The sequence below is a fragment of the Streptomyces sp. NPDC053427 genome (assembly GCF_044544985.1).
Taxonomy (GTDB): Bacteria; Actinomycetota; Actinomycetes; order Streptomycetales; family Streptomycetaceae; genus Streptomyces.
In genome coordinates this window covers 57672-173014 of record NZ_JBITYA010000005.1, presented here as the reverse complement: position 1 = coordinate 173014, position 115343 = coordinate 57672, and the positions used below count along the sequence as shown (strand labels likewise).

General features: G+C 70.7%; 76 protein-coding genes and 2 pseudogenes (2 of these 78 cut by a window edge). 42 read left to right on the top strand and 36 right to left on the bottom strand.

What is annotated here, in order from left to right; genetic code table 11:
* A protein-coding gene (locus ACIGWZ_RS15555) for a beta strand repeat-containing protein (protein WP_400064700.1) crosses the window boundary here: on the bottom strand, positions 1-2886 show its 5' portion. 2634 nt of this gene lie to the left of the window's left edge; only the first 2886 of its 5520 coding nucleotides appear in the window; it begins with the start codon at positions 2884-2886; the stop codon falls past the left edge of the window.
* A gap of 169 nt (positions 2887-3055) precedes the next feature.
* On the opposite strand from ACIGWZ_RS15555, the gene ACIGWZ_RS15550 reads away from it, so the two are divergent.
* Positions 3056-4636, top strand: a complete 1581-nt coding sequence (locus ACIGWZ_RS15550) for a hypothetical protein (RefSeq protein WP_400064698.1) — start codon at positions 3056-3058, stop codon at positions 4634-4636.
* A gap of 528 nt (positions 4637-5164) precedes the next feature.
* On the opposite strand, the gene ACIGWZ_RS15545 is transcribed toward ACIGWZ_RS15550, so the two are convergent.
* The gene (locus ACIGWZ_RS15545; RefSeq protein ID WP_400064696.1) at positions 5165-6064 is read right to left on the bottom strand and encodes an SCO0930 family lipoprotein; all 900 of its coding nucleotides are present in this window, start codon (positions 6062-6064) and stop codon (positions 5165-5167) included.
* 305 nt (positions 6065-6369) lie between these two features.
* Between ACIGWZ_RS15545 and ACIGWZ_RS15540 the strand changes: the two genes are divergently transcribed.
* Positions 6370-7128: a hypothetical protein gene (locus ACIGWZ_RS15540; protein WP_400064694.1), complete on the top strand. Its 759-nt coding sequence runs from the start codon at positions 6370-6372 to the stop codon at positions 7126-7128.
* A 274-nt stretch (positions 7129-7402) separates the two neighbouring features.
* Here the strand turns inward: ACIGWZ_RS15540 and ACIGWZ_RS15535 are convergent, their stop codons facing one another.
* Positions 7403-8227 carry an SDR family NAD(P)-dependent oxidoreductase gene (locus ACIGWZ_RS15535; RefSeq protein ID WP_400064692.1) on the bottom strand — a complete coding sequence of 275 codons (825 nt, stop codon included), beginning with the start codon at positions 8225-8227 and terminating at the stop codon, positions 7403-7405.
* A gap of 114 nt (positions 8228-8341) precedes the next feature.
* Here ACIGWZ_RS15535 and ACIGWZ_RS15530 point away from each other — a divergent pair, with 114 nt between their 5' ends.
* On the top strand, positions 8342-8938 hold the full coding sequence (locus ACIGWZ_RS15530) for a TetR/AcrR family transcriptional regulator (RefSeq protein WP_400064690.1): 597 nt from the start codon (positions 8342-8344) through the stop codon (positions 8936-8938).
* 253 nt (positions 8939-9191) lie between these two features.
* Positions 9192-9938 carry a hypothetical protein gene (locus tag ACIGWZ_RS15525; protein ID WP_400064688.1) on the top strand — a complete coding sequence of 249 codons (747 nt, stop codon included), beginning with the start codon at positions 9192-9194 and terminating at the stop codon, positions 9936-9938.
* Positions 9939-10066: 128 nt separating this feature from the next.
* Here the strand turns inward: ACIGWZ_RS15525 and ACIGWZ_RS15520 are convergent, their stop codons facing one another.
* Complete coding sequence (locus tag ACIGWZ_RS15520; RefSeq protein ID WP_400064686.1) at positions 10067-10654, bottom strand: SMI1/KNR4 family protein; 588 nt, start codon at positions 10652-10654, stop codon at positions 10067-10069.
* Positions 10655-10854: 200 nt separating this feature from the next.
* On the opposite strand from ACIGWZ_RS15520, the gene ACIGWZ_RS15515 reads away from it, so the two are divergent.
* On the top strand, positions 10855-11847 hold the full coding sequence (locus tag ACIGWZ_RS15515) for an LLM class flavin-dependent oxidoreductase (RefSeq protein ID WP_400064684.1): 993 nt from the start codon (positions 10855-10857) through the stop codon (positions 11845-11847).
* A gap of 116 nt (positions 11848-11963) precedes the next feature.
* Here ACIGWZ_RS15515 and ACIGWZ_RS15510 read toward each other — a convergent pair whose 3' ends face one another.
* Genes ACIGWZ_RS15510 through ACIGWZ_RS15495 form a run of 4 tightly spaced genes read right to left on the bottom strand, consistent with a single transcriptional unit; the run spans position 11964 to position 15929 of the window.
* Entirely contained in the window at positions 11964-12578 is a 615-nt protein-coding gene (locus ACIGWZ_RS15510; RefSeq protein WP_400064682.1) for a GTP-binding protein, read from the bottom strand.
* On the bottom strand, positions 12526-13029 hold the full coding sequence (locus ACIGWZ_RS15505; protein WP_400064680.1) for a DUF742 domain-containing protein: 504 nt from the start codon (positions 13027-13029) through the stop codon (positions 12526-12528). Before ACIGWZ_RS15505 ends, ACIGWZ_RS15510 begins: the two co-directional genes overlap by 53 nt.
* A gap of 46 nt (positions 13030-13075) precedes the next feature.
* Entirely contained in the window at positions 13076-13552 is a 477-nt protein-coding gene (locus ACIGWZ_RS15500; RefSeq protein WP_400064678.1) for a roadblock/LC7 domain-containing protein, read from the bottom strand.
* Positions 13533-15929, bottom strand: a complete 2397-nt coding sequence (locus ACIGWZ_RS15495) for an ATP-binding protein (RefSeq protein WP_400065394.1) — start codon at positions 15927-15929, stop codon at positions 13533-13535. Before ACIGWZ_RS15495 ends, ACIGWZ_RS15500 begins: the two co-directional genes overlap by 20 nt.
* Before the next feature lie 503 nt (positions 15930-16432).
* Between ACIGWZ_RS15495 and ACIGWZ_RS15490 the strand changes: the two genes are divergently transcribed.
* Both ACIGWZ_RS15490 and ACIGWZ_RS15485 read left to right on the top strand, forming a co-directional pair.
* On the top strand, positions 16433-17569 hold the full coding sequence (locus ACIGWZ_RS15490) for a substrate-binding domain-containing protein (protein ID WP_400064676.1): 1137 nt from the start codon (positions 16433-16435) through the stop codon (positions 17567-17569).
* 379 nt (positions 17570-17948) lie between these two features.
* Positions 17949-19013, top strand: a complete 1065-nt coding sequence (locus ACIGWZ_RS15485) for a D-alanine--D-alanine ligase (protein WP_400064674.1) — start codon at positions 17949-17951, stop codon at positions 19011-19013.
* 133 nt (positions 19014-19146) lie between these two features.
* Here the strand turns inward: ACIGWZ_RS15485 and ACIGWZ_RS15480 are convergent, their stop codons facing one another.
* Positions 19147-19590 (bottom strand): MarR family winged helix-turn-helix transcriptional regulator, encoded by a 444-nt coding sequence (locus ACIGWZ_RS15480; RefSeq protein ID WP_400065392.1) that lies wholly within the window; start codon positions 19588-19590, stop codon positions 19147-19149.
* Between the two features lie 327 nt (positions 19591-19917).
* Between ACIGWZ_RS15480 and ACIGWZ_RS15475 the strand changes: the two genes are divergently transcribed.
* The 3 genes from ACIGWZ_RS15475 (at position 19918) to ACIGWZ_RS15465 (ending at position 24873) form a co-directional block, all read left to right on the top strand.
* Positions 19918-21915 (top strand): MFS transporter, encoded by a 1998-nt coding sequence (locus tag ACIGWZ_RS15475; protein WP_400064672.1) that lies wholly within the window; start codon positions 19918-19920, stop codon positions 21913-21915.
* 137 nt (positions 21916-22052) lie between these two features.
* A complete protein-coding gene (locus ACIGWZ_RS15470; RefSeq protein WP_400064670.1) occupies positions 22053-23180 on the top strand; it encodes an NADH:flavin oxidoreductase in 1128 nt (375 codons plus the stop codon).
* A gap of 379 nt (positions 23181-23559) precedes the next feature.
* A complete protein-coding gene (locus tag ACIGWZ_RS15465; protein WP_400064668.1) occupies positions 23560-24873 on the top strand; it encodes a M64 family metallopeptidase in 1314 nt (437 codons plus the stop codon).
* A 169-nt stretch (positions 24874-25042) separates the two neighbouring features.
* Here the strand turns inward: ACIGWZ_RS15465 and ACIGWZ_RS15460 are convergent, their stop codons facing one another.
* Complete coding sequence (locus tag ACIGWZ_RS15460; RefSeq protein WP_400064666.1) at positions 25043-26203, bottom strand: UDP-N-acetylmuramate dehydrogenase; 1161 nt, start codon at positions 26201-26203, stop codon at positions 25043-25045.
* Between the two features lie 163 nt (positions 26204-26366).
* Entirely contained in the window at positions 26367-29123 is a 2757-nt protein-coding gene (locus tag ACIGWZ_RS15455) for a SpoIIE family protein phosphatase (protein ID WP_400064664.1), read from the bottom strand.
* Positions 29124-29402: 279 nt separating this feature from the next.
* Between ACIGWZ_RS15455 and ACIGWZ_RS15450 the strand changes: the two genes are divergently transcribed.
* The 7 genes from ACIGWZ_RS15450 (at position 29403) to ACIGWZ_RS15420 (ending at position 36704) form a co-directional block, all read left to right on the top strand.
* On the top strand, positions 29403-30866 hold the full coding sequence (locus ACIGWZ_RS15450) for an MFS transporter (protein ID WP_400064662.1): 1464 nt from the start codon (positions 29403-29405) through the stop codon (positions 30864-30866).
* Between the two features lie 28 nt (positions 30867-30894).
* Positions 30895-31068 carry a putative leader peptide gene (locus ACIGWZ_RS15445; protein WP_400064660.1) on the top strand — a complete coding sequence of 58 codons (174 nt, stop codon included), beginning with the start codon at positions 30895-30897 and terminating at the stop codon, positions 31066-31068.
* Positions 31069-31463: 395 nt separating this feature from the next.
* Positions 31464-32537, top strand: a complete 1074-nt coding sequence (locus tag ACIGWZ_RS15440) for an ABC transporter substrate-binding protein (RefSeq protein WP_400064658.1) — start codon at positions 31464-31466, stop codon at positions 32535-32537.
* A gap of 3 nt (positions 32538-32540) precedes the next feature.
* Positions 32541-33392 (top strand): ABC transporter ATP-binding protein, encoded by an 852-nt coding sequence (locus tag ACIGWZ_RS15435; protein ID WP_400064656.1) that lies wholly within the window; start codon positions 32541-32543, stop codon positions 33390-33392.
* Positions 33389-34333, top strand: coding sequence for an ABC transporter permease (locus ACIGWZ_RS15430; RefSeq protein ID WP_400064654.1), 945 nt, complete (start codon positions 33389-33391; stop codon positions 34331-34333). Before ACIGWZ_RS15435 ends, ACIGWZ_RS15430 begins: the two co-directional genes overlap by 4 nt.
* Positions 34334-34385: 52 nt before the next feature.
* The gene (locus tag ACIGWZ_RS15425; protein ID WP_400064652.1) at positions 34386-35741 is read left to right on the top strand and encodes an LLM class flavin-dependent oxidoreductase; all 1356 of its coding nucleotides are present in this window, start codon (positions 34386-34388) and stop codon (positions 35739-35741) included.
* Between the two features lie 63 nt (positions 35742-35804).
* Entirely contained in the window at positions 35805-36704 is a 900-nt protein-coding gene (locus ACIGWZ_RS15420) for a TauD/TfdA dioxygenase family protein (RefSeq protein WP_400064651.1), read from the top strand.
* A gap of 98 nt (positions 36705-36802) precedes the next feature.
* On the opposite strand, the gene ACIGWZ_RS15415 is transcribed toward ACIGWZ_RS15420, so the two are convergent.
* Together ACIGWZ_RS15415 and ACIGWZ_RS15410 are read right to left on the bottom strand one after the other, a co-directional pair.
* Complete coding sequence (locus ACIGWZ_RS15415; RefSeq protein WP_400064650.1) at positions 36803-37675, bottom strand: alpha/beta hydrolase; 873 nt, start codon at positions 37673-37675, stop codon at positions 36803-36805.
* A 139-nt stretch (positions 37676-37814) separates the two neighbouring features.
* The gene (locus ACIGWZ_RS15410; protein ID WP_400064648.1) at positions 37815-38072 is read right to left on the bottom strand and encodes a hypothetical protein; all 258 of its coding nucleotides are present in this window, start codon (positions 38070-38072) and stop codon (positions 37815-37817) included.
* A gap of 78 nt (positions 38073-38150) precedes the next feature.
* Between ACIGWZ_RS15410 and ACIGWZ_RS15405 the strand changes: the two genes are divergently transcribed.
* A complete protein-coding gene (locus tag ACIGWZ_RS15405) occupies positions 38151-38753 on the top strand; it encodes a TetR/AcrR family transcriptional regulator (protein ID WP_400064646.1) in 603 nt (200 codons plus the stop codon).
* A 65-nt stretch (positions 38754-38818) separates the two neighbouring features.
* Here the strand turns inward: ACIGWZ_RS15405 and ACIGWZ_RS15400 are convergent, their stop codons facing one another.
* Complete coding sequence (locus ACIGWZ_RS15400; RefSeq protein WP_400064644.1) at positions 38819-39685, bottom strand: helix-turn-helix transcriptional regulator; 867 nt, start codon at positions 39683-39685, stop codon at positions 38819-38821.
* A gap of 140 nt (positions 39686-39825) precedes the next feature.
* Between ACIGWZ_RS15400 and ACIGWZ_RS15395 the strand changes: the two genes are divergently transcribed.
* The 5 genes from ACIGWZ_RS15395 to ACIGWZ_RS15375 all read left to right on the top strand — a co-directional run bounded on the left by ACIGWZ_RS15395 (position 39826) and on the right by ACIGWZ_RS15375 (position 43897).
* Positions 39826-40092: an Atu4866 domain-containing protein gene (locus ACIGWZ_RS15395; protein WP_400064643.1), complete on the top strand. Its 267-nt coding sequence runs from the start codon at positions 39826-39828 to the stop codon at positions 40090-40092.
* Positions 40089-40823: an SDR family oxidoreductase gene (locus ACIGWZ_RS15390; RefSeq protein WP_400064641.1), complete on the top strand. Its 735-nt coding sequence runs from the start codon at positions 40089-40091 to the stop codon at positions 40821-40823. Before ACIGWZ_RS15395 ends, ACIGWZ_RS15390 begins: the two co-directional genes overlap by 4 nt.
* A gap of 170 nt (positions 40824-40993) precedes the next feature.
* On the top strand, positions 40994-41374 hold the full coding sequence (locus ACIGWZ_RS15385; RefSeq protein ID WP_400064639.1) for an acyl-CoA thioesterase: 381 nt from the start codon (positions 40994-40996) through the stop codon (positions 41372-41374).
* Between the two features lie 67 nt (positions 41375-41441).
* A complete protein-coding gene (locus ACIGWZ_RS15380; protein WP_400064637.1) occupies positions 41442-42953 on the top strand; it encodes an acyl-CoA dehydrogenase family protein in 1512 nt (503 codons plus the stop codon).
* Positions 42953-43897: a DMT family transporter gene (locus ACIGWZ_RS15375; protein WP_400064635.1), complete on the top strand. Its 945-nt coding sequence runs from the start codon at positions 42953-42955 to the stop codon at positions 43895-43897. The genes ACIGWZ_RS15380 and ACIGWZ_RS15375 overlap by 1 nt, the downstream gene beginning before the upstream one ends.
* 112 nt (positions 43898-44009) lie before the next feature.
* On the opposite strand, the gene ACIGWZ_RS15370 is transcribed toward ACIGWZ_RS15375, so the two are convergent.
* From ACIGWZ_RS15370 to ACIGWZ_RS15350, 5 genes are all read right to left on the bottom strand, one after another.
* The gene (locus ACIGWZ_RS15370; protein WP_400064633.1) at positions 44010-45341 is read right to left on the bottom strand and encodes an NAD(P)/FAD-dependent oxidoreductase; all 1332 of its coding nucleotides are present in this window, start codon (positions 45339-45341) and stop codon (positions 44010-44012) included.
* An 8-nt stretch (positions 45342-45349) separates the two neighbouring features.
* The gene (locus ACIGWZ_RS15365) at positions 45350-46357 is read right to left on the bottom strand and encodes an oligopeptide/dipeptide ABC transporter ATP-binding protein (RefSeq protein ID WP_400064631.1); all 1008 of its coding nucleotides are present in this window, start codon (positions 46355-46357) and stop codon (positions 45350-45352) included.
* A complete protein-coding gene (locus tag ACIGWZ_RS15360) occupies positions 46354-48207 on the bottom strand; it encodes a dipeptide/oligopeptide/nickel ABC transporter permease/ATP-binding protein (protein WP_400064629.1) in 1854 nt (617 codons plus the stop codon). Before ACIGWZ_RS15360 ends, ACIGWZ_RS15365 begins: the two co-directional genes overlap by 4 nt.
* Before the next feature lie 88 nt (positions 48208-48295).
* Positions 48296-49282: an ABC transporter permease gene (locus ACIGWZ_RS15355; protein WP_400064627.1), complete on the bottom strand. Its 987-nt coding sequence runs from the start codon at positions 49280-49282 to the stop codon at positions 48296-48298.
* A 68-nt stretch (positions 49283-49350) separates the two neighbouring features.
* The gene (locus ACIGWZ_RS15350; RefSeq protein WP_400064625.1) at positions 49351-50952 is read right to left on the bottom strand and encodes an ABC transporter substrate-binding protein; all 1602 of its coding nucleotides are present in this window, start codon (positions 50950-50952) and stop codon (positions 49351-49353) included.
* A gap of 160 nt (positions 50953-51112) precedes the next feature.
* Between ACIGWZ_RS15350 and ACIGWZ_RS15345 the strand changes: the two genes are divergently transcribed.
* The 9 genes from ACIGWZ_RS15345 to ACIGWZ_RS15305 all read left to right on the top strand — a co-directional run bounded on the left by ACIGWZ_RS15345 (position 51113) and on the right by ACIGWZ_RS15305 (position 83664).
* Complete coding sequence (locus tag ACIGWZ_RS15345; protein WP_400064623.1) at positions 51113-52858, top strand: DUF885 domain-containing protein; 1746 nt, start codon at positions 51113-51115, stop codon at positions 52856-52858.
* Between the two features lie 70 nt (positions 52859-52928).
* On the top strand, positions 52929-54035 hold the full coding sequence (locus ACIGWZ_RS15340) for an alpha/beta fold hydrolase (RefSeq protein WP_400064621.1): 1107 nt from the start codon (positions 52929-52931) through the stop codon (positions 54033-54035).
* A 365-nt stretch (positions 54036-54400) separates the two neighbouring features.
* Entirely contained in the window at positions 54401-54694 is a 294-nt protein-coding gene (locus tag ACIGWZ_RS15335; RefSeq protein ID WP_400064619.1) for a DUF5132 domain-containing protein, read from the top strand.
* Positions 54695-55023: 329 nt separating this feature from the next.
* On the top strand, positions 55024-57222 hold the full coding sequence (locus tag ACIGWZ_RS15330; protein ID WP_400064617.1) for an ATP-binding cassette domain-containing protein: 2199 nt from the start codon (positions 55024-55026) through the stop codon (positions 57220-57222).
* Between the two features lie 84 nt (positions 57223-57306).
* Complete coding sequence (locus ACIGWZ_RS15325; RefSeq protein ID WP_400064615.1) at positions 57307-81342, top strand: non-ribosomal peptide synthase/polyketide synthase; 24036 nt, start codon at positions 57307-57309, stop codon at positions 81340-81342.
* Position 81343: 1 nt separating this feature from the next.
* Positions 81344-81559 carry an MbtH family protein gene (locus tag ACIGWZ_RS15320; protein ID WP_400064613.1) on the top strand — a complete coding sequence of 72 codons (216 nt, stop codon included), beginning with the start codon at positions 81344-81346 and terminating at the stop codon, positions 81557-81559.
* Positions 81560-81570: 11 nt separating this feature from the next.
* Complete coding sequence (locus ACIGWZ_RS15315; protein WP_400064611.1) at positions 81571-82386, top strand: cytochrome P450; 816 nt, start codon at positions 81571-81573, stop codon at positions 82384-82386.
* 224 nt (positions 82387-82610) lie between these two features.
* Positions 82611-82787, top strand: coding sequence for a hypothetical protein (locus ACIGWZ_RS15310; RefSeq protein ID WP_400064609.1), 177 nt, complete (start codon positions 82611-82613; stop codon positions 82785-82787).
* Positions 82788-82887: 100 nt separating this feature from the next.
* Positions 82888-83664 (top strand): thioesterase II family protein, encoded by a 777-nt coding sequence (locus ACIGWZ_RS15305; protein ID WP_400064608.1) that lies wholly within the window; start codon positions 82888-82890, stop codon positions 83662-83664.
* Here ACIGWZ_RS15305 and ACIGWZ_RS15300 read toward each other — a convergent pair.
* Both ACIGWZ_RS15300 and ACIGWZ_RS15295 read right to left on the bottom strand, forming a co-directional pair.
* Positions 83645-84616: a carbohydrate kinase gene (locus ACIGWZ_RS15300; protein WP_400064606.1), complete on the bottom strand. Its 972-nt coding sequence runs from the start codon at positions 84614-84616 to the stop codon at positions 83645-83647. The two genes, ACIGWZ_RS15305 and ACIGWZ_RS15300, sit on opposite strands and share 20 nt — an antisense overlap.
* 67 nt (positions 84617-84683) lie before the next feature.
* On the bottom strand, positions 84684-85694 hold the full coding sequence (locus tag ACIGWZ_RS15295; protein WP_400064604.1) for a LacI family DNA-binding transcriptional regulator: 1011 nt from the start codon (positions 85692-85694) through the stop codon (positions 84684-84686).
* Positions 85695-85850: 156 nt separating this feature from the next.
* Here ACIGWZ_RS15295 and ACIGWZ_RS15290 point away from each other — a divergent pair, with 156 nt between their 5' ends.
* From ACIGWZ_RS15290 to ACIGWZ_RS15280, 3 genes are read left to right on the top strand one after another with little or no spacing between them, the layout of a single operon-like run.
* Positions 85851-86858, top strand: a complete 1008-nt coding sequence (locus tag ACIGWZ_RS15290) for a zinc-dependent alcohol dehydrogenase family protein (RefSeq protein WP_400064603.1) — start codon at positions 85851-85853, stop codon at positions 86856-86858.
* Positions 86855-88255 carry an MFS transporter gene (locus ACIGWZ_RS15285; RefSeq protein WP_400064601.1) on the top strand — a complete coding sequence of 467 codons (1401 nt, stop codon included), beginning with the start codon at positions 86855-86857 and terminating at the stop codon, positions 88253-88255. Before ACIGWZ_RS15290 ends, ACIGWZ_RS15285 begins: the two co-directional genes overlap by 4 nt.
* Positions 88256-88294: 39 nt before the next feature.
* Positions 88295-89326: an NAD(P)-dependent alcohol dehydrogenase gene (locus ACIGWZ_RS15280; protein WP_400064599.1), complete on the top strand. Its 1032-nt coding sequence runs from the start codon at positions 88295-88297 to the stop codon at positions 89324-89326.
* Positions 89327-89417: 91 nt separating this feature from the next.
* Here the strand turns inward: ACIGWZ_RS15280 and ACIGWZ_RS15275 are convergent, their stop codons facing one another.
* From ACIGWZ_RS15275 to ACIGWZ_RS15265, 3 genes are all read right to left on the bottom strand, one after another.
* Entirely contained in the window at positions 89418-90473 is a 1056-nt protein-coding gene (locus ACIGWZ_RS15275) for a cytochrome d ubiquinol oxidase subunit II (protein WP_400064597.1), read from the bottom strand.
* Positions 90470-91945: a cytochrome ubiquinol oxidase subunit I gene (locus tag ACIGWZ_RS15270; RefSeq protein ID WP_400064595.1), complete on the bottom strand. Its 1476-nt coding sequence runs from the start codon at positions 91943-91945 to the stop codon at positions 90470-90472. The genes ACIGWZ_RS15275 and ACIGWZ_RS15270 overlap by 4 nt, the downstream gene beginning before the upstream one ends.
* Positions 91946-92260: 315 nt before the next feature.
* On the bottom strand, positions 92261-93301 hold the full coding sequence (locus ACIGWZ_RS15265; protein ID WP_400064593.1) for an aldo/keto reductase: 1041 nt from the start codon (positions 93299-93301) through the stop codon (positions 92261-92263).
* A gap of 131 nt (positions 93302-93432) precedes the next feature.
* Between ACIGWZ_RS15265 and ACIGWZ_RS15260 the strand changes: the two genes are divergently transcribed.
* The gene (locus ACIGWZ_RS15260) at positions 93433-94308 is read left to right on the top strand and encodes a LysR family transcriptional regulator (protein ID WP_400064591.1); all 876 of its coding nucleotides are present in this window, start codon (positions 93433-93435) and stop codon (positions 94306-94308) included.
* Positions 94309-94353: 45 nt separating this feature from the next.
* Here the strand turns inward: ACIGWZ_RS15260 and ACIGWZ_RS15255 are convergent, their stop codons facing one another.
* The 5 genes from ACIGWZ_RS15255 to ACIGWZ_RS15235 all read right to left on the bottom strand — a co-directional run bounded on the left by ACIGWZ_RS15255 (position 94354) and on the right by ACIGWZ_RS15235 (position 100448).
* Entirely contained in the window at positions 94354-95994 is a 1641-nt protein-coding gene (locus ACIGWZ_RS15255) for an alpha-amylase family glycosyl hydrolase (RefSeq protein ID WP_400064589.1), read from the bottom strand.
* 73 nt (positions 95995-96067) lie between these two features.
* On the bottom strand, positions 96068-96901 hold the full coding sequence (locus tag ACIGWZ_RS15250; RefSeq protein ID WP_400064587.1) for a carbohydrate ABC transporter permease: 834 nt from the start codon (positions 96899-96901) through the stop codon (positions 96068-96070).
* Positions 96898-97983 carry a carbohydrate ABC transporter permease gene (locus tag ACIGWZ_RS15245; RefSeq protein WP_400064585.1) on the bottom strand — a complete coding sequence of 362 codons (1086 nt, stop codon included), beginning with the start codon at positions 97981-97983 and terminating at the stop codon, positions 96898-96900. The genes ACIGWZ_RS15250 and ACIGWZ_RS15245 overlap by 4 nt, the downstream gene beginning before the upstream one ends.
* Positions 97984-97993: 10 nt before the next feature.
* On the bottom strand, positions 97994-99307 hold the full coding sequence (locus ACIGWZ_RS15240; RefSeq protein WP_400064583.1) for an ABC transporter substrate-binding protein: 1314 nt from the start codon (positions 99305-99307) through the stop codon (positions 97994-97996).
* 40 nt (positions 99308-99347) lie between these two features.
* Positions 99348-100448 carry an ABC transporter ATP-binding protein gene (locus ACIGWZ_RS15235; protein ID WP_400064581.1) on the bottom strand — a complete coding sequence of 367 codons (1101 nt, stop codon included), beginning with the start codon at positions 100446-100448 and terminating at the stop codon, positions 99348-99350.
* Between the two features lie 463 nt (positions 100449-100911).
* On the opposite strand from ACIGWZ_RS15235, the gene ACIGWZ_RS15230 reads away from it, so the two are divergent.
* From ACIGWZ_RS15230 to ACIGWZ_RS15220, 3 genes and pseudogenes are all read left to right on the top strand, one after another.
* Entirely contained in the window at positions 100912-102075 is a 1164-nt protein-coding gene (locus ACIGWZ_RS15230) for a LacI family DNA-binding transcriptional regulator (RefSeq protein ID WP_400064579.1), read from the top strand.
* Between the two features lie 126 nt (positions 102076-102201).
* Positions 102202-102306, top strand: a pseudogene (locus ACIGWZ_RS15225) (LysR family transcriptional regulator); the annotation flags it as partial.
* Between the two features lie 20 nt (positions 102307-102326).
* Positions 102327-102449, top strand: coding sequence for a hypothetical protein (locus tag ACIGWZ_RS15220; protein ID WP_400064577.1), 123 nt, complete (start codon positions 102327-102329; stop codon positions 102447-102449).
* 404 nt (positions 102450-102853) lie between these two features.
* On the opposite strand, the gene ACIGWZ_RS15215 is transcribed toward ACIGWZ_RS15220, so the two are convergent.
* Positions 102854-103603 (bottom strand): dienelactone hydrolase family protein, encoded by a 750-nt coding sequence (locus ACIGWZ_RS15215; protein ID WP_400064575.1) that lies wholly within the window; start codon positions 103601-103603, stop codon positions 102854-102856.
* 399 nt (positions 103604-104002) lie between these two features.
* Between ACIGWZ_RS15215 and ACIGWZ_RS15210 the strand changes: the two genes are divergently transcribed.
* Positions 104003-104632: a TetR/AcrR family transcriptional regulator gene (locus ACIGWZ_RS15210; RefSeq protein WP_400064573.1), complete on the top strand. Its 630-nt coding sequence runs from the start codon at positions 104003-104005 to the stop codon at positions 104630-104632.
* A 174-nt stretch (positions 104633-104806) separates the two neighbouring features.
* Here the strand turns inward: ACIGWZ_RS15210 and ACIGWZ_RS15205 are convergent, their stop codons facing one another.
* From ACIGWZ_RS15205 to ACIGWZ_RS15195, 3 genes are all read right to left on the bottom strand, one after another.
* Positions 104807-105658 (bottom strand): LLM class flavin-dependent oxidoreductase, encoded by an 852-nt coding sequence (locus tag ACIGWZ_RS15205; RefSeq protein WP_400064571.1) that lies wholly within the window; start codon positions 105656-105658, stop codon positions 104807-104809.
* Between the two features lie 515 nt (positions 105659-106173).
* The gene (locus ACIGWZ_RS15200; RefSeq protein ID WP_400064569.1) at positions 106174-107241 is read right to left on the bottom strand and encodes a bifunctional class I SAM-dependent methyltransferase/NUDIX hydrolase; all 1068 of its coding nucleotides are present in this window, start codon (positions 107239-107241) and stop codon (positions 106174-106176) included.
* Positions 107242-107530: 289 nt separating this feature from the next.
* Positions 107531-109558: an ATP-binding cassette domain-containing protein gene (locus ACIGWZ_RS15195; RefSeq protein WP_400064567.1), complete on the bottom strand. Its 2028-nt coding sequence runs from the start codon at positions 109556-109558 to the stop codon at positions 107531-107533.
* Between the two features lie 409 nt (positions 109559-109967).
* Between ACIGWZ_RS15195 and ACIGWZ_RS15190 the strand changes: the two are divergent.
* Positions 109968-110180 (top strand): annotated as a pseudogene (locus ACIGWZ_RS15190) (aspartate 1-decarboxylase); the annotation flags it as partial.
* Positions 110181-110315: 135 nt separating this feature from the next.
* Here ACIGWZ_RS15190 and ACIGWZ_RS15185 read toward each other — a convergent pair.
* Positions 110316-110729 carry a hypothetical protein gene (locus ACIGWZ_RS15185; RefSeq protein ID WP_400064565.1) on the bottom strand — a complete coding sequence of 138 codons (414 nt, stop codon included), beginning with the start codon at positions 110727-110729 and terminating at the stop codon, positions 110316-110318.
* Between the two features lie 543 nt (positions 110730-111272).
* Between ACIGWZ_RS15185 and ACIGWZ_RS15180 the strand changes: the two genes are divergently transcribed.
* The gene (locus ACIGWZ_RS15180) at positions 111273-111848 is read left to right on the top strand and encodes a TIGR03086 family metal-binding protein (protein ID WP_400064563.1); all 576 of its coding nucleotides are present in this window, start codon (positions 111273-111275) and stop codon (positions 111846-111848) included.
* 277 nt (positions 111849-112125) lie between these two features.
* Here ACIGWZ_RS15180 and ACIGWZ_RS15175 read toward each other — a convergent pair whose 3' ends face one another.
* Both ACIGWZ_RS15175 and ACIGWZ_RS15170 read right to left on the bottom strand, forming a co-directional pair.
* The gene (locus ACIGWZ_RS15175) at positions 112126-113211 is read right to left on the bottom strand and encodes an ABC transporter substrate-binding protein (RefSeq protein WP_400065390.1); all 1086 of its coding nucleotides are present in this window, start codon (positions 113209-113211) and stop codon (positions 112126-112128) included.
* A gap of 542 nt (positions 113212-113753) precedes the next feature.
* A protein-coding gene (locus ACIGWZ_RS15170; RefSeq protein WP_400064562.1) for a SpoIIE family protein phosphatase crosses the window boundary here: on the bottom strand, positions 113754-115343 show its 3' portion. The gene runs 1083 nt beyond the window's last position; 1590 of the gene's 2673 nt are visible here — the last part of the coding sequence; its start codon lies off the right edge, out of view — the gene reads right to left on this strand; its stop codon occupies positions 113754-113756.

Genomic DNA, 115343 nt, shown 5'->3' with positions numbered 1-115343 from the left:
CTTGATGACGGTGGTGTCGCCATGGGTGACCGGCGCGCCCACGGCCGGCTGCTGGATGGGTGTGTCGATGGTCAGCGGACCGGTCTGGCCCTGCGGTTGCGGGCCCTGGACGGGCGTCTGCGGGATGTCGGTGCCCGGCGCGTAGTTGAGCGTGCCGTCGGGGTCGATGGTGTAGTCGGAGCCTCCGCCGCGGATCGTCCCCGAACCGTCCGGGTTGATCGTGTTGCTCTGGAAGGTGGGGTTGCCGCCCGGGTCGAAGTGCGTGGTGGTGAGCGTGCCGTCGGGCGCCTTGTTGATGCCGTTGACGTCGAACGAGCCGTCGTGGCCGACGTTGACCGTGCCGTTCGGTCCGTTGAACGTGGTGCCGTTGTTGTTGAACGTCACAGTGCCGGCACCGCCGGGGACGACGGTGCCGCCGCCCTGGCCGTCGGTGGTGACCGGTCCCGAGGTCACGCCGCCGTTCGGCCCCACGCTGACCGGGTTCGCACCGTCCGGGTTGACCGTGACGGCATTGTTGCCGCCGTTGTTGAAGGTCGTCTTCGTGCCGGTGCCGTCGGTGACGCTGAAGCCGTCGCCGTTCTGCGGGATGGTGACCTTCGTCCCGTCCCCGTGGGTGATGGCCGCGCCGCCGTTGTTGTTCAGGGTGGTGTTGGTGCCGTCCTGGCTCTGGAACGTCGTCGTGTTGCCGCCGTCGAGGGTGGTCGTGTGACTGCCACCGCCGTTCGCCGGGACGTCCACCTGGACATGGCCGGCGTTGTCCACCTTCACATGGCCGCCTCCGGGGAGGTCCGCGCCCGCCCCCGGGTTCGTCGGGTTGAAGTCGATGGACTGGTTGTTCCCGATGTCGTGGCTGACCGAGGGGTTCCCGGGGGTGAAGTCGTGTGCGATCACCGGGTTCCCGCCGGAGTTGACGGTGTTGACGTTGTTGTTCTGGCTGACGTTGATCCCGTCGCCGCCCACCGCGATGCCGTTGGTCCCCTGGTCGGTCACCGTGATGTTGCCGGTGGACACGTCGTGGGCGGAGACCGTGACCGGGTTGGCCGGGGTGGTCCCGTCCGCCTGGGTGGCGCCGGCCGGGGGGTTGATGTCGACGGTGGCGGGGTTGCCGTCCGGCAGGTTGTGCGTGAGCGAACCGCCGTCGTTCGGCAGGTTCGTGGTCGTGGCGTCCGGTCCCGCGGTCGACGTCAGCGGGCTCGGGGACGGCGACATCACCTTGTCGGAGACGGAGCTCGGCAGCACCGTGTCGCCCACGGCCTTGGCCGTGTCCTTGACGGCGCCCTCGGACACCGGTGTGGACACCTCGGTGCTCTGCCCGGTGGGGGTGTTGGTGTTCACGATCGTGTCGCCCTGGGGGCTCTCGATCGTGGTCGTGGTGGTCTGGTTGTTCGGTGTGCTCTTGGTCGACGCCGTGAAGCCGTCCGGCGTCGTCGTCTCCGACGTCGTCGAACTCAGCCCCGGCGCAAGGTCCAGATCGGGGCCGAGCCCGGTGTTCGTCGAGACCCCGTCCGGCGTCTCGATCGTCGTCGACGGCTTGCCCTCGGTGCTCGGGCTCTGCGTCGTCTTGATGCCGTGGGTGTCGACCTTCATCCCGCCGCCCTTGTTGGCGACGAACGCGCTGGAGAAGCTGTACTTGCCGTTCGTGATGCCCAGCGCTTCCTTGGAGAACGCCTTCTTGAAGCCCTCGTTGGCCTTGGCGCTGTTGCTGCCGAGGTTGGTGATGCCGGTCTTGAGGTTGGCGCCGAACTTCGACGCCCCGAACGCGGCCAGCGGCAGGGTGAGCGCCGCGGAGATGGCCGTGCCGATCAGCACGTCCTTCCAGTTGACCTCGGTCCCGTTGATGGCGTTGGTGACGACCGCACCGAGGGCACCGAGCCCGAAGTTGAGCGCGACGTCCTTGAGGACCGCGCCGCCCAGCGACAGCAGCACATGGGTGCTGGTGCCGATGATCCCCTTGCCGACGGTGTTCAGGAAGGCGCGGATGGCCGTGCTCATCGCCGCGATACCGGCCTTGATCGGGCCGGTCAGCTTCCCGACGGCACCCGCCACCTTGGCCACGATGGCGATCTTCCCCACCGTCGCGGCCAGTTTGCCCAGCAGGCCCAGCGCGGCCGCGCCCGGGATGATCGACAACACGCCGACGAGGATGTCGCCGACGTTGAACTTGCCGTTCATCCCCATCTTGAACAGCTGGACGCCGAGCAGCAGCAGCCCGGCGATCAGCCCGAAGATGGGGAAGAACACCGCGACGATCGCGACCAGCACACCCAGCACGATCTCGAACACCGGGTTGTCGGTCAGCCAGTCCGAGGCCACCTCGAAGACATTGCGGGCCGGAATGGCCTGCGAGGCGGCCTCCCGCAGCATCCGGCCGGCCTCGTTCGACCCGTCCTCGCGCAGCTGCCGGGCGGATTCGGCCAGCGACTTCGCCGCGCTCAACTTCTCGTTCGCGGCATCGATGGCGTTGTTCGCCGCCTGGTCCGTCGCCGCCTGATCGGGCGTGGCACCGGCCGGCGTGTCCGCCTTGTCCTTGCCCGCGCCCTCCGCCTGCGCCTCCAGACCCTGGTCGATCGCCTGGTCCAGCCTGCTCTGCGCATCGGTGAGCAGATCGGCGTAACGGGTGTACGCCTTGGCCGCGTTGCTGAACGACACCGCCGTCTTGTCCAGCATCTGCGGAACTTCCTGGATCCGCGCCTGCAACCCCTTCATGGCGTCGCCCTTGCCCGCCTTGATCTTCGACCCGTCGCCGAACAGCTGCAGCGCCTCGTTGGCCTGCGCGCTCAGCTCGTTGTAGTTCGCCGACAGATTCCTGATGCCCTCGGGCTCCCCGGGTGTCGGATCCTCGGCAAACCCGAGGATCTCCCACCCCGTGGGGTGTCGTCGTGCCATTGCGTCCTCCCCGCCTCTCCGGCTCGGGAGCAGGCACGGCCCGCACCGCCGGACGGTTCACCGCGACTTTTCCCGGCCGTCCGGTGAACCCCCGCCGCCCGCCGCCCGTGCGGCCTGGCAGCGAGCGCCGGTCCGGCAACGGCCGGCGAGACGGAGGAGGACCCCAACCGTGAGCACTGCACGCACCGCATCCCTGGCAAGAGAAACCACCCCGCGCCGCCGCGCCCGACGGCCGGCCGCACGGGCCCTCGCGCTCACCGCCGCGGCCGGACTGACCCTGATCGCCGGGGCCGTCGCCGCCCCGTCGGCGTCCGCGGCCGACAACGTCAAGTACTACGTCGTACGCAGCGCGGAGCAGAACGGCGGCCACAAGGAGACGCTGTGCCTGATCGCCCAGCGCGTCCTGCACGACTGCAACCGCTTCCAGGAGATCTTCAACCTGAACAAGGGCCGGGTCCAGCCCGGCGGCGCCACCTTCAACGACCCCAACACGGTCGAGGCCGGCTACGTCCTGCAGCTCCCCGCCGACGCTGCCGGTACCGGCGTCCAGGTCGGCCCGCTCCCGGCGGCGGGGCAGGGCCCGTCCGTGGCGCCCCGCTCCGGCCAGGGGACGACGCCGGACGCGGGCCGCGCCCCGGTCACCCAGCAGTCGTCGGGCAACCCCTTCACCGGCATCGGCGACCGGGTCTCCCTGCCGCTGGTCGGGCTCGGCGCCGGCGGCGTCGCCCTGCTCACCCTGCTGGTGGTCTTCCGCAAGGCCTTCGGCCGGGGCCTGCGCAGGTCGGGCAGGGGCATGGGGGCGGCCGCGTACGCGCTCCGCCCCCGGCTGCCGCAGTTCGCCGAACTGGCCCTGCGCCGACGCCGACGCGAAAGCCTGGGCAAGCGCCTCGCGGCCGACACCCGCACCCCGCTGGTCGTCCGGCACGCGGTGCACGAACTCGTCAAGAACCCCGACGAGTCCGGCCCGGTCCGCGTCTACAGCGCGCTCGCCACCGCCTCCCGGATCTCCGTGGCGGTCTCCGGGGGCGCCACCCCGCCTCCGCAGTGGACGGCCGTCACCCCCAACCGCTGGGAGCGGACGGGGCACCCGGCGGTCGGCGACCTGGACACCGCGTGGGAGGTCTCCTGCCCGCATCTGGTCCGCGTCGGCTGGGACGGTGACACCGCCGCCCAGGTCCTGGTGGACCTCGCGGGGATCAACGGCGCACTGAGCCTGACCGGCGACCTCGCCGTCGCCCAGGACACCATCGCCGCCCTGGTCCGGGGCCTGCTCGACGCGCCCCGGCAGCGCACCGTGGTGCTGCTGGTCGACCCCACCGCCACCGCCATGCCCGGATTCCAGGGCGTGCTGCGCCTCCCCACCGCACACGAACTGGTCGGCAAGGCGCCGGCCGAAGTGCTCGAGGGCGCCGAGGGCCTCGGTCTCGGCCTGGTGAAGGGCGGCGCCCGCAGCGGCCCGGTGAACGGCTTCGTCGTCGTCCCCAACCCCGCCTCCGCCACGGACGCCCAGGTGCTGGCCGAACTGAGCTCGCCGGAGGGCGGCTCCTGGATCGTGCTGGCCGTCGGCGATGTGCACGGGGCGCACTGGCGCTGGCACGCGCACCCGGACGGACTGGTGGACACCGGCGTCCTCGGGCTGCGGGTCGTGGTGCCCGGCCAGACCCGGATCGTCTCCGGGGCCGGCGCCACCACCGCGGCACCGGCCCGGCAGACCGGAGTCGTCCCCGAAGGACGCCTCCTGGCGCGGTAGCCGCGCCCCCCCTGCGGCAGCGTGGACCACGGAAACACCCCTGAACGTCGGGCGGTCCACCGACTCGCGCTGCTCTCCCCGCTGGTGGACCGCCCGACCGCACAACCCGTCAGGTGGTGGGAGTCCCCCGACTCCCACCACCTGACGGCTCTTCGTTGTCCGGCCCGGCCGGCACCTCCACGAGGGGGGTGCCGGCCGGTCGTGCGACGGTCGCGCCTCGGCCGTGTGCCGGACGGCGGCGAGCGCCCGGCCCACCCGGCGTGCGGGGTAACGGTGCCGGGTGGGCGACGCCCCGTTCACCGTGGCGCGCCGCGGCGAGTGAGGGCCGCACCGGCACCCCGGCCCGCCTGCCGCAGCGCACCCTGCGGCGCCCCGCGCACCCGCCGGTGCCCCGCGCACCCCGCGGACTCCGGCCACCGCAACGAGGGCCGGACACACCACACACCCCCGTGAACGCAGCAAGGGAAGACGCCCCGGAGAGAACCTCCGGGGCGTCTTCCCCGTCCCGTACCGCGCGGTGCCGCGGAACTACGTCACCTTGACGAGCTTCCCCTCGGGCGAGACGGCGTACCACGTGCCGCCGACCCCCTGCCCGTTCGTGTCACCCGGCTGCTTGTCACCCTTGAACGTGTAGACCGGCCAGCAGTTGACCGTCTGCTGCTTGATCCCGTCGGGCCGCTTCATCACCAGGAAGTTCTTCTTGATGACGCCCGGCGCGTCGTTCTTGTCCACCGGCTGGACCACGGGCCACTTGTCCAGGCAGGCGCCGGTGCACGCCGACTTCATCGGCCACGCCGAGTCCTTCGTGAAGCGGTAGACCGTGAAGCCCCGCTTGTCGACCAGGATCTTCCCGAGCGCGGGGTCCTTGCGCACCGACAGCCCCGGCAGCTTCTTCCCGGCCTCCGCACCGGCCTTCTTGCCCTTGGCCGCCTTGCTGCCGTCCGCCGCCGCGGCGAACCACACCCCGCCCGACCCCTGCCCGTTGGCCTGCTTGGGCTTGGTGTCGCCCACGTAGCGGTACACCGGCCAGCCACCCACCGTGAGTTGCTTGGTCCCGTCGGCGCGGGTGACCGAGCCCAGTGCCGACTTGCCGACCTTCGCCGAGGCCGATGCACCGGCGGCCGGGACGACCGGCCAGGTCTTCGCGCAGTCGCCCGCGCAGCGCGACGTCGGCGGCTTCGCGGTGTCCTTGTCGAACCGATAGAGCGTGAAGCCGGCGCTGTCGGTGAGCACATCGCCCAGCTCGTTGCTCTCCCACACGCTCAGCTCCCCGGCGGGCCCGGTGGGCACGCTGGCCACCTGCTTCCCGTTGGCGCCCGCCGGCGCCACCTTGTCCTGGGCCGGCGCTTCCTTCCCGCCACACGCCGCTGTCGCAAAAGCCAACGCCGCCGCCGTCACCGCGATCGAGGCGCTCCGCCACTTCACCATGTCCACTCCCGTACGTCCTCTTCACCGGCGCGGATCAGCGCCCTGGTCGACAGAAGGCACGGACGGCGGGGCGGATGCGTTCACCAGCCCCGGCTCCGGTCCGCGACCCGGCCGAGGCCATCGCCCTGTACCTCGCCTGCCTGACGGACCTGGTAGCCGACGCCCCCGCGAAACCGCCCGCCCCCAGGGCCGACGCCGACGCCGACGGCGCGTCCGGGTCGCCGACCGGACCCGGCCCGTACGCCGCCCGCCAATTCGGAAGCGAAGCCGCCAGGCACGGCCTTGCGGTCGGTTACTGTGCGCGAATGTCAAACGCGCTTGAGCACGGCGGCTACCGGACGGGCGGCCTATGGATCGCGGCAGGAATCTCGTTGGGCGCCGTGGTGGTCGGCTCAGGGCTCGCCCTGTTCGGCATGCTCGAATTCGACGAGCGATGCATGCAGGGGGTCACGCAGGGGCCGGGCCGGCTCCTGCGGGTGCGGCAGCAGGCGTTTCCACCGGCCACCTTCTGCGAGTTCCAGCACGGAGAAGTCTCCTCGATCGGTGGCCGGGGAGTGCTCGGTGTGCTGCTCTGGGGCAGCCTGCTGGCCCTGGTCACCTGCCTGTTCGTGGCCCTGATCGCGGAGTGTTTCGATCCGCGGGTCGGCAGCGATCTGGTGAAGCCGATGTCCAGGGCCGAGAAGCTCCGACGCACGTGGACGGCGCTTTTCGTGACCGGCTCCGTGTTCCTCATGTTCTACGCACTGGCTGGATGGCGGCTGTTCGCGGGGCCGTCGTCCGCCTGCTCGGCAGGAGCCGACTGGGGAACCCAAGCACCGAAGACGCTGGAATACAGCTTCTTCCCACCTCAGGCGACCTGCCGGTACACCAGCGGCCTGACGCGGCAGATGAACCCCGACTGGGTGGCTTCACTGGCAATGGAGTTGGCCGTTCCCACGCTGATAGCCGGAGTCGGCTTCGTCCTTGCCTGGAGGCGCCGGGGCGCGGAACGACGGGCGACGCAGCAAGAGCAGGACGCCGTCCCGGCGGACTCCGGCGCCGCTGATCGAGGAGACCGGCCCTGAAGGGTCTTGCAGAAGCCCGCGAGGCGGGCATGTTCCTCGTACGAGTGGGGTGTTGAACGCTGAGGCACGCCTTCGCCCGGATGAAGAGGGACCGGTACCGGCCTCGATCGCCGCGATGCCGGACGAGCGGTGGAACGAGCCGTTCGTGCGCAAAGGCACCTTGGCCGAGCCGCAGCGGCTGCCGGCCGGCCCGGAGGCGTTCGCCCGGACCCGCCTCCACCCCACCGAGGGTCCGGCTTACCGGCCCATGAACCGAACGCCGGTACGTCTGTCCTCAAGCAGAGGTCCGGGGCGCCGAGCGGTCCCGGGGCGCGGACATCCGGTCCACCATCCGTACGACCATGCGGCGGCTCGCGAGCCGTCCGCCGAGGGCCATGATCCGGTTCATGCCTCCGGAGATCACGCTCGGCGGCGGGTTCTTCCGGTCCAGCGCCTTCAGCGCGGTGCGTACGACCTCCTCGGAGGTCTGCATCTTGGTGCCGCCGGCGGCGTCCTCCGAGCCGGCCACGTCGAAGAATTCCGTCTTCGTCGCGCCGGGCGACAGCGCCAGGACGCGAAGCCCGGTGCCCTGGGACTCCTGCCAGAGGGCCTCGGTGAAGCTGAGTACGAAGGCTTTGGTGGCGCCGTACACGGCCATGTTCGGGACGGGCTGGTAGGCGGCCATGCTGGCGACGTTCACCAGCACGCCCTCGCCGCGGGCGCGCAGCGGGCCGATGAAGGCGCGGCTGATGTCGACGACGGCCATCACGTCCAGGCCCACCTCCTGGCGGAGCCGCTGCGGGTCCTCCTCGTGGAAGCGGCCGTAGGTGCCGAAGCCGGCGTTGTTGATGACACTGGAGACCGTGATGCCGCGCCGGTCGACCTCGGCGGCCAGCAGCTCGCCGCACCCGTCGACGGCCAGGTCCATGGTGATCGTCTCCACCGCGACGCCGTGGGCCGCGGACAGCTGCTCGGCGAGCGCCTTCAGGCGGTCCTCGCGGCGGGCGACGAGCACCAGGTCGGAACCTCGCGCGGCGAGCCGGCGGGCGAATTCGGCGCCCAGGCCCGAGCTGGCGCCGGTGATCAGGGTGGTCCTGCCTCGGTAGTCGACCGCGTTCACAGTGGCTCCTCGCTCATCGGATGACATCGTCGAGAATCACTGTATGCCCGGTTGGCAGTCGCTGCCAATCGGGCAGCAGGGGTCAGACTGGCGGTCTGCCTATATGCTGGCCCGATGGGGACCACCGCAACGCAGCCGAGCCTGTGGGACCGCTCCCGGCAGGCCGTGGTCGCGAGCATCTTCGACACGGCCATGCGGCTCTTCGCCGAGCAGGGCTACGAGGCCACGACGATCGCGCAGATCGCAAAGGAGGCGGGCATCTCCCAGCGGTCGCTGTTCCGGTACTTCGGTACCAAGGAGGACATCGTCTGCGGCGAGCAGGAGGAACTCGGGGAGCTGCTGCGCGCGACGGTGGAGGCCCAGCCCGCCGCCGCCACCGCGTGGGAGGCCCTGCGCGCCGGCTTCGAAGTGCTCATGAATGCGCACGGCGACGCCGAGCGGCTGAGGGAGATCACGGCACTGATCTTCGACACCCCGTCGCTGCGCGCCCGCTACACGCAGAAGCGGCTGCGCTGGCAGGAGCTGGTCCTGCCCGCCGTCAGGGCCCGCATGCCCGCGGGGGAGGGCCCGGTCTCCGAGGTCCGCGCCGCAGCGGTCGTCGCGACCGTCTTCGCCTGCGTGGACGCCGCCACCGAAGCCTGGGTCCGCGACGGCGGCCGCGTCGACCTGGCGGCCCTCTACGACGAGGCACTGGCCGCCGTACGGGGCTGATCGAACGCGACGGGCGCCCGCGGAGGTCGCCGCAGACGCCCTCGACCCGGACGCTCACCGGTGGACCGATGCCCGCACAGCGGCGCCACCCGCCGCATCGCCAGAGGGCGCGCCAGGATGCCGCGACCCTCAACACCCGGTTAGTCAAAGGCAGTTGGCGACGTGCCTAGCGGCAGTTGTCCGTTGACGAGGCGGACTTCGGGAACCGCCGCCATGCTCCGTCCGTCTGGGAGTGAGACGAAGGGGGCGGGGCGTGATCGCGTGGCTGGGCCTGTGGCTGGCGTTGTGCATCTGGCTGACGGCCGGTGCGTTCGCCTATGTGGCATGGAAGCGCCGGCGCCGTCCGCCACGGCACCTGCGATGGGCTGTGCTGGGGGCGGTTACAGGTGCTGTGGGGTACGCGCACACGCTGGCGTACGGATTCGCGCTGACCCGGCCGGCAACGGTGTGCGGTCAGCGCACCCTCGACGACGACTTCCCGCTGACCCACGTCCGCGTCGACGTTTTCCCGCCGCGCCTCGCGTGCTACTGGACGGACTCGTCGACGTACGGCGCCGGCCACCCCACCTCCGCGGGCGGATGGCTGATGTGGTGCGGCGTGGCGTTGCTGGTGGCGGGCACGGTCGCCTGGGCGACGGACCGCCCCTCGCGGACGGCGCGCTGGGCCAGAGCGGGCGTGATCCTGGCGCCCGCTGTTGCCGCCACGATCTGGGTCACCAGGGTGGACCGATTCATGGGCCTGTCGACCGTCGATCTCCACAACGAGTGCTTCACCTGGCAGGTGGGTCATCTGCAGTCCGCACCTACCGGAGACATCCTGAGAACCGACCGCAGCCTTCTGCCGCCGGCCGTCGACTGCGTCTTCACCGACGGCGTCGTAAGCCTCATCCGCATGGAAGCACTCGGTCTGTGGTGCTGCCTGGTCGCGCTCGTCATCTGCTGCGCGGCGCTTCTCCAGCGGGTGCCCCTGCCGGTCACGCGCGGTCGCGGACCTCGGTGAGCAGGCTGCCGGCGCGTCGCAGGCGGCCGGGGGAGTCGCCCCGGACCGCAGCCGACCGCGGCGCTCCGGAAGCATTCCGAAGCATTCCTCGAACTGCGGCTGCGGCTGCGGTCAGGCTCCGGCGTCGCTCATGACCCGCTCTCGCTCCCCTGCCGGCGGAGGCTGTGGAACGAGTCGTACTGGTCCTTCATCAGGTCGTGGAAGGAGTCGAAGCGCTCCGGCCCCATACCTGACCACGAGGCGAGCCAGTATCCGGCCCATTCGCCGCGCTCGTCGACGTCCTTGGGGTCGAGGAGCATGATGGCGGCGTCGCCGTCGAGAGACAGACGCAGGGAACGGGCGAGGATCTCGCCCTCGGGCTCTTCGTCCTCGTCCTCGTCGGCGAACTCGGTGTCGCGGTACGCGTCGATCCAGCCGGAGTCCTCGTCGGTATCGGCCAGCCAGGCGAGCTCGGAGGTGCCCGCGAGCCGGTAGATGAAGTTGCCCGCGTCCCGCCACCCGTTGGTGGTCAGCAGGAACTCACGGAGCGAGGGCGGCAACGTCCGGCCCAGTCGGGCCTCGGCCGCCGCGACCTCCTCCGCACTCGCCGGGGCGAACCCGAGCCAGCCGTTCCGTATGACCTCGTCGTCCAAAGGCGCGTCCTGCTCCGGGTCGTGCCCGACGATCCACTCCTCGCTCCACTGTTTCAGGAACGGCCGCCACTGCTCGCGGTTCATGCGTTTCCCTTCCGCGTCGGAAATTGCCGAACTTCACTACGTCAACAACAGCACATGGGTCTGACATTCACCGCGTCCGGCCGGTCGCACCACCGCACCCCAACTCGCCGCACCAGCCCGGCCCGAGCTCTGTCACGGTCACGGCGAACGGGAAGAGATCACCGCATCTTCCTCGAACGCGCGGTCTCTATGCTGACAACATGATCGATGTACCCCTTTCGGCGCTGGAAGTCGCGATGGTCCAAACGGGCACCCGAGCCGTGGAGACCCTGCGCGAGACCACCGCCTTCGCGCAGGCAATGGAACGGCTGGGCTACCACAGGATCTGGTACGCCGAGCACCACCACTCGCCCGCCATCGGCGCCTTCCCGCCGGTCGTGTTGACCGCGCACTCCGCCGCCTCGACCTCGGCCATCCGTCTCGGCTCGGGCGGAGTGCTGGCACCCAACCACGCACCCCTCACGCTGGCGGAGCAGTTCGGCACGCTGGCCGCCTTGCACCAGGGCCGCATCGACCTGGGTATCGGGCGTGGCCCCGGCACCTTCGACGAGGCCACCGCACGGGCACTGCGCCGCGGAGCCGGACCGACGACGGACGCGGAGTACCACGGCGACGTGGCCGCGATCCTGTCCTTTCTGGTCGACGAAGTCGCACTCGACCCGCTGCCGGAACCCTGGCTGCTGGTCTCCAGCACCGCAGGTGCCGCTCTCGCCGCAGGACTCGGCCTGCCGATCGCCGTCGCCCACCACATCCGGCCGGACAACACCACCGCGGCGCTGGAACGTTACCGGGCGGAGTTCACCCCGTCCCGTTGGTGCGAGCAACCCCGCGTGCTGGTGTGCGTGGAGACGGTGTGTGCCGAGACGGAAGAGCAGGCCGCGTGGCGAGTCGGACCGATGGACGTCGTCAAAGCCGGCCTCCTCAAAGGCCTGAGCGACATCCCCTTCCCCACACCCGCGGATGCGGCCGCCCACCCGTTCACGGCAGAGGAGCGAGGGGCGCTGGCCGGCTTCCGTGCCCAGCAAGCCGTCGGTACGCCCGAGACCGTCGTACACCGGCTTGCCCAACTGGCCGGTGACACCGGCGCGGACGAACTGATGCTGACCACACCCGTCTACGACCTCCGCGACCGCATCCGCTCCTACGAACTCATCCAGCAGTACTCCGAGGCCACGACAACGGCAGCGCCGTAGGGACCCTGCCGGGAGGGGGCAGCGGCTCGGTGGATGAACGGGTGTGTGGTGGAGCGGGCGGGTCGTCTCGTCGAGCGGTGGTGGACCAGCGGGACCGCCCCGCAGACGGCCGGGAGTCAGTCCGCTGTGGTGTTCTCCGCGCGGGACAGGGCGACTTCGAGTACGACCAGCAGCGCATCCCGGACCGAGCCCGTGTTGCGCGCGTCGAAGACGACCAGCGGTACATGGTCGGAGATGTCCAGCGCCCACCGCACCTCGTCGAGGCTGTGGTGGAGTTCGCCGTCGAATGCGTTGACCGCGACGGCGAACGGGATGCCCTTGTGCTCGAAGTAGTCGACCGCGGCGTAACAGTCGTCCAGGCGGCGGGTGTCCACGATCACCAGGCTGCCGAGCGCGCCCTCGACCACGTCGTCCCACATGAACCCGAACCGGTCCTGGCCCGGCGTGCCGAACAGGTAGAGCTTCAGCGTCGGGTCGATGGTGAGGCAACCGAAGTCCATGGCGACCGTGGTGGTGGTCTTGCCGGGGGTGTGGGAAAGATCGTCCACGCCCGCCGCGACCTCGGTGATGGCGGCTTCCGTGGTCAGCGGCCGGATCTCGGAGATCGAGCCCACGGCCGTGGTCTTGCCGACGCCGAAGCCGCCGGCGATGACCAACTTGACCGGCAGCGGCGGCTGTTCAACCGCTGTCACGGAGTGTGCCCCGTGAGTCGGGGACGGCACGGAGACCATCGATAACCCTTCGCAGTACGGAGATGTCCTGGGTTGTCCTGGCGTTCGGGACGTGCACCGCCAGATGTCCGGCGGTGCACAGGTCCTCCGCCAGCACCCGGACCACGTTGAGGTGGAGGCCCAGCCGCGCGGCCAGTTCCGCCACCGACTGGGGCCGTCGGCAGGCGGCGACGAGGTCGTGTCGTTCGAAGGCGAGCGAGCCCAGGGCGGAGAGCCCGGACGAGGTCGCCACGACCTGGGTCTCGACGGGGAGCGGTGGGCCGGCGCCGCCTCCCGCCACCCGGCCGGCGGTCAGCAGGAAAGGCCGGATCGCGGGAGCGCGGCCGGTCGGCTCCGACGGGCCCCGGACTCTGCCCTCCCCCACGCTCTGGGCTTCGCTCGAGCCGGGGGACCCCCATGAGCAGGGGGGACCCGCACCCTCGTCCGGTTCTGGTTCACCGGCGGCCATCATGATCCTCTTCTCGGCGCCTGCACCCTGCCTCCACGGTGTGGGACGGTCAGCGGGCCGGTGCCGCGCCGGCGTTGTTCTTGAGCTCCAGCACCAGCTGGGGGGTGAGCGCGCTGCCGGCCCGGTTGGCGAAGAGGGTCATCTCGTAGGCGATGTTGCCGAGCTTCGCCTCCTTCGAGGTCACCACGCCCAGGACGGCACCGCAGCCGATGGCCGACACCAGTACATGGCCGCCCTCCAAGTCGATGATGACCTTGTTGAGGCCGCCGAGGCCGTAGTTGCCGGAGGCGCCGGCGGCCAGACTCGTGACGCCCGACACGATCGCTGCGAGTCGCTCGGAGTCGGCCTGCTCGCGCAGTCGGGAAGCGGCGATCAGCAGGCCGTCGGAGGACACCGCGATGGCGTCGACGACACCGGCGGTCTGGGTGGCGAAGCGGTCGAGCAGCCAGGTGAAGTCGGCAGCGGCGGCCGTCAGATCAGTGGCTTCCGCCCGCTCGGAACTGCTCTTACCTGTCGGCGTGGTCACTGCCCGACTCCTTCCGGGGTTGTGGGTGAGGCGATGGCTCTGGATCGGTCGGGGCGGCAGCGGTCTCTTGCTCCGCCCTGCGTACGGCGGCCTCGAATGCGTCGAGTTCCGAACGGACCGCGTCGGCGTCGACGGGTCGGCGCACGGCTTGGGTCTCCCGGTCGGCCATGGGGGTGGTCATCTCAAGCGTCGCACCCCGCACCCGCCGCCGTAGCGGCCGGGCGGACTGTGCCGACGGCGGCTCGACCGCGGGGGCGGTCCGCTGCGCGTCCGTGCGGTGCGGGAGGCGCCGGGGGAGTTCGCCTTGCGGCGTGGGGGTGGCGGGCCGCCGTTCGGGCGTGGCGGTGGGGGTCCGCACCGGCAGGGGAGTGGCGGCGGCCGGTGTGGGCGCGGGCGCGGTGGGCTCCGGCCTGGGCGTCGCCGGGCGCCGGGACGCGTCGACGGCGTCGGCCTCGGCGTCGGACTCGGTCCCCGCGGCGGCCTCGGCCACGTCCACTGCCGGGGACGGCGTGGCGGCGGGGCTCACGGCCAGCAGCAGGGCGGAGGGGAGCCAGACGCTGCCGGTGACCCCGCCGCCCGGTGTGCGGCTGAGGGTGACCCGTATGCCCGAGCGCCGGGCGAGGTTTCCGACCACGAACAGGCCGAGGACCTTGGTCGGTACGAGGTCGAGCCGTTCCCGGCGGATCAGCCGGGAGTTCTCCTCGGCGAGGCGTTCGGCGCTCAGGCCCAGGCCGTGGTCGATGACCTCGATCAGGGCACCACCGTCCGAGGTGACGTCGGTGCCGGGCCGGACGACCACCTCGACGGGGGTGTCGGACGGGGAGAACGAGACCGCGTTCTCCAGCAGTTCGGCGAGCATCAGCGTCAGATCGTCGACGATGTCCGGCCCGACGGTGACCTCGGTCTCGGACCGCAGGGACACCCGCTGGTATCCCTCGATCTGACCGAGCCCGGCCCGTATGACATTGACCAGGGAGGTCGGGTGGGCCTCCAGCTCCGGGTCACGGATGCCGGCGAGCAGCATCAGACTGTCGGCGTTGCGCTGGAGGCGTACGGCGATGTGGTCGATGCGGTACATCCGCTCCAGGACGTCCGGGTCGGTCTCCTCGCGTTCCACGGCGTCGATCAGCAGGAGCTGGCGTGAGGTGAGGTTGCTGACCCGGCGTCCGACGTTGCCGAACATCTCGGCGACGTTGCGGCGGCTGAGCACCTGCCGTTCCAGCAGCGCCGCGGCGGTGACCTGCACCTGGTTGAACGCCTCGGCCAGGTGGCCGATCTCGTCGCGGACCGGAACGGGGATCGGCCGCGGCCGCAGCGGGGTGCCGTCCGCCGACTCGTCGTCCTCGACCTTGGCCAGTTCCTCGCCGGCCACGTCGACCACCTGCTGGGCGGCGCCGGTCAGGGCCGCCAGGGGACGTACGACCGAGCGCCGGACCAGGACGGAGAAGGTCAGCCAGGAGGCGAAACCGAGCAGGGCGAAACCGAGCATCGTCAGCGCGTTGTCCAGGGAGTCCCGCGAGAGACCGTCGGCCTGCGCGGCGATCTGCCGGATCAGCGACCGGGTGATGGCGAGCCGGGCCTCGGCCTGCCGGCTTCCGGCGGCCATCGCCTTGCGCAGCTGCTGCGGGGTCTGGCCCTGCAGGGATCCGGGATCGATCTGGAGCTCCGCGAACTGGGCCTCGATGCCGTTCTCCTCGGCATCCCGATCGATCCCGCCCAGGCGCAGGACCTGGTCCGGGTCGGCGATCCTGGCGAATCGTTCCGTCTGCTCCTCGTAGAGCTTGTGGGCACCGACCGCACGCGTGTACTCGGTGAGCGCGTTGGCATCCCGGGTCTGGGCGGAGAACACCCCGCTCTCGAAGGCGGCGTGGGCGGCGTCGGCGCGCAGTACCGTGTCGAGAAGGTTGACGACCGAGGACGACGACGTGCCGACGAAGCGGTCGAGGCCGATGCCGTCGATCAGGTAGCCGACCGCGGCGGCGTACGCGGGGTCGATGCCGGCGGCCGGAACCGATCCCCGTTCGACCTTGTCGCGCAGCACGGCAAGGCCCCGGATGTACGCGAGGGCCCGCGTTTCCTTCTTCGGCAGGCCCGCTCCGAATGCGGACTGCACGGCGGCGACCTGCTCGTCGGTGTCCCGCTGCGTGCGACGGTAGGCGGCGGTGGAGGGCAGGGCGACGCCGGGCCGGGCCGACTCCTGCTCCACGGACAGCAGCAGCGCCTGCCGGTGTTCGGCCTGGACGTCGTTGATCAGCCTCGTGACCTGCTCGCTGTCGCGCACCAGCTCCGCGGTCCGGTCGGCGTCCAGGGCCTTGTCCATCTGCGTGTTGACGCCGACGCCCAGAAGCACGCCGACGACCGCGACGGGCGCGATCACCAGAACGTTGAGCTTCCGCCGGAACGGCCATCGGTCCAGGAGGGCGCCCGCCTGGAGACGGAACCGCGGCCTCGACGGTGACCGCCGGGACGGGTCCGGTTCATGCGGCGGGTCCACTGCGTCCACAGACACCCAGGCCTCCTTACGACGTGCTCCTGAGCGGTGACCTAGGTGTTGTTGTTGCCGACCGCCGACGGCGGGGGAGCGTGACGCATACGAAGTCTGCTCCCACATGAGAGCGAATAGATTGCGCCACATGCCCAACCGGCCGCGAACATTACCGCTTGTGAACGCGCATGCACCACACACCTATCAAGGGTCAAGCGGTATTCAACTCTTTGTCGGGTTTGGTTCGTTATCTCGCTGCGGTGCGCCCTACCGGCCGATGGGGCGACGGCGTACGACGTGCCTTCCGAAGGCGGATGCACCTCGGAACATCGCCACCCGTAACCTGTCTCCCCCCACCTCAACCCGAATCCTCATCTCGCCCTGCGAGGAGACCCGTGCACCCCACCCGCAAGGCGGTCGTGACAGCCGCCGCACTCCTGGTCATGGCCACCGCCGGCTGCGACTCCGGCGCCGGCGCCACCGCATCCCACAAGAGTTCCGCCAAGCCGGGATGCCCCATGGCCCTCTCCAGGGCCAAGCAAGCCGTCAAGAAGGCCCAGGAGGTCAACGCCCCCTGGCGGGGCCCCACCACCGGACCCAAGGCCGCCCACGGCAAGACCGTCGTCTACGTCGCCCAGACCCTCACCAACCCCGGAGTCGCCGGAGTCGCCCAAGGGGTCCAGGAAGCCGCCAAGATCGCCGGATGGCACGCCCGGACCCTCAACGGTCAGGGGACGCCCGAGGGCATCCGGGCCGCCTTCAAGCAGGCCGTCAGGCTCAAGCCGGACGGCATCGTCCTCAGCGGTTTCGATCCCGCAATCGCCGCGGCGGACGTCAAGAAGGCCGAACGGGCGGGAATCGCGCTGATCGGCTGGCACGCCACCGCGGCGCCCGGCCCCAGTGAAGATCCGCACCTCTTCAGCAACATCACCTCCCGGGTCGAGGACGTCGCGAAGATCAGCGCCGACTGGATCATCGCCCGGTCCAACGGCCGCGCGGGCGTCGTCCTGTTCACCGATGCCTCGATACCTTTCGCGAAGCACAAGTCCGACCTGATCAAGAAGGAACTCGCCACCTGCTCGGGCACCAAGCTGCTGAGCTACACCGACATCCCGATCCCCCGAGCCAACAGCCGCTCCATCGGGGAAGTCCGCTCCCTGCTGTCCCGCTTCGGCCGCAAGTGGACCTATTCCGCCGCCATCAACGACCTGTACTTCCGCCACGCCGCCCCCGCCCTGCGCGCCGCAGGCAGGGACGGCGCCGGTGCCCCGTACAACATCGGTGCCGGTGACGGCGACCCGTCGGCCTTCGAGCGCGTCAACGGCAAGGAGTTTCAGGCCGCCACCGTGCCCGAGCCGCTCTCCGAACAGGGCTGGCAGATCGTCGACGAGTTCAACCGCGCCTTCGCCGGCGCCCCGGGCAGCGGGTACGTCGCCCCCGTCCATATCGCCACCGCCGCCAACAGCGGAGGCGCACTGTCCTGGGACTCCGAGGGCTACCGCCAGGCCTACCGCAAGATCTGGGGCGTTTGACGTGCACTCCGGGCCGGGGTCGGGCCGAAGTCGGTGTGCGCTCCCTCGGGCGCGTTCCGTCGCGGCGGCCCGCACCAGGCAGTGAAGCCGTCAGGTCGAGTTGCCCCCATGGTCACGTCGTTGCGCGGATGCCGCGGGCCTCGTTCGTCGGAGCGCTTGCGCGAGCATCACTTGGTTCTTCCAAGCTCATACTTGGAATATCCAACTGCTGCCGCTACGCTCCCTCGACATGACCGCAAGCAGGCAAGACGGATATGCGCTCGCCACGCTCGATGCTCACGAACTCCACTCGACACGCCACTGAGCCGACTGTCCGTTACATGACGTGCTGAACAGGCAGGTTGGTTCCGGTGGTGGGGTGGGGCGGGTGACAGGCCGGATGAGGGCGACGGGACGGGGACTTGGTATGCGTGTGGTGATTTTGTGCGGTGGGGAGAGCTCGGAGCGAGATGTCTCGCTGGGCTCGGGCCGGTCGGTTGCCCGGGCGTTGCTCGAGCGAGGGTGCGAGGTGGTGCTGGTCGACCCGGCCGCTGCGGTGCCGGTGCTCGCCGGACCGTTGCGACCGGGTGAGGTGGTCGACGGGTTCGCGGTGGGGAAGGAGCCGCCGTCCCTCTCGGACCGGGATCGGTTGCGGTGGCGCATGCACGCTGCCTTGACCGGCGGTCCGGTTCTGGAGCTGCTGCGTGGCGCGGATGTGGTGTTCGTGGCGTTGCACGGTGGCTGGGGCGAGGACGGCCATGTGCAGGCGTTGCTGGAGATGGCCGGCATCCGGTTCACCGGTGCGGGCAGCGCGGCATGTGCGGCGGCGTGGCACAAGGGGCGGGCGCAGGCGGTGCTGGGGGCGGCAGGCGTGCCGGTGGCCGAGCGGGTGCTGTGGCGGCCCGGGGCGGGTGAGGTGCCGCAGGAGGTAGGGCGGCTGGTGGCGGCGGGGCCGGTGGTGGCCAAGCCGGTTGCGGACGGTTCGAGCGTGTCGGTCCACCGGGTCGACTCGCCCGCGCAGCTGGCACAGGTTGCTGCAGAGGTGCCTTCCGGTGACGTCGAGTTCCTCGTGGAGCCGTTCCTCCCCGGGCGGGAGTTCACCGTGGCCGTGGTCGGCGATCAGGTGCTCCCGGTGGTGGAGATCGAGCTGACGACGCCGGTGTTCGACTACACGGCCAAGTACCAGGCCGGAGCGGTCGGCGAAGTGTGTCCGGCGCACATCCCGGCCGACTTCGCGTCGCGGCTGCAGGAGTTGGCCCTGCGCGCGCACCAGGCTCTGGGGTTCGGCAGTGATACGTACTCGCGCACCGACTTCCGGTGCGAGGGCAGTGGCGAGCCGATGTGTCTCGAAGTGAACGCGCTGCCGGGCCTGACGGCGACGAGCCTGGTGCCGCTCGCCGCCACCGGCGCCGGCTGGGCCTACTCCGACCTGATCCAGCGCGTCGTGGACCTCGCGACGCGCTGAGCACGGCCGCCCGAAGCGTTGGCGTGGAAGGGCCTGGCCCAGCGCCGAGCCGCTGACATCGACCTGCCCCTATGCCAACTGTCGTGCCCCTGGCGCGAGTAGGCTCCCCGGGCCCTTCTTGCTTGCGCCGGAGCTACCGCTCCTCGCACTCGCGTGCGTCGTCCTCCGCGCGCGGCCAGTGCCGACCCTCCAGCTCCTCGGCGCTGCGGTTGAGCCGGACCAGAATGTTCTCCAGCTCCCGCACCTCGTCCGTCGACCAGTTGGCGACCACCCGGGCCAGGCACGAGCAGTTGACTTCGCGGTCGGCGGCGAGCCTGCGCCCGCCCTCCTCGGTGATCCGCAGCTTGCGGGCCATGCCGCCTTCCGGGTCCACGACGCGTTTGGCCAGACCGCAGCGCAGCAGCGCCGCCGTCTGCCGGTTCACGGTCGAGGTGTCGAGCCCGAACGCCTCAGCCAACTGCCCGATGGACATGGGGCCTTGGGCGTCGATCCGGCTGAGCAGCAGATAGGCCGAACGATCCAGGAGCTCGGCGTCCCGCTCGCGGCGAGCCATCACCTGGTGCCGCGAGAGCAGCATCAGCTCCCGCTCCAGTCTCTCCAGCACCCTTCCTCCTGTCTCCTTCCCGGCACTGCATTGTCCCGGAACCCTCCCGAACCCCGGAACGGCGCAGGCTTCCTCCTCGGTCAAGCAATGTGCATGATACACATCATGGTGTACGGTGTGCATCGTGCACATGGTGTGTATCGTGCACATGGTGTGTATCGTGCACATCTCTCTCGGCCCCAGGCCGTACCCCTCGGCCCCGGGCCCGAAGCGAGCCCGAGCCTGACCCTCTAGGCGGTAGGCGTGTCATCCCCCCCTCACCGAGCCACCCAGGCGCCGTCGCGCACCGGAGGCCCGATCGTGGCGGTGCTCGCGTTCGCGGGCATCGTCGTCGCCGTGATGCAGACCCTTGTGGTGCCGCTCGTCGTCGAGCTGCCACGGCTGCTGCACACCACGACCTCCAACGCGTCCTGGGTGATCACCGCCACCCTGCTCGCCGGAGCGGTCGCCACCCCCGTCATGGGTCGGCTCGGCGATATGTTCGGCAAGCGGCGGATCCTGTTCTGCAGCCTCGGGCTGCTCATAGCCGGCTCGCTGATCTGCGCATTCACCTCGGATCTGGTGCTGATGGTGGTCGGCCGCACCCTGCAGGGCGGGGCGATGGGGGTGATCCCGCTCGGCATCAGCATCATGCGCGACGAGGTGCCCGCCGAGCGGATGGGCTCGGCCATGGCGCTGATGAGCTCCTCGCTCGGCGTCGGCAGCGCGCTGGGCATGCCGGCCGCCGCCTTCGTGGCCGAGCACGCCGACTGGCATGTGCTGTTCATGGGGTCGGCCGGGCTGGCCGCGATCGCGCTGCTGCTCGTCGCGCTGTTCGTACCGGAGTCGCCGCTCCGCACCCCGGGGCGCTTCGATGTCATCGGGGCGGTCGGGCTCTCCGCAGGTCTGGTCTGTCTGCTGCTCGGGATCTCCAAGGGGGGCGACTGGGGCTGGGGGAGCGGCACCACGCTCGGAATGTTCGCCGCCTCGGTGGTGATCCTTCTCGCCTGGGGCGCCGTCGAGCTGCGCGTGCAGCAGCCGCTGGTCGACCTGCGGACCACCGCGCGCCGCCAGGTGCTGCTGACCAACCTGGCCGCGATCACCGTCGGGTTTGCGATGTACGCGATGTCGCTGGTGCTGCCGCAGCTCCTGCAACTGCCGAAGGCCACCGGGTACGGGCTGGGGCAGTCCATGGTGGTCGCGGGGCTGTGCGTGGTGCCCGGCGGAGTGGTGATGATCTTCCTCAGCCCGGTCTCCGCCAAGCTCTCGGCGGCTCGCGGGCCCAAGGTCTCCCTGATACTGGGCAGCGTCATCATCGCCATCGGCTACGCGTCGGCACTCGGCCTGGTGCACGCGGTCTGGCAGACGCTGATCGTCTCCGCCGTCATCGGCGCCGGCATCGCCCTGGCCTACGCGGCCATGCCCGCCCTGATCATGGGCGCGGTACCGCCCTCGGAGACGGCCGCGGCCAACGGCCTCAACACCCTCATGCGCTCCATCGGCACCTCAACCGCCAGCGCGGTCCTCGGAGTTGTGCTCTCCCATATGACCCAGCCGCTGGGCGGGGTACCGCTGCCGTCCATGGACGGATTCCGCACCTCGTTCATCATCGCGTGCGCGGCATGTGTGGTGGCGGTGGCGATCGCCGCGTTCCTGCCGGGACGGGGGACGGGGTCGCGTAGCCCGTCGACTCAGGCCGTGGAGACTGTCGTTGGTGATCCGGCGACGGAGCCCGTGGCCCCGGCCGATGCCGACCCCCTTGACGCACTCCCCGTCGATGTCCTCCCGTCCGGGGCCGGCTTCCATGGCCTGGTGCGGGATGCCGACGGCGAGGTGCTGGGCGGCGCCGCCCTCACCCTCATCTCGCCGGACGGGCGACAGGTGGGCCGCACGGTCTCCCGTTCCGACGGACGGTACGCGCTGGACGCCCCGACCTCTGGCCCGTACGTCCTGATCGCGGCCGTCGACGGCCATCAGCCGCTGGCCGCCACGGTCATGGCGGCGGCCACCCCGGTCTCGTACGGCATCAGGCTTCCTCGTGCCACCGGAGCGGCCGGCATGGAGGTGCGGGGCACCGTACGCGCCGGGGAGGGTGGCCGTCCGCTGCCCGATGCCCGGCTGACGCTGGTGGACGCCGCCGGGAACGTGGTGCGCACCACCCTCACGGACAGCGACGGCACCTACACCTTCACCGACCTGACCGCGGGCGAGTACTCGCTCATCGCCAGCGGCTACCCGCCCTTGGCGTCGGCGCTGGACGTCGAGGGCCACGGGACGGACGGCTTCGACATGGAGCTGGCGCACCCCGCGGCGAAGTAGGCGGCGGTGTCCCGAACCGGAGGACGCCTCGCCGGACGGGCAGGCGGAACGCCAAAGCCGCCCGACGGCCCGCCACCTGCCCCTCTCACTACCCGCTCCCCCCACATACCGACCGGCATCGACAAGGAGAATCCCTCATGACCGTCACCACCTCTTCCGCCTCCCGCGCGGCCGAGATCCTGTCCCGGCCCCTCGCGCTGAACGGCCTGACCGTCCCGAACCGCATCGCGATGGCGCCGATGACGCGCATGTTCTCCCCGGGCGGCGTCCCCGGTGAGGACGTGCGGTCCTACTACGCCCGTCGTGCCGCCGCGGGTGTGGGTCTGATCGTCACCGAGGGGACGTACGTCGGCCACGACTCGGCCGGGCAGAGCGACCGTGTGCCGCGGTTCCACGGTGAGGAGCAGCTGGCGGGCTGGGCGAAGGTCGCCGAGGCCGTGCACGCGGCGGGCGGCACGATCGTGCCGCAGCTGTGGCACATCGGCATGGTGCGCAAGCAGGGCGAGCCGCCCTACGCCGACGCCCCCGCGGTCGGCCCCTCCGGCATCCGCGTCGACGGCACCGAGAACGCCGGCAAGGCCATGACCCAGCGCGACCTGGACGACGTCATAGGCGCCTTCGCCGAGGCCGCCGCGGCCGCCGAGCGCATCGGCTTCGACGGCGTCGAACTGCACGGCGCCCACGGCTACCTCCTCGACCAGTTCCTGTGGGCGGGGACGAACCGCCGCGCCGACGCCTACGGCGGCGACCCGGTGGCCCGTACGAAGTTCGCGGCCGAGATCGTGGCCGCGGTCCGCGAAAGGGTCTCCCCCGACTTCCCGGTGATCTTCCGCTACTCGCAGTGGAAGCAGGAGGCCTACGACGCGAGGCTCGCCGAGACCCCGCAGGAGCTGGACGCGATCCTGGCCCCGCTCGCCGCGGCCGGCGTCGACGCCTTCCACGCCTCCACCCGCCGCTACTGGCTCCCGGAGTTCGAGGGCTCGGACCTGAACCTGGCGGGCTGGACCAAGAAGCTCACCGGCAGGCCCACCATCACCGTCGGCTCGGTCGGCCTCGACGGCGACTTCCTCCACGCGTTCGCGGGCGAGGGCTCCTCGGTCCAGGGCATCGACAACCTCCTCGACCGCCTGGAGCGCGACGAGTTCGACATGGTCGCCGTCGGCCGCGCCCTGCTCCAGGACCCGGAGTGGGCGGCAAAGATCCTGGGCAACCGCCTCGAGGAGCTGAAGCCGTACGACGCGACCGCGCTGAAGACCCTGAGCTAGGCGTACGCGTCGGCCCGTCGGCGGGAGCGAAATCCGCAGGGCCGACGGGAGCGAAATCCGCGTGATGTCCGTCCACCGACCACGCCTCGGTGGCAGATCCAGCGGCCTCGTATGACGGAGGGCACCGGTTCACACCGGTGCCCTTCTGCCGTTCCAGGCCGGTTCGTCCCGCCGGTCATCGGTCACCGTTCACCGGGTCGCCGTACACGGTGACGGCCTGGACGGCCGGCTGCGTGCCCGGATTCCGTCCCGAACTCATCGATCCCTGAGTCACTTTGGCACCATCCGTTGCCCACCGTCCCGGTAACCCATACCTTGAGGCCGCCTGAACTTGGCTCAACTCGCCGCGCAGCGGCGGGCTTCGGAAGGAACCCCCCACATGCTCAGACGCATATCCATACGGACCACCGCGGCCGCGGGACTCGCCGCCGCGGCGCTGACCGCCACGACGGTCGCGGCAACCGCGGCCCAGGGCGCACCAGCCACCCCGACGCCGTCCCCGCACACCCAGCAGGTCGAGTACTTCACGGGACCCGGCGGTCACCCCCGGCACGCCACCGTCCCGGCCTCCAAGCCGCTCTCCCGCTCCGAGAAGGCCGCGATCGCCGCCGGTGACGGCGACGTCACCTCAATCGTGCAGAACGGCCCCATCGGCAGCAAGCTCGACGTCGTCTTCGTCGGTGACGGCTACACCGCCGCCCAACAGGAGGACTTCCACGCCGACGTCCGCGCCAAGTGGGCCAAGATCACCGCCGTCGAGCCGTACGCCTCGTACACCGGCCTGTTCAACGTCTGGGCGGTGGACGCCGTCTCCAACGAGTCCGGCGTGTCCGGTGACCCGACGCAGGACGTGGTCCGCGACACCGCCCTGGACTCCGCCTTCTTCTGCGACGGCACCGAGCGCCTGCTCTGTGTGGACACCGGCAAGGTCGAGTCGTACGCCTCCAAGGCCCCGGCCGCCGACCTCGTCGTCGTCCTGTCGAACTCCACCAAGTACGGCGGCGCGGGCTACAACGACGTTGCCTCGCAGGCCGGTTACGACGGTATCGCCACCGCCTCCTCCGACAATGACCAGTCGGACCAGATCGCGGTGCACGAGACCGGTCACTCGCTCGGCAAGCTCGCCGACGAGTACGACTACGGCCAGCCCGGGACCTACTCCGGCCCCGAGCCCAAGGAAGCGAACCTCACCACGCTCTCCGCCGACCAGATGACCGCCCAGCAGCAGAAGTGGTACCGCTGGATCGGCCAGGAGTCACCGGACGGCGGCCCGGTCGGCGCCTACGAAGGCGGCGGCTACTACCAGTACGGGCTCAACCGGCCCACCGAGAACTCGATCATGCGGTCGCTCGGCCGCGAGTTCAACCTCCCCGGCCGCGAGGCGATGATCGCCGGCTTCTACCGCCATGCGAGCGCGCTGAGCAGCCCGGTGGCCACCGACCGGGTGCTGCGCCGCGGTGACCGTATCCGTGTCACCGCGCCCGCCTCCGTGCAGGTGAAGTGGTACGTCGACGGGCGCGAGCGCAAGGCCGCGCGCGGCAGGACCTTGGTCGCCCTGCACACCCTCGGCGTCCCCGCGGACGGCCGCGGCCACACGGTCACCGCCCGTGCCGCCGACCGTACGGGCGCGGTCCGGGACCCGGCGCTGCGCAAGCTGCTGTCCGGGGCGCTGAGCTGGCGGGTTGCGCCGTAGCAATCCCTTCTGACCAGGAGGGGCGCCGTCACGAGGCTGTGGCGGTGCCCCTCCCGTGCAGGAGCACCGTGCAACCGGGCGGCGGTGCGGGCCCGGGGCCTGGGGTGAGGACCGCACGCGTGGTTCCGGGCCCGCCGAATGCCGGCCGTCGCGGTGTCGGGAGGGGCGCTCATTCCCTGCCGGTGGCGCCCGGATCCGCCGCCGTGTGTCGGCCCCACGATTCGCCGATCGCCACCGGCGGACCCGATACCACGTTCGGGACGCGACGAGCCGCCGGATCCGGCTCCCAATCGCCGAGGAAGTCGATCTCCGGCGTGAGGAGCACACCCGTCCGCTCGTGCACCGCGCGTCGCACGACGTCGGTGGCCTGCGCGAATGCGGCGGCGGTGGCGCCCTCCTCGGCCACCAGCGTGTGGTGGAGGGAGGAGACGCGGACGCCGGCAGCGAGCGGGCTGCCGAGGTCGAATCCCGACTCCCGGAGGAGCCAGCTTGCGCTGACGCGTGTCGAGCCGTCGGGAAAGCGATGCACCGGAGCGTTGTGGGGGCGAAGGCGATCGGCCTGGGCGGGGGAGATCTCCGGGCTCAGGAACACGCTGCCGCATGAACGGCTGTCGCGGGCGGAGCAGTTGAGCACCATGCCTTTGCCGCGGCGGACCGCGAGCACGGCTCGGGCCGCCTCGGCCTGCGGAACGCGGCTGCCGAGCGGGACGTCGAGTGCGGCGGCGACCTGCCGGTGGACGAGGGGTGCGCTCAGGGGAGAGCGGCGCAGGGCGAAGACCAGACTCAGCAGGATCCAGCGCCGGGACCGTTTGAAGACGCTGGTGCGGTGGCCGAGTTGGCACGCTGCTGCCGACAAGGTGACGCGGCGCTGCAGTTTCCGGTCCCAGGCATGAACCTCGACCAGGATGTCGGAGGTCTCCTGGCCATATGCGCCGACGTTCTGGACCGGCGTGGCACCTGTCGTACCAGGTATGCCGGAGAGCATTTCCATGCCTGTCAGGTCCTCGGCGACGGCCCCCTCGACCACGTCCGCCAGGGGATGGCCGGCCTGGACCTCCATCAGTACGCGGTCGTCGCCGGAGCCTTTGAGGAATCGGATGCCGCGGTTGGCCATACGAAGGACGGGCGCGGAGCAACCGGCGTCGTGTATGAGGGCGTTGCTGCCCAGCCCGAGGACGACGGGCGGCCCGCGATGGTCGACGACCGATTCCATGTACGCCATGGCGTCGGGGAAGTCCGAGGAGTCGTGCAGTTCGACGAGAGCCGCGGCCGGTCCGCCGAGGCCCAGGGTGGTCAGCGGGGCGAGCGGTGCCTCATGGATGATGTGCATGTGATCCGGCTGCTCCAGCGATCCTGGTGATGATGTGTGTGTGGCAGTGTGCTGCATCTCCCCGCGCCCTGCGCATCTGCGATCCCGCGGCGTCTCGGACGCGGGTGGTCGGCCTGCCCTCCGGATACGCGTCAGGCCCGGGTGTGCATGACAGGGCGCGTCCTCATACGCCCGCAGGCAGCGTCTGCTCGCACCAGATGACCTTGCCGCTGGTCGTCTGCCGCGTACCCCAGCGTTGCGTGAGCTGTGCGACGAGCAGCAGGCCCCGGCCGCCCTCGTCGAACACGCGGGCCCGGCGCAGGTGTGGTGCGGTGTTGCTGCCGTCGCTCACCTCGCAGATCAGCGCGCGGTCGCGAATCAGTCGCAGTCGGATCGGAGCGGCGCCGTACCGGACGGCGTTGGTGACGAGCTCGCTGACGATCAGTTCGGTGACGAAGGCGATGTCCTCCAAACCCCAGGCCGACAGTTGGCGGACGGCGTCCGTGCGGACCCCGGCCACCGCCGCGGGATCAGCGGGCACCTCCCAGGTCGCGACCTGCCCGGTGCCGAGGCATTGGACACGGGCCAGCAGCAGGGCGGCGTCATCGACGGGGCGGGCCGGCAGCAAGGTCTCGACGACCTTGTCGCACATGGCGTCCAGCGAAAGATCCGGGGCCGTCAGCGCCTGTTGCAGCCTCTCGACCCCTGCGTCGATCTCGCGCTGCCGGGACTCGATCAGGCCATCGGTGTAGAGGGCGAGCAGGCTGCCCTCGGGCAGCACCGTCTCCACCGCTTCGAAGGGAAGCCCGCCCAGCCCGAGCGGGGGCCCGGCAGGCAGGTCCAAGAGGGCGGTGGTGCCGTCCGGGTAGGCCACGGCGGGTGCCGGGTGTCCGGCGCGGGCGAGGCAACAGCGGCCCGACACCGGGTCGTAGACCGCATACAGGCAGGTGGCACCGACCTCGCCCGGGGCGGCGAACTCCGCGTCCGTCTCGGAGTCGGCGGCCAGCCTGATGACGAGGTCGTCGAGTTGCGTGAGCAGCTCATCGGGGGGCAGGTCGACGTCGGCGAGGGTCCGTACGGCAGAGCGCAGCCGGCCCATGGTCGCGGAGGCGTGCAGGCCGTGGCCGACCACATCGCCGACGACCAGCGCCACCCGCGCGCCGGACAGCGGAATGACGTCGAACCAGTCGCCGCCCACCCCCAGCCGGGGATCGGCCGGCAGGTATCGGAACGCCGCCTCCACGGCCGACTGCTGCGGCAGACGCCGTGGCAGCAGGCTGTGCTGCAGGGTGAGAGCCGCCGTGCGCTCGCGGTTGAAGCGCCGGGCGTTGTCCAGACAGACAGCGGCGCGGGCGGCCAACTCCTCGGCCAAAGCCAGATCGTCGGTCCCGAACGGCTCGGGGTGCCGGGACCGGACGAAGTCCACCACTCCCAGCGTCGTACCCCGGGCGATCAGCGGCACCTCGATCCACGAGTGGAACCCGTCCGCGCGGCCTTCGGCGAGAAGCGCGGAGCCCTGCGCCAGCCAGGCGTTGACGGCCGGGTCCGGCACCCGGTGCAGCTCCGACCGCCCGGTCGCCAGACAGCGGGCCTGCGGCGAGTCCTCGGGGTAGACGGCGACCTCGCCCACCCCGACCAGCGCCTCCGGCGCGCCTTCCAGAACGGACCGGTGCGCCACTCTGCGCAGCACGGCGCCGGTGATCGGCCCCGGGGGCGGCTCGTCTCCGCTCGACAGCGCCTCCAGCACGCTGACGCTGACGAAGTCGGCGAGCCGGGGGACCGCCACGTCGGCCAGTTCCTGCGCCGTGCGCTCCAGGTCGAGGGTGCTGCCGATGCGCGTGCTGCCCTCGTTGAGAAGTTTCAGGCGTTCCCGGGCCTCCTCGGCGCGGCCGGCCAGGGCACGCAGCTCGGTGGTGTCCCGCAGCGTCGCGACCCATCCGGTGGGCCCACCGTGGACAGCCGTGGGCCGGAGATTGACGGCCAGCAGACGACTCCCGGACGGATGCACCTCGTCGGTGACGGTGCGCCCGGATCCCAGCAGCGCCGCCATTTCCGGGGCCAGGCCCAAGGCGTCCAGAGGCAGTCCCGCCGCGCTCGCGCGCATGCCGAGCAGCTGCCGGGCCTCGTCGTTGGCCAGCACCAGCCGCCCGTCCGCGTCCAGGATCAGCACACCTTCACGCACCGCGTGCAGGACGGCGTCGTGGTGCTCGTACATCTGGGTCATCTCGACGGGTCCCAGGCCATGCGTCTGGCGTTGCAGCCGCCGGCTCACCAGCGCCGCCCCGCCCGCAGCGAGGACCAGCGAGCCCGCCGCGACCCCCAGGAGCACCGGCAACTGGCGGCCGACCGTGGCGCCGACATCCACCGTCTGAACGCCCGCGGTGACGATCCCGATCACCGTGCCCTGTGCGTCGGTGACGGGCACGAGGGCCCGGACCGCACTCTGCGGCTCGCCCTGGAAGATCTCGGTGAACGGTTGGCCGGCCGCCGCCCGGCCGATGTCGCCCTGGGCGGGTCGGCCGATCAGAGACGGTCTGGGGTCGGTGTACCGGATCCCGCTCTTGCTGAGCACGGAGACGAAGCCGACGCCGGAACCCTTCCGGGCAGCCTCTGCGAGGGGCTGGAGCACCGCGGTGGGATCGGGCGATTGCAGTGCCTGCACGACGCCCGGTGAGTGGGCGAAGCCCTCCGCGACGGCGAGTGACCGGTGGCGGGCATCGTCCTGGGCGTCGTGCGTGGTCTTGAGCACCAGGGCCACCATTGCGGTGACCGCGAGCAGGAGGAGTACGGTCAGCTGCCAGACGAACGCCTGGCCGGCGACGCTCCGCAGGCTGAAGAGCGACGTCAGATACGCCTTCCAGGACCGGCCGCCGGTCCGCGGGCGGCGCGGTGCGCGCCAAGAGCGGCGACCCGGTACCGAAAAGCGGCTGAACCTGCGCATACCACCATCTTCCATCACCCTCTGCTATCGCGAACCATGCCTCCGCGTGCGCCCGGATGCACGGATATGGCCCTCTGACCGGATCGGACGGTTCGTGTCGGGGCGTGACGGGGTGTGTTTGTGCCGGTCGAGGGCTCGATTGTTCTTAAGGTCGCAGTGTCGGTGTGGGTGTCGGTGTTCCGTGCCAGGGGCGTCTCCAGCAATGTCTGCTGTCCAGTGCGGCCGAACGCCCGAAGCCGGCGGAGGTACGGACGTGCCCGGTCGACCAGGAGTGCTGTCTTGCGATCCACGGAAGCCACATCAGCGCCGGGCGGTCTCGGCTGGAACCGTGAGACCGCGACCCTGGCGCTGCTGTCGTTCGCGATGCTGATCGTCTCGCTGGACCAGTACATCGTCGTGGTGGCGCTGCCGGACATCGCACGCGATCTGGGCTACTCGGCGCAAACGCTCCAGTTGGTGATCAGCACCTACGCGGTGGCCTCGGCCGGTTTCCTGCTGTTCGGCGGTCGCGCGGCGGACCTGCTCGGGCGGCGCAGGATCCTGGCGACCGGACTTGCCCTTTATGCCGGAGCGGCACTGGCGGGCGGACTCGCCACCGGGCCGGGCCTGTTGCTCGCCGCACGCGCGTTGCAAGGACTCGGCGGGGCCTTGGTCTTCCCCACCACGCTGGCGCTCATCAACACCACGTTTCCCGAAGGCCGTTCGCGCAACCGCGCTCTGGGCATCTGGGGCGGCGCAGGCGCGGCCGGACTGGTGATCGGCGTACTGCTCGGCGGACTGCTGACCCAGGCTTTCGGCTGGGAAGCCGTCTTCCTGGTCAATGTCGCCTTGGCGGTTCCCGCGCTGCTGCTCGTGTTCGTGCTGATCCCGCCCGACGGGGAACGCGAGAAGGGCCGCACGTTCGACCTTCCCGGCGCGCTGAGCGTCACGCTGGGTGTCACATCGATCGTGTTCGCCTTGGTGCAAGGACCCGGGCTGGGCTGGCTTTCGCCGGGCATTGTGATCAGCGCCGTGGCCGGCCTGCTCCTGCTCGGAGCCTTCGCCGTAAGGGAGCGGCGCAGCTCCGACCCGCTCGTGCCCCCTCGCCTGTTGTCGAACCCCAACCTCATCACCGGTGTCGTCATCGCGTTCATGTTCATGGCGACCTTCGGCTCGGTGCTCTACTTCCTGTCGCTCTACTTTCAGCAGATCCTCGGCTACGACGCCCTGCAGACCGGCGCCGGATTCCTGATCCCCACGGCGGTCGTGGTGGCAGGCTCGACGACGGCCGGCCAGTTCGTCACGCGGTTCGGGCTCAGAATCACGCTGGTGGCTGCGCTGGCCTTCGGGGCGCTCGGCGCTGTGCTGCTCGGCCTTGCGATCGCGCCGGACGGCTCGTACATCGAACTGATCCCGGGATTCATCGCGCTCAGCATCGGTGACGGCGTGGTGTTCACCACCATGTTCATCGCCGCGGCGACCGGAGTGGCAGACCGGGAACAAGGCATCGCCTCGGGCATTGCCTCCACCGGCTCCGGCGTCGGTGCCGCGGTCGGCCTTGCCGTCCTCGTCCTCGTAGCGACCGCCGGACTCGATGACCTCGCCGGCGAGCGCTTGCGGGTGGCGACCGCAGACGGGATCAGCACCACGCTGTTCGCTGTGGCCGGCGGGATCGTCGTCACGCTTCTCCTCGCCGTGACGCGGTGCCCGATGTCGAAATTGCCGGAACCTGCTCCCGTATCCGCCCAGGGGCGTCGGTGTTAGTGTGCCGCGATTGTGAACGAAATGCTGCGTGCGCGTGGCGGCGGCATCAGAAAGTGAGACAAGGGCCTTCGCCGCATTGACGTGGCTGATTTTCGCTGCCAGCCTCCCGAGTGTGAGTCACTCGGAGAACTTCACCGCACGCCTGCACGTCGATCTTCGACGCCAGGCCAGTGCCATCTGTGCCGCCGGCTGCGCCAGCTAGCCGACCGGCCTCAGCTCCTGAGCGCCCCCTGAATCCGGTGCACCAATGGGCCGGGAATTCCCTCGTCGCCTGGTGATTCCTGCGGCATTCCCACCTCGAATCCGCCGGGTCCGGTGCGCGGGCCGGTCTGTTCTCCCAGCCCTTCGCATTTCCTCTTCGCATGTCCTCTTCGGCTTTCGCATTTCGGCCTGAGGTGCGCCCGCCGGAAGGGGAACTGCGGCTTTCCCGGGCACGGAGGGCTGCGCTCGGACGCCGGGCCACCACGCACCGGTCGTCGCCACCGCCCCGCAGCCCACCCGGCCTCCTCCTACCCACCCTTCACGCCCCCGCGTCCGTAGCGGACGCCGTACGTGTCCCACCGCGCGCCGCCCACAGAATCGAACAGGACCCCCTCCATGAGCACCCTGAGCAAGCTGACGACCCCATCGAGCCGACGACAGTTCCTCACCCTGCTGGGCCTCTCGGCGGTCGCGGTCAGCTGCGGCACCGGGGGTGGCGGCGCGGCCAAGAATCAGACCAAGACCCTGCGGTACCAGGGCTGGGCGGGGTCCGTCATCCTGCCCGAACTGGCCGCGGACCTCGGCTTCCTGGAGGACGTGAAGCTGAAGTGGGTCGGCAACACGATCAGCGGGCCACAGGACATCCAGTCGGCGGCCACCGGGCAGGTCGACTTCGGCGGAGCGTTCAACGGAGCGGTCGTCAAGCTCGCCGCCAGAAAAGCTCCCATCAAGGCCGTCATCAGCTACTACGGCGTCGACAAGGCCGCTTACAGCGGCTTCTACGTCCTCAAGGACAGCCCGCTCCACTCGGCCCGCGACCTGATCGGCAAGAAGGTCGGGATGAACACTCTCGGCGCGCATGCCGAGGCGATGCTCGACATCTACCTGCAACGCCATGGCCTGTCGCGGGCGGACGTCAAGAAGGTCGAGCCGTTGGTGGTGCCCCCGGTCAACATCGAGCAGTCGCTGCGGCAGAAGCAGATCCAGGTGGGCGTCCTCGGCGACATCCTGCGTGACAAGGCCCTGCAGACCGGCGGCATCAGACCGCTGTTCACCGACTACGAGCTGCTCGGCAACTTTTCCGCCGGCACATATGTGGTGAACGACCGCTTCCTGAAGCAGAACCCCGACACCGCGCGCACCTTCGTCACGGGTGTCGCGCGCGCCATCGAGTGGGCCCGCGTCAGACCGCGCGAAGAGGTCATCGACCGGCAGATCGAGATCGTCAAGAAGCGCGGCCGCAACGAGAGCACCGCTCCGCTGAAGTACTGGAAGTCCTTCGGCGTCGCCGAGACCGCCGGACGCATCACCGACAAGGAACTCCAGCTGTGGATCGACTGGCTCGCCCAACGCGGTGACATCGAGAAGGGCCAGGTCAAGGCGTCGGATCTCTACACCAACGAGTTCAACGCGTACAGCCGTAAGGGCAAGCCGTCCCCGGCCGAGCCGACCTCCAAGAGCGGGAGCTGACCCATGCCAGTACCCACCACACCAAAGATCGAGTTCGAGCGGGTGCGCAAGACCTTTCCCGCCAAGAGGGGAAGGGCCCAGGGCCGCGGATCGGCGCACGGGGACGGCGAGTTCACCGCTCTGGACGGCGTCGACCTGCGGATCGACGCGGGGGAGTTCGTCGTCGTGGTCGGCCCCAGCGGATGCGGCAAGTCCACGCTCCTGGACCTGCTGGGCGGCCTCGCCCGGCCGACCGGCGGACGGATCCTCCTGGACGGGGAACCGGTGACCGGTCCCGGCCTGGACCGCGGCATCGTCTTCCAGCAGTACGCCCTGCTGCCCTGGCGCACCGCCCTGGGCAACGTCGAGTTCGGCCTGGAGGCGACCGGCGTGCCACGACGTGAGCGCGCCGCCCGTGCCCGCGCGTACCTGGACCTGGTCGGGCTCACCGGATTCGAGAACCGCCATCCGCACGAGCTGTCCGGCGGCATGCGCCAGCGCGTGGCCATCGCCCGCTCCCTCGCCTACGACCCCGACGTCCTGCTGATGGACGAGCCGTTCGCCGCACTGGACGCCCAGACCAGGGAGTCGCTCCAGGACGAGCTGCTGCGCATCTGGCAGCGCACCGGCAAGACCGTCGTCTTCATCACCCACGGCATCGAGGAGGCGGTCTACCTGGGGCAGCGGGTGGCCGTCATGACCTCCAGGCCCGGTCGCATCAAGCAGGTCGTGCCGATCGAATTCGCCTCCCGCACGAAGACGGACGACCTGCGGTCCAGCCCCGAATTCGCACGCTACCGACACGAGATCTGGACGCTCCTGCACGACGAGGTGACCAGGACCCAACTGCTGGAGAAGGAGGAGGTCTCGGTATGAGCCTCGCAAGCGGTTCGACCACGCGGCGCAGGACCCGGGAGGAGCTCACGACCGGGGAGGAACTCCCTGCGCCGATCACCGACACGCCGTCGGAGCCCACCGAGGAGCCCGCGGCCGTCCCGCCGGTCGCGGGGCGCAGGCCGCGGCTCCACCGGGCCGCCGTGCTACCCCGCATCCTGCGCGCAGTACTGACCGGCGCCACCAAGTCGGTGGCGATCGTCGCCCTGCTGCTCGCGTGGGAGCTGGCGCCCCGCTTCGGCCTGGTGGACGGGACCTTTCTGCCGCCGTTCAGCGAGGTCGCCCAGGCGTGGTGGGAACTCGTCGCCAACGGCCAGCTCGCCGACAACGCCCAGGCGAGCCTGGTGCGTTCGTTCAGCGGATTCGGCATTGCCGTCGCCGTGTCCGTGCCGCTGGGCCTGCTCATCGGCTGGTACCGGCCGGTCGCCGACATCCTCAACCCCTTGCTGCAGGTCTTCCTCAACACCGCCGCCCTGGCCCTGCTTCCGGTGTTCGTCCTGCTCCTCGGCATCGGCGAGACGTCGAAGATCTCCCTCGTGGCGTACGCGTGCGCATGGCCGATCCTGTTCAACACCATCAGCGCGGTACGCACCGTCGACCCCACCCTGCTGAGGCTGGCGAAGTCCATGGACCTGTCCGCCCCGCGGCTGTTCCAGAAGGTGATCCTGCCGGCCTCGGTGCCGACGATCTTCACCGGAATCCGGCTGGCCGGGGCGGTGTCCATCGTCGTCCTGGTCGCCGCCGAGATGATCGGCGCCAAGGCCGGACTCGGCTATCTGATCAACGCGTCCCAGTACAACTTCGCCATTCCGCAGATGTACGCGGGCATCGTCACGATCTCCGTCATCGGCGTGGCCTTCAACCAGCTGCTGGTGGCCGTGGAGAAACGGCTCAGCTCCTGGCGCGTCCCCGCGACGAGCTGACGTCCGTCTCCGCCCCCGCGAGGGAACCCGAAGGAACCCGGAGGAATTTTCCGTGCCCGCAGACAGACCCCGCCGCCTTCATCTCAACGCCTTCCTGATGAACGCCGGCCACCACGACGCCGCCTGGCGGCATCCGCGTACCCAGCCCGAACGCGTCACCGACCGGCGCTACTTCGAGCACCTCGCGCAGACCGCCGAACGCGGCAAGCTCGACTCGATCTTCTTCGCCGACGGCCTGGCCCTGTGGGGCAAGGTCAGACACAACGCGCTCGGCGGTTTCGAACCGCTGACGCTCCTGTCCGCCCTGGCGACGGTGACCGAGCGCATCGGCCTGATCGCCACCGTCTCCACCACCTTCAACGAGCCCTTCCACACCGCCCGGAAGTTCGCCTCCCTCGACCACCTCAGCGGCGGGCGCGCCGGCTGGAACATCGTCACCTCCGGCACGGTCGACGAGGCCCGCAACTTCGGGCTGGACGAACACCTCGAACACGGCCTGCGCTACGACCGGGCCCGGGAATTCGTCGAGGTCGCCACCAAGCTGTGGGACAGCTGGCAGGACGACGCGGTCCTGCTCGACCGCGCGCGCGGGATCTACGTGGACGCCGACAAGGTGCAGCCCGTCGACCACCGGGGGGAGCACTTTGCCGTACAGGGCCCGCTGAACGTGCAGCGCAGCCCGCAGGGACACCCGCTGCTGGTACAGGCCGGTTCGTCCGAGGACGGCAAGGACTTCGCCGCCCAGTACGCCGAGGCCGTGTTCACCGCACAGCAGACCCTCGCCGACGGGCAGGCCTTCTACAAGGACGTGAAGAACCGCCTCGCCCGCCACGGACGTGCCGAGGACGACCTGAAGATCCTGCCCGGGATCTGCCCGGTCATCGGCTCGACGGAGGCCGAGGCCCGCGCCCTGGAGCAGGAGCTGACCGACCTCCAGGTGCCGGAGTACGGCCTCGCCCAGCTGTCGGGGATGCTCGGCACCGACCTGACCGGCCTGCCGCTGGACGGCCCGCTGCCCGAACTTCCCGAGGAGCGGGACATCAACGGCAACAAGAGCCGTTTCACCCTGGTCGCCGAGCTGGCCCGGCGCGACGGCCTGACCCTGCGCGAGCTCATCGCGCGCCTCGGTGGCGGGCGCGGTCACCGCGTCTTCGCCGGGACGCCGGAGCAGACGGCCGACCAGCTCGAAGAGTGGTTCACGCAGGGAGCCGCCGACGGTTTCAACGTCATGCCGCCGCATCTGCCGGGCGGCCTGGAGGACTTCGTCGACCACGTCGTGCCGATCCTCCAGGACCGGGGCCTGTTCCGCACCGAATACACCGGACGCACCCTGCGCGAGCACTACGGCCTGCCTCGCCCCGCAGGCCGGTCCCTCCCCGCCGCCACCGGGACGGCGCTCACGCCATGACCGGCCCGAACCTCCTTCCCCTCACCTCCTGCTCCAGCCGAAACTCCTGAAAGGAACCCACACATGAGCACCAGCGCAGGCTTCGACATCCGCCGGATCGGCGGACGCATCGGCGCCGAGATCATCGGCGCCGACCTCTCCGCCGACCTCGACCCGGCGATCGTGGCCGAGATCAACGCCGCTCTGCTGGAACACAAGGCGCTCGTCTTCCGCGACCAGCAGCTGGACGACGCGGCCCAGCTGCGCTTCGCCGCCCTCTTCGGCGAACTCACCACCGCCCATCCCACCGTCCCGTCCGTCGACGGGCAGCCGCACATCCTGCCCGTCGACGGCGACGAGGGCATCCGTGCCAACCGCTGGCACACCGACGTCACGTTCGTCCGCACACCCCCCAAGGCGTCGACCCTGCGCAGCATCGTCGTCCCGCCCTACGGCGGCAACACACTGATCGCCAACTCGGCCGCGGCCTACCAGGACCTGCCCGCACCGCTGCGCGAGCTGGCGGACACGCTGTGGGCGGTGCACACCAACGACTACGACTACGCCGCCCCGAAGAGCGACAAGGCGGCCGAGCACCGCAAGCAGTTCGTCTCGCGCACGTACCGCACTGCCCATCCGGTGGTCCGCGTGCACCCCGAGACGGGGGAGCGCGGCCTGTTCATCGGCGGCTTCGCGCAGACCATCGAGGGCCTGAGCCCCTCCGAATCCCGGGACCTGCTGCGGATCTTCCAGTCGTACGTGACGCGGCCGGAGAACATCGTCCGGGTGGTCTGGACGCCGGGTGACCTCGTGCTGTTCGACAACCGCATCACCCAGCACTACGCCCCCGACGACTACGGCGACCTGCCGCGCCTGCTGCACCGGGTGACCGTCGCCGGGGATGCTCCGGTGGGCATCGACGGTGCCTCCAGCCGTGTCATCGAAGGCGGTGACGCCGACCACTACACGCCTGCCGTGGCCTGACACCGACGCTTCGCCGGCCGCCGAGGTCCCACTCCGGCACCTCCCGGGGCACCCCCGGAGGTGCCGGAGTACGCCTCCACGCATGCGGGAACGGCCGGTCAGACCAGCCCCGCCAGGACGGCAGCCAGAGGAGCCGGGTCGAGGGGGCCCAGGTGCGGGGCCCGCAAGGAGTGGACATCGAATCGGTTGTCGGGCGTTGCCGTGTCGGCCTCCTTGATCATCCGATTTTGGAGGGCGAGCGGGAGACTGCGGTCGAGCGTGAAGCGGACGTAGCTGCGGGGGATGCGGCCCCAGGTCCCGGGGTGGCCCCGGGCGTCGTCGTTGATGAGCGAGGCCGATTCGTCCGGCTCGAATGTGTTGAGCGCGTTGCGGAAGGCGACGTCGTCGTAGTCCGCCGCAAAGGCGGCCTTCGCCTTGGCGAGGAAGCCGGCGTCGGCCGAGCGCCAGTTGTTGCGGAGGACTCCGGTCCGCTCGGGACTGCCCACGCTCGGAATCGTGGGGAGCAGCGTGGTTCTGCCCTCCGGGGCCAAGAAGCAGTCGAGGATGCTGCGTATCCGGACGCAGCAGAACGCCGACAGGTACACCAACCGCGCTATCGCATCGGGCAGGTGATTGCCCACTCGGGTGATCGTGGCGCCGCCCATGCTGTGGCCGACCAGAACGACCGGCCCCTGCCGGGCCATGCGGCGCACGACGCTCGCGACATGACGGGCGTTGTCCTCCAGGGTTGTCCCGGCCAGGACCGGTGACGGTGCCGTCGCGAACGCCGCCAGGTCCTGTGGCGCCTGGTACGAGGGCGGAAAGTTTCCCTGCGCTCCATGGCCGGGGAGATCCACGGCCAGCGCGCGGTGGCCCGCCAGGGTGAGTGCGGCGATCAGGGGGGCGAAGGCGTAGGCATTGCTGTTGGCGCCGTGCACGAGGAGGAAGGTCGGCCGGCTCCGGGCCGTACCTCCCTCACGCCTGGCGTTCATGCCCAGTGCACTTCCCGCCGCGGCGCCCACCCCGGCCCCGGCCACGACCGTCCCGGCCCGCAACAGTCCCCGCCGGCCGACAGTACGGATCGGGGAGCGCGCGGCTGAACTCCCGTCCTTTGACGGGATGTTCGTCGACTCAGGCATGAGCGCGCCGTTCCGCGTGGCGCGCGACCAGCGCCCGGCCGAGCAGCGCCGCGCCGACGGCGCCGACCGCCAGGTCGGTCCACTGCGGCAGGCCCACCCCTCTGAACAGGCCCGCCACGCCAAAGCTGGTGCTCCACAGCGCCTCGGTGAGGGCCGACCCGAAGCCCTGCACGAACAGGAGCGCCCCCAGCAACCAGCGGGCGCGCCGCCAACTGGTGCCGTCCTGCTGCCTCGTACGCCTCACGGTCATGCCGATTCCTCCGGTCGTCGGATTCAAGAGTGGCGATACGCGTGTATCGATATGAACGTATCAGATAGACTCGGCGGCATGCCCAGACAGGTGGATTACGACAACCGGCGGCGTCAGATCGTGGCGGCGGCCTTCGCCCTCATCGGTGAGCGAGGGCTCGAGGGCGTGACCATGCGCGACGTCGCAGCCCGGGCGGAAGTGTCGGTGGGAGCCGTGCAGCGGTGCTTCGCCGGCAAGGAGGAGATGATGGTCTCCGTCGTGGAGGACATGAACCAGCGGGTCGGCGCGCGGGTACAAGGCCGGATCGCCCACTCCGTCGACCCGGATGCGGCCGCGACGATGCTTGAGCACACACTCGCCGGCATCGTGCCGCACGACGAACAGAGCCTGGCGGAGACCCGGGTCTGGCTCGCCTTCGCCGCGCAAGCGGCCGTCACGCCCGGCCTGGCAGCCGTCCAGCGCAAGCAGTACGAGGGTCTCGCGGAACTCATCGGCCTGCTGCTCCGCACGGCACAGGCGTCCGGCGACGTCCGCTTCGATATCGACGCGGAACAGGAGGCGGAGGCCCTGATTGCCTTCACCGACGGGCTCAACATGCAGGTCGTGGTGGGCCGGCACACCCCGGACTCGGCGCAGGCGGCGCTCGAACGCCGACTCCTCGCACTCCGGACCACGGGGTGAACACCCGGCTCGGCCGTCGGCGTCGCCGGCCGCTGCATCCGAGCGCAGCGGCCCACAACACCCGGTCAGTCCAGGGAAGTTGAGGTGTGACCGCGATGCGCGCCCGCCTGGCGCCGGGTGGCGTGGAGGGAGCCGAGGAGATCGAGGGCCTGGGCGCTGGGGCTGCCCGGTTCGGCGTGGTAGACGACGAGCTGCTGGCCGGGGGCGTCGCGTACGTCGAAAGCCTGGTAGGTGAGAGTGAGCGGGCCGACGTCCGGGTGGAGGAAGTGCTTGGCGTCCTGGGTCTTGCCGCGCACCGTGTGGGCGTTCCACAGACGGGCGAAGTCCGCGCTGTGCTCCGAGAGGGTGCGGACGAGTGCGTGCAGCCGTGGGTTGTCCGGGTCGAAGCCGGCCGCCTGGCGGAGGTTGGCGACGGTGGCCTGGGCCGCCCGGCTCCAGTCCGCGTAGACCTGCCGGCCCGCGGGATCGGCGAAGGTCATGCGGGCCAGGTTGTCCGCCGGCTCGAACGGGGCGTAGAGGGCATCCGCCAGGGCGTTGACGGCGAGGAGGTCCAGGGTCCGGTTCATGACGAACGCCGGAGTGTGGGGAAAGCCGTCCATCAACTGGCGCAGCGCCGGGCTGACCCGCTCGGCGGCGTGAACGGAGGGGCGGTCGCCCGGGGTGGCCCCGGCCAGCCGGAACAGATGCGTCCGGGCATCCGCGTCGAGGTGCAGCGCGCGGCTGAGGGCGTCGAGTACCTGGGGTGAGGGGTGGCGTTCGCGCCCCTGTTCCAGGCGGGTGTAGTAGTCGGCGTTCATTCCGGCCAGGACGGCGACCTCCTCACGGCGCAGTCCGGCAACTCTGCGGGCCCCGAAGCTCGCCATACCGACATCCTCCGGCCGCAGGCCGGCGCGACGTGCCCGCAGGAAGTGTCCCAGGTGGTTGTCGTCCATGTGTTCAGGCTAGGCGGCGGCCCACCGCGCCGCCTGGGTGTGCCGCACCCAGGCAGCACGCGTCCTGGTCGACCCCCGCCGACCTGCCCAGACTCGGTGGAGCCGGACAGAACCGCACCAACCGAGGAAAGGAGTCCGCCATGACCGCAACCGCCGACGACGACCACGTCGACGTGATCGGAATGTGGGTGACCGCGGACGGTCACATCCGTCAGGAGCTGTTGCCGGACGGCCGCTACGACGAAGCCCGCGGCGAGCGGCGCAGCGCGTACACGGGCCGATACACGGTGACCGGCAGCCACGTGGACTACGTCGACGACACCGGTTTCACCGCGACGGGCGACATCCGGGACGGAGTGCTCCACCACGAGCATCTCGTGCTGTACCGGGAGGCGAAGTCGTCATGACGCAGACTGCCAAGGTCGTCCTGGTCACCGGGGCGAGCAGCGGGATCGGCGAGGCGACGGCCCGCCGCCTCGCCGCAGACGGCCACCGGCTGTTTCTGGGCGCACGCCGCACCGACCGTCTCGAGGAACTGGTCGAACAGATCACCGCCGACGGCGGCACCGCGGTGTACCAGCGGCTGGATGTCACCGACGCGGCCGATGTACGGGCCTTCGTATCCGCCGCCCGAGAGCGTTGGGGACGGGTCGACGTGATGGTCAACAACGCCGGGGTGATGCCGCTTTCGCCGCTCGCGGCGCTGAAGGTCGAGGAGTGGGACCGGATGCTCGACGTGAACGTCCGCGGTGTGCTCCACGGCATCGCCGCGGCCCTGCCGGTCATGCGGCAGCAGGCCGGCGGACAGTTCGTGAACATCGCTTCGGTCGGCGCGTACGAGGTGGTGCCCACCGCCGCGGTGTACTGCGCGACCAAGTTCGCCGTGCGCGCCATTTCCGAGGGGCTGCGTCAGGAATCGACCGGAGACATCCGGGTCAGCGTCGTCTCTCCGGGCGTCACCGAGTCCGAACTGGCCGATTCCCTCTCCGACCCGCGTGCCCGCGAGGACATGAAGGCCTACCGTTCGGTGGCCATCCCCGCGTCCGCGATCGCCGACGCGGTCGCCTTCGCCATCTCCCGGCCCGCCGAGGTGGACGTGAACGAGATCGTGGTCCGCCCGGCCGCCTGCGCTCAGTAGCCCGCTGCCCGACGGGGGTGCAACTCCGCACCCTCGTCGGGCTCGTGGCGCAGCGGCAGGCGCTCGTGTCACACGTCACACCTCATGAGTTCTCGGTGTGCCACCCGACGGAAGATCGGCGATGAGAGACTGTGGATAACTAGAACAATTGAACCAATGAGGGGCAGAACGTGAAGGTGACGATTTCGCCGCGGTTCTCCGAAGTCGACGTGCTCGGCCACGTCACAAATTCCGCAGTGCCGGTCTGGTTCGAGCACGGTCGGTTGCCGATTTTCCGGCTGTTCAGCAAAGAAACGAACATGCGCGACCTCGCGCTCATCCTACGTCGGTACGAAATCGACTTCACCCGGCAGATCTTCGCGGCCGTCGATGTCGTCGTCGAGACCAAGGTGGCGAAGATCGGCAACACCTCGATCGCTATCGAGCAGATCGCCACGCAGGACGGTGCCGAGGTCGCCCACGGCACCTGCATCATGGTCCACTTCGATTACGAAAGGGAAACCACCACCAGCATCCCGGACCACCTGCGAGCCGAACTGAGCGCGCTGTAGCACCGGAACCGAAAACCGAATTGCCGGCTGAGATTGGACTATTTCCGTGAGTACGTTGCACAACCCGTTGGTCGACCTTGATTCGTCGGAGTTCCTTGACAACTTCCAGCGCAACCTCGACGAGTTCGACAGCGCCCGACTGCCGCAGGAGCCGCTGTCCAGGGAAAGCCTGCGGAAGCTGGTCGAGTTAGGTATCTACTTACCGGCCATCCCGCGCGAGTACGGCGGCCGGGAAAGCCACCGCGAGATGTGCGAGATCATCGAAATCATGTCGGAGCGCAATCTGCCGCTGGGCATGTACGCGATGATCGTGACCGTCCTCTTCCTCCGCAACGTGGCGGCCAGCGGTGATGACGCGCTGAAGGCGGAGGTCTTCCACGATTTCGTCAACAACCCCGTCATCGGCGGTCTCGCCTTCACCGAACCGGGCAGCGGATCGAACCTCGCACGCATGCAGACCACGTACCACGACGACGGTGACACGTACCGAATCACCGGAACCAAACACTGGCAGGCGTTCAGCGAGCAGGCGGACTGGTGGATCATCTGTGCCAAGCATCCGGAGCGCAAGGAGTTCGCCTATTTCGCCCACAAGCGCTCGGACGGCGGATTCGTCACCACCGAGGTCTACGACAGCCTCGGGCTGAAGAATCTCGGATACGGACTGAACACCCTGGACCTGCGCGTACCCCGCCACTACCGGCTCACCAAGACCAGGGAGCATCTGGGCGACGCCGCCGAGATCCTGTGCGCGTCCCGGTTCAGCAAAGCCGCCATGGCCAGCGGCTTCCTGCGCCGGCTGAACGCGGAGGCGCTGCGTCAGGTCAGTACAAGAAAGATCGGCGACGGCACACTGCACGACATCGACTATGTGCGGTACAAAGTCGATCGCATCAAGCAGAACTACGTGGTGTGCAACGCGCTGTATCGGCAGCTGATGCTGGCGGAGAACTACTACACGGACCTGGAAAACAGCATGTTCGCCTCACTGGCGACCAAGGTGCTGGCTTCCGAACTCATGCTGGAATCGGCCATCGACTACCAGCAACTGTGCGGCGGAGAAGGGTACCGGATGGGCGCGCCGGACAACATCGCCGCCTATGCCCTGCTCGACGCGCGCGTCTACACCGTCTTCGACGGAACGAATGACCTGCTGTGCCAGCATCTGGCGAATCTGTTCCTGCGTCAGTTCCAGCAGTCGGGGCTCCGGTCGCCGCTGGAGTTCATCGGCCGGTTCGCCTATCTGGAAGACGCGTTCTTCCATCTCACCGATATCAACCTCAGCCACTTCGCCGACGCACTGTCCCAGGACAAGATCGTGATCCTGGGCCGCATCCTGTCCCGAATATATGGAATCAGCGCGCTGCAGAAGGCGTCCCGAACGGCCACGCCCGGCACGCGGCTCGCCGTGGACGAAGCCGACTACCCCAAGGCGATCGCGGTGCTGAAGAACGAGATCGTCGCCCTGGTCAATGAGTACGAGTTGGCCAACCGGCTCGTCGGCGCCCAGGCGGCGCCGGGTGCGATGCATTCGCCCGCCGCCATGGTCACGGCCGACGCCAAGGTTGGCATGCACTAGTGGCCGGCGAGAACGGAAAGCGCAAGGGTGCGCTCATCGCGTTGGCGTTCGTCATCATCTACGGATCGGGTTTTGTGGGCGGTCGCTACGGCCTGCCCTATGCGGAACCTTTCGCCTACCTGGCAATCCGGTTCGGTGCGACCGCGGTTATCTTGTTCGCCCTGATCGTGTGCTTGCGGGTCGCCTGGCCACGCTCGGGCTATGTCCACCTCATCCTCAGCGGCATCCTGCTGCAAGGTGTGTTCTCCGTCGGGGTGTTCTACGCGCTCTACCTCGGCATGACCCCCGCGGTCTCCGCGCTGATCATTGCGCTGCAACCGATTCTGGTGTGGCTGATGGTTTCCGTCGTGACCGCGAGAAAGGTCCGGCTGCTGTCGGTGCTGGCCCTGATCGGCGGGGTGGTCGGTGTCGCCATCACGGTGTACCGGGGCCTGGAGTCGTCATCCGGGCTCACCCCGACCAATATCGCCTTTGGATTCCTCGGCTTGGTAGGACTGTCCACCGGACAGTTCTACTACCAGATGAAGAACCCCGGTGCGCACCTGCTGATCAATGGATTCGTTCAGTCCGGCTCGTCGGCCGTCGTCATGCTCGTCGGCGCCTTGATCTTCGAGAAGGGCGTCATCCGCTGGACGCCGGAGCTGCTGCTGTCGGAACTCTGGATGTCGGTCGGTGTGTCGATCGGTGCGCTCAGCCTGCTGTTCGTTCTGATGCGTTCGGAGAGCGCGGACCGGGTGGCGTCGTACTTCTACGGCGTACCGATCGCCGCGGGACTGATCGCCTGGCCCGTACTGGGCCAGCGCCCGACCGTGTCGGAGATCATCGGGTTCGCGGTCATCGTGATCTCGATCATCGTCTTCAACCGCGCCAGCAGACCACCCCGCGCCGAACACGCACCCGCGGTGCCGGTCGACGACTCCGTGCCCGCGAGGGATCGCCCCTGAGGAAGGTCGGGGACTGGCGCGGTGGCTGACGCTCCGTTCCAGTCCCCGCACGTCGGGACGGGCCTGGCCCGGCAGTACCGACAACTGCCAAGACGCCCGCCGTCCGCCCGGCTCACCCCATGACGGAGCGGGAAGAACCTTCGGTGCCGGGCCGTTTGCGGGAGAAGGCACCGAGGCTGATGACGTTGCCCGTGCACTCGCCCGTGTACCGCACGGGGGAGCGGTCGTGGTCGTGGCCCGCCTCCACGCGGTCGATCAGCGCGGCGAGGAACCGGCCCACCAGGGGAGCGTTCTTGAACTGGTTGCCGCTCGTACCCATTGCGACATAGAACCCGCCGAGGTCGGTGCGGTCGTAGATCGGCGTCCAGTCGTCGGCCACGTCATAGACGCCGGCGATGCCGGTGGGCCGGTTGGGGACGGTGAGCAAGGGAAAACGCCGCGCCGCTCGTGTCACCTGGGCCGCGAACCGCGCGGGCGTCGGGTAGGGGCTGGAAGTGTCCGGATCCTCGATCCACTCCAGCGGGTCGCAGGCGGGTTCGGTGCCGCCGACGAGGACCTTGTCCCCGGCGGCGGGACGCAGATAGACGCCGAGGTCGAGATCGGCGAGGACCGGCCCGAAGGCATCCCCGACGCCGTACCCGCGCGGCGCGGCCACCTGATGGACTTCCTGCCGCAGCGGCCGCACCCCGACCGTGAACTCGCCCCCGACTCCGGCCATCCGGTTGAACGCGCCCGACCACGGACCGGCCGCATTGACCACCACCCGCGCCGCGATCCGGGTGCCATCGGCGAGCCGGACGCCCGACACCCGGTCCGCGCAGCGGTCGACGCCGACGACGGTGCGATGGAACAGCAACCGCGCCCCGAGACCCGCCGCCGCGTCCGCGAGGTTATGCGCCGCGAGCTGCGGATCATCGACGAAACCGGCGTCCGGTGTGAACAGGGCGCCGAGTTCGCCGGAGGGCTCGGCGAAGAACGCGTCGTCGCGCACCGGCTTCGGAGGCCCGTACCGGCCCGCATCGATACCGGGCACCCGGCTGCGCAGCGTCGCGGCGTCCCATCGTTCGTACGACACGCCCACCCGGTCGAACAGGGCGGCAACCGCCGCCGTCCCGGCATCCGGCGTGTCGAGCAGCACCGCACCGGTCCGGCGGAACGCCGCCACGGGACCGTCGCCACGGCCGCCGAGATGCGACGCCCAGTTCTCCCAGTGGTGCCGCGCTTCCCAGGCCGTGGCGACGCCGTCCCAGGTGGAGTAGTTGAAACGGACGACAGCGCTCGAGGCGCTGGTCGAACCGTGCCCGGCGCCGCCGGATTTGTCGACGACGACGACCCGGCGCCCGCCACGCGCCAGCTCGAACGCGACGGCGGCACCGATCACCCCGGCCCCGACGACGACCGCGTCCGCGCCGGCCGGCCCGCGGTCCGTTTCCTGGATCGCCATCGGAGGGGTCACCGCCCGTTCGGAGTCGTCGTCGGAGGCTGTGGTGCGGATCCGGCACCCGACGGGAAGTGGCACGCCGCCAGGTGCGGCCGCCCGCCGGCGCCCGGCTGTGGATCCCGCTCGGCGCAGACCGTCCGCTCGGGATACCGGTTCGGCCCGACCGGGCAGCGGGGATGGAACCGGCATCCGCCCGGTGGCGCCGCGGGATCGGGGACCTCCCCCGAGAGCCGCGGTTCCCCCGTCAGCAACGGCCCGTGCAGACTCGGTACGGACGCCAGCAGCGTGCGCGTGTACGGATGCTGCGGCTCGGCCAGCAAGCGCTCGGCCGGGGCCGTCTCGACGATCCGGCCCAGGTACATCACCGCGATGACGTCCGACACGTAGCGGACCGCGGCAAGGTTGTGGCTGATGAACAGCAGGGACAGGCCCAGCCGGCGCTGCAGATCGCGGACCATGCTCAGGACCGCCGCCTGCACCGACACATCGAGCGCCGAGGTGATTTCGTCCGCGATCAGGATGTCGGGACCGACGGCGAGCGCGCGGGCGAGGGCCACCCGCTGACGCTGGCCGCCGGACAGCTCCCGCGGCATCCGGTCCCCGAGCCGCGCCTCGAGACCGACCAGGTCCAGCAGTTCGGCGATGCGCCGCTCACGGGCGCGCCCGTCGAGCCTGCGGAACGCGCCCGCCGCCTCGGCCAGCGTCCGACGCACCGTCATCCTCGGGTCGAGCGCGGTGTCCGGGTCCTGGAACACCATCTGGACCCGTTGCCCCAGCCGGCGCCGGTCGCCTACCGTACGGCTGCGCACCTCGCGCCCGTCGACCAGAACGCGCCCGCCGGACAGCCGGGACAGCCCCACGACCGCCCGCGCCAGACTCGACTTCCCCGAACCGGACTCGCCCACCAGGCCGACGGTGGCGCCCTCCGGCACCTCCAGCGAAACCCGGTCCACGGCCGTGACCGCGCCGCCCGGCCCCTCGTGGCGGACGGTGACCTCGTCCAGAGCCAGTCCCGTCATGACGTCTCCGCCTCCTCCCTCGACGACATCGCCGGCAGCGGATACCAGCACGCCACCTGATGGCCGGAGCCGAGCGCGGACAGGGCCGGGTTCTCCGTCGTGCAGCGGTCCCGCCGGTGGGCGCACCGCCCGTGGAACGGGCAGCCCGTGACGTCGCCGGGCGACTCGGACGGCGCCCCGTCGGCCGTGCGCAGCGGACGGCTCCGGTCAACGGCCATATCGGGCACGGACTCCACCAGGGCGCGCGTGTACGGATGGCGGGCCCCGGTCGCGAGGCGCCCGGCCGGCAGGTTCTCGACGACTCGCCCCCCGTACATGACCAGGACCCGGTCGCACAGCTGCGCGACGAGGGCCACGTCGTGGCTGATGAACAGGACCGCGGTGCCGGCGTCGCGCCGGATCCCGGCGAGCAGTTCCACGATCCCCCGCTGCACCGTGACGTCGAGCGCCGTCGTCGGCTCGTCCGCGATGATCAGCTGCGGCCGCATCATCAGCGCCGTCGCGATCATCACCCGCTGCCGCTGCCCCCCGGACAACTGGAACGGACGGGACCGCAGCAGCCGGCGCGCACCGGGCAGGGCGACGCGCCCCAGGCTTGCCACTGCCTGCTCGACGGCCTCCGACCGGGGCACCCCGCGGTGCGCCCGCACCGCCTCGGTGACCTGTGTGCCGAGACGCAGCGCGGGATTGAGCGACGAGGCCGGGTTCTGGAAGATCATCGCCAGGCCGGTCGCGAGCCGCTTGTGCCGCTCCTTCCGCGTCAGGGCCGCGGCGTCCGTCCCGAGGAAGCGGTGGGTCCGCCAGGTCACCCGTGCCCGCTCCGGCAGCAGGTCGGCGATCGCCAGCGCCGTCAGCGACTTGCCGGATCCGGATTCGCCGACCAGCCCCACGATCTCGGCGCGCCGCAGGGCGAGCGTGACACCGCGCACCGGGCGGACCACCCCGTCCGCCGTGGGGATCACCACCTCCAGGTCCTCGACCCGCAGCACCTCATCGTCGTCGCCCGCCACCGGGCCCTTCGCGGCGGGCGGCCGGGGCGCCGGCTCGGCCGCGCGGGGTGGACCGGCGCGGCGGGCGACGCCGCCCGCCAGCACCTCGCCGAGCAACTGACAGGCCAGCCCGGCGTAGACGATGGCGATTCCGGGTGCGACCGCGGACAGCGGTTCGACATAGATCCGGTCCAGTCCCTGGCTGAGCAGCAGCCCCCAGTCGTACCCGGGCGGCTGCACACCCAGCCCGAGAAAGCTCAGCCCGGACAGCGCGACGAGCATCGCACCGGCCGAGATCGTCGCATTGAGCATCAGCGGTTCGGCGATGTTGGGCAGGACGTGACGCATCAGCAGCCGGTGTCGGCGCAGGCCCAGGACGCGCGCCGCCGCCATGAAGTCCGTGCCTGCGACGCCGGCGGCGAGCGTCTGCGCGATCCGCGCGACGCCCGGCGTGGCGGCGACGGCCAGCGCGAACACCGCACCCCGGGCCCCCGCGCCGAAGATCACCGAGCAGAAGATCGCGACCAGCAGGCCGGGGAACGCCAGCAGGAGATTGATCAGCGCCCCGAGCAGCCGCCGGCTGCGCGCGCCCACGACGGCGGTGAGCGCCCCGAGCGTGACCCCCGCCGCCGAGCCGAGCAGCGCCGCGGTGAGCGCCAGCAGCAGGGACAGGCGGGTCGCCGCGAGCACCCGCGCCAGCAGATCGCGGCCAAGGTAGTCCGTGCCCAGCAGATGCGCGGCGGACGGACCCTGCAGCACCGCCGACGGGTCCGGCCGGTCCGCCGCCGGACCCCAGACCACGGGCCCGATGACGGCCAGGACGGCCAACGACCCGAGCATCGTCACCGCGACGACCGCCATCGGCGAGGACCACCGCGACCGGGCCCCGCGCGACCTTGCCCGGGTGCCGGGACGCGGCGCCCGCAGGGGCAGCGAAGGCATCATGGCGTCAGCTCTCCCGGATGGCCGATCGGGGGTCGAGCAGCGCGAGCACCACATCGACCAGGAAGTTCGCGACGAGCACGGCCGATCCCAGGATCAGCACCGCCGCCTGCACCACCGCATAGTCCTGCGTGACGGCGGACTGCGCGATCGCCGCCCCGATGCCCGGCCAGGCGAACACCTTCTCGACGAGTACGGTCCCGGCGATCAGGGCGGGCAGCAGGTTCCCCGCGATCGTCAGCGACGCGGTCAGCATGTTCGGTGCCGCGTGGCGCAGGTAGAGCGTGGCGGCCGGCAGCCGCTTCCCCCGGGCGGCCCGCAGATAGTCCTCGGCCAGCACCTTCAGCGTCTCCACCCGTACGATCCGCAGGAGTACGGCGGCCGGGGCGAGCGCCAGCGCGAGCACGGGCAGCACGAACGACTGCGCACCCACATCGCCCGCGACCGGGAACAGGTGCAGTCCGACGGCGAGCCCCGCCGTCAGCCCCGCGGCGAGAACGAAGTCCGGCAGGCCCGCCAGCACCGACGTCGTGGTCGTGAACACCAGCTCCGCGCGGGGCCGCCGCCCGTCGCGGGTGAGGATCCCGGCGAGCAGGCCCCCCGGAAGGGCGATGACGAGCACGCACAGGAACGCCAGGACCGCGAGCTGCAAGGTGGCCGGCAGCCGCGTCCTGACCAGGTCCGCCACCGGGTCGCCGGTCACCAGCGACACCCCCAGCTCGCCGTGCACCAGATCGCGCAGGTAATGCCGGTACTGCGTCAACAGCCCTTCGTCCAGGTGAAGTTCGTGCCTCTTCGCCGCCACCAGGCCGGGCGCGGCGTCCACACCGAGCGCGGCGCGGACCGGGTCGCCGGGAACCAGCCGGATCATCGCGAACGAACCGGTGACCACGATGACCAGCGAGACGATCAGCCGCACCGCACGCCGGCACAGGAACACCGGCCACGGGTGCCGCCGCGCCACGGCGCCGAGCCGCGCGGACACGGTCGTCATCGGCGAACCTCCTCGTCCCGACCGGCGGCCGACCGGCGCTGTCCATTGCTGTCCATCGCTGTCTGTCGCTAACTGTGCAGCCGGATGCTGGTCGGCACGATCTGCCCGCCGAAGCCGACGGAGAACGTCGTCCGAAAGCCGTAGACCACGCTCGTACCGTCCGCGATCGGCAGCGCATTCGCCGAGCGGAACAGCGCCGCGGCGGCCTTGTTCCACGTCCGGCAACTGTCCTTGTCCGCCTGGCGCAGGGCGCGCGCGACCAGTCGGCGGTACTCCGGATTGTCGATTCCCGCGAAGTTCAGCCCCTTGTCCGGCGGCGGCCCGGAGAAGTACCGGATGAGCTCGGACGGCAGCGGCGGACCCGGCGAACTGCCGACCACCACATCGAAGTTCCCGTCCTGGTACATCGCCTTCACCAGCGCGTTCAGGCCTTCGCTGACGAGCTCGACCTCCGCCCCCAGCGCGGTCCAGGTCGCGGCCATCAGCTCCGCGACCGACGGCAGCGTCGAGCCGAGGTCGGGGCTGCTGAGCAGGCGCACGCGCAGCGGCCGGCCGCCCTTCGCCAGCCGGCCGTCGGTGTTCTTCCGCCAGCCCGCGGACTTCAGCATGCGCGCGGCGCCCCGTGCGGGCAGGCTCGCCGCGGCCACGTCCGCATGGCAGACGGCATTCGTCGCGGTCAGGCCCGTCGCGGGCGTTCCGCTGCCGCCGACCGCCACATTGGCCAGTCCCTTGCGGTCCAGAGCGGCCACGAGGGCCCGGCGGACGACGGGGTCGCCGAGCGGACGGCCGGCGCGCTGATTGAAGAAGGTCAGCCCCACCATCGTCGGCACCTCGGCCGTGGTCAGCCCGCGACCGGCGAGCCGGGCGCGGTCCGGCCCGGTGACCTTCGCCATGTTCACCCCGCCGGTGAGCAGCAGATTCGACGCGGTGGACTCCTGCGGCACCACCGACATCACGATCTTCGCGGGCTGCCCCGGCACACCGTTCGACGCCCCGCCCGGCCCCCACGCATACCCCTTGCGCACGGTGAACACGTACGGCCCGCCGGACCGGTACCCGGTCAGCACGTACGGGCCCGTGCCGTTCGTTCCCCGCTCCAGCGACCGGGGACGCGCCAGCCCGCCGGGGCAGACGACGGGCAGCACGCCGATCGTCCGGGTGATGAAGCTGTACGGCGACGACATCCGCACCGACACCGTCCCGGCCGCATCGTCGGCCGTCGCCGTGAACGGGATGCCGGACAGCGAGGCCTGGGCGCCGACGAGCCGGTTGCGCGGGTCGCCCGCATACGTCAGCGACCGCGCGACCCCGGAGGCGGTCAGCGCCGTACCGTCGGCGCAGGTCACGCCCCGGCGCAGGGTGAACGTCGCCGACGTGGCGGCCGTCCGCCACCTCGTGGCCAGACCGGAGACCAGCTCACCCTCCGGCGACACATTGACCAGCGAGTCATAGGCATAGCGGGCCACACCGGTACCGAACTGGGAGTACGGGTTGAAGTTCGTGGTCTCGGAGGCCGCGGCGATCCTGACGGTGCCGCCGACGACGACCGGGGAACGCGTCGAGGACGTGACACCGGCCCCATCGCAACCGGCCAGCCCCACCGATACGGCGGCCGCGGAGGCCACCACGGCCGATCGCGCTGCGGCTGATGACACAGTGCGACGGCGCATGGCGCTCATCGTGCCACCACAACGGCCCATGTCCGGTCGGCACTTCAAAGCCGCAGGGCCGTCGACCGCCCAAACCCTCCGTTCGGGTGAGCGCGGCCGGTATCCGCCATTCGCAACGCGCGCTCGTGACAGCTCCCCGCCCCTGACCCACACTTGCCCCATGGCGACGCACGCACCGGACCCGGTCGGAGAGCCCGCGACCCACCAGCTCAACCGCCTCGCGGCCGCCTACTGGGACTTCCTCCTCGCCCGGGACCCGCTGCTCCGGACGCGCCGCGGCCTGCCCGTCGAAACGCTGCCGGGGGTATCCGCAGCGGAGGCCGAGGAACGCGCCCGATTCGCGTCCGGCATCCAGGACCGGATCCGCGCCCTCGACCTCGCCGACCTGCCCGGCCCCGCCGCCGACACCGCCGGTTTCCTCACCGCACTGGCCGAACAGGACGTGCAGGCGGGCCGCTACCACTGGCTGACCCCGACCGCCACGCCGTACGCGCTCTACCGCCTCTCCCTGTACGGCGACACGGTCTTCCGTCCCTACACCTTCGAGGACGCAACCGACGCGGACCGGTACCTGTCGCTCGTGCACGACCTGGCCCGCTCCGTCGCCACGATCGCCGACAAGACGGCCGGCCAAGCGGCCCGCGGCTGCCGCATCCCGACCCCCGCGCTGCCCGGCGTCCGGACCACCCTCACCGGTCTGCGGGCACTGACCGCACGTTACGTCGAGGCCGACGACGAGCGGCTCGCCCGCCTCTCCCCGGCCGCCCGCGGCCGGCTGCGCGACGGCGTACCGCGGCTCGTCGCCACGGAACTGCACCCGGCGTTCGACCGCCTCCTCGCCCTCATCGACGATCCGGAGTACGCCCGCCAGGCCCCCCAGGCCGTCGGATGGGCCCACTACGACGGCGGCGAAGAGGCATACCGGTCCTTCGTACGGACGTACACCACCGGCGAGGCACCACCGGAACGGCTCCACGAACTCGGCCGGGAACACTGCCGCGAACTCGCCGACCGGATGCGCGAGGCCCGCACCGCACTCGGCTTCTCCGGCGCCGAGAGCGCATTCCACCAACGGCTGGCCACCGACCCCCGCCTGTACGCCGCCACACCCCAGGAGGCCGAGGCCCGGTACCGAAGCCACCTCGACCGGCTCACGCCGCTGCTGCCGCGCTGGTTCGCGACCCTGCCCCGCGCCCCGTACGGCGTGGCCCGTCTCGACCCGGCGCTGGAGCCGTCCATGACCTTCGGCTACTACGAGCAGCCCACCGCCGCACAGCCGGTCGGACGCTACCGCTACAACGGCTCGGACCTGGCGAACCGGTCACTGCTCGGTTCCGCCGCCCTCATCTACCACGAACTGGCACCCGGACATCACTTCCATCTCGCCCGCCAGGCCGAGAACTCCACCCTGCCCGACCTGCGGCGGGAACTGACCGTGTTCGGCGCGTTCGACGAGGGCTGGGCGGAGTACGCGGCCGGACTGGGCTGGGAGATGGGCCTCTACGACGACCCGTGGGACGCGTACGGACGCCTGGCCCACGAACGGTTCACCGCGCAGCGTCTCGTCGTCGACACCGGGCTCAACCTCGGCACGATGACCCTCGAAGAGGCGAGGGCCTTCATGCGTGCCCATTGCACCGAATCCGATGCGCAGATCGCCACCGAGCTGCTGCGCTATGGGACCGACCTCCCCGGCCAGGCGCTGACGTACCGCGCCGGCTACGCGGAGTTCACCGCCCTGCGGGCGCGGGCCGAAAGCCGCGCGGGCGCCGGGTTCGATGTCCGGGCCTTCCACGAGGCGGTCCTCGAAGGGGGCACGCTGCCGTTTCCCGCGCTGTCCCGCCGCGTGGCGCGCGAACTGTCCGCGCGCGACGATTTCCCTGCCGATGCATCGGCGGCGTACTGACCGCCGCTCCGGGACCGGCCGCCGCCCGAACCGTGGTGCGCGGAGGAGGGAGGGACGGATGCGTCCGGGCATGTGTGCCACCAACATGGTGCTGGCGCTGGTCAGCCGGGACTGGGCGGGGCTCCCCCTCGCCCTGTTGCCCGCCGCAGCCGGGGGCTGGTGCATCGCTCTCGGCTCGGCCTGGGCCGTTCCGGGCGGCCTCCTGCTGGGCATCGCCGCGCTGCTGGCCGCGGGCTCCCTGCGGCACCTCGTGCACGTGGCACGCGCCGGAGCGAGCAATCCGCCACCGGGCCGGATGGTCGACGTGGGGGGCCATCGCATCCACCTCCTTGCCGAGGGAGAGTCCGCCACCAGGCCCGCGGTGGTGTGGATGCCCGGCGGCCATGCCGGTGGCCACGCCATGCACCATCTGCACACCATGCTGCGGGAGCACACGCGCTCCATCCTGGTCGACCGGCCGGGCTCGGGTTGGAGCGACGCCGGGCCCTTCCCGCGCACGACGGCGGCCGAAACGGGCGAACTGCTCACGGCCCTGGAGCGGGCGGGCGAGAAAGGGCCCTTCGTGTTCGTGGGGCACTCCTTCGGCGGGTTGCTCGTCGCCAACGCCGCCCGACGCCGCCCGGACCTCGTCGCGGGCCTCGTCCTGCTCGATCCCACACCCCCGGACGTCGTCACCTACGGCCCGCCGAACCCGGTACTACGGCAGTCCGGTCCCCGTTTCTTTCTCCGGAGCGCCGTGCGCAAGCTGTTCGGCATCCACCCCGGCGCCGCCGCCGACTCCACACCCGCCGTCGGCTCCAGGACCCGCGCCGACTGCGCGGCGGCCTCGATCTTCCGTGAACTCACCCCGGCCGGTATGGCGGGCGTCGGCTGGCAGACCGTGGTCTACGACGGCGACCTCGGGGACCTCCCCCTGCTGCTCGTCGCACCGCGCGATCTGACCGGGGGCGGGCAGGTGCTCGAGGTGGGCCGCGACGCCGCGGAAGCCGCCCGGATACGCCGCTTCTACCTCACCACCCGGGAACGCTTCCTGGCGACCTCCACCGCCTCCAGGCGGATCCACACTCCGGAAGGAACCGGCCACGGTTTCCCCGACGAGGATCCCGGATTCGTCGCCGAAACCGTGCGAACGCTGCTGAGCGAACTGGAGTCGAACCGCCCGGCCGCCTCGTCATAGGCGCCGGAATTCTCGGCGGTCGACGGATTTCCGCCCCGGCACGCATACGGCGGGGTTGGCCTGAATTTGCGGGGCCGCGGCGGGCCGTGTACCCGAAAGGATGAAAGGCTCTGGCGCTATTTGGCTCTGCCCGTCAAGCCTCGGCTATGGTGTGTGAAGTGGGTGGTAAGTTCCGGGAAGCGGAAATTCCTACTATTCCGTAGCGTCGATTCAATCCGTACCAAGGTGAATTGTGGGAGGAAGGAATTCCTCCTCCGGCCGGAGTCGGCCGAACGTTTCCGTCCGCAGGGCTGTGCGCCGTTTCGGTGTGTGCCTGGGGCGGGGTATTCGTGCTGCGTACACATAAACGAGAGGGATGTAAGACCATGCCGCCTGTAGTGCCTCCCTTCCTGATCGGGCTCATTGCGGCTCCCCTCGCCAAGAGGCTGATCAAGCCGCTGGTGCGGGGGGTCGTCAAGACGTCCGTGGGACTGGCGATGGAAGTCAAGAAAGCCGCCCATGAGGCCGGTGAGGGGATCCAGGACCTCGCCGCCGAAGTGGCCGCCGAGATGGTCACCGCCCAGATGATCCCCGTAGCCGACGGCGGCAGCGCCGGCGGAACCGGCACCGATGGCAAGGGCACGGCCAAGCCCCGCGCCACCACGAGCAAGGCGAACTGAGCCACGGCGTCTTCCGTCGGCCAAGTGCCTGTGTGGGCGCGAATCCCGTCCCGCGATCGTTTCACGGGAAGCTGATTTCACGATCACCCGAGAGACGCGCCCACACCCGGGTGGCCATCCCCGTTCAGCGTTTTCAGATTTTTTCGCATTCCCCTCCTTTCTTTCCGGGCCCCGTCGCGCCCGAATTCACGAGGGTATGCCAATCCGAAAAACAGGAGATTTTGCAGATGCCATCCCTGGTGGGTACAGCATCCGTGTGCCGGCCCACGAACGCTGACGTACGGGCGCGGTCGGTAATCCCCGGCCGTCAGCGCTGGGATGTCGGGTTCGTGCTCGGCCGGCCGCGCATCGCAGAAATCCTCGCGGCCGCACTGCGGAAAATCCCCGGCATCAAGGAGGCGCGCGCCAATCCGGTCACCGGACGGCTCCTCGTCCTGCACGACCCGACGGTGAACGCGACGGACGTCGGGCGGCTCATCCGGAAAGCCGTCGCGCTGATCGCCGAAAGGACCGGCCTGCCCGGCCTGCCCGCGACCGACCCGTCCGGCGCGACCGCGGGCACCTCCGCGACGGCACCGAATCGCGACACCGTCCGCACCGTCACGCTCGCCGGCGGCGCGGCCGCGGTCCTTGCCCTGGGTGGACACAAACTGCTGCGCAAGCCCCTCGTGGCCTTCGGCGGCGTCGTGACGGCAACGGCCGTCGTCGTGCAGCGGGCCTGGCGCAGAGCCGCCGCCCAACGGGAATCCTCGTCCGCCACCGGGGCCTCACCACACCCCCTGCTGCGGATCGTCGGCCCGCACAAGCGCCGGTTCTGCTTCGCCTCCCTGCTGTCCGTCACCAGCCAGATCACCGAAATGGCCCTCAGCCTCTTCCTCGGCTGGATCGCCCTGGTGCTCATCAAGGGCGAGAGCGCGGCCCTCGTCGGTCTCGGACTCGCCGGTGCGTCGGCCCAGTTGTGGTTCCTGGCCGGTGCGGCCGCCCTGGTCTGTCTGGCCGCGGCGGGCCTCTCGTACGCCTCGGGCCTCGAATGGCGCAAGCTCGGCCAGACCGTCCAGCACGACTGGCGCAATGCGACATACGCACACGTACAGCACCTGGAACTGGGGCAGTTGGAGGGCGAGCGGACGACCCGGATCGCCGGCGCGCTGACCGAGGACATCACGCAGCTGGGCAACTTCCTCGCCACGTCGATGAACGAGGTCATCCAGATCGCCACCAGCTTCCTCGTCCTCGTCCCGGTCTTCCTCCTCCTGGCCCCCGAGATCGCCTGGATCGCCTTCCTGCCGGTGCCGATCGTCGCCTGGCTGTCGTTCCACTACCACGACCGGGTCGCCGCCGATTACGCCGTCTCCGGCGAGAACCGGGCGAAGCTCCACAGCCAGCTGGTCAACAACCTCGAAGCGAGCGCGACCGTCAAGAGCTTCTGTGCCGAGGACTACGAAGCGGACCGCATCGACCGTCTCAGCGAGATCTACCGGCAGAGCAACCACCGCACCGACCGGAGCACCATCCTGCACACCGAGACGATCCGGGTGTGCACCACCGCCTCCATGGCCGGAACCCTCCTGCTCGGCGGCCGCGCGGTGCTCAACGGCACCCTCCCCTTCGAGGTGTTCAGCCCCTTGATCGGCCTGCCGCAGCAGGTTCTGTGGCGACTCACGCGACTGGGCAGCACCGTCGACCAGTACCAGCGGACCCTCGAGGCCTATGGCCGGATCCAGCGCCTGCGCAGCCTCCCCGTCGAATCCCACGGCAACGGCCGACGGCTCGACGCGGACCGGGTCACCGGCGACATCGTCCTGGACAAGGTGACCTTCGCCTACCCCGGACGTCCCCCCGTCCTGGAAAACCTGTCCCTGCGCATGGCCCCCGGACGGGTCACCGGCATCGTGGGTGCCACCGGCTCCGGAAAGACGACAATCGCGAAGTTGCTGATGCGTTTTCAGGACGCCGAGTCGGGGCGCGTGTTGCTCGACGGAGAGGACCTTGTGCGTCTGCCGCGCAAAGAAGTGCGCAACGCCGTCGGTTTCGTCGCCCAGGAGCCCTTCCTCTTCGACGGGACGATCGCCGAGAACATCGCCTACGGCAGCTTCGACAGCCCGCCCGAGCACGTGGTGCGCGCCGCGCGCATGGCCGAGGCGCACGATTTCATCGAGGCGATGCCGGCGCAGTACGACACGATGATCGGAGAGCGCGGCGCCGCGCTCTCCGGCGGCCAGAAACAGCGCATCGCCTTGGCCCGGGCCATGCTCAAGAACTCACCGGTCGTCATCCTCGACGAAGCCACCTCGGCCGTCGACAACGAAACCGAGGCGGCCATCCAGCGGACTCTCAGGAGCTTCGCGGCGGACCGGACCATGGTCATCATCGCGCACCGCCTGTCGACGATCCGGCATGCCGACTGGATCTACGTCATGGACAAGGGCGGAGCCGTGGCGGAAGAAGGCACCCACTTCGACCTGCTCGCGCGCGAGGGGCTGTACGCATCCCTGTGGCACCTTCAGGCCGGCGAGAAGGTCGCATAAGTCGCCGCTGTCCGCAGGCCGGGGCGGGCAGCGGCGCAAACGTCGGTGGATACCCACGTCTTGAAATCCTCTGGAGGCACCTCCATGTCTCGTCGCGATGACACCGTTTTCCCGTTGACCGCCGCGCAGCGCGAAATCTGGCTGGCAGAACAACGGTCGGGCAGGGCGCTACCGACCTACCGGATCGGTGAGTACCTGGACATCCACGGTCCGATCGACCCGGTGAGGTTCGAGACTGCCCTGCGGCAGGTCGTCGCGGAGACCGATGCGTTGCACGTCCGCATTGCGGAGGGGGACGACGGCCCGCGGCAGGTGGTTCGTGAGGTGCCGGACTGGCGACTGCCGTGCGTCGACGTCAGTACGGAATCCGATCCGGCGGCCGCGGCCGTGCAGTGGATGACCGCCGACCTGGCCCGCCCGATGGACCTCGCGCGCGACAACCCCTTCAGGTACGCCCTCTTCACCCTGGGGCCCGGACACTTCCGCTGGTACCAGAGCTACCACCACATCATGATGGACGGGTTCGGCTACTCCCTCGTGGCGCGGCGGCTGGCGGAGACCTACACGGCGCTGGTGGACGGCCGACCGGTCCCACCCGCCGCTTTCGGTTCACTGCGGGACCTGGTGGACAGCGACCGCGCGTACCGGGCGTCCGAGCAGTTTGCGGCGGACCGCGGCTACTGGACGGAGCGGTTTGCCGACTGCCCCGAACCGACCAGGATCGCCGGGGTCTCCTCCGGCGACCACCCCGGGGGCACCGTCCACAAGACGACGCTCGCGACGCCGGCGCGTCCGGACGCTCTGCAGGCAGCCGCAGGCCGGACCGGGGTGCGCTGGTCGCGGATCCTGATCGCGGCGATGGTGCTGTACGCCCACCGGCTGACCGGCGCGCGTGACGTCGTGCTCGGTCTGATCGTGACGGGCCGCACGGGTACCGATACCCGTACCCACTCCGTTCCCGGAGCGGTGTCCAACGCGGTACCGCTGCGCCTCGCGGTGCGGCCCGACACCCGGTGGTCCGAGCTCGTGCATCAGGTGGCGGAGGAAGTCGACCGCGCCCTGCACCACCAGCGCTACCGCAGCGAGGACCTCCAACGCGACCTCGCCCTGCCCGGCGGCGTCGGCGCGGCGTTGCCCCTGGCAGTCAACATCATGTCGTTCGACTACGACATCAGCTTCGCCGGACACCCGGCCACGGCGCACAATCTCTCCCAGGCGACCAACGGCGCCCTCACCGCCTGGGTGCTCGACCGGCGGAACGGATCAGGACCGCGGCTCCAACTGCACGGTGCCGCGGAAACGTACGGTGAGACCGAACTCGCCGGCCATCAGGGGCGTTTGCTCAAGCTCCTCGACGACGTCGCGGACGCCGATCCGGAGCAGCAGGTCAGCGAGTTCGACGTGCTGTCGGCCGAGGAACGCCGGGAGCTGCTGGTCGCGCGTAACGACACGGCGGTCGACGTCTCCGCCACCAGCATCCCCGCGCTGTTCGAGGCGCAGGTGGCCGCGACGCCGGATGCGGTCGCCGTGGTGTCCGAAGCTGCCACGCTCACCTACGGCGAGCTCAACGCGCGGGCCAACCGGCTCGCGCATGTGCTGATGGCCCGCGGCGCCGGACCGGAGCTGCTCGTGGCCTTGGCGCTGCCGCGCTCGGCCGACCTGGTGGTGGCCATTCTCGCGGTGCTGAAGACCGGGGCGGCGTACGTTCCGGTGGATCCGGACTATCCGCCGGCCAGGATCGCGGCCACGCTGGACGACGCGCGCCCCGTACTGCTGCTCACCGACAGGGGTACCGCTGAGCGGCTGCCCGCCGTGCGGCCGGCGGAGTGTCTGCTGCTGGACGACGAAGAACTCGCCGCCGTGGTGAAGACGAGTCCGCGGACGGATCCGGCCGTGGACGTGGACCCGCGGAACCCCGCCTACGTCGTCTACACCTCCGGCTCCACCGGCACACCCAAGGGCGTCGTGGTCAGCCACGGAAGCGTGGCGAATCTGGAGGCCCACCACCGTGTCGCGGTGTTCGGCCCGGCGGGGGCCGAACTCGGGCGCCGTTTCCTGCGGGTGGCGTTGACGACTTCGGTGTCGTTCGACGCCTCCTGGGACCAACTGTCAAGCCTCCTCGCAGGTCATGAGCTGCATGTGGCCGACCGGGAGACATGGACCGACCCGGATGCCGCGGTCGCCTGGCTGACCCGTCGGCGGATCGACTTCGTCGAGGCGACGCCGTCGTACCTGCGGGAGTTGATCTCGAGCGGCCTGCTGAGTGATCCGCGGTGCCGTCCGGCGGTCGTCGTGGTCGGCGGCGAGGCCGTCCCGGAGCCACTCTGGCGGGAACTGGCGGCCGCGGAAGGGGTGCGCTGCCTCAACTTCTACGGCCCGTCCGAATGCACCGTCGACGCGGTCGTCGCGCCGGTGGACGCCGCGCCGCGTCCGGTGATCGGCCGCCCGGTCGCCAACACCCGGGTCTACGTGCTGGACGCCGCGCTGCGGCCGCTGCCCTCCGGCGTGGCGGGCGAGCTCTACCTCGCCGGCTCCGGCCTGGCCCGCGGCTATCTGCACCGGCCGGGGCGCACGGCGGAGCGGTTCGTGGCCGACCCGTTCGGGCCGGCCGGGGCCCGCATGTACCGCACCGGGGACGTGGTGCGGTGGGACGCGAACGGTGAGCTGGAATTCCTGGGGCGCGCCGACGACCAGGTCAAGATCCGCGGCTTCCGTATCGAGCCGGGCGAGATCGAGGCCGTACTCGCCGGACACTCGGGTGTCGGCCGGACTGCCGTCGTCGCCCGGCAGGAACACCCGGACGACGCCCGGCTGGTCGCCTACGTCGTGCCCGCGCCGGACCGCACGCTGCTGCCGGACGAACTGCGCGGACATCTGCGGGAGCGCCTGCCCGGCCACATGGTGCCGTCAGCGTTCGTGATGCTGGACGAGCTGCCGCTCACGCCGAACGGAAAGCTGGACCGGCGCGCCCTGCCGACACCCGATCGCGGATCCGAGACGCCGGGGCGAGCCCCGCGTACCCCGCAGGAACAGATCCTGGGCGAGCTGTTCGGCGAGATCCTCGGGATGCCGGCAGTCGGCGTGGACGATGACTTCTTCGACCTGGGCGGTCACTCCCTGCTGGCCATGCGGCTGGCCGCCCGGGTGCGTTCCGTCCTGGGCGTGGAGCTGAGCCTGGGCACCCTCTTCGACGCGCCGACCGTCGCGGAACTGGCCGCCGCACTGGACGGTGCCGGACGGGCGCGTCCCGCGCTGGCCGTGTACGAGCGGCCGGACGTGATGCCGCTCTCGCACGCCCAGCGTCGGTTGTGGTTCCTGCAGCGGATGGGGGGTGCGAGCGCGACGTACAACATCCCGGTGGCGCTGCGGTTGTCGGGTGAGTTGGACGAGGCGGCTCTGGAGGCCGCGCTGGCGGATGTGGTGGCGCGGCACGAGAGCCTGCGGACGGTGTTTCCCGAGGTCGATGGTGTGCCGTGCCAGCGGGTTCTTGACGTGGCGGAGGTGGGTCTGCGGCTGCCTGTGACGGCCGTGGAGGAGTCGAAGCTGCGGGACCGGCTGGCGGAGTCGGTGGGGCGCGGGTTCGATCTGGCGGTGGAGCTGCCGGTGCGGGCGGAGTTGTTCGCGCTGGGTCCGGATGAGCATGTGCTGCTGGTGGTGGTGCATCACATCGCGGGTGATGGTTGGTCGATGGGACCGTTGTCGCGGGATGTGGCGGCGGCGTATGCGGCGCGGTGTCGGGGTGCGGAGCCCGGGTGGGAGCCGTTGCCGGTGCAGTACGCGGACTACGCCCTGTGGCAGCGGGACCTGCTGGGTGAGGAGTCGGATCGGGAGAGTCTGTTCGCTCGGCAGAGCGCGTACTGGGCGGAGAACCTGGCCGGGCTGCCGGAACAGATCCAGCTGCCGACGGACCACCCACGCCCCGCGACGAGCTCCCACCGCGGTGACCGGGTAACGGTCCGGCTGGACGCGGAGTTGCACCGGGGCCTGCGCCGACTCGCCCGAGACACCGGGTCAAGCCTGTTCATGGTGGTGCAGGCGGGGCTGGCGGCGCTGCTCGGCAAGCTCGGTGCCGGCACCGACATCCCCGTAGGCACTCCCGTCGCGGGACGCACCGACGAAGCCATGGACGATCTGGTCGGCTTCTTCGTCAACACGCTGGTGCTGCGTACGGATCTCTCCGGTGACCCGACGTTCACCGAACTGCTGGGCCGGGTACGGGAGAACGCCCTCGCCGCCTACGCGCACCAGGACCTGCCGTTCGAGCATCTGGTGGAAGCCCTCAACCCGGTGCGGTCGCTGTCGCACCACCCGCTCTTCCAGACCATGCTGACGCTGCAGAACGCCCCGTTCGGCGAGTTCGACCTGCCCGGACTGCGCGTCTCCGCGGACCTGGTCCCCACACGGACCGCCAAGTGCGATCTGACCTTCAGCCTTGCCGAGGAACGCCTCGCGGACGGTGCTCCGGCCGGGCTCAGGGGCACCGTCGAATACAGCACCGACCTGTTCGACGCGGCCACCGTCGAAGGGATCGTCCAACGGTGGGCACGGCTGCTGGCAGCGGTGGTCGCCGATCCCGGACAGCGGATCGGGCGGGTCGACGTGCTGTCGGCGCAGGAGCGCCACGAGCTGCTGCCCGCCCGCGACGCTGCTGTTGCGGAGCCCCCCGCAACCACCGTCACCGCGCTGTTCGAGGAGCAGGTACGGGCGACGCCGGACGCCGTGGCCGTGGTGTCCGGGGCGACCTCTCTCACGTACGGCGAGCTGAACGCCCGGGCCAACCGGCTCGCCCATCTGCTGATCGGCCACGGCGTCGGGCCCGAGGGCCTGGTGGCACTGGCACTACCGCGCTCGGCGGAACTCGTGGTGGCGGTCCTCGCGGTGCTCAAGGCGGGGGCGGCGTACGTTCCGCTCGACCCCGCGTATCCTGCGGCGCGGATCGCCTTCATGCTGCAGGACGCGCGTCCTGCCCTCCTCCTGACCACCACGGGGACGGGCGGTGCCCTGCCCGAAGACGCCGCTCCGGTCGACCGGCTGTTGCTGGACGACCCGTCGACCGTGGCCCGCGTAGCGGCATGCCCGGACGAGGACCCGCGTGCCGCCGCGGCGCCGGGGCACCCTGCCTACGTCATCTACACCTCGGGTTCGACGGGGAAGCCCAAGGGCGTCGTCATTCCGCACCGGAACGTGGTGCGCCTGTTCGATGCGACGCGGCACTGGTTCCACTTCTCCGCCGACGACGTGTGGACGCTGTTCCACAGTTACGCCTTCGACTTCTCCGTGTGGGAGCTGTGGGGCCCGCTGCTGCACGGCGGCCGGCTGGTCGTCGTCTCCAACGAGCTCAGCCGCTCGCCGCAGCGATTCCTCGAACTGCTCGCCCGCGAGGGCGTCACGGTGCTGAACCAGACGCCGTCCGCCTTCTACCAGCTGATGCAGGCCGACGAGGACACCCCGGGGACTTCGCTCGCCCTGCGCACGGTGATCTTCGGCGGCGAGGCGCTGGAGCTCCCCCGTCTCGCGGACTGGTACCGGCGCCATCCGGACGACGCTCCCGCACTGGTGAACATGTACGGCATCACCGAGACCACGGTGCACGTCACATACGCCGCGCTGGACCGCGACCGCGCCGCGGCCGGCGCCGCCAGCGATGTCGGCACGGCGATCCCCGACCTCCGTACCTATGTCCTGGACGACCGTCTGCGGCCCGTGCCGCCAGGCGTGCCGGGTGAGCTGTATGTGGCGGGGGCCGGGCTGGCGCGCGGCTATCTGAACCGGCCGGGGCTGACCGCCGGGCGATTCGTGGCCGACCCCTACGGGCCGCCCGGGACGCGGATGTACCGCACCGGGGACGTGGTGCGCTGGAACGCCCGGCGGACCCTGGAGTTCGTCGGCCGGGCGGACGACCAGGTCAAGGTGCGCGGCTTCCGTATCGAACCGGGCGAGATCGAGGCCGTACTCGCCGGATGCCCCGGCATCGGCCAGGCCGCCGTCGTCGCCCGGCGGGATCGGACGGACGACACGCGGCTGGTCGCCTACGTCGTTCCCGTGCCGGGCAGCGCGCTGCTGCCGGACGAGCTGCGCGCGTACGTGCGTGACCGGCTGCCCGATTACATGGTGCCTGCCGCCTTCGTGGCTCTCGACGCGTTGCCGTTGACGTCCCATGGCAAGCTCGACCGGCGCGCCCTGCCCGCTCCCGATTTCGGGGTCGCCGGTCCCGGCCGGGCGCCGCGGACGCCGCAGGAACAGCTGCTGTGCGCGTTGTTCGCGGAGGTGCTGGGCGTCGACCGGGTCGGGATCGACGACAACTTCTTCGACCTGGGCGGCCACTCCCTGCTGGCCACACGGCTCGTCTCCCGTATCCGGGCGACCTGTGGCGCCGAGGTCGAGCTCCGCGCGCTGTTCGAGGCCCCGACGGTCTCCGGACTGGCATCGAAGCTCTCCGGGGCCGGCCGGGCCCGGCCTGTGCCGGCCGCGCAGCAGCGCCCGGAGAGGGTTCCGTTGTCTTATGCGCAGCGTCGGTTGTGGTTCCTGCAGCGGATGGAGGGCGCGAGCGCGACGTACAACATCCCGGTGGCGCTGCGGTTGTCGGGTGAGTTGGACGAGGCGGCTCTGGAGGCCGCGCTGGCGGATGTGGTGGCGCGGCACGAGAGCCTGCGGACGGTGTTTCCCGAGGTCGATGGTGTGCCGTGCCAGCGGGTTCTTGACGTGGCGGAGGTGGGTCTGCGGCTGCCCGTGACGGCCGTGGACGAGTCGGAGCTGCGGGACCGGTTGGCGGAGGCGGTGGGGCGCGGGTTCGATCTGGCGGTGGAGCTGCCGGTGCGGGCGGAGTTGTTCGCGCTGGGTCCGGATGAGCATGTGCTGCTGGTGGTGGTGCATCACATTGCGGGTGATGGTTGGTCGATGGGGCCGCTGTCGCGGGATCTCGCTACCGCCTATGCGGCGCGGTGCGGGGGTGTGGAGCCGGGGTGGGAGCCGTTGGCGGTGCAGTATGCGGATTACGCCCTGTGGCAGCGGGACCTGCTGGGTGAGGAGTCGGATCGGGAGAGTCTGTTCGCTCGGCAGAGCGCGTACTGGGCGGAGAATCTGGCCGGGCTGCCGGAGCAGATCCAGCTGCCGACGGACCGGCCGCGGCCGGCAGCCACGTCGCACCGGGGCGACCTTCTCTCCCTGAAGATGGACTCGGGGCTGCATGCGGGGCTGGCCGATCTGGCGCGGCGCAGTGGGACCAGTCTGTTCATGGTGTTGCAGGCGGGGTTGGCGGCGTTGTTCACCCGGCTCGGTGCAGGTACGGACATCCCGCTCGGCAGCCCGATCGCAGGGCGTACGGACGAGGGGTTGGACGACCTGGTCGGGTTGTTCGTCAACACTCTTGTGCTGCGTACCGATACCTCGGGCGATCCGACGTTTGCCGAACTGCTGGGCCGGGTGCGGGAGAACGCGCTGGCGGCCTATGCCCATCAGGACATTCCGTTCGAGCATCTGGTGGAGGTGCTGAACCCGGCGCGGTCGCTGTCGCACCACCCGCTGTTCCAGGTCATGCTGGCGTTGCAGAACGCCCCGGTGGGCGACTTCGACCTGCCCGGACTGCGGGTCTCCGGCATGGTCGTACCGACCGGCACCGCCAGGCTCGATCTGACGTTCAGCCTCACCGAGGAACGCCGGGCGGACGGTGTCCCGGCCGGGCTCAGGGGCTTCGTCGAATACAGCACCGACCTCTATGACCGGGCCACGGTCGAGACCCTCTTTACGCGGTGGACGCGGCTGCTGGAGGCCGTCGTCGCCGACCCGGAACGGCCGATCGGCCGGATCGATGTGCTCTCCGCCGAGGAGCGGCACCGGCTGCTCGCGGACCGGAACGACACGGGCCGAGCGGTGTCGCAGGCGACCCCTCCCGCGCTGTTCGAGGCGCAGGTGCGGGCGACGCCGGACGCGGTGGCTCTGGTTTCCGGGGACGTCTCGCTGAGCTATGCGGAGCTGAATGCGCGGGCGAACCGGTTCGCGCATGCGCTGATCGAGCGCGGAGTGGGTCCGGAGCAGGTGGTGGCGCTGGCGCTGCCGCGGTCGGTGGAGCTGATCGTGGGAATGCTGGGGACGATGAAGGCGGGTGCCGCCTACCTGCCGGTCGATCCGGCGTACCCGGCGGCGCGGATCGCGTTCATGCTCGATGATGCGCGGCCCGTGCTGGTGGTGGACGATCCTGCCACGGTCGCCGGAACCGCCGACTGTCCCGACGTCGATCCGGTCGTTGCGCTCGACGTGCGGCATCCGGCGTATGTGATCTACACGTCGGGTTCGACCGGTCGTCCCAAGGGTGTGGTGGTGAGCCACGCGGGCATCGCGGGCCTGGTGGCCGCGCAGGTCGAACGGCTCGGTATCGAGGCCGGAAGTCGTGTGCTGCAGTTCGCTTCGCCGAGCTTCGATGCCTCGTTCTGGGATCTGTGCGGCGCGCTGCTGACCGGTGCTGCTCTGGTCCTGGCTCCGTCCGATGCGCCGCTTGCGGCTCTGGCGGATGGTGCCTGGGGCGTGACGCATGTGACGTTGCCGCCGTCGGTGCTGGCGTCTGTGGCGGAGGGTGAGCTGGCGGCGTCGACGCTGGTGGTGGCGGGGGAGGCGTGTTCGGCGGAGTTGGTGGCGCGGTGGGCGCCGGGGCGTCGGATGATCAATGCGTACGGTCCGACGGAGACGACGGTGTGCGCGACGATGAGCGAGCCGCTCGCGCCGTTCGTCGGTGTGCCGCCGATCGGTCGTCCGATCACCAACACCCGGGCCTATGTCCTCGACGCCGGGCTTCAGCCGGTGCCGCCCGGTGTGGCGGGGGAGTTGTACGTCGCCGGTGCGGGTCTGGCCCGCGGCTATCTCAACCGGCCCGGTCTGACGGCGGAGCGGTTCGTGGCCGATCCGTACGGGCCGGTTGGTTCGCGGATGTACCGCACGGGCGACGTGGTGCGTTGGCGGGCGGACGGCGAGCTGGAATTCCTCGGCCGGGTGGACGAGCAGGTCAAGGTGCGGGGGTTCCGTGTCGAGCCCGGTGAGGTCGAGGCTGTGCTTGCCGGGCATCCCGGGGTCGCCCGGGCCGCTGTGATCGCCCGGGACGACCGGCTGGTCGGCTATGTCGTTCCCGACGCGGAGTGCACCCCCGAGCCCGTCGAACTGCGCGGTCATCTGCGGGAGCGGCTGCCCGATTACATGGTTCCGTCGTCGTTCGTTCTCCTCGAACGTCTTCCGCTGATGCTGAACGGGAAGCTGGACCGCGGGGCACTACCGGCTCCGGACTTCGGATCCGACGGGGGCCGCGGGCCGGCGCCGCGGACGCCGCAGGAACAGCTGCTGGCGGAGCTGTTCGCCGAGGTGCTGGGCGTGGGCGAGGTCGGGGTCGGGGTCGACGAGAGCTTCTTCGACCTCGGTGGGCATTCGCTGCTGGCGACGCGTCTGATGTCGCGAGTGCGCACGGTGCTCGGCGTCGAAGTCGAGCTGCGCGCTCTCTTCGAGGCCCCCACCGTGGCCGGACTGGCCGCGAAACTCGCGGAGATGGGGCAGGCCAGGACCGCGCTCACCAGGTACGAGCGTCCGGAGCGGGTACCGCTGTCGTTCGCGCAGCGCCGTCTGTGGTTCCTCCACCGCTTGGAAGGGCCGAGCGCCACGTACAACATCCCGCTGTCGCTGCGGTTGTCGGGCGAGCTGAACCGATCCGCGCTGGAGGCGGCGCTGGCAGACGTGGTGGCGCGGCACGAGACCCTGCGGACGGTCTTCGCGGAGATCGACGGGGCACCGTACCAGCGCGTTCTGGAGGCAGCGGAGGCCGAGCTGCCGCTGCCGCTCACCGGGACCACCGAGGGGGAGCTACGCACCCGGCTCGCCGAGGCGGCCCGATACGCCTTCGACCTGGAGGCGGAACCGCCGGTGCGGGCGGAGCTGTTCGCCCTGGCGCCGGACGAGCATGTGCTGCTGCTGGTCGTGCACCACATCGCCGGGGACGGTTGGTCGGCGGGACTGCTGGCGCGCGATGTCGCGGCGGCGTACGACGCACGGTGCCTTGGCGCGAAGCCGGAGTGGTCGCCGCTCCCGGTGCAGTACGCGGACTACACCCTGTGGCAGCGGGACCTGCTCGGTGACGTCGCCGACCCGGACAGCCGGCTCGCCGAGCAGCTCCTCTTCTGGACCGAGCACCTCACCGGGCTGCCGGAGCGGATCCAGCTGCCGACGGACCGCCCGCGGCCGGCCGTGGCCTCGTACGAGGGCGACCACCTCACCTTCGAGCTGAGTCCCACGCTTCATGCCGAGCTGACCGACCTGGCGCGTCGCTCCGGGGCCAGCCTCTTCATGGTGTTGCAGGCCGGGCTGGCGGCGCTGCTGGGCAAGCTCGGTGCCGGTACGGACATCCCGGTCGGCAGCCCCATCGCCGGCCGCACCGACCGGGAGCTGGACGATCTTGTCGGCTTCTTCGTCAACACGCTGGTGCTGCGCACCGACCTCTCCGGTGATCCGACCTTCGCCGAACTGCTGGGTCAGGTCCGGGAGAACGCGCTCGGAGCCTATGCCCACCAGGACATTCCGTTCGAGCAGTTGGTGGAGGCGCTGAACCCCGCCCGGTCGCTGTCGCACCACCCGCTGTTCCAGGTCATGCTGGCGCTCCACAACGCACCGGTCGAGGACTACGACCTGCCGGGGCTGCGGCTCTCCACCGTTCCGGTCGCCACCGGTACGGCGAAGTTCGACCTGTTCTTCGCCCTGTCCGAACGCCGCGGACCGGACGGCGGCCCGGGCGGCCTCGTCGGAGCGGTCGAGTACGCCACCGACCTGTACGACGCGGCCACGATCGAGACGCTCATCACCCGGTGGACGCGGCTGCTGGACGCCGTCGTCGCCGATCCGGAGCAGCGGATCGGGCGGGTCGACGTGCTGTCGGCCGAGGAGCGCCGGGAGCTGCTGGTCGCCCGTAACGACACGGCGGTCGACGTCTCCGCCACCAGCATCCCCGCGCTGTTCGAGGCCCAGGTGGCCGCGACGCCGGAGGCGATCGCCGTCGTCTGCGAAGACGCCACGCTCACCTACGACGAGCTCAACGCCCGGGCCAACCGGCTCGCGCAGGTGCTGATCGCGCGCGGCGTCGGACCCGAGGCGGTCGTCGCCCTCGCGCTGCCCCGCTCCGCCGAGTTCGTCGTCGCGATGCTGGCCGTGTTCAAAGCGGGGGCGGCCTATCTGCCGGTGGACCCGGAGTATCCGGCGGCCCGCATCGCGTTCATGCTCAGGGACGCGGCACCGGCGCTGCTGCTGACCACTGCCGAGACGGCCGATCTCGTCCCCGCGGACATCGGGGCGCCGTGCCTGGTGCTCGATGACACGATGGTCGCGGAAACGCTGAGCTCCGGCGCGGCGTCCGACCCCACCGACGCCGACCGGGTCGCCGCGCTGCTGCCGCAGCATCCGGCCTACGTCATCTACACCTCGGGCTCGACCGGCCGCCCCAAGGCCGTGATGATGCCGGCGCTCGCGTTGCTGAACCTGCTGCTCTGGCACCATCGGGCCGTCGGCGGGGGGACGGGAACCCGGACCGCTCAATTCACGGCCATCAGCTTCGACGTCTCCGTGCAGGAAATCCTGTCCGCGCTCGCCTTCGGCAAGACGCTGGTCGTGCCGTCCGAGGAGGAACGACGCAGCGCGGAACTCCTCGTCGCATGGCTGGACCGGCACCAGGTGGGGGAACTGTTCGCACCCAACCTGGTGATCGAGGCGGTCGCCGAGACCGCCAACGAGCTCGGACGGGATCTGCCGGCGCTGCGTACCCTCGCCCAGGCCGGTGAGGCGCTGCGCCTCGGGGGCCAGCTGCGGGAGTTCCAGGGGCGTGCCGCGGACCGAGTGCTGCACAACCACTACGGCCCGGCGGAGACTCATGTCGTCACCGCCGTCACATTGCCCTCGGAGCTCGATGACTGCGCCGCGCCGCCGCCGATCGGCCGGCCGATCGCCAACAGCAGCATGTACGTACTGGACACCGGGCTGCGGCCGGTGCCGACAGGGGTGCCGGGCGAGCTCTACATCGCGGGCGCGGGCCTGGCCCGCGGGTACGTGAACCGGCCGGGCCTCACCGCCGAACGGTTCGTGGCCGACCCCTACGGCCCGGCCGGGTCGCGGATGTACCGCACGGGCGACGTGGCGCGCTGGCGGGCGGACGGCGAGCTGGAGTTCCTCGGCAGAGCGGACCATCAGGTCAAGGTGCGCGGCTTCCGCGTCGAACTCGGCGAGATCGAGGCCGTACTCGCCGACTGCCCCGGCGTGGCCCGGAACGCCGTGGTCGCGCACGAGGCCCGCCCCGGCCGGCAGCAGCTCGTCGCCTACGTCGTTCCCGTGCCGGGCAGCGCGCTGCTGCCGGACGAGCTGCGCGCGTACGTGCGTGACCGGCTGCCCGATTACATGGTGCCTGCCGCCTTCGTGGTTCTCGACGCGTTGCCGTTGACGTCCCATGGCAAGCTCGATCGACGGGCCCTGCCCGCTCCCGATTTCGGGGTCGCCGGTCCCGGTCGGGCGCCGCGGACGCCGCAGGAACAGCTGCTGTGCGCGTTGTTCGCGGAGGTGCTGGGCGTCGACCGGGTCGGGATCGACGACAACTTCTTCGACCTGGGCGGGCACTCGCTGCTGGCGACGCGGCTGATGTCGCGGGTACGCGCGTCCCTCGGCATCGAGGTCGAACTGCGGACCCTCTTCGAGGCCCCCACCGCGGCCGGACTGGCCGCGGAGCTCGGCGACGCGGGACGGGCGCGCCTGGCACTGTCGGCGTACGAGCGTCCGGACCGGGTGCCGTTGTCGTATGCGCAGCGCAGGCTGTGGTTCCTGCACCGGATGGAGGGGCCGAGCGCCACCTACAACATGCCGCTGGCCTTGCGGCTGTCGGGAACCCTGGACCGGCAGGCGCTCGAGTCCGCACTGCACGACGTCGTGAGCCGGCACGAGAGCCTGCGGACTCTCTTCGCGGAGATCGATGGGGTGCCCTACCAGCGGATCGTCCCGGCGGCGGAGGCGCGGCTGCGGCTGCCCGTGACGGCCGTGGACGAGTCGGAGCTGCGGGGCCGGTTGGCGGAGGCGGCTCGGTACGGCTTCGATGTGGCGGTGGAGCTGCCGGTGCGGGCGGAGTTGTTCGCGCTCGGACGGGATGAGCATGTGCTGCTGGTGGTGATGCATCACATTGCGGGTGATGGTTGGTCGATGGGGCCGCTGTCGCGGGATCTCGCCGCCGCCTATGCGGTGCGGTGTCGGGGTGCGGAGCCGGGGTGGGCGCCGTTGCCGGTGCAGTATGCGGATTACGCCCTGTGGCAGCGGGACCTGCTGGGTGAGGAGTCGGATCGGGAGAGCCTGTTCGCTCGGCAGAGCGCGTACTGGGCCGAGAACCTGGCCGGGCTGCCGGAGCAGATCCAGCTGCCGACGGACCGGCCGCGGCCCGCGGCGACGTCCTACCGGGGCGACCTTCTCTCCCTGGGGCTGGACTCGCAGCTGCATGCGGGGCTGGCCGACCTGGCGCGGCGCAGCGGGACCAGTCTGTTCATGGTGTTGCAGGCGGGGCTGGCGGCGCTGTTCACCCGGCTCGGTGCCGGGACCGACATCCCGCTCGGCAGCCCGATCGCAGGGCGTACGGACGAGGGGTTGGACGACCTGGTCGGGTTGTTCGTCAACACCCTTGTGCTGCGCACCGACACCTCGGGCGATCCGACCTTTGCCGAACTGCTGAGCCGAGTGCGGGAGAACGCGCTGGCGGCGTACGCGCACCAGGACATTCCCTTCGAGCACTTGGTGGAGGCGCTGAACCCGACGCGGTCGCTGTCGCACCACCCGCTCTTCCAGACCATGCTGGCGTTGCAGAACGCCCCGATGGGCGACTTCGAGCTGCCCGGACTGCGGGTCTCGGGTCTGGCGGTACCGACCGGCTCGGCCAGGCTCGACCTGACCTTCAGCATCGCCGAGCGCCGTGCACCGGACGGCACCCCGGGCGGTCTCGACGGGGTGGTGGAGTACAGCACCGACCTGTTCGACCGGGCCACGGTCGAAACGCTCGTCGCGCGGTGGACGCGTGTGCTGGCCGCGGCGGTAGCCGACCCGGAACAGCCGCTCAGCACGATCGGCGTACTTGGTGCGGACGAACGGCACCGGCTGCTGCACGAGTGCAACGGCACCGCGAAACCGCTGCCCGCCACCACGCTTGCCGCGGCGTTCGAGGAACGCGTGCGCGCGCAGCCGGACGCGGACGCGGTCGTGTCCGGAGACACGAGCGTCACTTACGGCGAACTGAACGCGCGGGCCAACCGGTTCGCCCATGCGCTGATCGAGCGCGGAGTGCGCCCGGAGCAGGTCGTCGCCCTGGCCCTGCCGCGTTCCGTCGAACTCGTGGTGGCCGTTCTCGCGGTGGCGAAGGCGGGTGCCGCCTACCTGCCGGTCGATCCGGCGTACCCGGCGGCGCGGATTGCGTTCATGCTCGATGATGCGCGGCCGGTGCTGGTCGTCGATGACCCGGCTCTCGTCACCGGCACGGAGAGGTACCCGGACGTCGATCCGGTTGTCGCGCTCGACGTGCGGCATCCGGCGTATGTGATCTACACGTCGGGTTCGACCGGTCGTCCCAAGGGTGTGGTGGTGAGCCACGCGGGCATCGCGGGCCTGGTGGCCGCGCAGGTCGAACGGCTCGGTATCGAGGCCGGAAGTCGTGTGCTGCAGTTCGCTTCGCCGAGCTTCGATGCCTCGTTCTGGGATCTGTGCGGCGCGCTGCTGACCGGTGCTGCTCTGGTCCTGGCTCCGTCCGATGCGCCGCTTGCGGCTCTGGCGGATGGTGCCTGGGGCGTGACGCATGTGACGTTGCCGCCGTCGGTGCTGGCGTCTGTGGCGGAGGGTGAGCTGGCGGCGTCGACGCTGGTGGTGGCGGGGGAGGCGTGTTCGGCGGAGTTGGTGGCGCGGTGGGCGCCGGGGCGTCGGATGATCAATGCGTACGGTCCGACGGAGACGACGGTGTGCGCGACGATGAGCGAGCCGCTTGCGCCGTCCGTCGGTGTGCCGCCGATCGGTCGTCCGATCGTCAATGCCCGGGTGTATGTCCTTGACGGCGGGCTTCAGCCGGTGCCGTCGGGTGTGGCGGGGGAGTTGTACGTCGCCGGTGCGGGTCTGGCCCGCGGGTACCTGAACCGGCCGGGTCTGACGGCGGGGCGGTTCGTGGCCGATCCGTACGGGCCGGTTGGTTCGCGGATGTACCGCACGGGCGATGTGGTGCGTTGGCGGGCGGACGGCGATCTGGAATTCCTCGGCCGGGCGGATGAGCAGGTCAAGGTGCGGGGGTTCCGTATCGAGCCCGGTGAGGTCGAGGCCGTGCTTGCCGCGCATCCCGGGGTCGCCCGGGCCGCCGTGATCGCCCGGGACGACCGGCTGGTCGGCTATGCCGTGCCTGCCCCGGGCGCCGTTGTCCGATCGGTCGAGCTTCGCGAGTATCTGCGGCAGCGACTGCCGGACCACCTGGTGCCGTCGGCGTTCGTGCTGCTGGACGGCCTGCCGCTGGCGCCGAGCGGGAAGCTGGACCGTGCTGCCTTGCCGACTCCGGAGTTCGATCCGGTCGTCACGGGCGGGCGAGCGCCGCGGACGCCGCGGGAGCAGCTGCTGGCGGAGCTGTTCGCCGAGGTGCTGGGCGTGGGCGAGGTCGGGGTCGATGAGAGCTTCTTCGACCTCGGTGGGCATTCGCTGCTGGCGACGCGTCTGATGTCGCGGGTGCGCACGGTGCTCGGCGTCGAGGCGGAGCTGCGGACCCTGTTCGAGGCACCGACCGTGGCCGGTCTGGCGGCCCGCCTGGGTGGCGCGGATGCTGCGCGGCCGACGCCGACCGCGTGCGAGCATCCCGACGTGGTGCCGCTGTCGTTCGCCCAGCGCCGCCTGTGGTTCCTCCACCAGATGGAAGGGCCCGGCGCCACCTACAACATTCCGCTGGCGCTGCGGCTGTCGGGCGAGTTGAACGAATCGGCGCTGGAGGCGGCGCTGGCGGACGTGATGGCGCGGCACGAGAGCCTGCGGACGGTCTTCGCGGAGGTCGACGGGGTGCCCTGCCAGCGGGTGCTGGACACGGATGTGGTCCGGCCCCGGCTGCTGGTGACCGCCACCGGCCGGAAGGAACTGCCGGGGCGGCTGGCGGAGGCGGCGCGGTACGCGTTCGACCTGGCGGGGGAACTCCCGCTGCGGGCGGAGCTGTTCGCCGTCGCACCGGACGAGCACGTGCTGCTGATGACGGTGCACCACATCGCCGGCGACGGATGGTCGATGGGGCCGCTGTCCCGCGACTTCGCGGCGGCGTACGCGGCCCGTTGCGTCGGTGACAAGCCGGAGTGGTCGCCGTTGCCGGTGCAGTACGCGGACTACACCCTGTGGCAGCGGGATCTGCTCGGTGACGTCGCCGACCCGGACAGCCGGCTCGCCCGGCAGCTCGCCTACTGGACCGAGCACCTCACCGGGCTGCCGGAGTGCATCCAGCTGCCGACGGACCGCCCGCGCCCGCCCGTGGCCTCGTACGAGGGCGACCACCTCACCGTCGAGCTGAGCCCCGACGTGCATTGCGGACTGGCCGCGCTGGCCCGCCGTACCGGGGCCAGCATGTTCATGGTCCTGCACGCCGCATGCGCGGCGTTGTTCACCCGGCTGGGTGCCGGTACCGACATCCCGGTCGGCAGTCCCCTCGCGGGCCGTACGGACCAGGCGCTGGACGATCTCGTCGGGTTCTTCGTCAACACTCTTGTGCTGCGCACCGACACCTCGGGCGATCCGACCTTTGCCGAACTGCTGGGCCGGGTGCGGGAGAACGCGCTGGCGGCCTATGCCCATCAGGACATTCCGTTCGAGCATCTGGTGGAGGTGCTGAACCCGGCGCGGTCGCTGTCGCACCACCCGCTGTTCCAGGTCATGCTGGCGTTGCAGAACGCCCCGATGGGCGACTTCGAGCTGCCGGGGCTGCGGGTGTCCGGCGTGCCGGCACCGACGGGCACGGCCAAGTTCGACCTGGGCTTCAGCCTGTGCGAGCGATACGGCTCGGACGGCGCCCCCGGTGGCATCGCCGGCGCGGTGGAGTACGCCACCGACCTCTACGACCGGGCCACGGTCGAGACGCTCATCGCGCGGTGGACGCGGCTGCTGGAGGCCGTCGCCGCCGACCCGGAAGCGCCGATCGGCCGGATCGATCTGCTCTCCTCCGAGGAGCGGGGCCGCCTGCTGGGCGACTACAACGCCACCGAGGGCGCCGTCGATTCCGGCCCTCTGCCCGACTCCTTCCAGGAACGGGTGGCGGCGTCGCCGGACGCGGTGGCTCTGGTCTCCGGGGACGTCTCGCTGAGCTATGCGGAGCTGAATGCGCGGGCGAACCGCTTCGCGCATGCGCTGATCGAGCGGGGCGTGGGTCCGGAGCAGGTGGTGGCGCTGGTGCTGCCGCGGTCGGTGGAGCTGGTCGTCGGGCTGCTGGGGACGATGAAGGCGGGGGCGGCGTATCTGCCGGTCGATCCGGCGTACCCGGCGGCGCGGATTGCGTTCATGCTCGATGATGCGCGGCCGGTGCTGGTGGTGGACGACCCAGCTGTCGTCACCGGCACGGAGGGGTACCCGGACGTCGATCCGGTCGTCGCGCTCGACATGCGGCATCCGGCGTATGTGATCTACACGTCGGGTTCGACCGGTCGTCCCAAGGGTGTGGTGGTGAGCCACGCCGGTATCGCCGGGTTGGTGGCCGCGCAGGTCGACCGGTTCGCGATCGATGCCGACAGCCGGGTTCTGCAGTTCGCCTCGCCGAGCTTCGACGCCTCGGTGTCGGAGCTGTTCACGACGCTGCTGGTGGGCGCGACGCTGGTGCTGCCGCCGGCCGGATCCCCGCTCGCCGCCCTGACCGACGGCGCTTGCGGGATCACCCATGTGACGTTGCCGCCGTCGGTGCTGGCGTCTGTGGCGGAGGGCGAGCTGACGGCGTCGACGCTGGTGGTGGCGGGGGAGGCGTGTTCGGCCGAGCTGGTGGCGCGGTGGGCGCCGGGGCGTCGGATGATCAATGCGTACGGTCCGACGGAGACGACGGTGTGCGCGACGATGAGCGAGCCGCTCGCGCCGTCCGCGGGTGTGCCGCCGATCGGTCGTCCGATCACCAACACCCGGGTCTACGCCCTCGACGCCGGGCTTCAGCCGGTGCCGCCCGGTGTGGCGGGGGACTTGTACGTCGCCGGTGCGGGTCTGGCCCGCGGGTACCTGAACCGGCCCGGTCTGACGGCGGGGCGGTTCGTGGCCGATCCCTACGGGCCGGCCGGTTCGCGGATGTACCGCACGGGCGATGTGGTGCGCTGGCGGGCGGACGGCGAGCTGGAATTCCTCGGCCGGGCCGACCACCAGGTCAAGGTCCGCGGATTCCGTATCGAGCCCGGTGAGGTCGAGGCGGCGCTCGCCGCGCATCCTGGCGTCGCACGGGCGGCAGTGATCGCCCGGCAGGACCGGACGGACGCGCCGGACGACAAGAGGCTCGTCGCCTATGTCGTGGCCCGCAACGCCGCCGAGGACGGTCGCGACCGCGGGCTGGAGCAGGACCATGTGGCCGAGTGGCGGGAGATCTACGACGCGCTGCCCGTCGCCGCGGAGCAGACCGCGTTCGGGCAGAACTTCACCGGATGGAACAGCAGTTACGACGCCGCGCCCCTCCCCGTGGAGCAGATGCGGGAATGGCGCGACGAGACCGTGGCACGGATCCTGGCGCTGCAACCCCGGCGGGTGCTGGAGGTCGGCGTCGGCACCGGGCTGCTGCTCTCCCAGGTGGCGCCGCACTGCGAGACGTACTGGGCCACCGACTTCTCCGCCACGGCGATCGACGAGCTGACTGCCCGGGTCGGCCGTGAACCGGGACTGGCCGAACGGGTCACCCTGCAGACCCGTCCCGCCCACGACACCGACGGACTGCCGGCCGGCACCTTCGACACCGTCGTCATCAACTCGGTCGTCCAGTACTTCCCGACCGCCGACTACCTGGCGGAGGTGATCAACCGACTGATGCGGCTGCTCGCCCCCGGCGGAACCCTGTTCATCGGCGATGTGCGCAATCTGCGTCTGCTGCGCTCGCTGACCACCGCGGTGCAGCTGCACCGGGCCGGCCCCGAAACCGACCTGCCCGCGGTGCGGCGCGCCGTGGAACAGGCCGTACTGGTCGAGAAGGAACTCCTGGTCGACCCGGACTTCTTCACGGCCCTGCGGGAGCGCGGCGAGGACATCGGCGGCATCGCCGTCCAGGTCAAGCGCGGCCGGCACCACAACGAGCTGACGCGCTACCGCTACGACGTCACGCTGCACAAGCAGCCGGTCACCCCGCACCCGCCCGGCGAGCCGGCCGAGGTGGGCTGGGGCCGGCAGGTCGCCGGCCTGGACGAGCTGCGCGCGCTCCTGACGGGGCGCGGTGCGGCCGCGCTGTGGGTCACCGGCGTGCCGAACAGCCGCGTCGTGCGGGAGGCCGCCCTCGCGCGGGCGGTGCAGTCCGACGGCGCCTCGCTCCCGGACCTCCTGGCACAGCTGCATGCCACGGACGAGGGCGACCTCGTCGACCTGGAGGCGTTCCACGAGCTCGGACGGGAGTACGGCTGCTGGGTGGGCATCACCTGGTCGCCCACCGCGGCCGACGCCGTGGACGTCGTCTTCGCCGACCCGCCGGCGTCGCCGTCGGCCGCCCCCGTCGACCTGTGCCGGCCCGCCCGGTCCCCGGGTACCTCGCCGACCTCGTTGACGAACACCCCGACCGGCAGCCGCGGAACCAGCGCCCTCATCCATGAACTGCGCGACCATCTGGCCGAGCGGCTGCCCGACTACCTGGTGCCGTCCGCGTTCGTGATGCTGGACGAGCTGCCGCTGTCGGCCGGCGGAAAGCTGGACCGCGGCGCGCTGCCGGCTCCCGAGCTGGGTTCCGCCGGGGCCGGGCGGGCGCCGCGCACTCCGCAGGAGCAGCTCCTCGGCGAGCTGTTCGCCGAGGTGCTCGGGCTCGCGCAGGTCGGCGTCGACGACAACTTCTTCGATCTGGGCGGGCATTCGCTGCTGGCGACCCGCCTGGTGTCCCGTATCCGTGCGACCTTCGGCGCCGAACTGGACGTGCGGGTCCTGTTCGAGGCGCCGACGGTGGCGGGCCTCGCGGTCCGCCTGGACGACGCGGGGCGGGCGCGGCCCGCGCTGACGACCTGCGAACGCCCGGAGCGGGTACCGCTGTCGTTCGCCCAGCGCCGCCTGTGGTTCCTGCACCAGATGGAGGGCCCCGGCGCCACGTACAACATGCCGCTGGCGCTGCGGCTCTCCGGCGACCTCGACCGGCGGGCGCTGCACGACGCGCTGGCGGACGTGGTGGCTCGGCACGAGAGTCTGCGCACCGTCTTCCGCGCCTCCGGCGGCGTGCCCTACCAGCACGTCCTGTCCCCGGCGGAAGCCCGCCCGAGCATGCCCGTCGTCGAAACCGACACGGCCGGGCTCCCGGAACGGCTCGCGGAAGGGGCGCGACGCGGATTCGACCTGGCGACGGAACTGCCCGTACGGGCGGAGCTGTACGCGACGGCCGCCGACGCACACGTACTGCTGATCGTGGTGCACCACATCGCCGGCGACGGCTGGTCCATGGGACCGCTCTCCCGCGATCTCGCGCTGGCGTACGCGGCGCGGTGCCGGGGCGACGTGCCGGAGTGGACGCCACTGCCGGTGCAGTACGCGGACTACACCCTGTGGCAGCGGCACCTGCTCGGCGAGGCGTCCGACCCGGACAGTCGCTTCGCCGCCCAACTGCTCTACTGGAAGGAGACGTTGGCCGGACTGCCCGAGCAGCTGCAGCTGCCCACCGACCGGCCCCGGCCCGCGACGGCCTCCTACCGCGGCGGCCAGCTGCCGGTGCGGATGGACGCGGAACTGCACCGGGGCCTGCGCGACCTGGCCACGGCGCACGGCGCGAGCACGTTCATGGTGCTGCAGGCCGGGCTCGCCGCCCTGCTGAGCAGGCTCGGCGCCGGGACCGACATCCCCATCGGCAGCCCCATCGCCGGCCGCACCGACCAGGCGCTGGACGACCTCGTCGGCTTCTTCGTCAACACCCTCGTCCTGCGCACCGACACCTCCGGCGACCCCACCTTCGCCGAACTGCTCGGCCAGGTACGGGAGAAGGCGCTCGCCGCCTACGCCCATCAGGACGTGCCCTTCGAATACCTCGTCGAGGCACTCAACCCGGCCCGGTCGCTCTCCCACCACCCGCTGTTCCAGGTGATGCTCGGCCTGCAGAACGCGCCGACCGGCGAGTTCACCCTGCCGGGGCTGGACACCGGTTTCGCGTCGGCGCCGACCGGCACCGCCCGGGTGGACCTGACCTTCAGCCTCGCTGAACAGTACGGGCCGGACGGCGTCCCCGGCGGGGTCCTCGGGGCCGTGGAGTACGCCACCGACCTGTTCGACCGGTCGACCGTCGAGGCGCTCTTCGCGCGGTGGATCCGGCTGCTCCGGGCGGTGGTCGCCGACCCGGGGCGGCCGATCGGCCGGATCGACGTCGTCTCCGCCGAGGAACGCCACCGGCTGCTGGTCGAGAACAACGACACGGCCGCCGAGCTTCCCGGCGCGGCCCTGCCGGAGCTGTTCGCCGCGCAGGCACGGGCCACTCCCGCGGCGGTGGCGGTCGTCTCCGGCGACGCCACCCTCACGTACGCGCAACTCGACGCGCGGGCCAACCACCTCGCCCATGCGCTGCTCGCCCAGGGTGTCGGACCGGAGACCTCGGTGGCGGTCCTGCTGGAACGCTCGGCGGAGCTGGTCGTGGCGCTTCTGGCGATCGTCAAGGCGGGAGCGGCCTACGTCCCGCTCGACCCGCGCTTCCCGTCCTCCCGCGTCGACCTGATCGTCCGGGAGACCGGCGCGGCGATGGTGCTCACCCGCGACGTGCTCACCGCGCTGAGCCAGGGCAGGTCCCACGCCACGGCCCCCGCGGTCACCTGCCACCCCCGGCAGCTCGCCTACGTGATGTACACCTCCGGATCGACGGGAGAGCCGAAGGGCATCGGCGCCACGCACCACGACGTGGCGGCCCTCGCGCTGGCCCCGTGCTGGCGCGGCGGCGCCCACCAGCGGGTCCTGCTGCACTCCCCGACGGCCTTCGACGCCTCCACGTACGAGATGTGGGTGCCGCTGCTCAGCGGCGGCCGGGTCGTCGTTGCCCCCGCAGGGCAGCTGGACACCGACACGCTGCGCCGGGTGATCACGGAGCACGAGGTCACCGGGCTGTGGCTGACGTCGGGCCTGTTCCAGCTGGTGGCCGAGGAGAAGCCGGAGACCTTGACCGGGGTGCGCGAAGTGTGGGCGGGCGGCGATGTGGTGTCGGCGGCCGCGGTGGCCAAGGTGCTGGCCGCATGCCCGAAGACCGCCGTGGTCAACGGCTACGGTCCCACCGAGACCACCACCTTCGCCGCCCACCACCGGATGTGCACACCGCCGGACACCGAGCGCACCGTGCCGATCGGCCGGCCGATGGCGAACATGCGGCACTACGTGCTCGACGCCGGGCTGCGGCCGGTGCCGCCGGGCGTCGCGGGGGAGCTGTACCTTGCCGGGGCGGGCCTGGCCCGCGGCTACCTGGGCCGGCCGGCGCTGACCGCGGAGCGGTTCGTCGCCGACCCGTACGGGCCGACCGGCACCCGGATGTACCGCACCGGCGACCTGGTGCGCTCCCTGGACGACGGCAGCCTGGAATTCCTCGGCCGCGCCGACGACCAGATCAAACTGCGGGGCTTCCGCATCGAACCCGGTGAGATCGAAGCCGCGCTCGCCGCCTGCCCCGGGATCGCCCAGGCCGCGGTCATCGCCCGGGAGGACCGGCCGGGCGACAAGCGGCTCGTCGCCTACGTCGTGCCCGTACCCGACGGCCCCGACGGGGCGGCCGAGCCCGACGAGCTGTCCGGCCGGCTCCGCCGTCAACTGCCCGAGTACATGGTGCCGTCGGCGTTCGTCACCATGGACGCGCTGCCGCTGACTCCTTACGGCAAGCTGGACCGGGGCGCCCTCCCGGCCCCCGAGTACGGTGCGGCCGACGTCGGCCGCACGCCCAGGACGCCGCAGGAACAGCTGCTGTGCGACCTGTTCGCCGAAGTGCTCGGCCGGGACCGCGTCCGCATCGACGACGACTTCTTCGACCTGGGCGGGCATTCGCTGCTCGCCGCCCGCCTGGTCTCCCGCGTCCGCGCAACGCTCGGCATCGAGCTGGGGCTGCGTACGCTCTTCGAAGCGCCGACGGTGGCCGAACTGGCGGACCGCCTGGCCATGAACGACCCCGACGACGCCTTCGACATCCTCCTGCCGCTGCGGCCGACGGGACGTCACACCCCGCTGTTCTGCATCCACCCCGGCGGCGGCATCAGCTGGTCCTACTGCGGGTTGCTCAACCACGTCGGCCCGGAGCATCCGATGTACGCGATCCAGGCGCGCAGCCTGGGGCGGCCCGAACCCCGCCCGACCTCCTTCGAGGAAATGGCGGCCGACTACGCCGACCAGATCTGCAAGGCCCAGCCGAACGGCCCCTACATGCTGCTCGGCTGGTCCGCCGGCGGGCTGATCGCCCACGCCCTCGCCTGCGAGCTGCGGGCGCGCGGCGAACAGACCGTGCTGCTGGCCATCCTCGACGCCTACCCGGTGGGTGACGTCTCGTTCGACGAGCCGCCGGTGCCCACCGAGCGGGACGTCCTGGTCGGGATGCTCGACTGCGATCCGGACGAGCTGGGCGACGGGCCGCTGACCTACCCCGAGGTCGCGGAGATCCTGCGCGTCCGGGGCAGCGCGCTGGCGAACCTCGAGGAACGCCACATCGAGGCCGTCGTCGCGATCATGATCAACAACGCTCAGCTCGCGCTCGACTTCACGCCCGGCCTGTTCGACGGAGACCTGCTGCTGTTCAACTCCACCATCGACCGGGAGGAGGACTCCCCGGGCGCCGACATCTGGCGGCCGTACATCGGCGGCCGGATCGAGTCCCACGACATCACCACCCGGCACGACCGCATGACCCAGCCGGGTTCGCTGGCCCAGATCGGGCCGATCCTGGCGGCGAAGATCGCCGACATCACCCGCACCACCTCACCCACCCAGGAGAACTGACATGACCAACCCGTTCGAGGACGCGGACGGCACCTACCTCGTGCTCGTCAACGAGGAGGGCCAGCACTCCCTGTGGCCGTCCTTCGCCGAGGTGCCCGACGGCTGGACCGTGGCCCATCCGGCGGACACCCGCGACGCCTGTGTGGAGCACGTCGAGCGGAACTGGACCGACATGCGGCCGCAGAGCCTCATCGACGCCATGAACAGCCGGCGGTAGAACGGCAGCCCGTGCCCTCCACCACAGACGACACAGCCACCACCGACCACACCGCGACGGACCCCGCCGTCGCGGAACCGGCGGACCGCCCCGAAGACATCGCCGCGGCCATGCAGACGCCGGCCTTCCGCCGCGACCCGTACCCCCTCTACGCCCGGATGCGCCGCACCTGCCCGGTGTACCGCAGCCCGCAGGGCATCTGGTACCTCACCCGGTACGCGGACGTCGAGACCGCCCTGAGCGATCCCCGGCTGTCCAACGACCGGGACCGGATGACCCGCGCGCTGAGCGCCCGCGACGGCGGTATGCGGGGCCTCAGCAGGCTCATCGGCCGGCTCGGCCGCATCATGACCAACACCGACCCGCCGGAGCACGCCCGGCTGCGCAAGCTCGTGAACAAGGCGTTCACCGCGCGGCGCGTCGAGGGCCTGCGGGACCGGATCCAGATGGCCGTCGACGAGCTGGTGCGCTACGACCCCCCGACCCAGGTGATCATCCGGGTCGCCGCGGACGATCTCCCCGTCGGCGGCGAAATCCTGCGCACCGGCGACCTGGTGTACCTCGTACTCGCCGCCACCAACCGGGACCCCGACCGGTTCACCGACCCGGACCGGCTCGACCTCATGCGCCGGGGCAACCGGCACCTGAGCTTCGGCAACGGCCCGCACTTCTGCCTCGGCGCGCCCCCGGCCCGGCTCGAAGCCGAGCCGGCCATCGGCACGCTCGTCCGCAAGCTGCCGACGCTGCGCCTGGACGACACCCGGGCTCTCGAATGGCGGCCCAACCCCCTGCAACGCCGACTCCGAGCCCTGCCGCTCGCCTACTGACCCCACGCAACCGTCCCCACCCCACCTCACCCGTTACGGAGGCAGACATGGCCAAAGTTCTGGGAACTGGCCGATCCGGGTGGGCCACCACCTCTTCGCCGGCGACATCGACGAGGAGCAGGCCGCGGCGTCCTGGAGCGCCTGGCTGGACGACGTGTCGTCATAGGGCCTGCCCGCCACCCGCATTCCACGACATCACACAAGGACGAGGGGACATTCCCGCCATGGAAACGCTGTTGTACACCGCCGAGCTCATCGAGGAAGGCGGCACCTATACGCTCGTCATCAGCGATCGCCTGCGTAACACGGTGCAGACGACGCAGATCGCCAAGAAGGCCGTGGAGAAGCTCCCCATGTTCCTGTCCATGCTGAACTCGAAGCAGGTCAGCGGTTGCCGGTAATGCGTTTCCCTCGGGCGGCATCTCTCGTGCCGCCCGACCACACGAGAGCGTCCGAGGGCGAGCGGCCGATCGAGAGCCGCCGAAAGAGAGTGAGCGCACCATGACGTTGGCCCCCCGGAGTGCCGGGCAGACCCCAGCCGGCAGTGCCGCCGGCACATGGTTCCGCGTCCACCGGGCGGCGGACGAGGCGAGGCTGCGCCTGATCTGCTTCCCCCACGCCGGCGGCAACGCCCAGTTCTTCCACGGATGGCGCGCCCTGCTGCCCCAGGACGTCGAACTGCTCGCGGTCCGCTACCCCGGCCGCCAGGACCGCTTCACCGAACCCTGCTTCGAGCGCATGGACGCCCTCGCCGACGCCATCGTCGGGGCCCTGGAGCCCTATCTCGACCGGCCGTTGGCGTTCTTCGGCCACAGCATGGGTTCCTCCGTCGCCTACGAGGTCGCCCTGCGGCTCGAACAGCGCGGCATCGTCCCCCAGCGGCTGCTGGTCTCCGCACGCGCCGCCCCGCACCGGGCCAAGCACACGGCGCTGCACCAGAGCGACGACGAGACGCTGATCGCCGAAGTCCGGCGGCTCGGGAACCTCGACGCGGAGGCCTACGACATCCCCGAACTGCGCGAACTGCTGCTCCCGGTACTGCGAGCCGACTACCGGCTCCTCGAGAACCACCGTCCGCAGCACCCGCGCCGCGTACGGGCGCCGATCACGGCCTACACCGGCGACGACGACCCCCACTGCGGCGTCGAGGACGCACGTACCTGGTCGGAGCTGACCGCCCCCGGCGCCTTCGACGTTCGTTCGTTCCCGGGCGACCACTTCTATCTCGTGCCGCGCGAACGCGAACTGCTCGCCGACCTCAGCGACCGTCTGCGGTGACATGCCGGCCGTGCGGCGGGTCGCTGACCGGGAGTTCCGCTGCGTACGGCGGCTGTGCCCCTGGCCGCGCGCAGGTGATCGCGGCCGCTTGCGTCGCGTAGGTGAGGATGTCGCGCCATTGCTCCGCGTCGACGTCGGGTGCCGCGGTGAGTGCGCCGTGGGCGTCGAGCCGATGCAGTAGCGCCGCGTTCACGGTGTCGCCCGCGCCGATGGTGTCCACGACCTCCACGCGTTGGCCGGGGACGGACAGTTCCAGGCCGTCCCGGGTCAGCACGGTCAGTCCCGCGCCGCCCCGGGTGAGTACCACCGCGTAGGGGCCGGCCGCGAGCCACTCCCTGGCGGCGGCCAGGAGATCGTCCGACTGCGCGAGCCAGGCCGCGTCCTCCTCGGACAGTTTGAGCAGGGAGACGTACGGGAGCCAGGAGCGGAAGCGGGCCCGGTAGGCGTTCGGGGCGGTGATCAAATCTGCCCTGATGTTCGGGTCGAGGGCGGTGAAGACGCCGCGCGCGGACTCGCGGCGCATCAGCGTTTCGTAGGCGCCGGCTCCGGGTTCCAGTACGAGCGAGCAGGTGCCGAAGGAGACCGCCCGGGTCGGCTCGGGGAGGGCGTCCGGGAGCTGGAAGAGACGGTCCGCGGCGCCCTCGACGTGGAAGCTGTACGCCGCGGAGCCGTCGGCGCCGATGTGCGCGACGGCAAGTGAGGTCGGCTCCGCGCCCCGTTGGACCAGGGAGGTGTCCACGCCGTCCGCCGTCAGGCCGCGCAGCAGTGCCGCGCCGAAGTGGTCCGTGGACAGGCGGGAGCAGAAGGCGGCGGGGGAGCCGAGGCGGCCCAGCGCGATGGCTGTGTTGTAGGGGCCGCCGCCTCGTGTGGGCAGCAGCGCCGGCAGCTCGTCGCCGGCGGCGGGCCCCGCGGGGACGAGGTCGATCAGGGCTTCGCCGGCGACGACGATCATGAGTCCGGGCCTTTCGGGACGGGGCCATCACGGCACGGGTGCCCGTGCCTTTTCTGAGAGGGAAGGGTCAGGTGGTGCAGCCGCAGGAGCCGCGGTGCACGAAGGAACAGGGGAGGCGGAGGGTGCGTGGGGCACGGTCCGGGTCGGCGAGCCGGTCGAGCAGCAACCGCACGGCGGCCGCGCCGATGTCACGGCTCGGCTGGGCGATCGCAGTGAGCCTCGGCTCGAAGAGGTCCGCCCAGGAAAAGTCGTCGAAACAGGCGAGGGCCATGTCGTCCGGGACGGCGAGACGCGCGGTGCGCAGCGCCTGGAGGGCGCCGATGGTCATCGCGTTGTTCGCGGTGACCAGGGCGGTGGGCCGCCCGTCGAGGTCCAACAGGCGCCGGGTGGCCTGCTCGGCGCCCTCGGCGTGGGAGCTGCCGCCGACGACGAGCGCGGGAACGAAGGGCAGCCCCGCCTGTTCGAGGCCCCTGCGGTAGCCGGCGATCCGCTCGGTGGTGGTGCTGAGCCCGGACAGGCCCGCGATCAGGGCGATCCGGGTGTGGCCCAACTCTGCGAGATGGCCGACGAGTTGTGCCATGGATGTCTCGTTCTCCGCGCTGACCTGGTCGTACGGATGGTCGTACGCGTCGCTGACAAGGCGGTCCAGGAAGACGGCGGGTGCTCCGGTGCGCCGTAGGTGGTCGAGCATCGCGCCGGGCTCCGCGGAGGGAGCGATGATCATGCCGTCGACGCGCCGCTCGTGCAGCAGCTTCACCGCCCGGAGCTCATGCTCGGGCGTGTCGTGGGGATCGGCGATCAGCAGGCTGTAGCCGTTGTCGAGGGTGCCCGCCTCGACGCCCTGGAAGATCTCCGTGAAGTACGGATTGCTGATCGCGGAGACCGCCAGCCCGATCGACTTCGTGCGCGAGGTCACGAGGGAGCGGGCCAGGGTGTTGTGCGTGTAGTCCAGCTCCTCGATGGCGGCGCGGACGGCGTCGCGCGTGGCGGGCCGCACCGGGCGGGTGCCGTTGAGGACGTGCGAGACGGTGGCCACGGAGACGCCCGCGCGCCGGGCCACATCGGTCATCGTCGCCATCGTTGCCGCGCCTCCCGTGCCTGCTCCGACGTGTGTGCCGGCCGCTGCCGTGCATGTGCCGGGGGTGAACCTATCGCAATGTTCATACGACGTAAACGCTTGCGCAACCGTTTACGTCGTGGTTAGTGTCCCGGCAGTCCACGAGGGAGTGAGCCGATGCGTGCAGTCGTAATGAGCGGTCCCGGTCAGGTCACGGTGACCGACATGCCCGACCCCACACCGGGGCCGGGTGAGGTGATCGTCGAAGTGTCCTCGTGCGGCCTGTGCGGCACCGACATGCACCTCCTCGGCGGCGAACTCCCCTCGGCGAACTACCCGTTGGTGCCCGGGCACGAGCTGACCGGCCGGGTCGTCGCACTGGGCCCGGGAGTGACCGGACCGCGGGTCGGGACCCGCGTCGCCGTCGACCCCAACATGCCGTGCGGCGCCTGCCATTACTGCCGTATCGGGCGCGGCAACCTCTGCGACGACTACCGCGCGGTCGGCGTCACCCAGGCAGGTGGCTTCGCCGAACTGGTCGCGGTGCCCGCGCGCTGCGCCTACGTGCTGCCCGATGCGCTGTCCGACGCGGCCGCGGGCCTGGTGGAGCCGCTCTCCTGCGCGGTGCACGGTCTGAACCGGCTGCCGCGCCGGCCCGGCGAGCACTACCTGATCTACGGCGCGGGCACGATGGGCCTGATGATGTCAGCCCTCGTACGGACCGCGGGCGCGGCCTCCGTGTCCGTCGTCGACCTCAACGAGGACCGGCTCACCTTCGCCAAGTCCTTCGGGGCGGACGCGGTGGCGGCGGATGCCGACGCCTTCGACCGTCCGCAGGGCTTCGAGGTCGTCATCGACGCGACCGGTGTGATCGCCGCGATCGAGGACGGACTCGGCCGGACCCGCAAGGGCGGCACCTTCCTGCAGTTCGGCGTGAGCGACCCGGCCCGCAAGGCATCCTTCTCGCCGTTCGCCGTGTACAACAGCGAGATCGACATCATCGGCTCGATGGCCGTGCACAACAGCTTCCAGCCCGCCATCGACCTGCTCGCCTCGGGCCTCGACCTCGACCCGCTGGTCAGCGACGTCTTCCCGCTCGACGGCTTCGACAAGGCCGTGGCCGCCTTCAAGGCCGGCACCGGTCGCAAGATCCACGTCGCGCCGACGCAAGGGGCACGGGCATGAGCCGGTCCACGCAGGCATCACAGCCATCACAGGCACCTCAGGCCTCACCGGCACCCCAGGCGCCGCGGACTTCGCCGGACGGACCGAATCCACAGCCCCGTCGGCATCCGCTGGACCGGATCGGCATCCCCAAGCCGCTCTTCTGGGGCTATGTCGGCCTGCTGTTCTTCATGATCGGTGACGGCATCGAGACCAGCTATCTCTCGAAGTACTTCGCGAGCGGTCTGGGCTTCGACGAGACCGGCGCGGGCACGATCATCACCGTCTACGGAGTCACCGCCGCGATCGCCTCGTTCCTGGGCGCCGGCGTGCTGTCGGACCGGTGGGGCCCGCGCCGGGTGATGGCGATGGGCGCGGGGATATGGGTGGTCTTCCATCTCCTGATGCTCGCGGTGGCCATCCCGGCGCACAGCTATGCACTGGTCATGACCACGTACGGGATCCGCGGCTTCGGCTATCCGATGTTCGCGTACGGATTCCTGTCCTGGATCATGGCGGTGGCGCCCAAGGACCATCAGAGCAAGGCCGTCGGCTGGTTCTGGTTCTTCTACAGCTCGGGCTACCCCATCATCGGCTCGTTCCTGTTCGCCGCGGCCATGCCGGTGATCGGTTTCTACTCCACGCTGTGGCTCTCGCTGGCCGTGATCACGGCGGGCTCCGTCATCGTCCTGCTCCTGGTGCGCGAGCGAACGGGCTTCACGGGCCTGGCGCCCGGCCGCGACTCCCGCTCGGAACTCGCGGGCACCTTCAAGATCCTCTTCGAGAAGCCGAAGCTCGGCATCAGCCTGATCATCCGGCTGATCAACACCACGCCCTCGTTCGGCATGTGGGTCTTCATGCCGTTCTTCGTACGGGACCTCGGCTTCAGCGACGGCGAATGGAACACCCTGCTCGTGATCATGATGGTCACGAACCTGGGTGCCCTCCTCGTCTTCGGCGTGCTCGGCGACAACTGGAGCGGCCGCAAGACCTGCGCGCTCTTCGGCGGCGTGCTCGGCGCCGTCGGGTGCCTGGTCTGCTACTACCTGCCCGCGGCGGCCGGCTACAACTTCCTGGTCGCCGCCCTCGCGGTGGCCGTCTACGGAGCCGGCCTGGCGGGCTACGTGCCGCTCCCGGCGATGATGGTCGCCCAGGCCCCCGAACGCCGGGGGCAGGTGATGGGCGTGTACACCCTGGGCGCCGGCCTGAGCGTCGCCGTCGGCCCGCTGATCGGCACCCTCTCCTACGGCGCCTGGGGCTTCCAGGGGCTGATGTGGATCTATGCCGGGCTGCTCCTGCTCAACGGGGTGCTCTGCATGTTCGTCACCTCCCCCGGGGACGGGATACCGAAGGACGACGCAGCAGCCAAGGCGCGGCCCGCCGCCGGCCGGCCCGCCGCCGTGCAACCGTCCGCCTGAACCCGCCCCGCCGCCACCGCCCGAAAGGCCGAACCCCTCATGACCCGGATTCCCACCACCATGCGTGCCGCCGTCCTGCACGGCCCCGAGCGGCTTGTGATCGAGGAGCGTCCGGTGCCGGCCCCCGGCGGGCGCCAGGTCCTGGTCCGCATCGACGCGGTCGGCACATGCGGCTCCGACGTGCACTACTACCGGCACGGCCGCATCGGGGACTTCGTCGTCGACGAACCGATGATTCTCGGTCACGAGCCGTCCGGCACCGTGGTCGCCTGCGGGCCCGGCGCCACCCGCCACCGGGTCGGCCAGCGGGTCTCCATCGAGCCCGGCACCCCCTGCGGTACGTGCTCCGAGTGCCGCCTTGGCCGCTACAACCTCTGTCCCGACATGGTCTTCTACGCCACCCCGCCGGTGGACGGGGTCTTCTGCGAATACGCGGCGGTGCACGAGGAGTTCGCCCACGCGGTGCCCGACACGCTCAGCGACGAGGCCGCCGCGCTGCTCGAACCCCTCTCCGTAGGCGTGTGGTCCTGCCGCAAGGCCCGCGTCGTACCGGGCGACCGGGTCCTGATCACCGGCGCGGGCCCCATCGGCCTGGTCGCCGCCCAGACGGCCCTGGCCTTCGGCGCCTCCGAGGTGCTGGTCACCGACATCGTCCCGCACCGCCTGGAACTCGCACGGGAGCTCGGCGCCACGGCCGTCGACGTCTCCCGTACCCCACTGGCGGACCTCGGCCACGCCCCGAACGTCCTCCTCGAGTGCAGCGGCGTCCCGGCCGTTGTCAATGAGGCGATCCGGACCATGGCCCGGGCGGGCCGCGTCGTCCTGGTCGGCATGGGCGGGGACGAGGTACCGCTGCCGCTCGCCAAGGTCCAGAACTACGAGCTGGAGGTCACCGGCACCTTCCGCTACGCCAACACCTGGCCCACCGCCATCGCCCTGGCCGCCTCCGGCCGCGTCCGGCTCGACCCCCTGGTCACCCACGGCTACGGCCTCGCCGACGCCGAGCAGGCCCTCACCGCCGGTGCCCGCGACCGCACCGCGGTCAAGAGCGTCGTCTACCCCCAGAAGTAGCGGCAGGGGAGGGGCCGCCGGGGGTCGTGCGGGCCGGTGCTCGGTGGTTTCTCGGTGCTCGGTGGTGCTCGGTGGTCGGTGGTGCGCGCGGTCAGTCGTGACCGGTCGGGTTGTCGTCGGCCGGTTCGGTGCCGCGCAGGTCGGCGTCGGAGAGCGGTTCGAGTTCGCCGTGGGTGTCCAGCCAGTACAGGAACGCCACCGCCGGGCAGATGAGCACCACGGCCACGAGGGTGACCAGGCCGAGCCACCGCAGGCTGCCGGCGGATCCGGCGCCCTCGGCCACGGTCAGGGACGTCGGGATGAGATAGGGGCGTTGGGCGGCTCCCCAGGCGAGGACGGCCGCCGCGACCATGCCGACGGCGGTGATCCGGGGCCAGGCAGCGGACCGGCACAGCAGCAGCCACGCGGTGGCGACGGAACAGACCCCGGCCAGGATCACGAGGCCGAGTCCGGCGCCATGGGTGAGTCCGTGCCAGACGTGTGGCGCGTCGCTCCGGGTGACGGTCAGCATGACCGCCGCCAGCACGGCGAGGGCGACGACACCGGCCAGAGCTCGCCGCCGGAAGTAGCCGACCAGGTCGGGGGCGTCGAAGCGGACGGCGTCGGCGGCGAGGAACACGGCGCCGAGGAACGCCGTCATCACGATGGCGATCAGTCCGAAGAGGAGGGAGGTCGGGTTGGACCAGGCATGGGCCGAGGCCTCGGTACCCGGTACCGCCCGGCCCGAGGCGACCCCGCCGACGGCCGCCCCGAGGAAGAACGGGGTGAGCAGCGAGGAGAAGGCGAAGACGGCACCGTAGAGGCGTCGCCCGGCGATCCGGCGGAGGGGCTTGCGCAGGGCGAAGCCGGCGCCGCGCAGCACCAGACCGACGGCGGCCAGCGCCAGCGGCAGCCACATGGCGGTGAACACGGTCTGGAACAGGGTGGGAAAGCCCGTCCACATGATGACGAGGACGAAGACCAGCCAGACGTTGTTGACCTCCCATACGGGTGCCATGGCGTGGTCGATCAGCCATCGGGGACGCGCACCGCGCTCCGTGCCACCGGCCGTCAGGTCCCAGAACCCGGCTCCGTAGTCGGTGCCTCCGGCGCAGGCGTAGGCCGTCACGGCGAGCAGCAGGACCACGGCGATGACATCGGCGATCACGACCGGCTCTCCTCGCCCGTCCCGGTCCCGGTGGTACCGGACGGCGGCGGGTCGCCGGCCGGAACCCGGGCGCGGGGCCCGTAGGGGGTGCCGGTCTCCGGTCCCTCACGAGGTTCCCCCGCCGCCCGGCGTGCGTCGGCGAGCCGCCAGCCCGTACGCATCTTGAGCAGCACGGCGAGCAGCGATCCGAAGATGAACGCATAGACCACGATCACCAGGCCCAGCATGATCCAGAGGCTGGTGGAGCGGGTGGCCGTCACCGCTTCGGAGACCCGCATGTGCTGGTAGACGATCCAGGGCTGCCGCCCCACTTCGGCCGTGATCCACCCGCATTCGACGGCGACGACGGAGCCGACGCCCGCGCACGCCGCGGCGCGGAAGAACCACGGCGAGGCGGGCAGCCGGCGCCTCCGCAGCCGGCACCAGCCGTACCAGAGCGCGAGCAGCGCCAGCAGGGAGCCGATCACGACCATGAGGTCGAAGGCCCAGTGGGCGATCGTGGCCTGCGCGGCGGTCGGCCGGTCGTCCGCCGGGACGGAGGTCAGTCCGGTGACCTCGGTCCCCGGGGTGAACCCGGCGAGGACGGAGTCGAATTGGGGGATCCTGATGCCGCCGGTGACGCTGCCGTCCGGGTGCAGACGGCCGAAGATGTACTCGGGTACGTGGGTGTCGGTCCGCCAGACGAGTTCCGTCGCGGCGAACTTCACCGGCTGCTTGTGGAAGACCGACCGGGCGATCGAGTCCCCCAGCAGGAACTGCACCGGGGTGAACACCGCGGCGAGGGTGAAGGGGGTGGTGAAGCCGAGCCGGTGGTAGCGGTCGCGGCGGCCGCGCAGCCAGCCGACGGCGTAGACGCCGGCCACCGTGTAGCCCGCGGTGATCAGCATCGCCACGACGAAATGCCAGTACTGCGGCCCGAGCATCGGGGTGAAGATCGCCGACCGGATGTGGACGTCCGTGGGGCTGCCGCCCGCGTCGAGCCGGAACCCCTGGGGCGTGTTCATCCACGAGTTGGCCGCCAGGATCCCGAACGCGCCGAGCAGGGCGGCGGCCGGCAGCGGCAGGCCGAGCAGGAAGTGGGTGCGGGGTTTCAGCCGTCGCCAGCCGTAGAGGTAGATGGCGATGAGGACCGCTTCGAGGAAGAACGCCCATGCCTCGACGCCGAATCCGATGCCGAAGACCCCGCCCCACTTGCCCATCAGTCCCGGCCAGAGCAGTCCGAACTCGAAGGACAGCACGGTGCCGGTGACGACCCCGACCGCGAACTGGACCGCCATGACCGCCGACCAGCGTCTGGCGAGGAGCAGGGCCACGGCGTCGTTCCGTCGCAGGCCGCGGTGGTGCATCACCAGGGTGATCAGCGGCAGCGCCACCCCGAACGGCACCAGAACGATGTGGGTGGCAAGGGTGAATGCCATCAGCTCCCGGGCCGGGAGGAGTTGGGCCGGGGCGTCCGCCAGCAGGGGGACCATGGTGTGCGTGCCTCCATGCCTTTGCTGCTCGGGACGTTCAGATCGCGCCTCGTGCCGCGCCGGCGGTGGAGTTCACGACGGCCCGCCTCCTCGTGCCGGGCCCGGTGCTGCGGGCCTCGGCGTCGGCCGCGCCCGGCTCGTCAGAGAATCACCGGCGGACGCGGCGCAGCATGCACGCGGCCTCCCGTTGCGCCGTTGGGCCGATGTTCTTCGCCCGGTCGGCCCAGCCGGATGTCCGGCGGCGCGCCGTCGTCGGACGTCGGCGGCCGGGATGATCCCCGGCCGCCGGACGCCTTCCGCCGTGCACCGCGCGGATCAGCGACCGCCCGTGATCCTGCGGCTGCGCTGGTCCCGGCCGGGGCCGCCGTACGGGTAGTCCGCCGCACCGGGATCACTGACGTCGTCCAGCCGGGCCCGCTCCTCCTCGGACAGGTGCAGCCCGGCCGCGGCGAGATTGTCCGCCAGCTGCTCGGTCGTGCGCGCGCCAAGGATCACCGAGGTCACGCCGGGCCGGTCGGCCACCCAGGACAGGGCGATCCGGGCCATCGAGACGCCGCGCTCCTCGGCCAGCGTCCGCACCTCGTCGACCACGGCCCAGGTGCGCTCGATGCGCCCGCGCCGGTCGTACGCCTCGACGCCGCGCTCGGGGTCCTCGCCGAGCCGGGTCGCCCCGGTCGGCCGCTCGTCGCGCCGGTACTTGCCGGTCAGCCAGCCGCCGCCGAGCGGGCTCCACGGCAGCAGCCCGAGTCCCTCGGAGGCGCAGGCCGGGGTGATCTCCCACTCGATCTCGCGGGACAGCAGGCTGTACTGCGGCTGGAGCGTCACCGGCCGGGCCAGCCCGCGGAAGTCGGCGACGTCCACGGTCTTCTGGATCTGCCAGCCGGTGAAGTTGGACAGCCCGACGTAATGGATCTTGCCTCGGCGCACGGCGTCGTCGAGGAAGCCCAGGGTCTCCTCGATGGGCGTGAGCGGGTCCCAGGAGTGCACCTGGTAGAGGTCGATCGTCTCGACGCCGAGCCTGCGCAACGAGGCGTCCAGCGCACGGTCGAGGTGCCGGCGCGACAGGCCGACGTCGTTGGGGCCCCCGCCCATCGGGAAACGGCCCTTGGACGCGATGACGACCTGGTCGCGCACCTCGGCCGAGGCGTTCGCCAGCCACCGCCCGACGATCTCCTCGGACGCACCCGCGCTGTACACATCGGCGGTGTCGATGAAGGTGCCGCCCGCCTCGACGAACCGGTCGAGCTGTGCGTGCGCGCCCTCCTCATCGGTCTCGTTGCCGAAGGTCATGGTGCCGAGCGCGAGCGTCGAGACGCTGCATCCACTCCGGCCCAGCGTGCGGTACTCCACCGTCATCTCTCCTTGTCAGCACTGCGCAGCGGGATCCCGCAAGCCGACCGGCCCGCGGGGCTCTCAGGCTGTCGCGGACGACCGTCATCCGTCCAATAGAAGAAAGCGGACGGATTCAGCAGCTATGCTTCTTAATCATGGAACTGCGCCAGCTCGAATACTTCGTCGCCGTCGCGGAGGAGCGTCACTTCACCAGGGCGGCGCAGCGGATGCTGGTCTCCCAGTCGGGGCTCTCCGCGTCGGTGCGGGCCCTGGAACGGGAGTTGGGCGCCCCGCTCTTCGTCCGCACCACCCGGAGCGTCGAACTCACCAGCGCGGGGCGGGCGTTGCTCCAGGAGGCAACCCGTACGCTCGCGGGCGCACGGGCCGCCAAGGAAGCCGTGGCGGCCGTCCAAGGGCTGCTGCGCGGCAGCCTCTCGGTCGGTATCGAGCAGTGCGTGACCGTTGACGTCGCCGCGCTGCTCGCACGGTTCCGGGCGCAGCACCCGGACGTCGAGGTGCGCCTGCGTCAGGCCGGCTCGGTCGTGCTGGTGGACGATATCGCCCATGGGCGCCTGGACCTGGCCTTCGTGTCGCTGCCCGGCCCGGCGCCCGACGGGGTGCGTCTGCTGCCCGTCCGAAGCGAGCCCATGGTCCTGCTCTGCCACCCCGACCACCGCCTCGCGGGCGGCGAGCAGGCGGAGTGGGCGGAGCTGCCGGGCGAGACGTTCGTCGACTTCCACCCCGACTGGGGCGCCCGCCGTCTCACCGACCGGGCCTTCGCCGCCGGCGGCACGGACCGGCATGTCGCCCTGGAGGTCTACGACGTCCACACGCTGATCGACCTCGTACGCCACGGGCTGGGCATCGCCGTCGTCCCCCGGCCCCTCGCCCGCAAGCCCGAGGCGAGAACCCTGTGCGCGCTGCCGCTGACGGGCGCGGAGGAACCGACCTGGGAGGTGTCCGTGGCCCTGCCGGCGGGCGACCGGCCGGGCCCGGCCGCCCAGGAACTGCTCTCCTATCTGGACCGCTGACCCGCGTGCGGGGCCCGGAGACATCCGGGCCCCGACCGCGGTGCGCTAGCGCGAGAGCCACACCGCGTGGTCCTGGGGCAGCAGGCCGTCCTCGACCGGTCCGCTGGCCAGCAGCAGCGACGTGTGCTCCGGCAGTTGGTACGGCTCGGCCGAGAGGTTGACGACGCAGACGAAACCCGGCTCGCGGGTGAACGCCAGCACGCCGGCCGGCGCGTCCAGCCAGGTCATGTCGCCCTCACCGAGGGCGGGCAGACCGCGGCGCAGGTGCAGCGCCCGGCGGTAGAGCTCCAGCATGGAGGTGGCGTCGCCGGTCTGCGCCTCGACGCTGTGGTCCTTCCACAGTGCCGGCTGCGGCAGCCAGGGCTCGCCGGTCGCCCCCTCGGGACTGAAGCCGAACGGCGCCTCCTGCCCGGACCACGGGAGGGGCACCCGGCAGCCGTCACGGCCGCGGTCGGCGTGGCCCGAGCGCTCCCAGCAGGGGTCCTGCAACACCTCGTCGGGCAGGTCCTCGACCTCCGGCAGCCCCAGCTCCTCGCCCTGGTAGACGTAGGCGCCGCCGGGGAGGGAGAGCATCAGCAGGGCGGCCGCGCGGGCCCGTCGGGTGCCGAGTTCGAAGTCCAGCGGGCCTTCGGGGCGGTAGGTCTCGTTGGCCACCCACTTCTTGACCACCTTGCGGCCGAAACGGCTCGGGTGGCGGGTGACGTCGTGATTGGAGAGCACCCAGGTGGCCGGCGCGCCGACCGAGCCGAGCGTGGTGAGCGAGCCGTCGATCACCTCGCGCAGCTGCCGGGCGTCCCAACTGGCCATCAGGAAGTCGAAGTTGAACGCGGTGTGCAGCCGGTCCTGCCGGACGTAGTTGGCCAGCCGCGCGGGGCTGTCCGCCCAGGCCTCGGCGACGAACGAACGGTCGCCGGGGAACTCGTCGGCGACCCGGCGCCAGGCACGGTAGATCTCGTGCACCTCGTCGCGGTCCCAGTGCGGGTGCGGCACCCGCTCCGCGGGAGCGGGGGCGTCCGGATCCCTGCGCGGCGGCAGGTCGGGCAGCTCGGGGTGCTTGACCAGGCCGTGCGCCACATCGATCCGGAAACCGTCCACGCCGCGGCTGAACCAGAACCGCAGGATGTCCTCGAACTCCGCCCGTACGTCCGGGTGTTCCCAGTTGAGGTCCGGCTGCTCGGGCGCGAAGAGATGCAGGTACCACTGTCCGTCGGGCAGCCGGGTCCAGGCCGGACCGCCGAAGCAGGACATCCAGTCGTTCGGCGGCTCAGCGCCGTCCGGACCCCGGCCGGGCCGGAAGACGAAACGCTCCCGCTCCGCGCTGCCCGGCCCGGCGGCCAGCGCGGCCCGGAACCACGCGTGCTGGTCGGAGACGTGGTTGGGCACGATGTCGGGGATGACGCGGATGCCGTGCCGATGCGCTTCCTCGATGAGCGCCTCGGCCTCGGCCATCGTGCCGAACCGCGGGTCGATCGCACGGAAGTCCGCCACGTCGTAACCGTGGTCGGCCATCGGCGACTTGTACCAGGGGTTGATCCAAATGGCGTCGATACCGAGCGACTTCAGGTACGGCAGGCGGGAGTGGATGCCGGCGATGTCACCGATTCCGTCGCCGTTCCCGTCGGCGAAGCTGCGGATGTAGACCTGGTAGATGACGGCGCTGCGCCACCACGGGGCGGTGCTGGACATGAGCTGAGTACTCCTCGGAGCGTGATGAAGGGGCAAGGGATGCACGGGTACGCCGAGTGGGGTGGTTGTGGCGCTACTTGGCCGCGCCCGCGGTGAGTCCGGCGACGATCCGGCGCTGGAAGAGCAGCACGACGATCACGAGCGGGATGGTGACGAGAACGCCCGCCGCCATCTGACTGCCGAAGGGCGTCTCGAACTGCGAGGCGCCGGAGAACTTGGAGATCGCCACCGGCGCGGTCTGGATCTCCGGCTTGTTCGTCATCGTCAGGGCGATCAGGAACTCGTTCCAGGCGGTGATGAACGTGATGATCGCCGTGGTGAACATGCCCGGCGCGGCGAGCGGGATGATGATCTTGCGGAACGCCTGGCCGCGGGTGCAGCCGTCGATCATCGCGGCCTGCTCCAGTTCGTCCGGCATCTGCCGGAAGAACGCGGTGAGGTTCCAGACCGCCAGCGGCAGCGTGAAGGACATGCTCGGCACGATCATCGCCTGGTAGGTGTTGATCCAGCCGAAGCCGACGAACATCTTCAGCAGCGGCACCACGATCGACACCACGGGAAACATCGAGGTGGCGATGATCAGGGTGAGCACCAGCCGCTTGAGCCGGAACTCCAGCCGCGCCATCGCATAGGCGGTGAAGGTGGCCAGAACCAGCGCCACGGCGGTGGTGATGCCGGCCACGACGACGCTGTTGAACAGCGCCCGGCTGAACCCCTGGGACGGATCGAGGACCGCGAGGTAGTTCTCGAAGGAGATATGGGTGGGGAACGGCGAGTTCTCGAAGATGTCGGACGTCCGCCGAAGACTCGACACCAGCATCCAGTAGAACGGCGCGAGGCAGTAGGCCACGCACCCGGCGACCCCCGCGTACAGCAGCCACTTGCGCCAGTTCAGGGAGAGCGTCATGCCGCCACCTCCGTGCGACGGCGCGGCAGCAGCCGGCGGCGCTCGGCGGCGCGGTCGTCTCCGACGACATTGGCGCCGAGCAGCCGGACGAAGGCCAGCGCGATGAGGAAGACGTACACGAAGAGGATCAGCGCATACGCCGCGGCCGGCCCGAACCGCACATTCGACGCCTGGTCCTGAGCGAGCATGGACAGCGTCTCGACCGAGGTCTTCTGCGCGCCGATGAGGATGTACGGCAGGTCGAACATGCGCAGCGCGTCGAGTGTCCGGAAGAGTACGGCGACCAGCAGGGCGGGCTTCACCAGCGGCAGGGTGATGTTCCAGAACTGGCGCAGCGCACCCGCGCCGTCGATCCGGGCCGCCTCGTACACCTCCTTGGAGATCACCTGGAGGCCGGCCAGCACGAGCAGGCCGATGAACGGCGCCGTCTTCCACACGTCGGCGATGATGACCGCGACCTTGGCGTGGAACCCCTCGGTCGTCCACAGCACCTGCCGGCCGATCAGGGCATTGGCCACGCCGTCGGTGTTGAAGATCCACCGCCACAGCAGACCGGTGACGGCAGTGGGGATGGCCCACGGCACCAGGATGCTGGCCCGTACGAGGGCCCGGCCCTGGAACGCGCGGTGCATGATCAGCGCCATGGCCACGCCGATCGCCGTCTCCAGCGTGACCGTGGTGACGGTGAGGAACGTCGTGTTCCAGAACGCGTTCCAGAAGCGTTCGCCGGCCGCCCCGAAGATCGCGGTGAAGTTCTCCATGCCCACGAAGGGGTCGGTCTCCCGGACGAAGCCGGTCTTGGGGTCGAGGCCCGGCGTCCCGAACAGCGCATCCTTGAGCGCCACGACCGTCGGGTAGAGCACCACGATCGCCAGCACCAGCAGCGTCGGGGAGATCAGCAGGGCCGCGAGCCGTCCCGAGCCGGATGTCGCCCGGGGGCGTCGGCGCCGGCCTGTGCGCCGTACCGGCGGCCGAGTCGACGAACCGTCGCGGGCCCCGTCGCCCGGAACGCCGGGGGCATGCCCCGCTGCGTCGTCCTGGCCGCCCTCTTCGGCCTCGGGTGGGTTGTGCGTCTTCATCATGACGGTCTCCTCACTCCGCCGCCGGCTGCTGCCGGAGGGCCTTCTGGAGGTCCTCCAGGGCCTGTTCGCTGCTCTTGCTGCCGGTCATGGCGGCGTAGGACTCCCGTTGGATCGCCGTGGTCACATCGCCGTACTGGAAGACGCGGGGCCGTGGCACCGCGCGCAGGATCGACCGCTTGAGGGTGGGAAGGTACGGATATTTCTCGACCAGCTGCGGGTCCTTGTACAGGTCCGCGTACGTCGGCGCGGCCGGCGCATGGGACAGCGTGAGCCGCTGGACCTTCTGGCCGGCGAAGAAGTTCATGAAGTCGATCGCCGTGGCCTTGTTCTCGGCGGAGGCCGACAGGGCAAGGTTGTGGCCGCCCAGGCTGGAGGACCCGGGCCCGTTGAGGCCGGGCAGCGGTGCGACGCCGAACTTCCCCGCGATCTTGCTGGAGCCGTCCTTCTTCTCCGCCAGCGAGTACATGTAGGCCCACTGCCGTTCGAAGATCAGCTTCCCGGCCTGGAAGGCCCGGCGGCCGTCCTCCTCCTGGTAGGTGACGGCGTCCTTCGGGATCGTGCCGTCCTTGAGCGAGCCGACCAGGAAGTCCAACCCCCGCTTCGCGGCAGGGGAGTTCACGTGCGGCGTGCCCTTCGCGTCGGTGACGACACCGCCCGCGGAGTTCACGGCCTCGGCGAAGTTGACCGTCAGCCCCTCGTACTTCTGGAACTGCCCGGCGTAGCACGACATGCCGCGCGCCTCCGGCAGCTTCTTCACCTTGGCGCAGTCCGCCTTCATCTCGGCCCAGGTGGCCGGCGGCCCGGCGATGCCGGCCCTCTTCAGCAGATCGGTCCGGTAATAGAGCATGCCGCCGTCCGAACTCGCCGGGACCGCGTACACGCCGCCGCGGTACTTGCCGGTCTCCACGATCGGCTTCAGCATCCGCCGCAGCGGAAACCGGTCCTGAGGCAGCCGGTCGACCCACCTGTGCGCCGCGAATTCCGAGGTCCACACGGCGTCGAGCGACAGCACCGTATAGGCATCGGACTTCGTCTGCGCATTCTGGATCATCTGCTGACGCTGCGCGTCGGGGTCGGTGGGCAGCTGGACGAAGGTGACCTTCTCCTTCGGGTGCAGCGTGTTCCAGCGGTCGATCACCATCTGGACGCTGCCGGTGCTGTCCTTGCCCGCGACATAGGTGATGGGGCCACGCCCCTCGAAGGCGGTGGGTCCTGCCGTGCCCGCGGACGTGATGCGCCCGGAGGTGCCGCACGCGGCGACGGCGGCGAGCCCGGCGAGCACCGCGCCCGAGCACTGTGCTGCTCTTCTGGTTCTGCTCTTCACTGTCTCTCCTGCTGGTGCGGAGCGGAGGGGGCTCCGGGAATCACTCGGTGGGAAGCCGCCGGCCGGATCCGGTGGAGAAGAAGTACTCCCCGCCGGGACGGATGCGCAGGGTGACCCGCTCACCCTTGGCGGGCGGGGTGCGCGGATCGACGCGGGCGATGAGGGCGGCCGGGCTTCCCTCGTGGCCGTTGAGGTCGCCGTAGGCGTAGGCCTCGGAACCGAGTTCCTCCACCATGGTCACGGTCATGCTCAGGCCGGGTTCACCGGCGCCGACGGGCTCCAGCGCCTCGGGCCGGAAGCCCAGCACGAGCGTGTCGCTGCCCTCGTCCGCGGCCGCGGCCAGGACCCGACGGCTCAGGGGGATGGCCGCGCCACCGATCCGCGCGACGCCGCCCCCGATGGGTACTTCCTGGAGGTTCATCGTCGGCGAGCCGATGAAGGAGGCCACGAACACGTTCGCCGGCTCCGCGTAGAGGGTGCGCGGGGCGGCGCACTGCTGGAGCAGCCCGTCCTTGAGCACGGCGACCCGGTCGCCCATCGTCATGGCCTCGACCTGGTCATGGGTGACGTAGACGGTCGTGACCGCGAGCCGGCGCTGCAGCGCGGCGATCTGGGTACGGGTCTGGACGCGCAGCTTGGCGTCCAGGTTGGACAGCGGCTCGTCCATCAGGAAGACCTGCGGCTCGCGGACGATGGCGCGGCCCATGGCGACGCGCTGGCGCTGACCGCCGGAGAGCGCCTTGGGTTTTCGCTCCAGATACGGCTCCAGGTCGAGGATCTTGGCGGCTTCCTGCACGCGGCGGCGTACCTCGGCCTTGCCGGCGCCGGCGATCTTCAGGGCGAATCCCATGTTGTCGCCGACGCTCATATGTGGGTAGAGGGCGTAGTTCTGGAACACCATGGCGATGTCCCGGTCCTTCGGCGGCAGGTGTGTCACATCCCGCCCGCCGATGCGGATCACGCCGTCGTCCACGTCCTCCAGGCCCGCCAGCATCCGCAGGCTGGTGGACTTGCCGCACCCCGAGGGGCCGACCAGGACCAGGAATTCGCCGTCGGCGATGTCCAGATGGAGCGTGTCGACCGCGGGGCGATCGCCACCCGGATAGCGCCGGGTGACCTTTTCGAAAGCGACAGTTGTCATAGGGGCTGTGTCCCTTCACCGGCAGGGGAGTTGCCGGACGGTGCAAGCGGAGAAAGGGGGGCCGATGTCCGGCGCCGCGGTGCGGCCCGAGCGGGACCGTGCGCGGCTCGGCGGCCCGGAAGACACGCGCGGTGCCCAGGGAAACACGCGTGCGGCGGATGATGACTGCGCTGTCTCACCGCTGGTGGGGGGTACACCCAATGTCAGCGGCACGGAGTTGCAATCGCAGCGGGTAGCGCCCATCACTCCGTAACAACGCTTGCAAGCTAAGAGCGGGTGAAGGCGAAGTCAACGCGTTACGTCCCGGTAACCTCCCGCTATTTCGCCTGCATTGTGCACCCTTTAGGGCGTCTATCTGCATCGGATCCCCGGGATTACCGGGAGACAGCGTTGTCGGACGCCGCCCGTGACAGCGCTGTCTCGCACGGTTCCCGGTGAGACCGCTTGGTGCTACCGTCCCGTCATGCCACCAGCTCAGCGGCACCCGACCCTGGCCGACGTCGCCGAACGCGCCGGGGTCTCCGCCTCCACCGTCTCCCGCACGCTCCGCGGGCTCTCGACCGTCTCTCCCGACGTACGCGCCCGGGTCGAGCGGGCCGCCCGCGAGATGAACTTCGTGGTCTCGCGCCAGGCCTCCAGCCTGGTCACCGGCAAGACCGGCGTGGTCGCGGCCCTCGTGCCGACCCTGAACTCCTGGTTCATCGGCTCGGCACTGTCCAGCCTCGGCCCGGTGCTGCGCGAGTCCGGCCTGGAACTGTTGGTCTACGTCACCCCCGACATGGACGAGCGGTCCACTTTCTTCGAGCGCCTCCCGGCCCGGCGGAACGCCGACGCGCTGCTGGTCTTCTCCTTCGACCTCTCCGAGGAGGAGGGCGCACGTCTGGACGACCTCAACATGCCGGTGATCTACATCAGCCAGCACGCCGAAGGCCGGCCCAGCGTGTATGTCGACGACGTGAGCGGCGCGCACCGCGCCACCCGGCATCTGCTCAACCTCGGACACCGCCGGATCGCCTTCGTCAAGACGATCGGCGCCAGCGGCTTCACCTTCAGCTCCCACGAGCGGCTGATCGGCTATCAGCAGGCGCTGACCGAGGCGGGTATCGCCCCGGACGACGACCTGGTGGTCGACACCCTGGCCGGCGACAAGCGCGGCACGGTGGAGGCGATCGGCCGGTTGCTCGGCCTGCGCGAACCGCCTACCGCGATCTTCGCGGAACAGGACGAGGTCGCCGTCTCCGTCCTGTGGACGCTGCGCCGGAGCAATATCGACGTGCCCGAGCGGATGTCCGTAGTGGGCTTCGACGACCATCAGATGGCCGAGTGGTCGGACCTGACGACGATGGCCCAGTCCCCTTCGGACATCGGGCGCGCGGCAGCCGATCTGGCCCTCGCCCTCATCAACGAGCCGGACGCGGACCAGGAGCGGCACATCGTGCTCCCCACCCGCCTGATCCCGCGCGGCAGCACGGCACCGGCGCCTGCATCCGCCGCACCCGAGCAGGTGCCGCTGCCCCGGGCGAGGCACGCGAGCAGCCGTCGCGAACCGGGTGCCACAGGGGAGGTGGGCGAGCGGTCGTCGGGGCCGGATGTTTTCCCACCCGGCCTCCGGGCACCTGCACAGTGAACGGCCGTGCAGCGGCAGCCCCGTCCCACCCCGCACAGCGCCCTACGGCGAACGGCACCCTCCCGGAGGCCCCGGCCGGTTTCCCCCGTCCGGCCGGGGCCTCCTGCCGTGGGTAGGCCGGCCGGTGTGGACATGCTGCACCTGCGCTACTTCGTCGCCGTGGCCGAGGAACTCAACTTCTCGCAGGCGGCGCGCAGACTGCACATGGCGGCTTCTCCGCTCAGTCAGCGGACAAACGGAATGCGAAGCTGATGGCCCTGCTTGAGCAGGTCGCACAAGTGGAGCCGGAAGCCACGCCGGTGGACTTCGAGGAGGTCGTCTCCACGGTCACCCGACTCTGGGCGAACGCCCTGCGGTTCCCCGGTCACCGCTGATCCGGCAGCCCGACCGAGGTCTCCCAGGGTCACTGCGACGACCTCACGGCGAAGTGCTGTACCGCCGCACGGGGCGCAGCGGCACGCCGCCGGCGGCCGACGATGCGCCGCCGGGCACGCTCGCGAACCTCATGCGCCCCGTGCAAACCCTGGCCCTGTATGGCGAGTTGCTCACTGCGAACCGGTACGCGGAGCACTCCATCCCTTGGCAGGGCCGGCCCACGTCGCAGGTCGCCGAGACAGCGGGCAGCCAGGTCGGCAACGTCACCCTGGCAGTTCTCCCTGCCCGAGATCGCCGGCCGGCTGGTCACCCGGACGGGTTCCGGCCCGCTGGTTCGCGGCTGGCGTGCGAGCCAGGAACTGCGGAGCCGTGAACTTCGGAGGTGATGTCCCGAGCCGGAGCCTCAGCTGTTGCCCAGGGTGCGGTGGAGGAGGGGGAGCAAACGGTCCCAGTGGCGCTGCAGTCCGGAGGGGTTGAAGGCGTCGGTGTCGGACATGGTGAAGCCGTGGATGGTGCCGGGGTAGATCTCGGTAGTGTAGTCGACACCCGCGGCATCCAGGGCCTGGTTGAGCTCGCTGAGGGCCTCGGGCGACATGTCGCCCTCGGCGAGGCCGAGGTGGACCTGAGCGGTGAGCTTGGAGACGAGGCGGTGCGGGCTGTCGGGCGTGTCGGTGACCAGGAAGCCGGGGTGGAATCCGGCGACGGCGGCCACCTGGTCGGGGTGGGCCGTTGCGGTGCGCATCGCCAAGGGGGCACCCATGCAGTAGCCGATCGCGGCGACCGGTCCGGCGCTGACCTCGGGCTGGGCGGTGAGGAACTTGAGGTAGGCATCGGCGTCGCGCAGGGCACGTTCGGTGGTGTGTGCCTGGATCAACGGCATCACCTGGCCGATGATCGCGGTCCGGACCTCTTCCCCGATGTGCTCGGGAAGTTCGATCACCGGTGCCGGGCCGTGCCGGTAGTAGACGTTGGGGACGAGCACGTAGTACCCGTGCCCGGCCAGTTCGCGGGCCATCTCCTCCAGCACCGGCCGCAGGCCAAAGGCGTCCATGTACAGCAGCACGCCAGGGTGCCGCTCGCCGCCGTCGGGAAAGGCGGCGAATGCGTCGGCCTGGCCGTCCGGGGTGGGAATCTGCAGCGTCTTGGTGGGCAAGTTCTTCCTTTCTTGGGCTGATGCCAGTGCACAGCCTCTATCAGGTTGTGAGGTCGACCAGAGATCAACCCGGCGACGGCCCCCGCTCACCGGGCAGATCTGCGCGAACCGGAGTGGTGGCGATCAACTCGGCCGACATCGGGAGGCCGACCGGGTGGCTCCATCCAAAACAACGGCCTCTTCACGCCGGCTACAGCCGCAGAAGATCTCCAGGTTGATCCGCATCGTGATCATCCGCGGCGATGACGGCTGTCTGTTGGTCCCTCGACCTCGCTGTTCGCGTGGTTCCTCACGTAGGGTAAAGTACAACGTGTATGGCAGTGAATGCAATGTCCGTTGTACTTTTTCTTCGGGCGGATACCTTGACCAGGGCAGCAGTGGCAGAGAGGGAAGTCACTCATGAGGCAGGGCATGGCGGAGAAGCGGGCGGCCATCCTGCAGGGCGCGCGCAAGGTCTTCGGGCGTGACGGCTATACGCGCACGAGCATCGACGCGATAGCCAAGGAGGCCGTGGTCTCCACTCGCACGATCTACAACCATTTCCCCGGTGGCAAGGCCCAGCTCTTCCGGGCCGTGGTGGTCGAGGGCTCGGAGTCGGTCGTCGAGGCGCGTCTCGACGCGATCGACCGACGGCTGCACAAGGTGACCGCGGCCGACCTGGAGCAGGACCTCGTCGAGTTCGTACGGGCCTGGGTCGCCTCGTCGCGCCGATTCGCCGACCATTTCGCAGTCGTCCGCCAGATGCGGGTCGAAAGCGCCCATGTCCCGGAGGAGTTCCTCACGGCCTGGCGGCAGAGCGGACCGCAGCGGGCGTCCGACGCGGTGGCCGAGCGGTTCGCGCGGCTGGCCGCCGACGGGCTGCTCGCGACGGACGATCCGGCGCGGGCGGCCCGCCACTTGCTGCTGCTCACGGTGGCCGAGATCAACGAGGGGAGCTTCCACGGGGCGTTGCCGCTCTCGGAGGAGGCGGAGAGCGCGATCATCGAGTCGGGCGTACGGGCCTTTCTCCAGGGATACGCGCCGCGTTGATTCGTCCTTGCGTCCAGGGTGCGTGTCGGGCGGAGTGGTCCCCCTTCCGGGCGGCCGTGGCGCCTGGGGTGATCCGGCGTGAAACCGCATTCGGCGAGGAAAGCACGGTGATTCCGTCAGTGGACGGCTCTGAGCAGTTGTTGCCGGGTGGCCTGCGGCCACCCGGCATGGGCGTCAGAACACCACGTCGGCGAGCCGCTCGATCTGGTCGGGATCCGAGGACCAGCAGTAGAGCATTACTTCATCGGCACCGATGTCGGTAAACGCGCTGACGGCGTTGCGAATCTGCGCCGGTGTGGTGAGCAGCCCGTCGGCGACGTGGTCGGCGCGTCCGCTGAATTCGTAGTAGCTACGGATGTTCTCCCGTGCGTCAGCGGCTATTGCGTCGGTTCCCAGGGCGGCATTGGCCTGAGCAACGAGGCGAGGCCGGCCGGGCCGCGCGAGCTTCGTCCAGGCTTGCTCGACGTCGCGGAAGAGCCGGTCCATGAACTGCGGGGGCAGGGCGGCACCAAGGAAGCCGTCACCCCAGCGGGCCACCCGCTCGATCGCTGCCGGGGCAAAGCCGCCGAAGAGCACCTCGGGGCCGCCGGGGGTTGCGGGTGTGGGACCGATCGGCCCGACGCCCTCACCGTATGACTCACCGGCCCAGGTGCGGCGCAGGAGTGCCATCTGCTCGTCGAGCCGGCGTCCGCGGCGGCGGATGTCGATTCCCGCGGCGAGGCAGTCGTCTTCGCGCCCCCCGATGCCGATGCCCAGAGTGAAGCGGCCGCCCGAAATGCGGTCGAGTGTGGCGGTCTGCTTAGCCAGCACAGCGGTGTTGTAGACCGGGGCGATCAGGACTTCGGTCTGCACACGGATCCGGCTCGTGGCTCCGGCGATGGCCGCGAGGGTGACCAGGGGCTCGGGGTTGTCGTAGACCAGGCGGTCGAGCAGGCCGAGCGTGGTGAACGGGCTGACGTCGGCGCGCTGTGCCCAGGTCAGCAGTAGGGCAGGGTCGTTGATGGGAAGGCCGAGGCCGATTTTCATGGGGATGGGACTCCTTCGGAAGGGCATGCGGAACCAATGCCGCCCCTCCGTTGCTGCGCACAGGATGTGCGAGCGCGCTCCCCATTCTGCGGCGTTCTTCCAGAGAGCATGATCTGTAGAGTGCGGCCACTCTACTGCGGCGGACGTGGCCCTGCCGAGTCGATATATGTTCCGCTCAGAGGCTGCACGAGGGAGGGAACGATCCGGAACGGGCGCGTCGAGACCTGACGGACAAACAGCGGGCCCGGCCAGCTCACGTACGCAGGCCGCCATCCGTGGCGGCGGCGTGCGCTCCGCGCCGGACCGCGGCGAGACCGGTATCCCGCGGGCGGGCGTGGGCCAGACGGCAGAACCCGGGCAAGCAGAACGTCCAGCCCCGTGCGTGCAGCACATCCCCCGTGGCGCTGCCGGGCGATGACACGGGTACAGCCGTGACCTCCAGCGGCAGCACCAGGTATTCGGCCCTCGGCAAGCTGCTCCCGCCAAGCGGGAGCCACGTCCGCAGCCGCACCGCCCTAGCCAGGGACGGCGAGCTGTTGGCCGTCGATCGGGTAGCTGTGCACCGGTGGCAGTCCGGGCAGGACGCCGGGCCATACCGCTTCCAAGGCCTGGGCGGACGGTGCAAAGATCCGGCCGAGCGCGGACAGGCCGTTCAGGTCGTGCCACTCCCACCGCGTGAAGTGGTCGGGTTCGGTGACGGTGGGCTCACCGGACCAGGCGGTGGCGCGGACCACCGCGGACAGGCGCCGCAGAGCGCCGCGCTCATCGTGGAGGATCGCCACCAGGGCGGCACCGTCAACGTGGCAGCGCAGCCCGGTCTCCTCGGTCAGCTCCCGCACCGCAGCCGCCTGGAAGGACTCGCCTCGCTCGACGCGTCCGCCGGGCAGCTCCCACATGCCGCTGATGGACCGGCCCAGCAGTACCCGGCCGGAGGGGTCAGTGACCACGACGCATGCGCCGACCACCGCGTGCGCTGAGGGCTTCCCCTCCTTCTCCACTGCCCCGAAGCCGTGGGCCGGGCCACGGAGAACAAGGAGCGCCAGGCCGTCGGCGTCGAAACGGTCCACCGTCTCCCAACCTTCGGCAAGGAGGCCGATTTCGTCTTCGTCCAGCGCGATATCGCGCCGGTCTGATGGGGTGTTGGCGGCCAGGGGTGTGGTGACCACGAGGGCTCCATCGGGGCGTAGCCGCTGGCTGAGAGCGTGCAGGGTGCGTGTGCGGTCGTGCAGGAAGGGATATGCCAGGCGCAGGGTGATCAGGTCGTAGCCGTCGTCGCTCAGCGGGGCCAGGTCGTCGTGCTCGATATCCAGGCACAGCCAGCGCATACCGTCGGTGTCGGGGTGCTCGGCCCGGGCCCGTGCGAGGGCGCTCTCGGCGAAGTCCACAGAATCGACGCGATAGCCCAACTGGCGTAGGTAGGCCGCCTGTTCTCCGGTTCCGCAGCACAGATCCAGTGCCTGTCCACTGGTGCCGTCAGCGGCCGCATGCTCAGCGAGCAGGTCCTTTTCGGCGGTCCCGAGCGGCCGGAAGCCCCGTCCTTCCGCGTAGTGATGGTGCCATTCCTCGCGAAGGACATAACCCATGGTGCTGCTCCTCATGATGTGTGCGGCGGGACTGCGTCGGGAAGCGGGCCATCCGCATCAGCGCGGGATCGGCTGCGCTGGGAGTCCGAGGGACTTGTGCAACGGTGCGGACGTTTCACTGGCGTAGCGCACGTAGCGGGTGGCTTCGTCCTGTTCCGGGTGTTCGATCAGCGCAACATCGAGCACGTAGGTCCCCGGCGTCACTGTTGGGCGCGAGGCGCGAGGCACAGGGCCACCACGTCTCGACATCGGGCGCGCCAGGTCTCGTCGAGCTGTGAGGTCTTCTCTTTCACGGGCGCACCGTCCTGGGCGCGGAGTCGGACGTCGCGGACGCGGCCTGGTAGCCGGCCGCCTGGAGGGTGAACATCTGGGCGTAGTCGCCTTCGAGGGCCATGAGTTCTTGGTGGGATCCCGATTCGATGATGCGTCCGCCGTCGAAGACGTAGATGCGGTCGCAGTCGACGACGCTTGCCAGACGGTGGGAGATCAGCACGGTGATCTGGTCGTCGCGGAGTTTGCCGCGCAGCACTGCTCGGTAGACGTCGTGCTCGGCGCGCGGGTCCATGCTTGCGGTCGGTTCGTCGAGCAGCAGCACCGGCGCGTCCTTGTAGAGACCGCGGGCCACGGCGATTTTCGCCCACTGGCCGGCCGACAGCTCCTGGCCGTCGCGGAACCGCTTGGACAGCAGCGCCTGCCAGGTTCCCGGCAGGCCGGCGATGACCTGCTCGGCACCGGAGGCCCGCGCGGCGTCCAGCGCTCGCTGCGGGTCGGCCTCGGTGAGCGTGCCGCGGGAGACCGTGAGGTTGGCGAGCGCGCTGAAGGGGAAGTGCACCGGGTCCTGCAGCACAGTGGCCACACGTCGCTGGAGGGACTCGGTGTCCAGGTCCGCGGCATCCACCCCGTCCCACAGGACCGCCCCCTCCTGCGGATCGTAGAGACCGGCGATCAGCCGTGAACACGTGCTCTTTCCCGAGCCGTTGAGGCCGACGAAGGCGACCGTCTCCCCGGCGCGCAAGGTCATGGAGATGCCGTCGAGCGCCGGGATGTCTTTGCCGGGGTAGGTGTAACTGACGTTCCGTAGCGTGATCGCTTTGACGGTTCCGGGCGCGGCCTGCCTGCCGCGACGGGGCTGGAGCGTGCGGCACCGCTCCTGGAAGGCCAGGAGGTCGGTCACCCACATCGCCTGCTCATAGACGAGGTGGGCGACGTCGACGAAGAGGGTCAGGGAGGTCCGGGCGGCCTGGATGGCGATGACGGCACCGGCACCGGCCGCCAGCGGCAGCCATCCGGCGATCAGCATGGCCCCCAGCGCGACGTATGTGACCCCGGCCCCGACCCCGCCCAGGCCACGCCCGGCCAGCGTCAGCAGAGCGGCACTCACCCCCAGGCGGGTGTCCTCCTCGGCGATGCGCGTCGTGAGGCGATGGTGTTCGTCGAGCAGGGCGCTTTGGGCGGTGTCTGCGCGCAGCTCGGCGGCCGAGTCACGGTCCAGCAGCAGCCAGGAAAAGACCCGCACCCGGCGCTGCAGGGCATTCCACCGCCGGAAACTGTGGAAGCGCGCCCGGGCGGTGCGCACCGCTGCGGCGCCCACGGGCAGGACGGACAGCGGGAGCAGAGGGAGCAGGAGGGGGTGCAGGACGGTCAGGACGCCGGCTGTGCCGATCAGCCCCAGGAAGGCGGAGGCCAGGGAGACGACCTGGCCGACGATCTGGCGCGCGTAGAACAGGCCGCGGTCATTGGCACGGTAGGCGTCGTCGTGCCAGTCGGAGTCGTCGACCACCTCGAGGCGGACGTGTGCGGTCAGCCGGAGGAAGTCGCTCTCCAGCGCGGTGCGGATCTTCGGCGTCACGCGGGCCTGCGCGACGGAGACCCCGGCTTCGAGCAGGGCCCGGGCGGAGAGGAAGGCCACCACGAGCAGGATCTGCGGGACGGCGGAACGGACCTTGTCCGCGGTCGGACCCTGAGCGAACAGCTGGTGGAGTACGGCCACGGACGCTGCCAGGCCGAAGGCCGACATCGCCGCGGACACCAGCTGGAGCACCACTACGGCCACGGTCGCCGGGCGGTCGGCCTGCCATGCCAACTGGCCGATCTGGCGCACGATGCGGGGAAGTCGAGCGAGGATCTGTCCAACCGTCGCCTTCGCCGCGGCACCGTCGTAGAGCGCCCAGGACGCCTCCTTGAACCCGTCGGTGATGTCGTCGCTCACCGGGCCGGCCGGCACCGCCGCCGGCGGCAGGGCCAGCACCTCACCGCGGGGCGTGGGCACCTTCCTCCGCGGACCGGAGGAGGGCGTCGGCTCGCCGGTGTCGCTCATGCCCCCCACCCCGTATCCGGTCGTGACGAACGCCGAGCGCCACGCACGACGGCGTCAACCACGCGCCCCGAGGCGCGCTCGGGCAGGCACGGGGCCGATGGTCGATGTTCGAAGACGGCGGGACCTTTCGCAGGCACGGCTGCGGGATTCACGGCTCCTCCATGGACGGGCGATAAGTACAGGTGCTCTAAGAACGGTCCGGATCGCACCCCGTAACGGGCGTATCGGGGGCAGATCGTGGATGTATGTTCCAGTTCTGGGTGGTGGGCGTGTGGCAGTTGACCCGTGGGCTTCCGGGGGAACTCGAACATCGCGCGTCACTCTTTCGGGGAATTGCGGCGGACCGCCCTTGGGGCGGCATGCTCCGCGCCGCCGGAATAAGCCCTGACGGTTGAGCTACGGCATTCGGTCAGCGGCAGTCCTCAAAGAACCTGGGGAAAGCTGCCCGGATGTTGTCATCCTGATCAGCTGTGCCCAGGTGGACGACGCGGAGGCCCGTACGCTGCGCCCCAAGGTCGTGCATGTCGACGCCGACAACTGGATCGTCGCGCTGGGCGCCGACGCCTCCGCACCGGTGCCCGGCAGTGATACCTCATGCAGCCCGAGGGTCGCGGCGGTCTGAGGTCCTGCGGCCGGGCCCAGGTCCTGAGGCCGATTCCCGGGCCTGGGCCCGGGCCCGGGGCGGCCGAGTGCGGCGTGGCCCGGCGGGGCGGTGTCCAGGCCGTTGCGAGGCCGGCGGGGGGTGTCTGACGAAGTGTCAGTCGCCTTGGCGTTGCAGGGTCATCGGGCCATGTCCACCAGGGTGAGCGATGACGCCACCCTGGTCCGGGTCGCCCGCGAACCAAGCGCCGTTCTCCAGCTCGTGCGACCAGGACTTGCGCCGACGCCACGTACGGGCGGCCATCACCGGCGTCCAGTCCGGTTCGCCGTTGCCGTTGCCGTTGCCGCTGTCACCGAGTCCGAGCTGTACGCCGATTCCCGCACCGACCTTCGCGTCCTGCCTGCGGACCACGGCACACCACTGCCACGGGAAGGACTTCAGAACACCCTGGACGAGAACCATCCACCGCAGCGCCTTTGCCGGACCGACCAGCAAGAAGGCAGTGGGCACGAACAGGAACGCGGCGGTTCCTTCCATGAGCTGCGAGTCGGTGTCGACCACCTTCGCCACGACAAGGAGAGCCAGCCACACACCGACCCTGACCAGGAGACTGATGAGAGCACCCCGGCGAGCCCGCTCAAACGCATGCCGGGTTGCGGGATCGTCAAAGGCGCACTTGGTCAAGGGGACCGGTACTTCTACCTTCACGCGTTTCTGCTCCTGGTCGTCGGGGCGGCCCGGCGATTATGGGGCATGGCGGCGCGTGGTGGGCGCCCGGGTGGTGTCCTGTAGTCGTTTGAACGCGCCGCTCCGGGCCGCCGTCCAGGGGCGTGACGGATGCGACGGATATGACAGTGCGTCAACAAGTGTGATGGGCGACCGGTTGGCCAACGCGCGGTACCAGTCGGGGTGGTCCCCAACGCCGACACCTCCAGCTGGGCGGCGAGTTCCGTCGCAGGATGGCCACCGCGGACCTGCGGCAGCATCAGGGTGGGCAGCAGCCCGTCGGTCTCTTGCAGCGCGGTCCAAAACTTGACGGTAGATGACAGGTATCACCCGGCAGAGTAGTCCCCTCGGCCCGCACACCGTCCGGGCCCGTACGAGAGGTGCACCATGAACGCGTTCGACCCCCGCCCCCAGTTCCTCAAGGCTTTGGATCAGTTGGAGAACCTGCTGAGCGACCTCGACCCCGCCCTTCTCGGCCGTTCGACCCCCTGTGACGCGTACGACCTGCGGGGACTGCTGAGCCACGTCGTCGGCGCGGTCCACCGGGTCGCCTACATCGGCGAGGGCGGCCGCGGCATGGATGTCCCCGCGGCGGCCGGTGTGATCGCCGACACCGACTGGGCCGGCGCGCTCGGTCGGGCCCGCGTCCGCGCGGCCGCGGCCTGGGCGGACGACGACAAGCTCGACCGGGAGTTCGAGGTTCCGTGGGGTGTGTGTGCGGGCCGGATCGCCCTCGGCGGCTATGTGATGGAGTCCGTCACCCACACCTGGGACATCGCCCAGGTGATCGCCCCGGAGGCGGAGCTGGACGAGGAATTGGCCCATATGGCCTTCACCATCGCCCAGAAGGTCCTGCCGGCCGAGCCGCGCGGCGGCCGGATTCCCTTCGCCGCGGTCCGCCCCGTCCCGGACGACGCCGACATCTACCTTCGCCTGGCCGGCTGGCTCGGCCGCGCCGTCTGACCCTCCCGGGTAGCCGGCGAACGAGGCGAGAGCGCGACGACCGACACCAGTTCCCCCGGGGCGGGGGCGTCCGCCGGTCGGGCCGAGGCCGCCACGGGGGCCCGGCCGGCGGACGTGCGGCCCTCCTCGGTGCCCAACGGCCGGTGCCGGATAGCCGTAGGGCCTGCGCTCACGCGGGCGAGGGGCGGCACCCCGGCCGGGCAGCCTCGAGGTGCCCTCGGGCATGCGGCGACACGGACACATACGGCGTCGTCTGCGGTGCGTCGGTGGTGAGGGGTCAGCCGCCGACCGTCTTGGCCCAGTTCTCGCGGACGGTGCGGAGCGCCTTGTTCAGCTGGTCCTCGGTCGGGAACCGTGGAGTGCCCTCGACCGTCGGCAGCCGTGCGGCCAGGGTCTTGTCGAGGGTGCCGTTCTTCGCCATGACGTCCATCAGTACCGGGCGGGCGTAGTCCACGAGGCGGAGGTTCTGGCCTTCCGGACTGAAGAGGTACTCCTCCCACAGTCGCGCCGCGGCCGGGTGGGGGGCGTTCTTGTTGATCGCCTGCGCGTAGTACTGCGAGAAGCTGCCGTCGAAGGGGATGGAGACCTTCCAGTTCACGCCCGTCCCGCGGAGTTGGTCGACGTGCGCCAGGTTGAGGTAGTCCCATTCGATGCTGATGGGTGTCTTGCCCTTGGCGATCGCGGACGGGTTGGGGTCGGTCCGGTTGTAGTTGCCGACGTTGTCGAGCCGGGCGAAGAAGTCGATGCCCGGCTCGATGTCGTCGAACGAGCCCCCGTTGGCGAGCGCCGCCGCGTACACGGCGGCGAAGGCCGATCCTGCGATCGTGGGTACGCCGTGCATCGCGACCAGGCCCTTGTACTCCGGCTGGAGCAGATCCGCGAAGGACTCGGGGCAGCTCCGGACGCGGGTGGCGTCGCAGCCGATGGAGACGTAGCCACCGTAGTTGTTGTACCAGCGGGCCTTGGCGTCCTTCTGCTCCGGTGGGATCTGGTCGAACTGCGCGACCCGGTAGGGGGCCAGCAGGTTCTGCCGCGCCGCGGACTGGGCGAAGGAATCTCCGAGGTCGAGCACGTCGGGGGCGCGCTTCTGGCCACGGTGGCGCTTGAGGGCATCGATCTCCTGCTGGCTGTGGCCGTACGGATTGTCGACGGTGACCTTGATGCCGTACTTCTTCTGGAAGCCGTCGATGAGCCCGCCGTAGTTGGCCCACTCGCGCGGCAGTGTGATGGCGTTGAGCCGGCCCTCCTTCTTCGCCGCCTTGATCAGTGCCGCCATCCCGCCCACCTCCGCGGCGGAGCCGGCCCGGGAGGGCGCGACCGGCCGGGTGGATCTCGCTTCCTGGCAGGCGCCGAGCCCGAGCATCACAAGGCCGAGACAGCAGAGGAGAGCGCCTGCGCGGACCCGGTGATGTGTAGCCACGACGCCTCCAGCAGGGTCAGGTGGGGAGTGATCCGATGAGCGGTCGCGGACGCGGACCGGGGCAAGCCGTACGGCGGTGCGGTCGCATGGCCCGTGCAGCGGCCCCACCGCCGAGGACGGCGCACGCCCGGAGGTGGGGCGAACGCCGACGAGGCCCCGCGGGCTCGCCGAGCGGGCGTCCTCGGCACTCCCGCGGGCCGCCGACGCCTTGGCACGCGGGCGGACCTGGCGCCACCCCGCCGCGACGTTCAACCGCTGGAAGCGTCTCTGTGCGGAAATGGTGCGAATCAGCCTACTCTGCCCCCTCGTGGTCCTCCGCGAGGACGGTGACCGGGCCAGGTCATGGCGGCCGGCGGGTGCCACGTCCGGATAGGGGCACACGTCCGGATGGAAGCACACGTCCGTACGGAGGCACGCGTCCGTAGGGAGGCGCCTGGCTCGTATGGAGGCACCACGCGCGTCCCCGGGCGCCGCAGTTCATCGCCTCACCACTCCCCGCGGTGCTCCCAACGGTCGAGGAGTTGGTCCGCCGACTCCTCTTCCGAGGTCGGGGCGTCGGGGTCGATCGACTGAGCGGCCCAGATCGTCTTGCCCCTGGGGGAGTAGCGGGTGCCCCACTGTTCGGCGAACTGCGCGACGAGGAAGAGGCCGCGGCCGTCTTCGTCGGTGTCCTTCGCCTGGCGGATGTGCGGGGAGGTGCTGCTGCCGTCGGAGACCTCGCAGATCAGCGTGCGGGTGTGCAGGAGCCGCACGTGGATGGGCTCGGCGCCGTGGCGCACGGCGTTGGTGATCAGTTCGCTGAGGACGAGCTCGGCGCCGAAGGCGATGTGCTGCAGACCCCAGGCCGCCAACTGGCGGACGCAGGCGTTACGGACCGGACCCACCGCCGCCGGGTCGCGGGGCACGTCCCACTCGGCGACGTCCGCCGGGTCCAGCCGCCGGGTCCGGGCCACCAGCAGCGCGACGTCGTCGGTCGACCCGGCGGGCAGCAGGGATTGCATGACGGCGGTGCAGGTGTCCTCCGGCGTACGGTCCGGTCCGGCGAGGGCCGCACGCAGGGCTTCCAGCCCGGCGTCCAGGTCGCGGCTGCGGTTCTCGACCAGCCCGTCCGTGTAGAGCACCAGCCGGGAGCCCTCCGGCATCGACAGCTCGGCGGTCTCGAAGGGCAGGCCGGTGCCCAGCCCCAGCGGCGGGGAGACCGGCGTCTGCAGGAACTCCACGCTGCCGTCGGGGTGGGCCACGGCCGGCGGCAGATGGCCGGCCGTGGCCGCGGTGACCTGCCCGGAGACCGAGTCGTAGACGACGTACAGGCAGGTGGCGCCGGTGATCGCCGGTCCTTCCTCGGTGTCCTCGTCCTGGACGTCGATGTGGGTCACCAGCTCATCCAGGTGGCGCAGCAGTTCGTCGGGGGAGAGGTCCAGGGCCGAGAAGTTGTGTACGGCGATGCGCAGCCGGCCCATGGTGGCCGCCGCGTGCAGGCCGTGTCCGACCACATCGCCGATGACCAGCGCCACCCGGGCGCCGGGCAGCGGGATGACGTCGAACCAGTCCCCGCCCACTCCGGCCTGGGCGGGCAGATAGCGGTGTGCCACCTCCAGGGCGTCCTGGTCGGGCAGGCCGCGGGGCATCAGGCTGCGCTGGAGCGTCATCGCCATCGTGCGCTCGCGGGTGTAGCGCCGAGCATTGTCGATCCCCACCGCCGCCCGCCCCGCCAGCTCCTCGGCGAAGGACAGGTCCTCGTCGTCGAACGGAGGGGAGCTCCCCGAGCGCCAGAAGCTCACCAGTCCCAGCACCACTCCCCGGGCGCGCAGCGGTACGACCACCAGGGAATGCACACCGTGGTCCAGGATGCGTCGGGCGCGTTCCGGGTCCATGGACCGCCAGGCGGAAGAGCCGGCCAGGTCCGGCTCCACCACGGAGCGGCCTTGCTCCACACTCGCCGCCACCGGGGAGCCCGGGGCGAACCGCATCAACTCGCCGACGGGGCGGAGCGGATGGTCCGCGGCCAGGCCGGCGATGGCCGTCCGGTGCAGCTCGGTACCCGCCACGGCCGGCTCCTCGCCCTTCAGGACCGC

Bases quoted from the DNA above. Each gene is read 5' to 3' on its own strand.
- ACIGWZ_RS15250 (WP_400064587.1), bottom strand. From the start codon at position 96,901: ATGACGCTCTCCCTGAACTGGCGCAAGTGGCTGCTGTACGCGGGGGTC.
- ACIGWZ_RS15395 (WP_400064643.1), top strand. From the start codon at position 39,826: ATGACCGCAACCGCCGACGACGACCACGTCGACGTGATCGGAATGTGG.
- ACIGWZ_RS15365 (WP_400064631.1), bottom strand. From the start codon at position 46,357: ATGACGGGACTGGCTCTGGACGAGGTCACCGTCCGCCACGAGGGGCCG.
- ACIGWZ_RS15180 (WP_400064563.1), top strand. From the start codon at position 111,273: ATGAACGCGTTCGACCCCCGCCCCCAGTTCCTCAAGGCTTTGGATCAG.
- ACIGWZ_RS15260 (WP_400064591.1), top strand. From the start codon at position 93,433: ATGGAACTGCGCCAGCTCGAATACTTCGTCGCCGTCGCGGAGGAGCGT.
- ACIGWZ_RS15310 (WP_400064609.1), top strand. From the start codon at position 82,611: ATGGAAACGCTGTTGTACACCGCCGAGCTCATCGAGGAAGGCGGCACC.
- ACIGWZ_RS15255 (WP_400064589.1), bottom strand. From the start codon at position 95,994: ATGTCCAGCACCGCCCCGTGGTGGCGCAGCGCCGTCATCTACCAGGTC.
- ACIGWZ_RS15435 (WP_400064656.1), top strand. From the start codon at position 32,541: ATGCCAGTACCCACCACACCAAAGATCGAGTTCGAGCGGGTGCGCAAG.
- ACIGWZ_RS15205 (WP_400064571.1), bottom strand. From the start codon at position 105,658: ATGAAAATCGGCCTCGGCCTTCCCATCAACGACCCTGCCCTACTGCTG.
- ACIGWZ_RS15430 (WP_400064654.1), top strand. From the start codon at position 33,389: ATGAGCCTCGCAAGCGGTTCGACCACGCGGCGCAGGACCCGGGAGGAG.
- ACIGWZ_RS15175 (WP_400065390.1), bottom strand. From the start codon at position 113,211: ATGCTCGGGCTCGGCGCCTGCCAGGAAGCGAGATCCACCCGGCCGGTC.
- ACIGWZ_RS15325 (WP_400064615.1), top strand. From the start codon at position 57,307: ATGTCTCGTCGCGATGACACCGTTTTCCCGTTGACCGCCGCGCAGCGC.
- ACIGWZ_RS15455 (WP_400064664.1), bottom strand. From the start codon at position 29,123: ATGCGCAGGTTCAGCCGCTTTTCGGTACCGGGTCGCCGCTCTTGGCGC.
- ACIGWZ_RS15235 (WP_400064581.1), bottom strand. From the start codon at position 100,448: ATGACAACTGTCGCTTTCGAAAAGGTCACCCGGCGCTATCCGGGTGGC.
- ACIGWZ_RS15220 (WP_400064577.1), top strand. From the start codon at position 102,327: ATGGCCCTGCTTGAGCAGGTCGCACAAGTGGAGCCGGAAGCCACGCCG.
- ACIGWZ_RS15460 (WP_400064666.1), bottom strand. From the start codon at position 26,203: ATGCACATCATCCATGAGGCACCGCTCGCCCCGCTGACCACCCTGGGC.
- ACIGWZ_RS15410 (WP_400064648.1), bottom strand. From the start codon at position 38,072: ATGACCGTGAGGCGTACGAGGCAGCAGGACGGCACCAGTTGGCGGCGC.
- ACIGWZ_RS15265 (WP_400064593.1), bottom strand. From the start codon at position 93,301: ATGACGGTGGAGTACCGCACGCTGGGCCGGAGTGGATGCAGCGTCTCG.
- ACIGWZ_RS15320 (WP_400064613.1), top strand. From the start codon at position 81,344: ATGACCAACCCGTTCGAGGACGCGGACGGCACCTACCTCGTGCTCGTC.
- ACIGWZ_RS15245 (WP_400064585.1), bottom strand. From the start codon at position 97,983: ATGATGAAGACGCACAACCCACCCGAGGCCGAAGAGGGCGGCCAGGAC.
- ACIGWZ_RS15440 (WP_400064658.1), top strand. From the start codon at position 31,464: ATGAGCACCCTGAGCAAGCTGACGACCCCATCGAGCCGACGACAGTTC.
- ACIGWZ_RS15420 (WP_400064651.1), top strand. From the start codon at position 35,805: ATGAGCACCAGCGCAGGCTTCGACATCCGCCGGATCGGCGGACGCATC.
- ACIGWZ_RS15210 (WP_400064573.1), top strand. From the start codon at position 104,003: ATGAGGCAGGGCATGGCGGAGAAGCGGGCGGCCATCCTGCAGGGCGCG.
- ACIGWZ_RS15505 (WP_400064680.1), bottom strand. From the start codon at position 13,029: ATGATGGCCGCCGGTGAACCAGAACCGGACGAGGGTGCGGGTCCCCCC.
- ACIGWZ_RS15480 (WP_400065392.1), bottom strand. From the start codon at position 19,590: ATGCTGCTCTCGCGGCACCAGGTGATGGCTCGCCGCGAGCGGGACGCC.
- ACIGWZ_RS15355 (WP_400064627.1), bottom strand. From the start codon at position 49,282: ATGACGACCGTGTCCGCGCGGCTCGGCGCCGTGGCGCGGCGGCACCCG.
- ACIGWZ_RS15340 (WP_400064621.1), top strand. From the start codon at position 52,929: ATGTGTGCCACCAACATGGTGCTGGCGCTGGTCAGCCGGGACTGGGCG.
- ACIGWZ_RS15270 (WP_400064595.1), bottom strand. From the start codon at position 91,945: ATGGTCCCCCTGCTGGCGGACGCCCCGGCCCAACTCCTCCCGGCCCGG.
- ACIGWZ_RS15510 (WP_400064682.1), bottom strand. From the start codon at position 12,578: ATGGTCTCCGTGCCGTCCCCGACTCACGGGGCACACTCCGTGACAGCG.
- ACIGWZ_RS15515 (WP_400064684.1), top strand. From the start codon at position 10,855: ATGATCGATGTACCCCTTTCGGCGCTGGAAGTCGCGATGGTCCAAACG.
- ACIGWZ_RS15465 (WP_400064668.1), top strand. From the start codon at position 23,560: ATGCTCAGACGCATATCCATACGGACCACCGCGGCCGCGGGACTCGCC.
- ACIGWZ_RS15540 (WP_400064694.1), top strand. From the start codon at position 6,370: ATGTCAAACGCGCTTGAGCACGGCGGCTACCGGACGGGCGGCCTATGG.
- ACIGWZ_RS15405 (WP_400064646.1), top strand. From the start codon at position 38,151: ATGCCCAGACAGGTGGATTACGACAACCGGCGGCGTCAGATCGTGGCG.
- ACIGWZ_RS15285 (WP_400064601.1), top strand. From the start codon at position 86,855: ATGAGCCGGTCCACGCAGGCATCACAGCCATCACAGGCACCTCAGGCC.
- ACIGWZ_RS15350 (WP_400064625.1), bottom strand. From the start codon at position 50,952: ATGCGCCGTCGCACTGTGTCATCAGCCGCAGCGCGATCGGCCGTGGTG.
- ACIGWZ_RS15280 (WP_400064599.1), top strand. From the start codon at position 88,295: ATGACCCGGATTCCCACCACCATGCGTGCCGCCGTCCTGCACGGCCCC.
- ACIGWZ_RS15360 (WP_400064629.1), bottom strand. From the start codon at position 48,207: ATGGCGGTCGTCGCGGTGACGATGCTCGGGTCGTTGGCCGTCCTGGCC.
- ACIGWZ_RS15390 (WP_400064641.1), top strand. From the start codon at position 40,089: ATGACGCAGACTGCCAAGGTCGTCCTGGTCACCGGGGCGAGCAGCGGG.
- ACIGWZ_RS15300 (WP_400064606.1), bottom strand. From the start codon at position 84,616: ATGATCGTCGTCGCCGGCGAAGCCCTGATCGACCTCGTCCCCGCGGGG.
- ACIGWZ_RS15400 (WP_400064644.1), bottom strand. From the start codon at position 39,685: ATGGACGACAACCACCTGGGACACTTCCTGCGGGCACGTCGCGCCGGC.
- ACIGWZ_RS15470 (WP_400064670.1), top strand. From the start codon at position 22,053: ATGACCGTCACCACCTCTTCCGCCTCCCGCGCGGCCGAGATCCTGTCC.
- ACIGWZ_RS15520 (WP_400064686.1), bottom strand. From the start codon at position 10,654: ATGAACCGCGAGCAGTGGCGGCCGTTCCTGAAACAGTGGAGCGAGGAG.
- ACIGWZ_RS15335 (WP_400064619.1), top strand. From the start codon at position 54,401: ATGCCGCCTGTAGTGCCTCCCTTCCTGATCGGGCTCATTGCGGCTCCC.
- ACIGWZ_RS15485 (WP_400064674.1), top strand. From the start codon at position 17,949: ATGAGGGCGACGGGACGGGGACTTGGTATGCGTGTGGTGATTTTGTGC.
- ACIGWZ_RS15545 (WP_400064696.1), bottom strand. From the start codon at position 6,064: ATGGTGAAGTGGCGGAGCGCCTCGATCGCGGTGACGGCGGCGGCGTTG.
- ACIGWZ_RS15195 (WP_400064567.1), bottom strand. From the start codon at position 109,558: ATGAGCGACACCGGCGAGCCGACGCCCTCCTCCGGTCCGCGGAGGAAG.
- ACIGWZ_RS15290 (WP_400064603.1), top strand. From the start codon at position 85,851: ATGCGTGCAGTCGTAATGAGCGGTCCCGGTCAGGTCACGGTGACCGAC.
- ACIGWZ_RS15230 (WP_400064579.1), top strand. From the start codon at position 100,912: ATGCCACCAGCTCAGCGGCACCCGACCCTGGCCGACGTCGCCGAACGC.
- ACIGWZ_RS15530 (WP_400064690.1), top strand. From the start codon at position 8,342: ATGGGGACCACCGCAACGCAGCCGAGCCTGTGGGACCGCTCCCGGCAG.
- ACIGWZ_RS15305 (WP_400064608.1), top strand. From the start codon at position 82,888: ATGACGTTGGCCCCCCGGAGTGCCGGGCAGACCCCAGCCGGCAGTGCC.
- ACIGWZ_RS15415 (WP_400064650.1), bottom strand. From the start codon at position 37,675: ATGAACGCCAGGCGTGAGGGAGGTACGGCCCGGAGCCGGCCGACCTTC.
- ACIGWZ_RS15370 (WP_400064633.1), bottom strand. From the start codon at position 45,341: ATGGCGATCCAGGAAACGGACCGCGGGCCGGCCGGCGCGGACGCGGTC.
- ACIGWZ_RS15200 (WP_400064569.1), bottom strand. From the start codon at position 107,241: ATGGGTTATGTCCTTCGCGAGGAATGGCACCATCACTACGCGGAAGGA.
- ACIGWZ_RS15295 (WP_400064604.1), bottom strand. From the start codon at position 85,694: ATGGCGACGATGACCGATGTGGCCCGGCGCGCGGGCGTCTCCGTGGCC.
- ACIGWZ_RS15345 (WP_400064623.1), top strand. From the start codon at position 51,113: ATGGCGACGCACGCACCGGACCCGGTCGGAGAGCCCGCGACCCACCAG.